97 protein-coding genes and 3 pseudogenes (1 of these 100 cut by a window edge) are annotated in these 115343 nt (G+C 44.6%); 59 read left to right on the top strand and 41 right to left on the bottom strand.

The genetic code is table 11. The features are described from left to right. On the top strand, positions 1-551 hold the 3' portion of the coding sequence (locus R7P64_RS03520; protein ID WP_005375670.1) for a MaoC family dehydratase. Its footprint begins 130 nt before the window's first position; only the last 551 of its 681 coding nucleotides appear in the window; its start codon lies off the left edge, out of view; the stop codon is at positions 549-551. A gap of 63 nt (positions 552-614) precedes the next feature. On the opposite strand, the gene R7P64_RS03525 is transcribed toward R7P64_RS03520, so the two are convergent. After that, a complete protein-coding gene (locus tag R7P64_RS03525; protein ID WP_285386069.1) occupies positions 615-1439 on the bottom strand; it encodes a phosphate ABC transporter substrate-binding protein in 825 nt (274 codons plus the stop codon). A 266-nt stretch (positions 1440-1705) separates the two neighbouring features. On the opposite strand from R7P64_RS03525, the gene R7P64_RS03530 reads away from it, so the two are divergent. Next, positions 1706-2059: a DUF3024 domain-containing protein gene (locus R7P64_RS03530; RefSeq protein ID WP_285386071.1), complete on the top strand. Its 354-nt coding sequence runs from the start codon at positions 1706-1708 to the stop codon at positions 2057-2059. A 33-nt stretch (positions 2060-2092) separates the two neighbouring features. Here the strand turns inward: R7P64_RS03530 and R7P64_RS03535 are convergent, their stop codons facing one another. Continuing rightward, complete coding sequence (locus R7P64_RS03535; RefSeq protein WP_151515454.1) at positions 2093-2902, bottom strand: helix-turn-helix transcriptional regulator; 810 nt, start codon at positions 2900-2902, stop codon at positions 2093-2095. A gap of 71 nt (positions 2903-2973) precedes the next feature. Further along, a complete protein-coding gene (gene rnb, locus R7P64_RS03540) occupies positions 2974-4977 on the bottom strand; it encodes an exoribonuclease II (protein ID WP_318123172.1) in 2004 nt (667 codons plus the stop codon). Positions 4978-5390: 413 nt separating this feature from the next. Here rnb and R7P64_RS03545 point away from each other — a divergent pair, with 413 nt between their 5' ends. Beyond that, positions 5391-7322 (top strand): DEAD/DEAH box helicase, encoded by a 1932-nt coding sequence (locus R7P64_RS03545; protein WP_005375680.1) that lies wholly within the window; start codon positions 5391-5393, stop codon positions 7320-7322. Positions 7323-7394: 72 nt separating this feature from the next. On the opposite strand, the gene R7P64_RS03550 is transcribed toward R7P64_RS03545, so the two are convergent. Beyond that, positions 7395-8933 carry a bifunctional diguanylate cyclase/phosphodiesterase gene (locus R7P64_RS03550; protein ID WP_318118419.1) on the bottom strand — a complete coding sequence of 513 codons (1539 nt, stop codon included), beginning with the start codon at positions 8931-8933 and terminating at the stop codon, positions 7395-7397. Between the two features lie 363 nt (positions 8934-9296). On the opposite strand from R7P64_RS03550, the gene R7P64_RS03555 reads away from it, so the two are divergent. Then, a complete protein-coding gene (locus R7P64_RS03555; protein WP_318123173.1) occupies positions 9297-10490 on the top strand; it encodes an acetate/propionate family kinase in 1194 nt (397 codons plus the stop codon). 68 nt (positions 10491-10558) lie between these two features. On the opposite strand, the gene R7P64_RS03560 is transcribed toward R7P64_RS03555, so the two are convergent. Then, entirely contained in the window at positions 10559-11488 is a 930-nt protein-coding gene (locus R7P64_RS03560; RefSeq protein ID WP_137282529.1) for a LysR family transcriptional regulator, read from the bottom strand. Positions 11489-11616: 128 nt separating this feature from the next. Here R7P64_RS03560 and R7P64_RS03565 point away from each other — a divergent pair, with 128 nt between their 5' ends. The 4 genes and pseudogenes from R7P64_RS03565 to R7P64_RS03580 form a co-directional block, all read left to right on the top strand. After that, a complete protein-coding gene (locus R7P64_RS03565; protein ID WP_318118421.1) occupies positions 11617-12531 on the top strand; it encodes an alpha/beta hydrolase in 915 nt (304 codons plus the stop codon). Between the two features lie 72 nt (positions 12532-12603). After that, complete coding sequence (locus R7P64_RS03570; protein WP_042521901.1) at positions 12604-13542, top strand: alpha/beta hydrolase; 939 nt, start codon at positions 12604-12606, stop codon at positions 13540-13542. A gap of 205 nt (positions 13543-13747) precedes the next feature. Next, positions 13748-14050, top strand: coding sequence for a hypothetical protein (locus R7P64_RS03575; RefSeq protein WP_054574367.1), 303 nt, complete (start codon positions 13748-13750; stop codon positions 14048-14050). A 188-nt stretch (positions 14051-14238) separates the two neighbouring features. Continuing rightward, a pseudogene (locus tag R7P64_RS03580) lies at positions 14239-14461 on the top strand (transposase); the annotation flags it as partial. 122 nt (positions 14462-14583) lie between these two features. On the opposite strand, the gene R7P64_RS03585 reads toward R7P64_RS03580, so the two are convergent. After that, positions 14584-15606, bottom strand: a complete 1023-nt coding sequence (locus R7P64_RS03585; protein ID WP_130545542.1) for a LacI family DNA-binding transcriptional regulator — start codon at positions 15604-15606, stop codon at positions 14584-14586. A 132-nt stretch (positions 15607-15738) separates the two neighbouring features. After that, positions 15739-17031: a histidinol dehydrogenase gene (gene hisD / locus R7P64_RS03590; protein ID WP_256902637.1), complete on the bottom strand. Its 1293-nt coding sequence runs from the start codon at positions 17029-17031 to the stop codon at positions 15739-15741. A 329-nt stretch (positions 17032-17360) separates the two neighbouring features. On the opposite strand from hisD, the gene dctP reads away from it, so the two are divergent. From dctP to R7P64_RS03615, 7 genes and pseudogenes are all read left to right on the top strand, one after another. Continuing rightward, positions 17361-18338, top strand: a complete 978-nt coding sequence (dctP, locus tag R7P64_RS03595) for a TRAP transporter substrate-binding protein DctP (protein WP_318118422.1) — start codon at positions 17361-17363, stop codon at positions 18336-18338. Positions 18339-18424: 86 nt separating this feature from the next. Then, positions 18425-18823, top strand: a complete 399-nt coding sequence (locus R7P64_RS24825; RefSeq protein WP_369426530.1) for a TRAP transporter small permease — start codon at positions 18425-18427, stop codon at positions 18821-18823. After that, positions 18817-20091, top strand: a complete 1275-nt coding sequence (locus R7P64_RS03600) for a TRAP transporter large permease (protein ID WP_130545546.1) — start codon at positions 18817-18819, stop codon at positions 20089-20091. The genes R7P64_RS24825 and R7P64_RS03600 overlap by 7 nt, the downstream gene beginning before the upstream one ends. 221 nt (positions 20092-20312) lie before the next feature. Further along, on the top strand, positions 20313-20630 hold the full coding sequence (locus R7P64_RS03605; RefSeq protein ID WP_256902638.1) for a hypothetical protein: 318 nt from the start codon (positions 20313-20315) through the stop codon (positions 20628-20630). A 257-nt stretch (positions 20631-20887) separates the two neighbouring features. After that, a pseudogene (locus R7P64_RS24830) lies at positions 20888-21574 on the top strand (PAS domain-containing protein); the annotation flags it as partial. A gap of 180 nt (positions 21575-21754) precedes the next feature. Further along, positions 21755-22108 (top strand): annotated as a pseudogene (locus R7P64_RS24835) (methyl-accepting chemotaxis protein); the annotation flags it as partial. Positions 22109-22499: 391 nt separating this feature from the next. Next, a complete protein-coding gene (locus R7P64_RS03615) occupies positions 22500-23378 on the top strand; it encodes a DMT family transporter (RefSeq protein WP_005375761.1) in 879 nt (292 codons plus the stop codon). A gap of 46 nt (positions 23379-23424) precedes the next feature. Here the strand turns inward: R7P64_RS03615 and R7P64_RS03620 are convergent, their stop codons facing one another. From R7P64_RS03620 to R7P64_RS03640, 5 genes are all read right to left on the bottom strand, one after another. After that, positions 23425-24333, bottom strand: a complete 909-nt coding sequence (locus tag R7P64_RS03620; protein WP_318118423.1) for a hydroxymethylglutaryl-CoA lyase — start codon at positions 24331-24333, stop codon at positions 23425-23427. Further along, on the bottom strand, positions 24333-25172 hold the full coding sequence (locus R7P64_RS03625) for an enoyl-CoA hydratase-related protein (protein WP_047100922.1): 840 nt from the start codon (positions 25170-25172) through the stop codon (positions 24333-24335). The genes R7P64_RS03620 and R7P64_RS03625 overlap by 1 nt, the downstream gene beginning before the upstream one ends. Positions 25173-25201: 29 nt before the next feature. Next, on the bottom strand, positions 25202-26806 hold the full coding sequence (locus tag R7P64_RS03630) for a carboxyl transferase domain-containing protein (RefSeq protein ID WP_318118424.1): 1605 nt from the start codon (positions 26804-26806) through the stop codon (positions 25202-25204). A 25-nt stretch (positions 26807-26831) separates the two neighbouring features. Further along, complete coding sequence (locus tag R7P64_RS03635; protein WP_213972809.1) at positions 26832-28001, bottom strand: isovaleryl-CoA dehydrogenase; 1170 nt, start codon at positions 27999-28001, stop codon at positions 26832-26834. Positions 28002-28067: 66 nt separating this feature from the next. Then, positions 28068-28442: a MerR family transcriptional regulator gene (locus R7P64_RS03640; RefSeq protein WP_017821195.1), complete on the bottom strand. Its 375-nt coding sequence runs from the start codon at positions 28440-28442 to the stop codon at positions 28068-28070. 275 nt (positions 28443-28717) lie between these two features. Here R7P64_RS03640 and R7P64_RS03645 point away from each other — a divergent pair, with 275 nt between their 5' ends. The 13 genes from R7P64_RS03645 to R7P64_RS03705 all read left to right on the top strand — a co-directional run bounded on the left by R7P64_RS03645 (position 28718) and on the right by R7P64_RS03705 (position 43655). Then, positions 28718-29929, top strand: a complete 1212-nt coding sequence (locus tag R7P64_RS03645; protein ID WP_318118425.1) for an acetyl-CoA C-acyltransferase — start codon at positions 28718-28720, stop codon at positions 29927-29929. A gap of 23 nt (positions 29930-29952) precedes the next feature. Beyond that, on the top strand, positions 29953-31446 hold the full coding sequence (locus R7P64_RS03650) for a CoA-acylating methylmalonate-semialdehyde dehydrogenase (protein WP_172563963.1): 1494 nt from the start codon (positions 29953-29955) through the stop codon (positions 31444-31446). Positions 31447-31465: 19 nt separating this feature from the next. Continuing rightward, the gene (locus R7P64_RS03655; RefSeq protein WP_318118426.1) at positions 31466-32620 is read left to right on the top strand and encodes an acyl-CoA dehydrogenase family protein; all 1155 of its coding nucleotides are present in this window, start codon (positions 31466-31468) and stop codon (positions 32618-32620) included. A 38-nt stretch (positions 32621-32658) separates the two neighbouring features. After that, positions 32659-33444 carry an enoyl-CoA hydratase gene (locus tag R7P64_RS03660; protein WP_318118427.1) on the top strand — a complete coding sequence of 262 codons (786 nt, stop codon included), beginning with the start codon at positions 32659-32661 and terminating at the stop codon, positions 33442-33444. Between the two features lie 8 nt (positions 33445-33452). Next, entirely contained in the window at positions 33453-34592 is a 1140-nt protein-coding gene (locus tag R7P64_RS03665) for an enoyl-CoA hydratase/isomerase family protein (RefSeq protein ID WP_047100927.1), read from the top strand. Positions 34593-34603: 11 nt separating this feature from the next. Then, entirely contained in the window at positions 34604-35509 is a 906-nt protein-coding gene (gene mmsB, locus R7P64_RS03670) for a 3-hydroxyisobutyrate dehydrogenase (protein WP_318118428.1), read from the top strand. Positions 35510-35619: 110 nt separating this feature from the next. Beyond that, on the top strand, positions 35620-36378 hold the full coding sequence (locus R7P64_RS03675; protein ID WP_005375778.1) for an SDR family oxidoreductase: 759 nt from the start codon (positions 35620-35622) through the stop codon (positions 36376-36378). A gap of 798 nt (positions 36379-37176) precedes the next feature. Next, a complete protein-coding gene (gene cyoA / locus R7P64_RS03680; protein ID WP_005388604.1) occupies positions 37177-38058 on the top strand; it encodes a ubiquinol oxidase subunit II in 882 nt (293 codons plus the stop codon). Between the two features lie 5 nt (positions 38059-38063). After that, positions 38064-40100: a cytochrome o ubiquinol oxidase subunit I gene (gene cyoB / locus R7P64_RS03685; protein ID WP_086047322.1), complete on the top strand. Its 2037-nt coding sequence runs from the start codon at positions 38064-38066 to the stop codon at positions 40098-40100. After that, the gene (gene cyoC / locus R7P64_RS03690) at positions 40090-40692 is read left to right on the top strand and encodes a cytochrome o ubiquinol oxidase subunit III (RefSeq protein ID WP_005375782.1); all 603 of its coding nucleotides are present in this window, start codon (positions 40090-40092) and stop codon (positions 40690-40692) included. Before cyoB ends, cyoC begins: the two co-directional genes overlap by 11 nt. After that, positions 40692-41003, top strand: coding sequence for a cytochrome o ubiquinol oxidase subunit IV (cyoD, locus tag R7P64_RS03695; RefSeq protein ID WP_005375783.1), 312 nt, complete (start codon positions 40692-40694; stop codon positions 41001-41003). Before cyoC ends, cyoD begins: the two co-directional genes overlap by 1 nt. Beyond that, entirely contained in the window at positions 40964-41878 is a 915-nt protein-coding gene (gene cyoE, locus R7P64_RS03700; protein WP_017634257.1) for a heme o synthase, read from the top strand. The genes cyoD and cyoE overlap by 40 nt, the downstream gene beginning before the upstream one ends. A gap of 670 nt (positions 41879-42548) precedes the next feature. Continuing rightward, a complete protein-coding gene (locus R7P64_RS03705; protein WP_318123176.1) occupies positions 42549-43655 on the top strand; it encodes an NADH:flavin oxidoreductase in 1107 nt (368 codons plus the stop codon). A gap of 80 nt (positions 43656-43735) precedes the next feature. Here the strand turns inward: R7P64_RS03705 and R7P64_RS03710 are convergent, their stop codons facing one another. Then, positions 43736-44626, bottom strand: a complete 891-nt coding sequence (locus tag R7P64_RS03710; RefSeq protein WP_213901641.1) for a LysR family transcriptional regulator — start codon at positions 44624-44626, stop codon at positions 43736-43738. Between the two features lie 155 nt (positions 44627-44781). Here R7P64_RS03710 and R7P64_RS03715 point away from each other — a divergent pair, with 155 nt between their 5' ends. The 7 genes from R7P64_RS03715 (at position 44782) to R7P64_RS03745 (ending at position 52570) form a co-directional block, all read left to right on the top strand. Beyond that, entirely contained in the window at positions 44782-45180 is a 399-nt protein-coding gene (locus R7P64_RS03715) for a RidA family protein (protein WP_005375789.1), read from the top strand. A gap of 73 nt (positions 45181-45253) precedes the next feature. Then, positions 45254-46714: an aldehyde dehydrogenase family protein gene (locus R7P64_RS03720; RefSeq protein ID WP_170893291.1), complete on the top strand. Its 1461-nt coding sequence runs from the start codon at positions 45254-45256 to the stop codon at positions 46712-46714. Positions 46715-46783: 69 nt separating this feature from the next. After that, positions 46784-47773: a membrane dipeptidase gene (locus R7P64_RS03725; protein ID WP_006742451.1), complete on the top strand. Its 990-nt coding sequence runs from the start codon at positions 46784-46786 to the stop codon at positions 47771-47773. 109 nt (positions 47774-47882) lie between these two features. Beyond that, positions 47883-49484 carry a BCCT family transporter gene (locus R7P64_RS03730; protein WP_213871169.1) on the top strand — a complete coding sequence of 534 codons (1602 nt, stop codon included), beginning with the start codon at positions 47883-47885 and terminating at the stop codon, positions 49482-49484. Between the two features lie 101 nt (positions 49485-49585). Then, the gene (locus R7P64_RS03735) at positions 49586-51322 is read left to right on the top strand and encodes a hypothetical protein (protein ID WP_318118429.1); all 1737 of its coding nucleotides are present in this window, start codon (positions 49586-49588) and stop codon (positions 51320-51322) included. Further along, the gene (locus R7P64_RS03740) at positions 51319-52050 is read left to right on the top strand and encodes a DUF3726 domain-containing protein (protein ID WP_158173123.1); all 732 of its coding nucleotides are present in this window, start codon (positions 51319-51321) and stop codon (positions 52048-52050) included. The genes R7P64_RS03735 and R7P64_RS03740 overlap by 4 nt, the downstream gene beginning before the upstream one ends. A gap of 142 nt (positions 52051-52192) precedes the next feature. Continuing rightward, a complete protein-coding gene (locus tag R7P64_RS03745) occupies positions 52193-52570 on the top strand; it encodes a nuclear transport factor 2 family protein (RefSeq protein WP_005390944.1) in 378 nt (125 codons plus the stop codon). Positions 52571-52652: 82 nt separating this feature from the next. On the opposite strand, the gene R7P64_RS03750 is transcribed toward R7P64_RS03745, so the two are convergent. Both R7P64_RS03750 and R7P64_RS03755 read right to left on the bottom strand, forming a co-directional pair. Beyond that, positions 52653-53648, bottom strand: coding sequence for an ABC transporter substrate-binding protein (locus R7P64_RS03750; protein WP_005375798.1), 996 nt, complete (start codon positions 53646-53648; stop codon positions 52653-52655). Between the two features lie 141 nt (positions 53649-53789). Beyond that, the gene (locus R7P64_RS03755) at positions 53790-56024 is read right to left on the bottom strand and encodes a hypothetical protein (RefSeq protein WP_213972802.1); all 2235 of its coding nucleotides are present in this window, start codon (positions 56022-56024) and stop codon (positions 53790-53792) included. A 425-nt stretch (positions 56025-56449) separates the two neighbouring features. On the opposite strand from R7P64_RS03755, the gene artP reads away from it, so the two are divergent. The 5 genes from artP (at position 56450) to R7P64_RS03780 (ending at position 60065) form a co-directional block, all read left to right on the top strand. Next, positions 56450-57178 carry an arginine ABC transporter ATP-binding protein ArtP gene (artP, locus tag R7P64_RS03760; RefSeq protein WP_284143208.1) on the top strand — a complete coding sequence of 243 codons (729 nt, stop codon included), beginning with the start codon at positions 56450-56452 and terminating at the stop codon, positions 57176-57178. Positions 57179-57266: 88 nt separating this feature from the next. Further along, positions 57267-57998, top strand: a complete 732-nt coding sequence (locus tag R7P64_RS03765) for an arginine ABC transporter substrate-binding protein (protein ID WP_213972801.1) — start codon at positions 57267-57269, stop codon at positions 57996-57998. A gap of 1 nt (position 57999) precedes the next feature. Next, positions 58000-58689 carry an arginine ABC transporter permease ArtQ gene (artQ, locus tag R7P64_RS03770; protein WP_005388570.1) on the top strand — a complete coding sequence of 230 codons (690 nt, stop codon included), beginning with the start codon at positions 58000-58002 and terminating at the stop codon, positions 58687-58689. Next, complete coding sequence (gene artM / locus R7P64_RS03775) at positions 58686-59354, top strand: arginine ABC transporter permease ArtM (protein WP_213972800.1); 669 nt, start codon at positions 58686-58688, stop codon at positions 59352-59354. The genes artQ and artM overlap by 4 nt, the downstream gene beginning before the upstream one ends. Positions 59355-59492: 138 nt before the next feature. Further along, complete coding sequence (locus R7P64_RS03780; RefSeq protein ID WP_318118431.1) at positions 59493-60065, top strand: protocatechuate 3,4-dioxygenase; 573 nt, start codon at positions 59493-59495, stop codon at positions 60063-60065. A gap of 9 nt (positions 60066-60074) precedes the next feature. Here R7P64_RS03780 and R7P64_RS03785 read toward each other — a convergent pair whose 3' ends face one another. Further along, a complete protein-coding gene (locus R7P64_RS03785) occupies positions 60075-60905 on the bottom strand; it encodes a LysR family transcriptional regulator (RefSeq protein ID WP_318118432.1) in 831 nt (276 codons plus the stop codon). A 118-nt stretch (positions 60906-61023) separates the two neighbouring features. Here R7P64_RS03785 and R7P64_RS03790 point away from each other — a divergent pair, with 118 nt between their 5' ends. Then, positions 61024-61671: a glutathione S-transferase family protein gene (locus R7P64_RS03790; protein WP_318118433.1), complete on the top strand. Its 648-nt coding sequence runs from the start codon at positions 61024-61026 to the stop codon at positions 61669-61671. Between the two features lie 84 nt (positions 61672-61755). On the opposite strand, the gene R7P64_RS03795 is transcribed toward R7P64_RS03790, so the two are convergent. Further along, the gene (locus R7P64_RS03795) at positions 61756-62427 is read right to left on the bottom strand and encodes a type 1 glutamine amidotransferase domain-containing protein (protein WP_172563863.1); all 672 of its coding nucleotides are present in this window, start codon (positions 62425-62427) and stop codon (positions 61756-61758) included. Positions 62428-62544: 117 nt separating this feature from the next. Between R7P64_RS03795 and R7P64_RS03800 the strand changes: the two genes are divergently transcribed. Next, on the top strand, positions 62545-63429 hold the full coding sequence (locus tag R7P64_RS03800; RefSeq protein ID WP_005388553.1) for a LysR family transcriptional regulator: 885 nt from the start codon (positions 62545-62547) through the stop codon (positions 63427-63429). Positions 63430-63488: 59 nt separating this feature from the next. Here the strand turns inward: R7P64_RS03800 and R7P64_RS03805 are convergent, their stop codons facing one another. Then, a complete protein-coding gene (locus R7P64_RS03805; protein ID WP_262657237.1) occupies positions 63489-65150 on the bottom strand; it encodes an electron transfer flavoprotein-ubiquinone oxidoreductase in 1662 nt (553 codons plus the stop codon). A 137-nt stretch (positions 65151-65287) separates the two neighbouring features. Between R7P64_RS03805 and R7P64_RS03810 the strand changes: the two genes are divergently transcribed. After that, positions 65288-66253, top strand: a complete 966-nt coding sequence (locus R7P64_RS03810; RefSeq protein ID WP_318070654.1) for an electron transfer flavoprotein subunit alpha/FixB family protein — start codon at positions 65288-65290, stop codon at positions 66251-66253. 67 nt (positions 66254-66320) lie between these two features. On the opposite strand, the gene R7P64_RS03815 is transcribed toward R7P64_RS03810, so the two are convergent. The 3 genes from R7P64_RS03815 to pdhA are packed head-to-tail and all read right to left on the bottom strand — an operon-like array spanning position 66321 to position 69536. Further along, positions 66321-67469, bottom strand: a complete 1149-nt coding sequence (locus R7P64_RS03815) for a dihydrolipoamide acetyltransferase family protein (protein WP_005375831.1) — start codon at positions 67467-67469, stop codon at positions 66321-66323. After that, positions 67466-68449 carry an alpha-ketoacid dehydrogenase subunit beta gene (locus R7P64_RS03820; protein WP_017634235.1) on the bottom strand — a complete coding sequence of 328 codons (984 nt, stop codon included), beginning with the start codon at positions 68447-68449 and terminating at the stop codon, positions 67466-67468. The genes R7P64_RS03815 and R7P64_RS03820 overlap by 4 nt, the downstream gene beginning before the upstream one ends. Beyond that, a complete protein-coding gene (pdhA, locus tag R7P64_RS03825; RefSeq protein ID WP_025998586.1) occupies positions 68442-69536 on the bottom strand; it encodes a pyruvate dehydrogenase (acetyl-transferring) E1 component subunit alpha in 1095 nt (364 codons plus the stop codon). The genes R7P64_RS03820 and pdhA overlap by 8 nt, the downstream gene beginning before the upstream one ends. 65 nt (positions 69537-69601) lie before the next feature. On the opposite strand from pdhA, the gene R7P64_RS03830 reads away from it, so the two are divergent. The 3 genes from R7P64_RS03830 (at position 69602) to R7P64_RS03840 (ending at position 71466) form a co-directional block, all read left to right on the top strand. After that, complete coding sequence (locus tag R7P64_RS03830; protein ID WP_127891143.1) at positions 69602-69796, top strand: hypothetical protein; 195 nt, start codon at positions 69602-69604, stop codon at positions 69794-69796. Between the two features lie 396 nt (positions 69797-70192). Next, a complete protein-coding gene (locus R7P64_RS03835) occupies positions 70193-70513 on the top strand; it encodes a DOPA 4,5-dioxygenase family protein (RefSeq protein WP_005375836.1) in 321 nt (106 codons plus the stop codon). 326 nt (positions 70514-70839) lie between these two features. Continuing rightward, entirely contained in the window at positions 70840-71466 is a 627-nt protein-coding gene (locus R7P64_RS03840; protein ID WP_154203902.1) for a hypothetical protein, read from the top strand. 350 nt (positions 71467-71816) lie between these two features. Here the strand turns inward: R7P64_RS03840 and R7P64_RS03845 are convergent, their stop codons facing one another. From R7P64_RS03845 to R7P64_RS03860, 4 genes are all read right to left on the bottom strand, one after another. After that, the gene (locus tag R7P64_RS03845) at positions 71817-73598 is read right to left on the bottom strand and encodes a sodium:solute symporter family transporter (RefSeq protein ID WP_031781211.1); all 1782 of its coding nucleotides are present in this window, start codon (positions 73596-73598) and stop codon (positions 71817-71819) included. A 686-nt stretch (positions 73599-74284) separates the two neighbouring features. Continuing rightward, positions 74285-75001 carry a 3'-5' exonuclease gene (locus R7P64_RS03850; protein WP_005388533.1) on the bottom strand — a complete coding sequence of 239 codons (717 nt, stop codon included), beginning with the start codon at positions 74999-75001 and terminating at the stop codon, positions 74285-74287. After that, entirely contained in the window at positions 75001-76863 is a 1863-nt protein-coding gene (locus R7P64_RS03855; protein WP_017634232.1) for a putative nucleotidyltransferase substrate binding domain-containing protein, read from the bottom strand. The genes R7P64_RS03850 and R7P64_RS03855 overlap by 1 nt, the downstream gene beginning before the upstream one ends. Before the next feature lie 142 nt (positions 76864-77005). After that, positions 77006-77725, bottom strand: a complete 720-nt coding sequence (locus R7P64_RS03860) for a FadR/GntR family transcriptional regulator (RefSeq protein ID WP_005388529.1) — start codon at positions 77723-77725, stop codon at positions 77006-77008. A 560-nt stretch (positions 77726-78285) separates the two neighbouring features. Here R7P64_RS03860 and R7P64_RS03865 point away from each other — a divergent pair. The 3 genes from R7P64_RS03865 (at position 78286) to R7P64_RS03875 (ending at position 81722) form a co-directional block, all read left to right on the top strand. Beyond that, a complete protein-coding gene (locus R7P64_RS03865; protein WP_017634231.1) occupies positions 78286-79002 on the top strand; it encodes a FadR/GntR family transcriptional regulator in 717 nt (238 codons plus the stop codon). A gap of 189 nt (positions 79003-79191) precedes the next feature. Then, on the top strand, positions 79192-80481 hold the full coding sequence (locus R7P64_RS03870; protein WP_411912774.1) for an MATE family efflux transporter: 1290 nt from the start codon (positions 79192-79194) through the stop codon (positions 80479-80481). 197 nt (positions 80482-80678) lie between these two features. Beyond that, positions 80679-81722, top strand: a complete 1044-nt coding sequence (locus tag R7P64_RS03875; protein ID WP_054578992.1) for a polysaccharide lyase family 7 protein — start codon at positions 80679-80681, stop codon at positions 81720-81722. Between the two features lie 227 nt (positions 81723-81949). On the opposite strand, the gene R7P64_RS03880 is transcribed toward R7P64_RS03875, so the two are convergent. Continuing rightward, the gene (locus tag R7P64_RS03880; RefSeq protein ID WP_033906977.1) at positions 81950-83695 is read right to left on the bottom strand and encodes a hypothetical protein; all 1746 of its coding nucleotides are present in this window, start codon (positions 83693-83695) and stop codon (positions 81950-81952) included. 571 nt (positions 83696-84266) lie between these two features. Here R7P64_RS03880 and R7P64_RS03885 point away from each other — a divergent pair. Together R7P64_RS03885 and R7P64_RS03890 are read left to right on the top strand one after the other, a co-directional pair. Next, a complete protein-coding gene (locus R7P64_RS03885) occupies positions 84267-85040 on the top strand; it encodes an oligogalacturonate-specific porin KdgM family protein (protein WP_053307760.1) in 774 nt (257 codons plus the stop codon). Positions 85041-85116: 76 nt separating this feature from the next. Then, positions 85117-86682, top strand: coding sequence for a polysaccharide lyase family 7 protein (locus R7P64_RS03890; RefSeq protein WP_017821221.1), 1566 nt, complete (start codon positions 85117-85119; stop codon positions 86680-86682). A gap of 471 nt (positions 86683-87153) precedes the next feature. On the opposite strand, the gene R7P64_RS03895 is transcribed toward R7P64_RS03890, so the two are convergent. From R7P64_RS03895 to R7P64_RS03905, 3 genes are all read right to left on the bottom strand, one after another. Beyond that, a complete protein-coding gene (locus R7P64_RS03895) occupies positions 87154-88905 on the bottom strand; it encodes a polysaccharide lyase family 7 protein (protein WP_258510345.1) in 1752 nt (583 codons plus the stop codon). A 322-nt stretch (positions 88906-89227) separates the two neighbouring features. Beyond that, positions 89228-91408, bottom strand: a complete 2181-nt coding sequence (locus R7P64_RS03900) for a heparinase II/III family protein (RefSeq protein WP_318118436.1) — start codon at positions 91406-91408, stop codon at positions 89228-89230. 2 nt (positions 91409-91410) lie between these two features. Continuing rightward, entirely contained in the window at positions 91411-93576 is a 2166-nt protein-coding gene (locus R7P64_RS03905) for a heparinase II/III family protein (RefSeq protein WP_318118437.1), read from the bottom strand. A gap of 409 nt (positions 93577-93985) precedes the next feature. Between R7P64_RS03905 and R7P64_RS03910 the strand changes: the two genes are divergently transcribed. The 4 genes from R7P64_RS03910 (at position 93986) to R7P64_RS03925 (ending at position 98275) form a co-directional block, all read left to right on the top strand. Beyond that, positions 93986-94321, top strand: a complete 336-nt coding sequence (locus R7P64_RS03910) for a cupin domain-containing protein (protein ID WP_005450851.1) — start codon at positions 93986-93988, stop codon at positions 94319-94321. Positions 94322-94355: 34 nt separating this feature from the next. Further along, complete coding sequence (locus tag R7P64_RS03915) at positions 94356-95288, top strand: sugar kinase (RefSeq protein ID WP_005437155.1); 933 nt, start codon at positions 94356-94358, stop codon at positions 95286-95288. Positions 95289-95366: 78 nt separating this feature from the next. Further along, complete coding sequence (locus tag R7P64_RS03920; RefSeq protein WP_005388506.1) at positions 95367-95990, top strand: bifunctional 4-hydroxy-2-oxoglutarate aldolase/2-dehydro-3-deoxy-phosphogluconate aldolase; 624 nt, start codon at positions 95367-95369, stop codon at positions 95988-95990. A 527-nt stretch (positions 95991-96517) separates the two neighbouring features. Further along, on the top strand, positions 96518-98275 hold the full coding sequence (locus R7P64_RS03925) for a sodium:solute symporter family protein (protein ID WP_005388503.1): 1758 nt from the start codon (positions 96518-96520) through the stop codon (positions 98273-98275). A gap of 491 nt (positions 98276-98766) precedes the next feature. On the opposite strand, the gene R7P64_RS03930 is transcribed toward R7P64_RS03925, so the two are convergent. The 4 genes from R7P64_RS03930 to R7P64_RS03945 form a co-directional block, all read right to left on the bottom strand. After that, on the bottom strand, positions 98767-99663 hold the full coding sequence (locus tag R7P64_RS03930) for an NAD(P)-dependent oxidoreductase (RefSeq protein ID WP_374041267.1): 897 nt from the start codon (positions 99661-99663) through the stop codon (positions 98767-98769). Between the two features lie 416 nt (positions 99664-100079). Next, positions 100080-100835 carry an SDR family NAD(P)-dependent oxidoreductase gene (locus R7P64_RS03935; protein ID WP_054576764.1) on the bottom strand — a complete coding sequence of 252 codons (756 nt, stop codon included), beginning with the start codon at positions 100833-100835 and terminating at the stop codon, positions 100080-100082. Between the two features lie 606 nt (positions 100836-101441). Continuing rightward, positions 101442-101915 carry a copper chaperone PCu(A)C gene (locus R7P64_RS03940; RefSeq protein ID WP_318123178.1) on the bottom strand — a complete coding sequence of 158 codons (474 nt, stop codon included), beginning with the start codon at positions 101913-101915 and terminating at the stop codon, positions 101442-101444. Between the two features lie 93 nt (positions 101916-102008). After that, entirely contained in the window at positions 102009-102470 is a 462-nt protein-coding gene (locus tag R7P64_RS03945; protein ID WP_005388493.1) for a hypothetical protein, read from the bottom strand. 439 nt (positions 102471-102909) lie between these two features. On the opposite strand from R7P64_RS03945, the gene R7P64_RS03950 reads away from it, so the two are divergent. Further along, entirely contained in the window at positions 102910-103959 is a 1050-nt protein-coding gene (locus R7P64_RS03950) for a hypothetical protein (protein ID WP_053349956.1), read from the top strand. 476 nt (positions 103960-104435) lie between these two features. Here the strand turns inward: R7P64_RS03950 and R7P64_RS03955 are convergent, their stop codons facing one another. The 4 genes from R7P64_RS03955 to R7P64_RS03970 form a co-directional block, all read right to left on the bottom strand. Further along, positions 104436-104714: a hypothetical protein gene (locus R7P64_RS03955; protein ID WP_080996836.1), complete on the bottom strand. Its 279-nt coding sequence runs from the start codon at positions 104712-104714 to the stop codon at positions 104436-104438. 3 nt (positions 104715-104717) lie between these two features. Beyond that, positions 104718-105350, bottom strand: coding sequence for a hypothetical protein (locus tag R7P64_RS03960; protein ID WP_225473152.1), 633 nt, complete (start codon positions 105348-105350; stop codon positions 104718-104720). 271 nt (positions 105351-105621) lie between these two features. Beyond that, positions 105622-105918: a hypothetical protein gene (locus R7P64_RS03965; RefSeq protein WP_017634219.1), complete on the bottom strand. Its 297-nt coding sequence runs from the start codon at positions 105916-105918 to the stop codon at positions 105622-105624. A 149-nt stretch (positions 105919-106067) separates the two neighbouring features. Then, positions 106068-107267 (bottom strand): DUF5666 domain-containing protein, encoded by a 1200-nt coding sequence (locus R7P64_RS03970; RefSeq protein WP_053349955.1) that lies wholly within the window; start codon positions 107265-107267, stop codon positions 106068-106070. Positions 107268-107356: 89 nt separating this feature from the next. On the opposite strand from R7P64_RS03970, the gene R7P64_RS03975 reads away from it, so the two are divergent. The 3 genes from R7P64_RS03975 to R7P64_RS03985 all read left to right on the top strand — a co-directional run bounded on the left by R7P64_RS03975 (position 107357) and on the right by R7P64_RS03985 (position 110305). After that, complete coding sequence (locus R7P64_RS03975) at positions 107357-108025, top strand: response regulator transcription factor (protein WP_053303698.1); 669 nt, start codon at positions 107357-107359, stop codon at positions 108023-108025. Beyond that, positions 107997-109238 (top strand): sensor histidine kinase, encoded by a 1242-nt coding sequence (locus R7P64_RS03980; RefSeq protein WP_053349954.1) that lies wholly within the window; start codon positions 107997-107999, stop codon positions 109236-109238. The genes R7P64_RS03975 and R7P64_RS03980 overlap by 29 nt, the downstream gene beginning before the upstream one ends. A gap of 137 nt (positions 109239-109375) precedes the next feature. Further along, positions 109376-110305 carry an SRPBCC family protein gene (locus tag R7P64_RS03985; protein WP_213872416.1) on the top strand — a complete coding sequence of 310 codons (930 nt, stop codon included), beginning with the start codon at positions 109376-109378 and terminating at the stop codon, positions 110303-110305. Positions 110306-110451: 146 nt separating this feature from the next. Here R7P64_RS03985 and R7P64_RS03990 read toward each other — a convergent pair whose 3' ends face one another. The 4 genes from R7P64_RS03990 to R7P64_RS04005 form a co-directional block, all read right to left on the bottom strand. Continuing rightward, a complete protein-coding gene (locus R7P64_RS03990) occupies positions 110452-110907 on the bottom strand; it encodes a hypothetical protein (protein WP_025767689.1) in 456 nt (151 codons plus the stop codon). Between the two features lie 12 nt (positions 110908-110919). After that, positions 110920-112698, bottom strand: a complete 1779-nt coding sequence (locus tag R7P64_RS03995; protein WP_053349952.1) for a S8 family peptidase — start codon at positions 112696-112698, stop codon at positions 110920-110922. A 248-nt stretch (positions 112699-112946) separates the two neighbouring features. Beyond that, positions 112947-113288, bottom strand: coding sequence for a hypothetical protein (locus R7P64_RS04000; protein ID WP_025767691.1), 342 nt, complete (start codon positions 113286-113288; stop codon positions 112947-112949). A 10-nt stretch (positions 113289-113298) separates the two neighbouring features. Further along, a complete protein-coding gene (locus R7P64_RS04005; protein WP_081051357.1) occupies positions 113299-115212 on the bottom strand; it encodes a tetratricopeptide repeat-containing diguanylate cyclase in 1914 nt (637 codons plus the stop codon). Positions 115213-115343 lie beyond the last annotated feature (131 nt).

The raw sequence follows: 115343 nt of genomic DNA on the forward strand, positions 1-115343 counted from the left end.
TTCTTTTCTCAAAAGTTCGTGATCACCAGCAGCCAGCCGTCAACGAAGAAGTTGCACCTCAACCTGCACCGATCGTAATGGCACCTGAGGCTCAAAAGCTTTATGACGAGTTAAGTGAAAAAATTGGCGAAGTTATTCACACTGGTGATTGGGTTCATGTGTCTCAAGAACGTATTAACCAATTTGGTGCGGTAACGGAAGACATGCAATGGATTCATACTGATCCAGAGCGTGCTTCAACTGAATCTCCATTTAAGACAACTATCGCTCATGGCTTTTTAACATTAGCATTGCTGCCTAAACTGACGGATTCAGTCGATCCAGACAAGCCAATGTTCCCAACAGCTAAAATGGTAGTTAACTTGGGTTTAAACCAAGTCCGTTTCCCTTACCCTGTCAAAGCAGGCAATAATGTTCGTGCAGTCAGCACGTTAACAAAAGTAACGCCAATCAAAAAAGGTTTGGAGATTGAGCGCGAAATTAAAGTGGAAATTGAAGGTATTCGTCGACCTGGTGCGGTTGTGGTCTCTGTAATTCAACTGCATTTCTAATTCCGAAACCGGAGAGAACACTACATAGGAAAAGAGAGCATCAAGGTGCTCTCTTTTTTATTTTTACTGATTAAAGTTTTTTACTGGCGTATAACCGTAATCTGCAATCGCTTTTTGTCCCTGCTCTGAACGAAGGAAAGCGATAAAACCTTTACCTGCATCGCTAATCTTATCTACTTTGTATAGCACTAGGAATGGTCGCGCCAACTTGTACTTATGATTGCTAATGTTTGTCGAGGTTGGGTCAATACCATCTAACTGAATCGCCTTGATCGAGCGATCTACTGACCCTACAGAGATAAAACCAATGGCGCGAGTGTTATGGTTAACAATGGTTTTTACCATGCTGTTGCTGTTTACAACCAAGTTGTTTGGGCTGATATCCGAGACAAGGCGATCATTAACGATTTTGGTCAGTCCCAGCAAGCTTTCGAAGCTGTAACGTGAACCTGAAGACGCTTCTCTAGTAACCACCGCGATAGGCTGATCTGCGCCCCCGACCTCTTTCCAATTCTTAATTTTACCTTTGTAAATATCAAATAGTTGTTGCTGAGAAAGGTTTTCTATAGAGTTGGTACGGTTTACAACAACAGCGAGGCCATCATAAGCGATAGGGTATACATTGAGATCTTCACCTTTTTCGCTTTCAGTCAGATAGCGAGAGCTCATGCCTATTTCGGCTACTCCTTTATTGACCATGGTGATACCAGCACTCGAACCAATGCCCTGAACAGCAACGTAATCGTCTGGGTGTGTTTTGTTGTATTCCTCAGCAAGTACATCCATCACACGAGCAACCGACGTTGACCCTGAGATGTTGATTTCTTTTGCAATGGTAGGGAGGGAGACTGCTATGGCCAATAACGTCGCCACAGTAAAACGTAACATATTAAACTCCATATACGGGATAAAGCAGAGTTTATGATATTGCGTTCAGGTTACACTTTTGTGAACTGTTAGCGCTAAACAGGGGAATTGTTTCTAGTCAAGAGGTGATGGAGCTAGCGTTTCCAAGTGGATTGAGATGATAATCTGGGCAAATGATAATATAGCTATCTTATACTTGAGTTAGGTAGATAACTACCATCGGTGATGATGTAAAGGTTATATACTAGGATCGACAGCTCTAACTATCATCCATCGGGAGAACGTTGATGTCAGTGTCCCAAATGGCGACAAGTCGTTTATACAAATCAGTTCAATCGCTCTGCTCTGTGCGTAATGCTAACTTGCCTGTCGAACAGGGCAAGTGCCTCTATGAGCTAGTAGAAAATGGTGTTGAGCTTCATCGGGCGCATTTTCTCCTCGACTCCCAGCATAGCGAGTATACTTCTCCCGTCGCGAAGATCATGTTTGATGAGGACAACCAACTTTGGTATTTCTATGTTCCCACATATCACAACGAGCTGTTAAGGTGGGTGCCTTATAAGCCACTTCCATTTAGCCGAATGCTTGAGGACTTACTCAACGAATTGGAGCGTGATCCTCAAGCGTGTTTTTGGGAATAGGGCGAGCCCAACGGATGCGAATGCCGACATGATTTATACTTTAGGCTTAACGACTTGGTTTCTAAAGTCTTTGGGGGTCATGTTGTAAACGGATTTAAATGCTGTACTGAAATGCGCTGCACTTTTAAAACCAGACTCAAACGCTATTTCTGTTATTGATTTTTCTGACTTGCGCAGTTGGGTTGCTGCGAAGTTTATCCGTTTCACCTTTAATATCTGAGAAAACGAAAGATCATCTGCGGCGAGGCGACGTTTCAAGGTCGCGATGGACATGCTCATATGAGCCGCTAAGCCTTCTAGCGTGATGTCTTTTTCAATATTACCCTCAATGTACTTAATGGCTTTTTGAGAGTCGCTCAGGCTACTTGCATCATCTATGATAGATAGGATGTTTGGCTCTACCTCAACCATCAACGACAGCAATGCCATTGCGATATGGCTTTGTGTGTAGTCTGGAGCGTTGCGACTCGCTAACTTAACCAACATGTCCTTCAATTGTGCTACTTCGCTACCGGATTGCGTCGAAAAAGGATAGAAGCGCCTTTCTTCCGTTTTGGAACGTAGCATCGGGTGCGCTTTCTTAAAGTCACAGAATATGTTTGGGTTGAAGACCAAAGCCAGTGCTTTAAAGCCACCGTCACTAGAGACGGCCTCTGCACTGCTCAGATCTGCGGAGTTATAGAGTGTGAAATCTCCGGCTTTAAGTTCAAATTGCTCACCATTAGGTTGATGAACTAATAGGGCACCTTCTTCAACAATATATAACCCATTATGTGTTGCAGTGTAACGCTCACTTTTGCGCGCAGTGAAGTGATTAAAGCGAATGATCTCAATGTTCGGCATACTCGTTCTTATCGTTTTACATAACAAATAAAAAAGGCGCTCAATAGAGCGCCTTTTAACTTCATTCGGTATTATTCACTTACAGTCTGTTCTGTTTGTGCTGCTGGTTGTTCAGCGAATACCTGGGTTGGCTTTGCAACTAAACTGCGGTTTTCTTGGTTTACGTCCGTAAGGACAATTTCCAATGTATCCCCAAGTTTGTATACGACCTCTTTATCGATAGAGATGGTACCGTTGTCGCCATTGCACTCAATTCTTTCTTTATTATCAAGAATTAGTGCACCAGGAATAAAGGCTGCTGCGCCATTTTCGAGAAGTCGGACACGTGCGCCTGCACGATTAATATCGAAAATCTCACCTGTGAAACAAGTTTTCTTGCTCGGCTCATCAGCAAGCGTGCGTGCATATAGCCAATCTGAGACATTTCGCTCAGCGATTTTATGATGTTTACGATGTAGAGCTAGCTCTTCGCCTACTTGGTCATCTGGTTTTTGTACGGGTTCTTTACCAAGGATGACGGCCTTCAACATACGGTGGTTGATCATATCACCGTATTTACGAATTGGTGATGTCCAAGTTGCATAGATGTCTAAACCCATTGCGTAATGAGGCAGAGGCTGATTACCCACCTCACTGTATGCTTGGAACTTACGAATGCGGTTATCTAGATAAGACGTTTCTTGAGCTGCCAACCAGCGGCGCAACGCAGCAAAGCCTTCTAGCGTAGCAATAGACTCCGCTGTGAACTCCAACTGGCCTTCTGGATTGACAAGTTGAACCACTTCTTCAATCTTCTCGTTCTTGATACCTGCATGCGTATTGAAGACACCTGTTTCAAATTTATCGCGTAATGTACGACCTGCACAGATGTTTGCGGTAATCATGGATTCTTCAACAAGGCGGTTTGCACTGCGGCGCATGTCTGCGTGGATAGCGATTACATCGTTATCTTCACTGAGCTCAAAACGGTAGTCAGGACGATCAGGGAAGACCACTGCGTTTTTCTCACGCCATTCAGCGCGAGCAAGAGAGAACTCATAAAGATCACGAACGATGGTCGCGATCTCTTCAGATGGCGTCCATGCTTCAGAGCTGCCGTTTTCTAACCAATCAGACACGTGATCGTATGCTAGGCGTGCATGTGATTTGATGTTTGCTGCGAAGAATTTAATATCGTCGCCAATCACACCATCTTTACTTACCGTTACGGTACAGCAAATAGCAGGGCGGGTTTCACCTTCAATCAGAGAGCATAGGTTGTCCGCTAAATCACGAGGTAACATCGGGATGTTGCGGCCTGGAAGATAAATAGTATAGCCACGCTCACGTGCTACTTTATCCATTTCATCTTCAGGTGTGATGTAGGCGGTTGGGTCCGCAATAGCGATGGTGAGTTCGAAATCGCCAGATACGGTTTTCTTCGCGTACAGCGCATCGTCCATATCTTTAGTCGATTCACCGTCGATAGTGACGAATGGAACATGAGTCATGTCTACGCGTTCTAGCTCCGCGTCGTCTTTCAGTTCCCAGTTATCGATGCCTGATGGCTCAGAGTTTGGTAGATCGTTTTGAGCAAGCGTTACCCACCAAGGCGCAATTTTATCATTCGCGTCAGTGATTTTTTCAGAAATTTCTACGAAGAAAGAGTTATCGCCTTTTAGAGGGTGGCGAATAAGATGTGCGACAACCCAATCACCTTCGGCGAACTCGTCAGGTTTAAGACCTTTCTTTAGTTTCGCTTTAAGAGATAGCTTTTTAAGCTGTGGGTGATCAGGTGCTACGTTAAGCTTACCTTTAAACAGTTTTACGCGACCAATAAAGCGAGTCACGGCTTGTTCCAGCAGCTCTTGTGGCTCTGCAACTTCGCGTTCATTTTCGGTGCGGATAATGGCGACGACTTTGTCACCGTGCATGCACTTTTTCATGTACGCAGGCGGGATGAAGAAGCTAGTCTTACTGTCCACTTCCAAAAAGCCAAAGCCTTTATCTGTGGCTTTTATTGAGCCTTCTTTTTTAGGCAGGTTTTCTTGGATTTGCTGCTTAAGCTGAGCGAGTAGTGGGTTATCTTGAAACATCTTTTCTTAAATTACCTATGGAGTTGGGCACACTATAATCATTGCGAGCTATTATTACTACCTGTGGAGCGTAATTTCGCCGTGAATTTTGCCAATTTAACCACGAGAAATTGGCTTAAATATTGATGAAATTCTCATCTGTGAGTTACGCGAATCTACGGGGAATGGTAGGGCTGGTGGAAAAATATGCTAAAAATACCATTGTTGAGAATAAATTGTGATGTAATTCAATTTTTTCTGGATTTTTTTATGCTTTTAAGGAATAATCCGCCTCCCTTAGTCGTCCCTAATGGCTTATCGCGGTTGTGTACTGTGCTGTGTTCCCGTCTGAATGGAATCAGTATCTGGATGGATCAGTATCGAATTGGAAGAGCATATGGGACTGTTTTTTTGTTTAATTAAGTAGGATCCCAATGCAAGATTCTGTTATTCAATTCAGTGATTTATCTCTGAATGATTCTATCCTTTCTGCTCTAGACGGAATGGGTTTCGTGTCACCAACTCCAATTCAGGCTGCGGCAATCCCACACCTATTGGAAGGTGCTGACGCGCTGGGTAAAGCTCAAACAGGTACAGGTAAAACAGCAGCGTTCTCTCTGCCTCTTCTCAACAAACTCGATCTAAACCAACGCAAACCGCAAGCGATTGTACTTGCTCCGACTCGTGAGCTGGCAATTCAGGTTGCAGCGGAAATGAAAAACCTTGGTAAAAATATCAAAGGTTTGAAAGTTCTAGAGATTTACGGTGGCGCATCTATTGTCGACCAAATGCGTGCTCTTAAAAGTGGCGCTCATGTAGTTGTCGGTACTCCAGGCCGTGTTCAAGATCTTATCAATCGCGAACGTCTACACCTAGACGAAGTTAGTACTTTCGTTCTTGATGAAGCAGACGAAATGCTAAACATGGGTTTCGTAGATGACGTAACTGCGATCATGGAGCACGCTCCAGAGTCAGCACAACGCGTTCTGTTTTCTGCAACTATGCCTCCAATGCTGAAGAAGATCGTTGAACGCTTCCTTCGTGACCCTGTAACGGTTGACGTTGCTGGTAAAAACCACACTGTAGACAAAGTTCAACAACAGTTCTGGGTAGTGAAAGGTGTAGAGAAAGATGAAGCAATGTCTCGTCTTCTTGAAACTGAAGAAACTGACGCGTCAATCGTATTCGTACGTACTCGTCAAGATACTGAGCGTCTGGCTGACTGGCTATCTGCACGTGGCTTCAAAGCAGCTGCACTGCACGGTGACATTCCTCAGTCTCTACGTGAACGTACTGTTGATCACATCAAACAAGGTGTTATTGACATCCTAGTTGCAACTGATGTTGTAGCTCGTGGTCTTGACGTTCCACGTATTACGCACGTATTCAACTACGACATCCCATTTGATGTTGAGTCATACATCCACCGTATCGGTCGTACTGGCCGTGCTGGACGTAAGGGTAAAGCGATCCTTCTAGTTCGCACTAACCAAATTCGTATGCTTCGCACTATCGAGCGTGTAACTAAGTCATCTATGGAAGAAATCCAACTTCCTCTACGTGACCAAGTTGCTGAAGCTCGTCTAGCTAAGCTAGGCGCTGAGCTTGAAGCAGAGAAAGAGCACAAAGCACTAGACAAATTTGCTGAGTTGGTAGAGAAACTACAAACTTCTCTAGACATCGACCCAGCAACACTTGCTGCTATGCTTCTTAAGCGTCAGCAAGGCAAACGTCCTCTGTTCTACATTGGCGAAGACCCAATGGTTGAAGCAATTGAGCGTGACAAGCAACGTCGTAAAGAGCGTCGTGAAGGTGGTCGCGATGGCGGTCGTAACTTCAACAACCAAGACTGGGATACTTACCAGCTTCAAGTTGGTCGTGAGCAAGGCGTTCAAGTTAAAGACATCGTTGGCGCTCTAGCAAACGAACTAGGTCTAGGTAAAGGTTCTATCGGTGCGATCAAGCTAGCTCAAGGTCACACATTCGTACAGCTACCTAAAGCAATGACTTCAGACGCGGCGAACAAGCTAAGCAAACTACGTATCCGTCAACAAGATGTTGGTGCTGTAGTATGTGACTTCGATGATTTCCGCGAGTCTCGTGGTGGTCGCCGTGACGGTGGTCGTCGCGATGGTGGTCGTCGTGATGGCGGTGGTTACCGTGGCAACCGCGAAGGCGGCAATCGTGGTGGTGATCGTCGTGAAGGCGGTCGTCGCGAAGGTGGCTTCCGCGGTAACCGTGACGGCAACCGCGATGGCAATCGCGAAGGTGGCGAACGTCGTTTCGATCGCAACCGTGGTGGTGATCACCGTGGTGCACATCGTGGTGAACGTGGTCACGGTCGTGGCCGTCGTACAGACGCATAATCACGAGTGATTAAAGCGACGGTTTAAGTTGCTACACAAAGAATTGAAAGCCGAGCAAAGCGCTCGGCTTTTTTATGCGCGTCTAATACGGTTTTGCTTTTTATCGTGTTTGTTTACCCAACTTATTACTTCGTCTAAGGGCAGGGCAGGACAGAACAAGTAACCCTGAATGATGTCACAGCCTCGACTTCTCAAAAAATGCAGTGTGTCCATGTCTTGAACGCCTTCTGCTACGACCGAATACCCTAATCCATGTGCTAGCGCAATCGTGTTCTCAACGATAGAGCGGGAGCCTTCTGTGCGGCTTGCTGTGGAAAGAAATGAGCGGTCGATTTTAATTTGATCAACCGGAAGATCTCTTAACAGTGACAAAGATGAATACCCAGTGCCAAAATCATCCAAGCTGATCTTTATACCTAATCCTTTAATTTGATGAATTAAGGGGTTGAGCTCAACGACCCTATCGATCGCCATCGTTTCAGTGATCTCTAAACTTATTAGGTCAGCGAATTGCGGGTTTACTTTGAGCAAAGTTTCTAAGCGATTAAACAGCAAGTTAGATGAGAGATCTTTCGCTGATAAGTTTACGTGGACAGGAAGCTTAATGCCTTTCTCTATAAATGTTTGCAGATCCCTTTCTACTTGGTTAAGAACCCACATGGTAATGTTGTGTACCTGATTGCTACGCTCTGCGATAGGAATGAAGTCGTTGGGTGAGATCGTTTTACCATTTTCGTCATGCCAACGAATCACTGCTTCAAAACCGACAGCTAAGTTAGTGTGTGCATCAATCAACGGTTGGTAATACAACTGAAACTCTTCTTTTTCAAGCGCACATTGAATACGAGAAGATATCTCAAGTTGGTACTTAGCCCCGACGTTCATATCCTCATTATAAAACGCAAAAAGATTGCCATTACGCTTGGCGTGATACATAGCGATATCTGCGTGCTTGATCAAAAGATCATTGGTTAGGGCGTCATATGGGTAGGTGCTTATACCGAAAACAACGCGGCAGGAAACTTGAAACTCATCTAAATGAAAGCGTTCAGACATTGCAGAATCTAGTTCTTCTATGAGTTTTTTACCCGTTTCCTCGCATGCAGAAGATGTCAGGATGACAAATTCATCACCACCAACGCGGAATATCTGGTCATTGCCTTTCAGTTTCCCCTGAAGGCGTTGACCAATTTGGATAAGTAACTGGTCTCCACAAAAGTGACCCATTGCATCGTTGACTTGTTTAAAATTAACCACGTCAAAAAGGATCACCGAGAATGGGTCTCTAGATTGTATTCTGCCTTCGATAGACTCAAAGCAGTATTTACGATTAGGGAGCCCAGTAAGAGCGTCATGGACGGCATTGCGCTTCTCTCTTTCAGCAACAGTATGAAGCTCTAATATCGAATCGTTGCTCCACTTAATCACCAGCACGACAAAAATACTGCCGCCAAAAAGTATAAGAGAAACCCCCGTTTCTAAGAGAGAAGCAATAGGTTTTTGCATGATGGCGTGCAAAAAAACGGCATAAGCAAAAATGAAACAGCTGATTAACAATAATAGGAAAGTCCACCCGGTTACGTCAGTTTTCGAGCAGATGTTTTTTGTCATCTGCCATCCCCAGCAGAGCAAAATCAAACCTAAGATCACTAATAGAAATGCAATAGTGGGCACATTATTACCCCGATTTATTGATTGGTTTGTTATTTTTGTTCACCCAATAAACAACGTAGCTTATATATCTGACTTTGTACAAATTGACCTATTCATAAATTATGTTTAACAAGTGATATTTTTTAGCCTTCAAATAAAATCAAAACTTGCTACAGATCAACAAAATTTGTTCAATCAAATCGCTTTTACTAAAAGATTGTTGAAAGATTAAAAAATTATTGAATAATAGAGGGGCAAACAAGAAGTACGCAGCGCACAAGCGCTATTACAACCTCTGCTCTACAACAGGATAACTATTTCATGTCTAATTCGTTTGTACTGGTGATCAACTCTGGTAGCTCTTCATTAAAATTTGCTGTTATTGATTCTGAAACCGGTGAAGCTTTGGTATCAGGTATTGGTGAGTGTTTTGGCCTACCTGAAGCTGAAATCAGTTGGAAATATCAGGGAGAAAAAACCGTTGAAGCAATTCCAGCTGGCGGTAACCATCATCAGTACGCTGTTGAGCGAGTGGTAAAACTACTCGAAACTCTAGGTTTGAGCTCAAAATTTGTCGCTGTAGGCCATCGCATTGTCGCAGGCGGTGAAACCTTTAAAGGAACTGTGAAAGTTGATGAAACAGTTATTCAAGAAGTAGAGCGCCTTGCTGAACTTGCACCACTTCATAACAAAGCGAACGCTGAAGGCATGAGAGCGGCAATGGCGGCGTTCCCTTCACTGCCTCAATTTGCTGTATTTGACACTGCTTTCCACCAAACAATGCCAGCCAAAGCCTTTATGTACGCACTTCCTTACGAGCTTTACGAAGAGCATAAAGTGCGTCGTTACGGTGCTCACGGCACAAGCCACTATTACGTAAGCCGTGAAGCAGCGAAAATGCTAGATAAGCCGGTTGAAGAAAGCAGCTTTATCACTGTGCACTTAGGTAACGGTGCATCAGTGAGTGCGGTTAAAAATGGCGAATGTGTTGATACAAGTATGGGTTTGACGCCGTTAGCTGGCCTAATGATGGGCACTCGCTGTGGTGACATAGACCCAAGTGTTATCGAGTTCCTTTTCCGTAAAGGCTGGGAAAAAGACGAAGTGTTCGAGATGATGAACAAGAAGTCAGGTTTCTTAGGTGTATCTGGTGTGACAAGTGATGCTCGTGGTGTACTAGAAGCAATGGAAGCGGGGAATTCACGTGCGAAGTTGGCATTTGAGATCTTCACTTACCGCGTTGCGAAATACATTACTTCCTACCTAGCGGCTCTGGATTCATTAGACGGCATCATCTTCACTGGTGGTATTGGTGAAAACTCACTACCAATTCGTCGTGAAATCTTGAAAAACCTAAAACTGTTAGGTTTTGTTGAAGATGAGAAAGGTAACGAAGATGCAAGATTTGGTAACGCAGGTGTTATTGCAACATCTGAGTTGTTAGGTGCCAAAGCTCTTGTTATTCCTACTAACGAGGAATTTGTGATAGCTAAACAATCGGTTGAGCTATTGTAATATATAACGAAAACAGAAAGTTAAAAGCGAGCCTCGTGCTCGCTTTTTTATTTAAAGCAATTTGGTAATTACTCTTTGAGTTTCAGAGCTTCGCGCTTTTCGATTAAAAAATCCATCAAGACGCGGATTTTTTTCGGCATATGCTCTCGTGAAGGTATATATAAATAAAACCCAGGAAACTCTTTGCACCAAGGTGTCAGAACTCGGGTCAATCTTCCCTCATTTATGTGCTTTTCCACCCATAAATCAATATGCTTCACTAAACCCACACCCTGTATTGCAGCTTGTAACATACTATAGTCATCATTAAAAATAGCATTGCCTTTAGGCTCGAAAACTAGGGTGCGCTTTGCAACATCTGGAGAGGTTAGGGACCAATGATCAATTGTTCCGCTAGAGGTAAAACGATAAGCAAGGCAATTGTGACCTTCTAAATCCTCAGGAGTTTGAGGTAGTCCATTTTGCCTAAAGTATTCAGGAGAGCCCACTATTGCCGTTGTTAACGGCGGAGTAATAGGGACCGCAACCATATGTTCATCTAAGCTTAATCCTAAGCGAATGCCAGCGTCAACGCCTTCTGCGACGATGTTAGAAAAGCCATCATCCATGATTAGCTCTAGGCGTATTTTAGGATAACGAGAGAGGAACTCACCTAGATAGGGCTCAATAAGCAGCCGAGCAGCGGTTCTTGATACACTGATACGGATTAATCCCGAAGGCTCAAGATGAGAGTCGTTCAATTCGTTAACGACCTGCTCAATGTTCACCAATGAAGGTTGCAAAATATCAAGCAGACGTTGGCCTTCTTCCGTCAGCGACATACTTCTGGTGGTTCGATTAATTAACCGAACTTGTAGCTGTTGTTCTAACGCTTTTAGGTGTTGTGATAAGGCAGCACGGGTTACCCCCATTTCTAAGGCTGCTTTGGTGAAACTGCGATGGCGAGCAATATGTGCAAACCACGTCAGTGATGAAATTAAAGAAGGTTCGATTCTCATTTGTTAAGTATAACTAAACAGTCATGTAGATAAAACGATATTTATCCAAAACAGTGTGTTGACTAATATTACATCGAAGCTTAGGTCAGCCTGAGATGAACAGTTAACCTCTAATGGAGAATGTCGCTATGTCTAAAGTCACTTTCAAAAATCTCAATGGTCAAGGTATTGAGATTTCAGCGGTTATCAACTTCCCTACAGATTTTGATGCAAGTAAACAATATGCGGCGGTTGTTGTTTCACACCCAGGTGGTGGCGTAAAAGAGCAAACCGCAGGCCTATATGCGAGTAAACTTGCAAAAAGCGGCATAATTGCCATTGCGTTTGACCGTTCGTATCAAGGTGAAAGTACAGGTGAGCCTCGCCAAATGGAAAACCCTTACACGAGTACTGAAGACGTGAGCGCAGTCGTCGACTATCTGACAACGTTAGAGTACGTCGATAACGATAAAATTGGCGCAATGGGGATTTGTGCTGGTGCGGGCTATAGTGCAAATGCAGCGATCAATGATCGTCGAATCAAAGCACTGGGTATGGTTAGTGCCGTAAACATTGGCCAAATGTTCCGTAATGGTTGGGATAATTCGGTTAACGATGCTGACGTTGTTGGTTACTTAGAATTTGGTTCGAATGCTCGCACAACCGACACGAATGGTACAGAATTCGCGACTATTCCTCTAGCTCCGATGCGTGAAGAAGATGCCTCAAATGCAGAGCTACGCGAAGCTTGGGAGTATTACCACACACCACGTTGTGAACATCCAAATGCGCCGGGTTTTGCTCTAACTCGTAACTTAAACCAGATCATTACTTACGATGCGTACCACAAAGCGGAAGCATTCCTAACTCAGCCAATTCTTGCTGTCGTTGGTAGTGACGCAGGCAGCAAATGGATGAGTTATGACCTGATAGAGCGTGCAGCGAGTTCAGATAAAACCTTGTATGTCATTGATGGTGCAAACCATATGTCGCTTTATGATGTTGCCGAATACGTCGATGACGCAGTATCCCAACTCGCATCTTTCTTCCAACGCACTCTTTAATATTCCCGATGAAAGGCTCAATTGCTTCGAGCCTTTCTGCTCTCAAGGCTTTTTACTCTTAAGGTATTGATTATGAATATGCAAAAAATTACTTTTAGAAATGCTGATATGGTTTGGGATATGTCTGCATTAATTTTATTCCCAAAAGGCTTCAATGAATCGAAACGCTACCCAACAATGATAAGTGTTCATCCTTTTGGTAGTTGTAAAGAACAAACATCCAGCGCTGTCTATGGTAAAGCCCTTGCTGAGTTAGGTTACGTCGTGATCGCATTTGACGCGAGCTTCCAAGGAGAATCGGGGGGATTGCCTCGCTACGTAGAAGACCCAAGTCAACGTGTTGAAGATATCAGTCGCGTTATCGACTATGCAGTAACTTTACCATATGTCGATGAGAATAGAATTGGTGGACTCGGTATCTGCGGCGGTGGTGGTTACATGATCAATTCAGCCCTAACCGAAAAGCGCTTGAAAGCTGTCGTAGGTATTACGCCTGTTAACTTAGGCCGCTTGTTCCGTGAAGGCTTTAGTATGTACGACCCTATCGCCAATCTTGAAGCTATGGCTGCACAGAGAACAGCCGAAGCTCGCGGCTCAGAGCTGAAAATCGATGAACTTCTTCCTCCAAATATTGAATTTGCAAAAGAAAATGGGTTAACAGAACGAGACGTGTTCGAAGCTACTGAATACTACAAAACATCACGTGGACAAACCGAAGGTGGTGCAACTCGTATGCTGTTTTCACATGCACAGAAAACACTGAGCTGGGATGCCTTTGCATTTGCCGAAATGTTATTGACTCAGCCTGTTATGGCCGTGGTAGGGCAAAAAGTCGGGGCGTTTGGTGCTTATCGTGATGGGCAGGAAATTTATGGCCGCTCTGTTCAATCAAAAGACCGACAGCTGGTTAATTTGGAAAACTGGTCTCACTATGAACTGTATGACCATCCAGAAGCAGTCGGCATTGCAATGGACAAGGTTTCTGCATTCCTTGAAACACACTTAAAATAATCTAATAAGTTAGAAGCGTTTTGTAGAGTTGCAAAGCGCTTATTTTTAACAGCGTAAGATGTAGTTCGAAGCGAGTAGGTCGGTAAATCTTCGTGCGAATAACCTCATCTACAGGCTATTGACTAAATACCACTGCCAAATACTGTTTAAGACAATGTACACTGAAACCTAATTAAAGGCGTTAGATAGGAATGAAGTTTAATTTATGCGCAAATCAGATAAGAAGGTCGAGAATCTAATTAGAGAAGTGTTGACCGAAGTTTGTGAAGATACGCTAAAAGGCTACGATGGCTTTCTTTGGGTGACTCATACCGTCAAATTCTCTTCTTTTCCACAAAGTTTAGAAATAGTCTGCGTATTCGAAACGAAGCAAGATCGAGCTAACTTTTTTGAAGGAGAGGGCCGCCAGCATGTTTCCACAACTATTCAAAAGGCATTTAATAAGGCAGGAGTGCAACTAAAGAACGTCAGTAAGCAAATCAGTTACGATACAAAACAAAAGTGTTAGTGCGGGCAGCAATTGAAGTGAGTTAGGGTTGTTTTAGGCATCCAAAGCTTCATTTTATGAGTTTTGATATAAAGCCTGAAGACTAAGCTTGGGCTTTCTCTGCCAAACTTATCTTTGCCCCAATCCTTGTTTAGAGTGCAGTGCGACTCATTTTACTGGATAGCTATTTGACCTACTAAAACTAATCGCTAAAAGGAAAAAGTAGCTTGATGCTTTGTGATCAGTTTGGGGGACTTGAAGTTCAAATATAGAAATCGGTAGTTTTGGTGTCGAGGGTACTATGTTGATGCGGTGGGCAAAAACACCAGCAAGATCCACGGCTACATTATGCACCAACCAGAGCTGGATAAAATGGGAGACCAGTTGTCGAACCCATATCTAGGTGGCCCGCTTAAGGGCCGCAAGCGATAGTCATATACAAATGTCAGATCACTGAGCGCCTGTTAGGGAGCGGCTAGCAAGAAAGCCTTGCAGGCGCATATGAAAAACCACCTGCTATGCCGGTGGTTTTTTTTGAGCGTCGGAAAATCCAATCACGCAGATTTTCTTTTGATAAGCGCCCCTTTTATCGACATATTGATGGGTTGTTTGTCTGGGGAACGAATTCTTTCTAGAAGATCTGACACGGTGACTTCACAAAGCTGATTTATGGGCTGCTCGATGGTAGTGAGACTGTATGGAAACCATTTGGCGGCCTCGATATCATCAAACCCAGTCACTGCAATATCGTCGGGGATGTTGAGTTCAGTGTGCTCCTTGATTGCATTAATTACACCAATCGCCACTTCGTCATTCCCGCACATCACAACGTCTGGTCTTTTGTCGGAATTTTCGAGTAGAGATAACAGGCTGTGGTAACCTGAATCTACAGAAAAGTCATCATACAATACGCCTATGTTCTCAAGCTCTAGTTCTTCGATACGTGAGAGATAACCTTCGACTCGGCTGATCGTTGTTGATGCATTTTTATTACCTGCAATACATGCAAATCGTTTGTGTCCTTTTGAATCTAGGTAAGTGATCAGGTCTTTTGTGGATTGATAATTATCAGTGCAAACAGAGCTGGCATAGACATTAGGTACTGAACGATTAATGAAACTAAACTCGATGCCGCGATTAGCATATTGATTAATGAGTTTTGCATCTACCGTAGCACTGGCCATAATGACACCGTCTACTTGGTATTGATCTATCAGAGGTAGAATGTCGTCAACATTTTTATCGTCTTGGCTAAAAAGAACAACACGTTGGTTTTCTGCTTGCAAGAGTTCAAGCAACTTCTGTAGTACTTTGGCGTAAAAGTAAGGGTTCTTGGATACTGGCTGAACTATAGCAATGCAGTTTGAATGACTTGAAATTAACGCTCTGGCCATCGCATTTGGTACATAGTTAAGTTGTTTGGCAGCCTCGAGTATTTTTTCTTTATTAGCCTTTGATATTTGGCTCCCTGGTGTAAAAGCTCGGGATACCGATGCCTGAGAGACTCCTGCTAGCTTTGCGACATCCTTGGAGTTAGCTTTTCTGTTTCTTTCCATCATCGATTTTCTATTTTTCAATTAGCTCCACGATAGTATAAGCGTTGCGCATAGACGACAACAATGCGCAACGTTCTTATTTGGTAACTCAGTATTGAACTAAGTCTTCACTGTTTATGCATGTCACTTAATGAAGGTGAACCTATGTGGAGCTTACACCTGCTCTTCAGTCGCTTTGTATCGGCGAACTCGAATGTCCGCTTGCTCTTTATGCCCCGCAAAACCTTCTAGAGCACAAAGGCGCGAGCAATACTCGCCAACTTTGAGTGAGGCTGCTTCACTTACACGTTGGTATGTGCACGTTTTGATGAACTTACCGACCCACAACCCGCCTGTATATCGAGCTGCCTTGTTTGTAGGCAGTGTGTGGTTAGTACCAATGACCTTATCACCGTATGACACGTTGGTTTCTTTGCCTAGGAATAGGGCACCAAAGTTCGTCATGTTATCGAGGAAATACTTTGGATCTTTCGTCATTACCTGAACATGCTCGAAAGCCAGTTCATCCGCAACTTGTACCATCTCTTCATATGTATCGCAGACTATAACCTGCCCATAATCAGCCCATGCCTTTGACGCAATTTCAGCTGTAGGAAGGACTTTGAGTTGCCTTTCGATTTCTTGGATGGTTTCTTCTGCAAACTCCTGCGAGTTTGTTAATAAAATTGACGGGGAATTGTAGCCGTGTTCTGCTTGGCCAAGTAAATCTGCGGCAGCGAGTTCAGGATCGCATCCAATCTCATCAGCAATGACTACTGTCTCTGTTGGACCGGCAAACAGATCAATTCCAACACGACCAAAGAGTTGTCTCTTGGCTTCTGCGACAAAAGCGTTGCCCGGACCTACAATAATATCAACTGGAGCAATGGTTTCCGTACCAATGGCCATTGCACCCACAGCTTGTACTCCGCCCATGCAATATATTTCATCTGCTCCCGCCATTGCCATTGCCGCTACGACATACGTGTTCGGCTTCCCGTTAAAAGGAGGAGCACATGCGATTACACGTTGTACGCCAGCTACTTTAGCCGTCAGTACACTCATGTGTGCTGAAGCGACAAGTGGATATTTTCCACCTGGAATATAGCAACCGGCGCTGTTTACAGGAATGTGTTTGTGCCCAAGAAACACGCCAGGCAAGGTTTCTTCTTCTACGTCTTTAAGAGAGTTTCTTTGGATTTCGGCAAAACGACGAACTTGTGCCTGAGCAAACTCGATATCTTCTTTTTCTTGTTCTGTCAGGGCATCGACACACGCTTTGATTTGCTCATCAGTCAATCGAAATTGCTCTGGGCTCCAGTTATCAAACTTCTCTGAGAGCTCTTTTATGACAGTGTCACCCTTACTTTCTATTCGTGAAAGAATATTTTCCACCGTTGTGCGTACACTTTCGTCATTGTTTTTAGCTACTTCAACGTCAATACCGTTCTTTAAGTAATTGATCATACTGTTCTACCTATTCACCTTGTTATGTACCTAACCTGAGCGCAATATTTAAGATTAATGCGCTGTATACGTATTCAATAAATAACCGATTAAGGAGTAGAAAGGATACCGTCCACCCTCAGAAATGTGATCCATTCGTACAAAATTGGTTGCTATAATGTTAATTAATTGTTGTTTGAAGGCGATCACAGTTGTTTTTCTTTTTATTTACTAACTTATCGACTCTTCTGAATAGGTATTCAGTGGAGTGGTCTTTAGTTTCGTTGTCATGAGTGAAAAAGTTGTGATGCGAAGTTGGGGAGTAAAAGAAATATTACAAGGAGAAGGGTATGCGTCATTTCAAACGACTGAAATCAATAGGGTTAACGCTCTTGTTAGCTGTTCCATTCACAAGTACTGCTCAGACAGTTCTTAAGTTAGGTCATATCTATGATTCATCGCATCCATGGCATGACAGCGCGGTAGAGATAGCCGATAGAATTGCCAGTAAAACTGATGACCGTGTGAAAATTGAGATCTTCTCGAATGGTACGTTGGGTTCAGAGCAGGAATTGCTCGAGCAAGTAATTACTGGTGGTGTTGACATCGCTGAAATCAGCTCAGGTCAGTTGGGAAATGTATTTAAGCCCATGGTGATAACTGAAATGCCATATATCTTCAAAGATACCGATCACCTAATGCGCTTCTTCGCAAGTGATATTGCCCAACAGATGTTCGATGACTTTAAGGATCAGTTCAATGTTCACTTGCTAGGTTCGAGTTCATGGGGCGTACGACACGTAATTGGCAGCAAACCAGTGACGTCTCCTGAAGACATGAACTCTTTTAAACTTCGAGTGCCAGAGCAATCTATCACTGTTGCTTATGCGAAAGCGATGGGGAGCAAACCAACACCGGTACCATACACAGAGGCGTATCTTGCTATGCGTCAAAACATGGTCGATGGCCTAGAAAACCCTCTAGGATCAATTCAGACAATGAAGTTCTATGAAGTGGGTAACGAGTTGAGTCTTACTGGACATGTTATTACTGCCGTGCACTTTGCAGTTAACGACGCGTCGCTAGCAGCGTTAAGCGCGGATGACCGTCAAGTTGTACTAGATGAATTCGAGCGCTCAGCACAAGATACAGCAAACAAAGTCGTTAAAGCAGATAACGAGGCTTTAACATTCATGAAGAGTCAGGGTGTCAAAGTTACGCAAACAGACCGTGAAGCGTTTAAGGCAAAGACAAAATCAATGTCTGATGACTACGCAGGATATTGGAAGAAGTACGGTGATTTGTACACGATAATCCAGCAACTTTAATTGGCCTGCGAGGGTAAATGATGCATTTGCTAAATAGATTTGATGAGTACTTTTGTGCGTTCTTGTTCCTGATCTTGTTTTTGGTTATGTCAGTGAATATTGTGGCAAGAGAGGTTTTTCAAGTTTCATTCGAGTGGGCAATTGAACTTTGTCGATACCTCCTTGTTTGGGTGACCTTCATAACAGGAGTATCACTCTTCCTTCGTGGGCAGCACATCGCCATCGATAACGTGTGGAGGAGGGTTCTAAGGGGAGGGAATCGCAGAGTCTATCTAGCGCTAAATGCAATCCGATACCTGTCGACTATCTGTGTCGGAGTCTTTCTCTCCTACTATGGTTATGAATTTGCTTACAAAATGAGATTTTTTTCAAGTCCTTCACTGGAAGTAAGCCAATCATATCTCTATGCCGTAATTCCGATCACCGGTGCGCTCATTGTTGTTACTTCATTGATTAACTTATATAAGGAAAAAGACGCATGTTGATTGGGTTCATTACCTTATTGGTCTTAGTTGTTTTGGGGGTGCCGGTTGCGTTCAGTGTTACTTTCGCAAGTTTGGCCATTGTACTTACTGATCCAATGTTATCGGAAACCACCGCGCTGCAACGCATGGTTTCAGGGGTAAATTCATTTACATTTATCGCCATACCTTTTTTTATCTTAGCTGGAAATCTAATGAATACTGGCGGTATTACCGCACGGATCTTTGAGTTTGCCTCTGTTTGTGTGCGCCATATTAAAGGTGGTCTGGCTCATGTGAATGTATTCTCTAGCGTTATATTCTCTGGTATGTCTGGAGCCGCCGTTGCAGATGCGGGAGGTCTTGGCGCAACTACGATTAAGGCAATGCGGTCAAGCGGCTACGGTGAAAAGGTGAGTATTGGGGTCACTGCTGCTTCATCAATCATTGGTCCTATAATTCCTCCTAGCATGTCCATAATCATCTATGCGATCGTTGCGTCACAATCAATTGAGAAGTTATTTGCCGCAGGTGTTGTGCCTGGGCTTATGATGGCTTTGTCGTTGATGGTTATGATCTATGTATTTTCTGATAGCTTGAAATGTCCGAATGAAAGGAAGGCAAGTAGGAGTGAAATTTGGCAAGCCTTAAGAAGGGCGTTCCCATCATTGATGACACCATTCATTATTCTCGGCGGGATATTTACCGGAGCCTTCAGTCCAACAGAGTCCGCTGCGATCGCTTGTCTGTATGCCTTGTGTTTAACAATTTTCTACGGCGAGTTTTCGTTTAAGTCCTTTGTTGAGTGCATTGTAGTTTCTACGAAAACATCAGGCCAGGTACTAATGATCATTGCGTCAGCTACCCTGTTTGCTTGGATACTGACCACTAAGCAGATACCTCAAACCATGTCAGAATTTGTATTGGGCGGTGTAGATTCTTTTTGGATGGTACTTCTCTTTTTAAACTTATTGTTATTGACGGTTGGCTTGTTCTTGGAAACCGTAGCAGCAATCAACCTGTTAGTACCAATTATCTATCCAATCATGGTGTTAGGCTTTGGTATGGATCCTGTGCAGTTAGGAATTATCATCGTTCTTAACCTGATTATAGGCACACTTACGCCACCATTTGGAACGGTGTTGTACGTACTCAGTGGTGTATCTAACACCAGCGTCACGGATGTGGCCAAGTACACGGCATTCTTCATTCCACCATTGCTGATTGTGTTGGTGCTGGTGAATGTTTTTCCATCTTTGACGTTAGCTCTGCCAAAATACCTATTTGGGTAGTTTGACTGACACCTAGCAACGGGTTGGAGGTTCAGAAGTAAAAGTAAGCAAACAAGGATTAAGCGCTGCGAAGCCAGCGCTTAATCCTATTGTTGAACAAACCCGATGCCTCCATATAAGTAGATTGTGCGATCTTTTCTGGTGATGACCTTACCTCGATGATTCTCCTTGGGTGATTCAAGATACTTTTTCTAATCTGACATAAGCGTTTTAGAGGGACTATGCTAACGCGTTTATGTCCAAAATCTTGTTGGTCGGTATGGAGCTACTGGTTCCTCCGTGCGTTGTTAATAGAAATACAAGCGAATAAGGAGTGGATAATCGCTCAAACGGCGGATGGAACAGCGATAAAACGGCAAAAATTATTGGAACTAAGTCAAAGCCCTTTTTTGATGGAAAGACTTATTGATCTGAACACACCAATTTTCCATATAAGTACATCCACAAATACAAACCTCAAACTGGCGATAAAGAGCTTTAATATTGATAAATATATAAACAGCTTGGGCGCTGAAGAAATTTCAGTATACTGCGCTTAGGTTACACTGTAGAAAAAATCGCCGTATTCCCAGCGGGGTCCTTTGATGAGAAATAGAAATCGCGTTTGAATATGCAACCAAACGATTTTGCCGCTTGCAGGTTATTCGGTATACAAATAATAAACCTTTGACTAGTCCGAAGGTCGGTCGAATGAGAGAAAGTCATGTTTTTTAATAAGTCGCTTCAACAAGAAAATCAACGATTAAAGCAGGAGTTGCAAATCCTGCAGCAAATCCAAACCAGTTTAGATGAAGAGATGATCCGCTTAACATTGGATAGTAAAGGCCTCATTACTTCTGCAAATACCAAACTACAGCAAGAACTTTTCTTACATGATGATGAGATCTTAACGAAATCAATTACTGAATTGGTACCGTCAAATTCGCGCAATACAGACCACTTTCATCGAATGAAGAAAGCCGTCCAAGATAAAGTGTTCTGGAATGGGGCATTGCAAGTACAGAAAGGTAATGGTGAGGAAGCCTGGTTAAGAACGATTATCCAGCCTGTTTTAAATGAGCGCAGAGAAGTAGAAAGCTTTTTTGTTTTTGCTTCTGAACTTACGCGAACGATCAAATCATCCCGTGAGCAAGAGGACATGCTAAATGCATTAAGTCGTTCTATGGCGGTGATTGAGTTCACATTAGATGGCCATGTTTTAAAAGCCAACGATAATTTCCTAAACACAATGGGTTATACGCTTGATCAGATTCTAGGGAAGCATCATCGCATGTTTTGTGATCAGGAAGAGTCGAGCTCTCAAGCTTACCGTGAGTTTTGGCAACGTTTAGCAAAAGGGCAATTTTCATCAGAGCGATTCAAACGAGTTAACCGTTATGGTGAAGAGGTGTGGCTAGAGGCTTCATATAACCCTATCCATAACGACAGAGGAGAGCTCTACAAGGTCGTTAAGTTCGCGACAGATATTACCCAGCAGGTGATGCAGGAACAGAAAATGGCCCAGGCTGCGCAATTGGCGAACGAAATCTCCCAAGAAACTGGAACACAAACCCTGCAAGGGCAAGAGGTTATAGGCTCAACGTTAGAAAAGATGCAGATACTTTCCGAGCAAATGCAGCAAGCGAACACCGCGATTGACGAGCTTAAAGCGCACTCATCGCGTATTAGCGAGTTGGTAAATAGCATCAGTGGTATCGCTGACCAAACTAACTTATTGGCGTTAAATGCGGCGATAGAAGCGGCTCGTGCGGGTGAGCATGGTAGAGGTTTTGCCGTTGTTGCTGATGAAGTCAGACAGCTTGCTACAAGAACCAATGCAACCACCGATGAAATTGTCACAATGGTAAGTGAAAACCTACAGCGAACAGATAACGCAGTTAAGCTGATCGCTAAATGCCAAAAAGAAGCACTAGATACGCTAGAGCTCTCTGAAAAAGCAGGCAATGTGATGAATGAAATACAAGATGGCGCTAGCCGTGTTGTAGAGGCCGTGGAGCAATTTAACCGCTCGTTGTAGTTAATCAATAAGTTTTCATTGTAGGGGCGATGGGTAAAAAGCAATTCGCCTTATTCAACCTGTATTGAGGAGCGCTGAAGTCGCAATACTACTCCTGCCGCAGTCAAGTTAAGCGTTTTGAAGGGGAGGTAGTTCGATACCCGGTACCGGTTTTAGCCAGTTTGCTTGCTGTATAGAATGCTAAAGTAATTTAGTATGCGAAAAGGCTTGCCTTAAGACTTTGCCTGCATTTAATGTATCTAGCAGCAGAACTTCAATCTGCGTGACAACAATACAGGAGAGGATCGGGCTTTCACTTTTTCGCTCGACACAAACCCCTTTCAAATTTACACAATAGCGCAGTAAAACTCTCTTGCTGCGCTATTGTGTGTTCCATATTTTGTGAGTACTTATGTTTAACTCAGAACGCAAAGCGACGGTTATTCTGGTTGCGACGACGATGATCGCGGCACTTGGCTGGATATTCTCTAAGGAAACAATACAGGGTTTACCACCTTTTGGCTTTATTGGGGCGCGATTTACTATCGCTTCGCTCTGCTTACTGCCTCTATGTTACCGACCTTTGCTGAAAGCAAACTTAAAAGATGTGCTTTCTGCTGGTGGTGTCGGGCTCCTGTTAGGCAGTGCCGTTATGACATGGATTTACGCTATTTCTATCAGTGATACTCTTGGGGAAGGCGCATTTATCATGAGCCTTTCCATGCTGTTTGTGCCGATTGTTGCATGGGTTATGTTTCGTCAACGACCACAACGAATTTTCTGGCTTTCTTTGCCTATCGCTGTATTAGGTCTTGCTTGTCTTTCTTTAGTTGGTGGCTGGAAACAATCGGCCAGTCAATTGTGGTTTCTTGGTGCAGCACTGGTTTTGGCGCTTCATTTTAATGTGAACAGCAAATACTCTCAAAAACTACCTGTGCTGCTGCTTACTTGCGTGCAACTTTTTTCAGCAGGTTGCTTAGGTTTGTTGGTTTCATTTTTTATGGAATCTTTCCCGGCTGAGGTGGACTCCTCTATTTGGTGGTGGTTTGCGTTGAGTACCTTATTAGCGACGAGCTTGCGTTACGTAATGCAAACCATGGGGCAAAAATTTGTTCAGGCAGGTAACGCTGCTCTAATTATGATATTAGAACCAGTTTGGACGGTTATTCTGAGCGTGCTGTGGTATGGCGAAGTGCTAACGGCAAATAAACTAGTAGGTTGTGTGCTTATCTTATTTTCTCTAATTATTTATCGTACTGGCGGGCGGTTTCGCTTCCCTACTCGAAAGTAGAGCAAATTAACTTGGGTTGGGAGAATTTGAGGTGCCGGAAGGCCTTCTACGAAAGTGATAATACGCGGTTACGCAATGCTAATGACACTTTTGATGTAGGCTGCCGACCCAGCTCTTCGCTGATCATCCAGCCAGCTTTAGCCAGTAGCTCTAAGTCGATCCCCGTTTCTATTCCTAACCCTTGGCATAAATATAGTACATCCTCCGTTGCGACATTTCCTGATGCGCCATGAGCGTATGGGCATCCACCCAGCCCAGCTACACTACTGTCGATGGTATTGATGCCCATACTCAATGCCTGATAAATGTTGGTGAGAGCTTGTCCCCATGTGTCGTGGAAATGGACAGCAAGCTGGGGAAGAGGTGCAATCAACATGACGGCTTCTAGCATAGCAGCGATACGGTTTGGCGTGCCTGTACCGATTGTGTCGCCTAGAGACACCTCATAACACCCTAAATCGATGAGTGATTTGACCACGCTCGCCACTTGTTTAGGGGCTGTCGGGCCATCGTAAGGGCAGTCGGCAACGCAGGATATATAGCCACGAACAGGGATGCCGTGTTTGGTGGCTAATCGCATTACAGGTTCGAAGCGAGTTAGGCTTTCTGCAATCGAGCAATTGATATTGTGTTGGCAGAATCCTTCTGAGGGTGAAGTGAAAATCGCGACCTGATTGGCGTCAGCCTCCAACGCTTGTTCTAAGCCTTTTAGGTTTGGTGTCAGGGCAGAGTAGGTAACATGATTTCGCCGTGTTATTGCTTTCATGACCTCTATTGAGTCCGCCATTTGTGGCACCCACTTGGGTGAGACAAAAGAGCCCGCCTCAATATGAGTTAGCCCAGTATCAGAGAGTAAGTTGATCAGCCGGATTTTAGTCTGGGTCGCAACAGGAGATTCATTTTGCAACCCATCTCTAGGACCTACTTCGACAATCTTTACTTTGGAAGGTAGCATTACTTGTCCTGTGACTTGGTGACCCAACTTGGGCTACGTTTTTCAAGAAACGCTTGCAGCCCATCTTGACCTTGGGGTGATACTCTAATGTCCGCAATGAGCTTGCTAGTATAGTGAATCAGTTGTTGATCGATGGGGTTTTGATGACATTGATGGCAGAGCGTTTTCGCTTTACGCATCGCATCTGGGCTATTAAGTAGCAACGTCTTGATTACGCTATCGACCGCATTTTCAAGCTGTTTGGCTTCTTTCACTTCGTGCACAATACCAAACCGTTCGGCATCTTCGGCTGAAATGACTTCACCACTTAAGATATAGCGTCTAGCTTGTCTATTCCCCATCGCGCGCATGACGTAAGGCGCAATGGTCGCTGGAACTAAACCAAGCTTAACTTCACTTAAGCAAAAGTTGGCACTTTGGCTTGCGATGGCGATATCACTACAACAAATCAACCCTAAAGCACCACCATAAGCGGAACCTTGAACAACTGCGATGGTGGGTTGAGGGAACGAATCTAGTGTTTCCATGAGTCTTGCCAAGTTTTGGGCATCAACGAAGTTATCTTGCCTCGTGCTGTCGGCCATCGACTGCATCCAATTCAAATCGGCCCCGGATGAAAAATGCTTACCGTTACTTCTTAATACCAAGCACCGCACATCCGTTCGTAAAGCGAGATAATCTAGGCGGTGGATCAGCAAGTCGATCGTACAAGCGTCAAAAGCATTGTGTTTGGCTGCTCTGTTTAGGGTAATGGTCGCTACGCCATTATCATCGACATGCCAAAGAACATCATCTTGCCTTTGGGCGTTGGGAATAATGCTTGGTTGCATTTCCTGCATACTTACTTCCTTAATTCATCTTTGGATGTTTACATTCTGAAGACGCCAAACTCGCTATCAGGAATGGGGGCGTTTAATGCTGCCATTAACGCTTGACTCAACACCTGACGCGTTTTTTTAGGGTCAATAATTCCGTCATCCCATAGCCGAGCACTCGCAAAATAGGGATGTCCTTGTGTTTCATACAAGTCTATGATCGATTCTCTAAAAATGTGCTCTTCTTGCTCTGACCACGCTTCTCCCTGGCGTTCCTTCGCGTCTTTTCGAACTTGTGTTAAAACGCCTGCTGCTTGTTCTCCGCCCATCACAGAAATACGCGCGTTCGGCCACATCCACATCATGGTTGGATCATACGCTCGGCCGCACATGCCGTAATTACCAGCGCCGTACGATCCACCGATGATCACGGTAAACTTCGGCACGTCAGCACAAGCGACGGCCATCACTAGCTTGGCGCCATGTTTTGCGATGCCTTCTTCTTCAACCTTTTTTCCGACCATAAAGCCGGTAATGTTTTGGAGAAAAAGAAGCGGTGTTTTCCGTTTGGCGCACAGCTCAATAAAGTGCGCGCCTTTTTGTGCCGATTCAGAAAACAAGATACCGTTGTTTGCCACAATACCAATCAAGTGTCCTTGAATACGAGCGAAGCCACACACTAGCGTTCTGCCGTACAAGGCTTTGAATTCGTCGAAATCAGAATCATCGACGATGCGGGCAATAATTTCTCGAACGTCGAATGACAGTCGTAAGTTGGCATTCACGATTCCGTAGATTTCTTCTGCGTCGTAGCGGGGAGGAAGCACGGTGTTTTCTGGCTTAACAGGTCTTGTTCTATTGGCATTGGCAATGGCTTCTCTCGCAAGCATTAGGGCATGTTCATCATTTTCAGAGTAATAATCTGCGACACCAGATTTTCGACAATGCACGTCTGCACCGCCGAGCTCTTCACCCGTCACGACTTCGCCAGTGGCCGCTTTCACCAAAGGTGGCCCCGCCAAAAAAATGGTGCCTTGCTCTTTAACCATAATGGACACATCCGCCATGGCAGGAACGTACGCGCCCCCAGCAGTGCAAAGCCCCATCACAACAGCAACTTGGGGGATGCCTTTCGCTGACATTCTCGCTTGGTTAAAGAAAATGCGACCAAAGTGTTCTTTGTCGGGGAAGACGTCGGACTGATGAGGGAGATTTGCGCCACCGGAGTCCACCAAATACACGCAGGGGAGTTGGCAACGTTGGGCAATCTCTTGTGCTCTAAGGTGTTTTTTTACCGTGAGTGGGTAGTAGGTTCCGCCTTTTACCGAAGCATCGTTGGCGATGACCATGCATTGAATCCCCTCTATGATACCAATGCCGGCGATAACACCAGCGCAGGGGATCGCTTCGTCATACACTTGCCAGGCGGCAAACTGGCTGATTTCAAGAAAGTCAGTGTTGTCATCAAGCAAGCGCGCGATGCGTTCTCGTGCGGGGAGTTTTCCTTTTTGCCTCTGGTGCTCAATGGCTTTTTCACCGCCGCCCTGTTTGATGGTCTCGATGTGTTGATTAAGTTGAGTGACCAACGTTTCCATCGCAGCTTTATTGGAAAGAAATAACTCGTCAGTTGGCTTAGTTTTACTTTTGATAATGGCCATAATGACTTCCTTGTCGTATGTTCCGTTAGCGAGATTCTTCGAACAGCTCTCGGCCTATTAACATGCGGCGAATCTCAGAGGTACCCGCGCCGATTTCATAAAGCTTTGCATCACGTAGCAAACGACCAGCAGAGTATTCATTGATGTAGCCATTCCCACCGAGCAACTGGATTGCATCGAGTGCCATTTGTGTGGCGAGCTCTGCACTGTACAAAATCGCGCCAGCGGCATCTTTGCGTGTTGCGTTACCTCGATCACAAGCCGCTGCGACGGTATATACATACGCTTTTGCTGCACTCATTCGAGAGTACATATCGGCGATCTTGCCCTGAACTAACTGAAACTCGCCAATGGGTTTTCCAAACTGCTCTCGTTCATGTACGTACGGGACCACAATGTCCATGCAAGCTTGCATTATCCCGAGTGGTCCGGCAGCGAGGACGACGCGCTCGTAATCCAGCCCACTCATTAACACCTCGACGCCTTGATTCAACTCGCCAAGAATATTCTCTTTTGGCACTACGCAATGGTTAAATACAAGTTCGCAAGTATTCGAGCCTCTCATGCCTAGCTTGTCCAGCTTTTGAGCATGAGTGAAACCTGCGAAGTTACGTTCAATAATGAATGCGGTAATGCCACGTGAACCTGCGCTGACATCTGTTTTAGCGTAAAGCACCACTACGTCAGCATCGGGCCCGTTTGTTATCCACATTTTGTTGCCATTCAGTACAAAATGGTCGCCCTTGTTCTCCGCTTTCAGTTGCATGCTTATCACGTCTGAACCGGCATTGGGCTCACTCATCGCTAGGGCGCCAACGTGCGTACCATCAATGAGTTTTGGAAGGTATTTTTCGCGTTGAGAAGGCGTGCCGTTACGAAAGATTTGGTTGACGCACAGGTTAGAATGAGCTCCGTAGCTTAAAGCGACAGACGCAGAGGCACGGCTGATTTCTTCCATGGCAACAACATGAGCGAGGTATCCCATGCCTGCACCACCAAGCTCTTCATCGACGGTCACACCAAGCAACCCCATTTCTCCCAACAAAGGCCATAAATGATTCGGGAACTGGTTATCGCGGTCTATCTCAGCGGCGATGGGCGCAATATGTTCCGTAGCAAAGGCATTAACGTGTTCTCGGAGCATATCGATGGTATCACCAAGTCCGAAATTGAGTGGGGTATAAGTGCTTTTCATAACGTCTCCCGGTATCAGAGGTAAGGTGGAAAAGCCTGTAGCGGTGTTGCTAATTGAGTATAGCGTTTATGTCTGCTTGCTTTTGAGTGTTTGAATACAACGCTCCTTAGCGGCATTCAACTCTGCCATAACGACGCTGATGTCGTTGAGTTGTTGCTGTAGGACGGCTTGTTTCTCTTCAATGATATTGAGCATTTTCAATAACTGTCCTTCGGTTTGTTGCATGTCGTAGAGCTCGAAAAGTTCACGAATTTCTGCCAACGAAAAACCGAGTCGTTTCCCTCTTAAAATCAATTTGAGGCGAATTCTATCCCTGCGTTGATAAACGCGCATATTGCCTTTTCGCTCTGGTTCAATCAGACCCACGTCTTCATAAAACCGGATACTGCGAGTAGTAATATCAAACTCCTTGGCGAGGTCACTGATCTTGTATTTTTCCATAACATACTTACCTCGAATAAAAATCCAGTTTCTGGAAATCGAACCTTTAATGGGAAGGTCGAACATCAACTTTGAAATATAAACGCCTGCTTGGTGTGTTTTTTCATCTCATTGTAAAGGCTAGTGCTATGCTTACGTAAACGTCAAGAAATCGCGGAATGAAAGTTTGTTAGTGAAAAAGGCGACAAAGGCTGGTGTGGCGCTTGGTGAGTAATTCTATGTAGGGTGTCATCAGTCTGCCAAGTGTTCACATATACCTTAAGGGAATGCGAATCATGGGAAAAGACATCTGGATTGTCAGCGCGAAAAGAACGCCAATTGGGCGCTTTCAAGGCAAGTTGCAAACTTACTCTGCTCCTCAATTAGGCGCACTGGCGATCAAGGCGGCAATGCACGAAGTGAATGTGACTTCGGTGGATGAAGTGTTCATGGGATGTGTGCTTCCAGCAGGGTGTGGACAAGCTCCTGCGAGGCAAGCATCTATGGGGGCAGATCTTCCTTTGGGTGTAGGGTGCACCACCATTAACAAAGTGTGTGGCTCTGGCATGAAGAGCGTCATGTTAGCGCACGATCTCATTAAAGCTGGAACGATTCGCTCAGCCATTGCTGGTGGTATGGAAAGTATGACCAATGCGCCGTATTTGCTGAGGGAGGCGAGAAAGGGAATGCGCATGGGGCACCAGTCTACGTATGACCACATGTTTCTCGATGGGCTACAAGATGCTTACGAAGGGCACTTAATGGGTGTTTATGCTCAGCAAGTCGCTGACAGGCTTAAGTTCACCAGAGAGCAAATGGATGAATGGGCCGTGATGTCGGCAAAACGTGCGTTGGAAGCTCAAGAGCGAGGCTTGTTTGCCGATGAACTTTCGCCGGTTTCACTCAATACCAAGTCAGAACAAGCGGTGCTGGACTACGATGAGCACCCTCGCTCGATTGACCTTGGTAAAATTCCTCAACTCAAACCTGCATTCGATGAAAAAGGTACGGTGACCGCTGCTAATTCGAGTGCCATTTCAGATGGCGCAGCGGCTCTTGTGCTTATGGATGAAGACACTGCGTGTCATCAGGGGCTTAAACCACTTGCGATCATCAAGGCGCACTCTACACATGCCAGAAAACCTGCAGAATTTACTTTGGCACCCGTCTACGCAATTGAGCAACTGCTGTTCCAGCTAGATTGGTCAATTTATGAAGTGGACCTGTGGGAAATCAATGAAGCCTTTGCCGTCGTGACACAACTAGCGGTGGCGGAACTTGGACTAGATACGAGCAAAGTAAATATTAAAGGTGGAGCCTGTGCGCTTGGGCATCCGATAGGGGCTAGTGGCGCACGAATTCTGGTGACATTGATTCACAGTTTGCGTCAGCTACAAGCGCTAGGCACCAATGGTGATCTCGAAGCCAAAAAAGTGATGCGGGGTGTTGCGTCACTTTGTATCGGTGGTGGAGAAGCCACGGCGATAGGCATTGAAATACCGCTTTAATTGAAATTAGAAAGGAGTAAATGATGACTCGTTTGGTTCCCTTGTTTATTGGTGGCGAGTTTCGTGAATCTCAAACATCGGATTGGGTTGAGGTAACCAATCCCGCCACTAATGATGTCATTGCGTACGTTCCATGTTCCACAGAGCACGAGATGGAAGCCGCCATTGATAATGCGAAAGAGACATTCCAATCTTGGAAGGAAGTGGCAATATCCGAGCGTGCCCGAGTTATGCTGCGTTATCAGCACTTGCTCAAAGAGCATCATGATGAGCTTGCCACACTGCTTTCTCATGAAACGGGTAAGATTTTAGCGGATGCCAAAGGCGACGTGTGGCGTGGTATCGAGGTGGTTGAGCAGGCTGCAAACATTGCCAGCAATATGATGGGAGAAACCGTCGAAAACGTTGCCACGGATATTGATAGTTACTCAATGATTCAGCCCCTAGGTGTGTGTTGCGGCATTACGCCGTTTAACTTTCCAGCCATGATTCCGTTGTGGATGTTCCCAATCGCTATCGCTGCGGGCAATACGTTTGTGCTCAAACCCTCCGAACAAGTGCCATTGACCTCTATTCGTTTAGCTGAACTATTTGAGCAAGCTGGTGCGCCGAAAGGAGTGTTGCAGATCGTTCATGGCCGCAAAGAGCAAGTCGACTTTCTTCTGGCTCATCCTGATATTCGAGCGGTGTCATTTGTTGGCTCGGTTCCCGTTGCCCGTTATATCTACACCACAGGGACTAAACATTTTAAACGTGTTCAAGCTTTTGCAGGTGCAAAAAATCACATGGTGATCATGCCTGATGCGAACAAGGAACAAGTGGTGAATAACCTAATCGGAGCCTCCGTTGGGGCGGCGGGGCAGCGTTGTATGGCAATTTCTGTTGCGGTATTTGTCGGCGATTCAAAACAATGGATTACAGACCTCAAACAGGCAATGGCGAAAGTACACCCAGGGCCTTGGGATGATGAACAGGCTGCTTATGGCCCACTGATCAGTGAGCAAGCCAAGCAACGCGTATTGGACCTAATCGAAGATGGAAAACAACAAGGCGCAGTGTGTGAACTCGATGGCAGTCAGTGTGAAGTGGACGGCTTTCCCGATGGAAACTGGATTGGCCCAACCTTGTTTAGCGGTGTAACAGCGAACATGTCGATTTACACGCAAGAGATATTTGGCCCTGTCTTAGTTTGTATGGAAGTCGAAACGTTGCAAGAAGCTATTGAGTTAGTGAATCGCAACCCTTACGGCAACGGAACTTCTATATTTACCGCTAATGGCGCTGCTGCGAGAAAATATCAACATGACATTCAAGTCGGTCAGGTTGGGATCAATGTGCCTATTCCAGTCCCTTTACCATTTTTCTCCTTTACTGGTTGGAGAGGCAGTTTCTATGGTGATTTACATGCGTATGGTAAACAAGCGGTACGTTTTTATACCGAGACCAAAACGGTGACGGCACGTTGGTTTGATGACGATATTCCAACGGGGCCTAATTTGACCATCCAACTGCGCTGAGTGAATAGAAGGAGCTTTTATGGACTTTGAACTTAATGAAGATCAACGTGCATTTGCCGATACCGCTCAGCAATTTGCCGATGAGTGTTTAGCACCGATGGCGTCGGAGTGGGATGAAAAGCAGATCTTCCCCAAAGACGTATTGAGAGAGGCGGGGGAACTGGGGTTTCTCAGTCTCTACACTCCAGAAGCGCAAGGTGGCCTAGGGCTGAGTCGCTTGGATGCTTCAATTATCTTTGAACAACTCTCAATGGGCTGTACGTCGACGACCGCTTTCATGACTATCCACAATATGGTGAGTTGGATGATAGCCAGTTTTGCTACCGATGAAGCCAAAACGCAGTTCTGTCCGAAATTAGTTACGGGGGAGTGGTTAGGCTCCTATTGCTTAACCGAACCCAACGCAGGATCAGACGCCGCTGCACTGACCACTTCCGCTACAAAAAAGGGAGATAAGTATGTCATCAACGGCGGCAAAACCTTTATCTCTGGCGCGGGAGAGACAGATGTTTTGGTCGTGATGGCGAGAACCGGAGAAGCGGGTGCCAAAGGCGTGTCTGCATTTGTTGTTCCTGCTCACGCAGATGGTATCAGCTATGGGCGCAAAGAACCCAAAATGGGCTGGAACAGCCAACCAACACGAGCGGTTACTTTTGAAAATGTCGTTATTCCAGCTAGCCATTTACTGGGCGAAGAAGGGCAAGGTTTTGTCTTTGCGATGAAAGGGCTTGATGGAGGGCGTATAAATATTGCGACCTGTTCCGTCGGTACGGCTCAACAGGCCCTTGAACAGGCGACACAGTATATTCAGGAGCGTAAGCAGTTCGGCAAACCGCTTGCGCAGTTTCAAGCCTTACAATTCAAATTAGCAGACATGGCGACAGAGCTCGTGGCTGCACGGCAGTTAGTGCGCTATGCCGCCAGCAAGCTCGACCGAAATGACCCCGATGCCACGGCTTATTGCGCGATGGCAAAACGGTTCGCAACCGATGTGGGCTTTCAGGTTTGCGACCAAGCGCTGCAGCTTTATGGCGGCTATGGTTACATCAAAGAGTATCCAATGGAGCGTCATTTCAGAGATGTGCGTGTGCATCAAATTCTGGAGGGAACGAACGAAATCATGCGCTTGATCATCGCGCGCCGTTTGCTCTCTGAGGAGTCGGCCTTGCTGTAGCGAAGTATTGGATTTGCTCATTGAGAAAGGATTCAGATATGCCATTAACCCAAGAAGCCATTCAACATACGATCACTAATCACGTTGCGCTGGTGACAATGAACAACCCGCCAGCCAATACGTGGACAGCAGAGAGCCTCAAGGTACTGAAGTCGCTGATACTCAAACTTAACGATGATAAGCAGGTCTATTCATTGGTTTTAACCGGCAGTGGAGAAAAGTTTTTCTCTGCTGGTGCAGATCTCAAGTTGTTTTCTGATGGTGACAAAGTGGTTGCGTTAGACATGGCGCGATGCTTTGGTGAAGCTTTTGAGACGCTCTCGGAATTCCGTGGTGTTTCCATTGCCGCTATTAATGGTTACGCCATGGGTGGAGGTTTAGAAGTGGCATTAGCTTGTGATATTCGAGTAGTTGAAGAGCAAGCGGTACTTGCTTTACCTGAAGCCAAAGTCGGACTTTTGCCCTGCGCTGGCGGTACCCAAAACCTCACAGCGTTAGTAGGGGAAGGCTGGGCAAAGCGTATCATTTTATGTGGAGAGCAAGTCAGCGCTGACAAAGCAAAAGAACTAGGCCTAGTTGAGGAGCTGGTTCCCAAAGGTGAAGCTTTAAGTAAAGCGCTGGAACTTGCTGAATCTGTTGCGAACCAGTCACCATCTTCTGTCGCCGCATGTAAGGCGCTCATTCAAAATATGCGCTCTGCGCCACTTAAGCACGGCTTCATGAAAGAGCGAGAGTTGTTTTTGAATCTCTTTGATACGGAAGATCAAGTTGAGGGTGTTCGCGCCTTTTTAGAAAAACGCCCACCGCAATGGAAAAACCGATAGGAGGCCACATGGCAGGGATGGTAACCATCAGTGAAATAGAGTGCTTAGATGGCGTGCACCGCATTGGTATCGCAACGTTAGACAACACCGCTTCATTGAATGCATTGACGTATGACATGTTAGTCCAACTTAACGATCAGCTTATCAAGTGGCAAGACGATCCGCATGTGACTTGTGTGGTACTCACTGGCGCTGGAGAAAAAGCATTCTGTGCTGGTGGTGATGTTCGAGCTATGTATCACGTCATGCATAACGAGAGTAAAGAAAAAATCGTAGAGTTCTGTACGAACTATTTCTCGTTGGAGTATGAGTGTGACTATCTCATCCACACTTACAACAAACCCATTATCGGTTGGGGAGAAGGTATTGTCATGGGCGGTGGGATGGGGCTTTTTATGGGAACCAGCCATAAAGTTGTGACAACAACATCACGCCTTGCTATGCCAGAAATCAATATTGGACTGTATCCTGATGTGGGAGGTACGTGGTTTTTAAGCCAGATAGATCCGCAAGTGGGTTTATTCCTCGGGTTGACAGGTTCAATGGTAAATTCAAGTGACGCTGTCACTATTGGTTTGGCCGATTGGTCACTGTTGGAAGAGCAGTATCCCACCTTACTGGATGAGCTAAAGCGGCTCCAGTGGGGCAAAGAAGATGCGAAAGAGTTGGTAACTGCACTACTACAGTTAATGGAAGAACAAGTTATTGATAGCAAACCAACCACGCAAATTTGTCCATACTTAGATCAGATAGAGGAAGCGTGCAAAGGCTTTGATCTTAATGCGATAGCACAGCGAATCATGGCTATCGAAGGGAATAGCCAGTGGATAGAAAACGCGAAACAAACGTTCGCATCGGGCAGTGCGATCACCGCGCATATTTGCTTTAGACAAGTGAAAGAGTACCACAGCTTACCGCTTGCAGATTGTTTCCGTTTAGAGTTGAGTTTGTCGGTTCGCAGTGCCTTATTAGGTGAGTTTAAAGAGGGCGTCCGTTCTCGGCTTATTGACCGGGATGGCGAACCTAACTGGATGTTTAACAGTGTCAGTGAAGTCGATGAAGATGTCATCGATACCTTGTTTACCTCACTTTGGCCGGATGACGAACATCCGCTTGCTGATTTGGGTGAACAAACACTAGGTCAATAAGGAGAATGATCATGAGTACCATCGCATTTATCGGTTTAGGAAGAATGGGGCATCCGATGGCGCAAAACTTACTCGCGTCTGGATTTAACGTGCAAGTATTCGATGTCGATAGCGAAGCCGCAAAGCAACTAGTACCTTTTGGTGCGGTGGTGGCGAGCTCTATTGAGGAAGTCGTGGATGGTGCAAGCACAGTCATCACGATGCTACCAGCAGGATCTCACGTTCGTTCCGTGTATCTTGGCGACTTACACGGTGGCGTAGGTGTCCTCAATCTTGTCTCGCCAAGTACCTTGATGATTGATTGTTCAACCATTGATCCAGACTCTGCGCGATTAGTCGCCAATGAAGCGGCAAATAAACGTGTGTTGTTTGTCGACGCGCCCGTTTCGGGAGGCGTTGCTGGCGCGAAAGCGGCGACATTAACCTTTATTGTTGGTGGTTCGGATCAAGCGTTTTCTAAAGCCAATGCGATTTTGCAGTATATGGGAAAAAATGTTTTCCATGCTGGCAAAGCAGGCGATGGTCAAATGGCGAAAATCTGTAACAACCTTATGCTCGGCATTTTAATGTCTGGTACGTGCGAGGCATTAAACCTAGGTATCGATCATGGACTCGATCCAAAAGTGCTATCAAACATCATGCTGCAAAGCTCTGGCCGAAATTGGGCATTGGAGCTTTACAATCCTTGCCCAGGCGTGATGGACAGTGCGCCAGCTAGTCACGATTACCAACCGGGCTTTATGAGCAAACTTATGTTGAAAGATCTCGGTTTGGGGTTAGATGCGGCGTTACAAACACATTCTTCGGTTCCGATGGGGTCGTTAGCGCGCAACTTATATTCTTTCCACAACGCGAGCGGCCAAGGCGAGCTCGATTTCTCAAGCTTATTTGAGTTATACAAGAGTAAGAAAGGCTAGACTGAGTTTTGTGACAAACCAGCCCGAGATGGTGACCTAAAACGCGCATCATTTCGGCCAACTTAGACTGGTTGAGATAGAGAACATTACGAGCTATGGAGTGCACCAATATGGACATAAAAAGTAGTGTTATTGCCATTACAGGAGCAGGGCAGGGGCTTGGGCAAATGATGGCCATTACCCTTGCTCAAGCTGGCGCTGATTTAGCGTTGTTGGATGTAAACGCCAGTGGCTTAATGGAAACACAAGAGCAGTGTCGAATGCTGAGTGCGAAAGCGTTGACATATCAAGTGGATGTCACCAACGAAATCGACGTTGAAACCACGTTTGAAGCGATTATCCAAGATTTTGGTCAACTCAATGGGTTAGTCAATAACGCTGGCGTGTTAAGAGATGGGTTACTTGTAAAAGCAAAAGATGGCGTGATCAGTAAGATGTCTTTGGATCAATTCAACTTGGTCATGAACGTTAACGTGACAGGAACGTTTTTGTGTGGGCGTGAAGCTGCCGTCAAGATGATTGAGAGTGGCTCCCAAGGCGTTATCATCAATATTTCTAGTGTTGCGAGAGCTGGGAATATCGGACAAACCAATTATTCTGCGTCAAAAGCGGCGGTCGCGACCATGGCGACAACATGGGCTCGTGAGCTCGCAAGATACGGTATTCGCGCGGCGGCGGTTGCACCAGGTGTAGTTCATACCGCGATGGCAGAGCAAATGAAACCCGAAGCCATAGAGCGATTAGAAAAGATGATCCCAGTTGGCAGGATGGGCGAAACAAGCGAAATCGCGCATGCAGTAAAATACATTATTGAGAGTGATTACTTTACTGGCAGGGTTTTAGAAGTGGATGGCGGCATTCGTATGTAAGTGATCACTGAAATAAGGCTCTGATAGACCTGAATAATAAGTCTCTTTCCATTTCAACATTTTCTATGTTGTGGAGTGCTAATTCTGCGCAACCCAAATGTATTTACAACTTATGTTTGGATTTACCTTGAGAATGATTTCTCACAATCCAATAAAGAGATGTAAATACCACTCAAATATTAAGTGAAATCATTAATTTGATGCTGATCACACTTTTGGTTTTTTAGTTTCCGCTTCTCATTAAGGCTATCTGCGTAAATGAAGTTGATAGTCAGTCTCATCAATTTTAAGTTTCAACTATTTGTTTTTAAATAATTAATTGTTGAAGCACGAGAAATTCGTGTTGAGGTTAATATTCGATTTAAAGTGTGTAACTTCCATTAATGGAAGGTTAGTTTCCAGTTGTGGCTAATGAGCTTTAACTTTTTACTCCTCATAATGCGCCAAATGTAACATAGTGTTTCAAAGTGTAACAATAAACTCACACTAAGAGTGTGGTTTTGATCTCCACTCAATTCCGTTTTGTTTCGCTCTGAGCCCGACGTTACTCATGCTCAACACATAAACATTCTAATGACTATAACAACTGGTTCTTGGCTTGATACCAATCGTATCGTAGCAAATAACGGTTCATTCTAGCTAGTTAAATGCTTGATGACGAAGTTGAAAAATTGTAAGTAGAATAACTACTTATCGAAGTTTTTTCTTGTTCTCATACATTACCTCTGCGCTATTTGTGAGCTCTTATTTACTTTGATTGGCATCTGCTTTGAAACCAGACAACCATCGAGAAAGTTAATGGAAGCCTCAAGATATAAACGCATCTTGTCGAGGGGAAGTTTGGCGTCCGTCATACTTATGCTCTCAGGATGTAATTCAGCTTTACTTGACCCCAAAGGTGCCATTGGTGTGCAAGAAAAAGAGTTAATTATTACTGCTCTTTTGCTGATGTTGATCGTTGTAATCCCTGTGATTTTAATGACGATTTACTTCGCTTACCGATACCGCGCCTCTAACACTGAAGAAGAGTACGCACCCGAGTGGTCACACTCGACCAAAATCGAAGTGGTGGTATGGACAATTCCAATCATCATCATTGCGATTCTTGCGACGATCACATGGCGTTCGACTCATGAACTAGAGCCATCCAAACCTTTGGAAAGTGATGTTAAACCAATGACCATCGAAGTGGTGTCACTCGATTGGAAATGGTTGTTCATCTATCCAGAAGAAAACATTGCGACGGTGAACTATGTGGCGTTCCCGAAAGACGTGCCAGTGCAGTTCAAACTGACTTCGGACAACATCATGAACGCGTTTTTCATCCCTCGCTTAGGTACACAGATCTACGCGATGCCAGGAATGGTAACCAAGCTCAACCTGATAGCGAACCACGAAGGTGACTACAAGGGTTTTGCATCGAACTACAGCGGCGAAGGCTTTTCGCAAATGAAGTTCACAGCTTCAGCAATGTCTGATCGTGCTGCGTTCCTAAATTGGGTGCAGAAAGTGAAGGCGAGCCCTGATCGTATTGAAGATTGGGAGCAATACAGCTCACTGGCAGCGCCAAGTATCGCAGAGCCAGTCACTTTGTTCTCTAGCGTTCCTCCGTTCTTGTTCACCGACGTTGTGACTCAGCATCCTGGTTCAATGAACTGTTTGCCTGAAAACCAAGGATAATCGTAATGTTTGGAAGATTAACTCTTGATTCAGTTCCATTCCACGAACCTATTATCGTCATCACCCTAGCGGTTGTGGCGCTGGTTGGTTTAGCCGTAGTTTACGCGGTGACCAAAGCTGGAAAGTGGCAATATTTGTGGAATGAATGGTTTACTTCAGTAGACCATAAAAAACTTGGCTTCATGTACATCGCAGTAGCGATGGTGATGCTTGTTCGTGGTTTTGCTGACGCAGTCATGATGCGTAGTCAGCAACTCCTTTCTTCTGCGGGTGAAGCAGGTTACTTGCCACCGCATCACTACGATCAAATTTTTACTGCCCACGGCGTGATCATGATCTTCTTTGTAGCGATGCCATTGGTGATTGGTCTGATGAACATCATCGTGCCATTGCAGATTGGTGCGCGTGACGTAGCTTTCCCGTATCTGAATAACTTGAGCTTCTGGCTGTTTGTTGTTGGTGTCATCCTAACAAACATGTCTCTCGGCTTAGGTGAATTTGGTCGTACAGGTTGGCTAGCGTATCCGCCGCTTTCAGGTATTGAGGCTAGCCCAGGAGTCGGGGTCGACTATTGGATTTGGGCGCTGCAGATATCAGGTGTTGGTACGACGTTAACAGGCGTGAACTTCTTCGCGACCATTTTGCGTATGCGTACACCGTCTATGCCAATGATGAAGATGCCAGTTTTCACTTGGGCGTCTCTGTGTGCAAACATTTTGATCATCATTTCATTCCCAATCCTAACGGTGACTATCGCTCTGCTTACGCTGGATAGATACCTAGGCATGCACTTCTTTACCAATGATCTTGGCGGCAACGTAATGATGTACGTCAACCTGATTTGGGCTTGGGGCCACCCAGAAGTGTACATTTTGATCTTGCCAATTTTTGGTGTGTTCTCAGAAGTCACCGCAACCTTCTCACGTAAAAAGTTGTTCGGTTACACATCGCTAGTTTGGGCTACCGTAGTTATCACGATTCTTGCCTTTGTCGTTTGGCTACACCACTTCTTTACGATGGGGTCTGGCGCGAACGTAAATGCCTTCTTCGGTATTGCCACGATGATCATTTCTATCCCAACAGGGGTGAAGATCTTCAACTGGCTATTCACGATGTACAAAGGCCGCATCCGCTTTACGACGCCAATGATGTGGACGGTGGGCTTCCTTATCACCTTTACTGTTGGTGGTATGACAGGCGTACTAATGGCTGTTCCGGGCGCAGATTTCGTTCTGCATAACTCAGTATTCCTGATTGCTCACTTCCACAACGTTATCATCGGTGGTGTGGTATTTGGATGTTTCGCTGCGATCACTTACTGGTTCCCGAAAGCGACAGGTTTCACCATGAATGAAACTTGGGGCAAACGTGCGTTCTATCTTTGGATTATTGGTTTCTTAATGGCGTTCCTACCGCTTTACGCGCTGGGCTTTATGGGTATGACTCGTCGTTTAAGCCAAGACATCAACCCTGAATACTTCCCACTGTTGTCGATTGCCGCAGCAGGTACGGCTGTGATTGCGCTGGGCGTATTGTCTCAGTTCATCCAAATTTACGTGAGTATCCGTGACCGCGAGCAAAACCGTGATTTAACTGGTGACCCGTGGGGTGGTCGTACTCTTGAGTGGGCAACATCGTCTCCACCGCCGTTCTACAACTTTGCGCACCTACCAAAAGGTGATGTGCTGGATGCCTTCTGGTACCAGAAACAAAGTGGCGAGTTCGATCCAACTAAAGAAGTGGAATACGAACGTATTCATATGCCAAAAAACACGGCAACAGGCATCTATGTGTCGGCTTGGTCGCTCCTATTTGGCTTCGGCATGATTTGGTACATCTGGTGGCTAGCGGCGGCAAGCTTGGTCGGTATTATCGTGACGTGTATTCAGCATAGCTATAACGATGATGTGGATTACTACGTGGAAGTTGAAGAGATCAAAGCAATTGAGGCCGAACGTCGAGCTCAGCTTGAAGAAGCGAAGAAAAACTCAGTGAAAGACAGCGAAAGTAAAGATGATCTGGAGGTGACGTATGCAAACTAATATCGCAGCACATCACGACCATGATCACCACCATGACACGAATGGCAACAAGCTATTTGGCTTCTGGGTTTACCTGATGAGTGACTGTGTACTGTTTGCGACCTTGTTCGCGACTTACGCTGTGCTGTCGAGCAATTCAATTGCGGGCCCAACAGGTAAAGACATTTTCGAACTCCCATTCGTGTTTGTCGAAACCATGCTGCTGCTGTTTAGCAGTATCACATTTGGTTTTGGCATTATCGCGATGAAGCGCAACAACGTTGCTGGTCTCAAACGCTGGATGTTAGTCACGTTCGCGCTTGGTCTTGGCTTTATCTGTATGGAGGTCTATGAGTTCCATCACCTGATTGAAGAAGGCTATGGGCCACAAACAAGTGCATTCCTATCGGCATTCTTTACGTTGGTTGGTACGCACGGCCTGCACGTAACCTTTGGTCTTATTTGGTTAGCGGTAGCGTATCATCAACTGTCGACGAAAGGTCTGAACGACAATATGGCAATGCGCTTTAACTGCTTAAGCCTATTCTGGCACTTTCTAGATATCGTTTGGATTTGTGTCTTTACCATCGTTTACTTACTGGGGGTAATGTAATGGATCAACATGTAGAAACCAGTTCGTCAGATTACGTGAAAGGCTTTATTGCCTCACTGATTCTGACGGTAATTCCGTTCTACTTTGTTTGGACGAAATCATTACCAGATACAACGACCTATGCGATTCTATTTGGATGTGCATTAGTGCAGATATTTGTTCACTTTAAATACTTCTTGCACATGGAAACAAAAACATCCGACGGACGTTGGAATCTTGTATCACTGATGTTTACCGCCATTGTTGTACTTATCCTTATCGCTGGCTCGGTATGGATCATCTACAACATGAACGTCAACATGAAGTTGTAGGTCAAGGTATGCTGAAAAGTTATTTGTCTATCACTAAACCGGGCATTATTTTCGGCAACCTGATTTCTGTTGCGGCGGGGTTCTTCCTCGCCGCAAAAACAGAACCAGCCAGTCTAATGTTGTTCGTTACGACGTTAGTTGGTGTTGGGTTAGTCATCGCTTCAGGTTGTGTGGTGAATAATATTTTCGATCGTGATATCGACCAAAAGATGGCACGTACACGAAATCGTGAAACAGTGAAAGGCAACATCAATATCGATATTGCGTTTGTTTATGCACTTGCTTTATTGCTGGTAGGAACCGCACTGTTATTTATCCGAGTGAACCCACTATCCGCTGTCGTCGTGTTGCTTGGCTACGTGTATTACGTGTTCTTTTACACGATGTGGTACAAACGTAACTCGGTGTATGGAACCTTAGTGGGAAGTATCTCAGGCGCAGTTCCGCCATTGGTGGGTTACTTAGCGGTAACAAACTTCATTAGCTTGGAAGCGATTTTACTCTTTACCATGTTCTGTCTCTGGCAAATGCCGCACTCGTATGCCATTGCCATGTTCCGCATGCAAGACTACCGAGAAGCCGGGATTCCCGTATTGCCAGTTAAAGAAGGCATTCATAAAGCGCATCGACACATGAAAGCGTATGTCGTAGCGTTTGGAGCAGTATCGTTGGGGTTATTTTTACTAGGTGAAGCAGGGTATGAATACTTAGCAGTTGCAGCGGTTGTTTGCTTTATGTGGACGAAAGTGACCTTTCGCAGCATTGATGACAACAACTACATCGCTTGGTCAAAGTCGGTGTTTAAAGTCTCACTGCTAGTGGTGATGGGGATCAGTGGTGTGCTTGGTGTCGAGTTGATTCCTCTAGCTCTGTAACAACCAAACCTAAGCGTTTGCTAAGCGCCAATATCTTTTGCTGCTGAATGCATGAATGGCCTTACCTAGAAGTAAGGTCATTTAACTTTCTATTGTTCTTTATTTTCCCTGTTTTTCCTGCTCCTCCTCTAGCTTCACTATCACGTATTCATATCTAAAAGCAAAAACAACCAGTGTGTAAAACATAGTGAAGCACGTTTTCGCTGACGCGTAATAATGCCAAGAGATAGTGACTATTAAGCTAAAAAGTATAAACAGCGCAATAACTCTATTTGCCATATGAAAATTCAATATCGATAGTTTGTAATGTAAACATTTGGGGAGAGTGCTAGTTCCCATAGCAGCATACAAACTAACAATGTGAATGTTTGAGTTGAATCACCAGCTAGCGAAATACAAAAGTTTTACGACTGAAAGTGGGTGACGAAGCATCTTAACTCCAGTGAAATGAACACGATTAAGAATCATCCTTTTACATAATCTAAAAACTCACCAAACCTTAACCCAGATTAAAGTTTTGTCGTCTCCGAGGCATTAAGGTGCGCCTGTAGTTTGCAGGTCTCAAGGATTCAGAGAAGGAACAGCCATACATCGTGTATCGCTGTTCCTTTTTCGTTCTTGTTTACTTGCGAAAAGATAAAACATAAAGACAACTTTAAGAGGACTGGTTTTGAGCATTTTGTTTTCCGAAGCCCGCATTGGCAACATGACCCTAAAGAACCGTTTTGTGAGAAGCGCAACGTGGGAGAACATGGCGACCGAAGATGGTCACATGACGGCAAAGCTTTACGATATTTACGAAACGCTTGCGAAAGGGGAAGTTGGGCTTATTGTCACGGGTTATGCCAATATCGTTGAAGAAGAGAAACCCAACGCAGGTATGATGGGGATCTACAACGACTCTTTTATTGAAGAATACAAAAAGCTAACAGAGCTAGTACATCAACAAGATTCTAAAATCGTGATGCAAATTGCTTACGGTGGCACCAAAACCATCCATAACGTCGGTGAGCGTGTCATCTTCGCTCCGAGTGACGTGCCTGAGCGTGGTACAAATACGCAAGGCAAAGCGATGACAAAGGACGAAATCGACTACATCGTAAAGGCATTCGCATTGGCGAGTAAACGTGCTCAAGACGCTGGTTTTGACGGCGTAGAGATTCATGCGGCGCACACTTATTTAATTAACCAGTTTTTAAGCCCGTACTATAATCGTCGCGAAGACGAATATGGTGGTGGCTTAGAAAATCGCATGCGCTTTCTTTTAGAAATTTATTCTGAAACCAGAAAGCTGGTTGGAAGCGAATTTCCCATCCTCGTTAAACTGACGGCAACAGAGTTCTTTGACGGCGGTTTAACGTTCGATGAAACTCGCGTCGTCTGTAAGACACTTGAAGAAGTAGGCGTTGATGCGATCGTCGTGTCTGGCAATATTCACGGCAAAGCAAACGAACTGGTTGGTCAAACGTTCGATGGTTACACACTACAAGAAGAAGGTTACTTTCACGAATATGGTCACGTGATCAGTCAGGACGTTAGCATACCGGTGATTACTGTCGGCGGGCTGAGCGACATTGATGCGATTGAGAAAATTGCAGAAAACACAGATATCCAATTTTTTGCTGTGTCACGCCCTTTATTGGCTGAGCCGCAGTTGATCACACGTTGGAAAGAAGGCAATCGCGCACCAGTAGATTGCGAACGTTGCTCAAAGTGTCGTACCAAGCGTGGTAACTTTTGCGTGGTGTATAAGAACCGAAATCGTCGCAAAAAATAAAACGAAGCGACTACACAAATACAAATTAGCCTCCACTCTGAATATGGAGGCTTTTAACTATCCGCATGTTAATCGAACCATTATTTATCTTCTTTTTGATAGTTTAAATAATGCACACAAAGATCGTGAAATGCTTTAGCTTGAGGCGAGATCGTGCGATCGGTTAACGTAAATATACCAATTTGCCTTTCAAGCGGTGGTTCGATAAGCGGGATCCAAACCAAGCGTGTTTCATTGGTTGGGAAAGCAAGCTTCGGTAGGGTCGTGACACCAATCCCAAGTTCTAAGACAGAAAACAGTGAAGTAATATTTTCGACCGAATAGAGCGCTTGCTGACTCAGAGCTCTTGCTGGGGTTGGATCGAGAAGTGTACAAGTGCCGTTACGGATAAAGGGTTGTTCCAACAAAGTTTGCCACTCGATTCCTTCTGGATGACTTGCAATAGGGTTGTCCTTTAAACACACCACGCCTATTGGATCGGCTAACAGCGGCGTAAAGTCAATGCCGCCCTCATCGAGGTGAGAGGGGTTACCGAGCGCTAAGTCGACCTCACCGGAGAGTAGGCGAGCCTCGACGCCAGCGGCATTATCGTCTATCAAGCTTACTTCTACATTTGGATACTGTTCGCAAAAGGCGCCCAACACGCTAGGAATGAGCTTCGCTGCAACAGAAGGAACGCTCGCAATTCGCACTCTCCCTTGCTGTCCGGCAGCGGCTGCTTTGAGATCGTTGTCTAGTGCACTGTAGATATTGAGAAACTGAACCACTTTGGGAAGACAAATTTCACCAAACGGGGTCAATTTGGTTTTGTTTCCGGGTTCAAACAGCGTTTGCCCTAGAATTCTTTCAAGCTCTTTTATCGATGTTGACAGTGCCGCCTGAGAACGATTTGCACGATGTGAAGCGGCTCGAAAGCCTCCTTCCTCGACTACCATCACAAAATGCATTAATTGTTGAAGCTTAATACTCATCCCTAATGTCTCTTAATCCCTTTATTTACGTTATTTTAAATAGAGCGATAAGTTTAACTTATCAAATGTCAAAAATTTACCGTTAGATTTATCGCCTGTCAATGTGCATCATTTAACCATATTGAAACAAAGTTGTTACAAAGGTTGAAAGGCACGTGAATACTCCTACTAAAAAACACCCAGTTAAAACCAGTCTATTTGCTTCTAAAGCGCCGCTTGAATGGGCGATAGTCAACAACGGAACCCTGTATACGGCTCAAATTCCTATTGATGACACAGGCGCGGTTGTGGAAGGCGGTATCGAAGCACAAACACGTCAAACCTTTAACAATCTCATTCACACCCTGGAGTGTGCAGGGGAGTCTTTGGACTCGGTGTTGCAGGTCCTGATTTATGTGACCGACAGAGAATACTTAAAGACCGTTAACCAAGTGTACGCGGAATATTTTGAAGCGCCGTACCCAAATCGCGCCGCCATGGTGGTTGCAGGGTTAGCGCGAGAAGAGATGTTGGTGGAGTTTGTTGTCTACGCGTCGGCAAGCCAACCAGAATAAATCCAATAAGAACAATTAGAGATCAGTGAGTGGGTGGCTTGCCATCACAAATCGGAAGAACAAGGAAAGAACCATGACTTTTATTAACAATGTTCAAGCAGAAAAATCCCTCTATATAGCAGGTGAATGGCAATCGGGCATGGACACCATCGCCAATATTAACCCTTCTGATATCAGCGAAAACATTGGCGATTTCGCACAAGCGAGTGTGTCGCAAGTAGAGCAAGCGATTCAAGCGGCTAAATCAGCGCAGCCAGAGTGGGAAAAAACACCAATCGAGCGCAAACAAGTAGTGCTGCAAGCGATTGGTGATGAGCTCATTGCACGATGTGACGAATTGGGTACCTTGCTTTCGCGTGAAGAAGGTAAGCCATTTGCTGAAGGTCGAGGTGAGATTTACCGTGCTGGCCAATTCTTCCAATACTTTGCTGCTGAGGTACTGCGTCAAATTGGCGATAACGCTGCTTCCGTCCGTCCAGGTGTCTCCGTTGAAGTTACTCGCGAAGCCGTCGGCGTTATCGCCATTATCTCTCCTTGGAACTTCCCAACAGCTACAGCGGCTTGGAAAATCGCGCCAGCACTTGCGTTTGGCAACAGTGTCGTCTGGAAGCCTGCCAACCTAACTCCAGCAAGTGCCGTTGCACTGACAGAGATTATCCATCGCCAAGGTTTACCTGCTGGCACGTTTAACCTCGTTTTGGGTAGCGGTTCGCAAGTCGGTAATACCCTTATCAATTCGAAAGATGTGAACGGCGTGAGCTTCACTGGGTCTGTGGACACTGGCCGTAAAGTTGCAGCGGCTACGGCACCAAACTTTGTGCGTTGTCAGCTAGAGATGGGCAGCAAAAACGCGCTCGTAGTGGCAGATGATGCAGACATTCAAATTGCCGTTGAAGCCACAATCGCAGGCTCATTCTCGGGTGCAGGTCAAAAATGTACCGCGTCTTCTCGTCTTGTGGTTATGGACGGAATTCACGACGCGTATGTTGAAGCGCTAATCAAACGCATGAGCGAACTTAAAGTGGGTCACGCACTAGAAGAGGGCGTATTCATGGGTCCTGTTGTTGATGGTAACCAGCTGAATGCGAACTTTGAGTGGATCGAAAACGCACGCCAAGCAGGCGCGGAGCTGGCTTTCGGTGGTGAGCGTCTGAGCCTAGAGCATGACGGTTACTACATGTCACCAACTCTGTTTTTAAATACACAGAATGGCTGGGAAGTGAACCAAGAAGAAGTCTTTGCGCCAATGGCGAGCGTGATTCGCGTTTCTGATCTGGATGAGGCAATTGCAGTCGCGAACGATACGCGCTTTGGCCTGACAGGCGGCATTATCACGCAAAGCTTGCGCAATAGCGCGATCTTCAAACAGCAAGTCCAAACGGGCTGCGTCATGGTTAACTTGCCAACTGCGGGTACAGATTATCACGTTCCATTTGGTGGTCGTAAAGAATCTAGCTTTGGTCCTCGTGAGCAAGGTCAGTACGCCAAAGAGTTCTACACCGTAGTGAAAACCGCTTATCAGCGTCCTTACTAAGATCGGCAGGGTAACTGATGGTGTCAGTTGCCCGCACGAAAAGGCTAAGAAATTGTTTAAGGAGTGGTTATGTACCAACAACGGATTGTGATTGACGGATTGCAGTACTGCAATTGGGATCGAGAGTATTTCCAAACGCTTAAGGCGAGTGGCATTACCGCCGTTCATGCCACCATCGTCTACCACGAAACTGCGCGCGAAACCTTAACGCGTTTTGCTGAATGGAACTTGCGCTTCGAGCAAAATGCGGACCTCATCATGCCTATTTATTCAATGGCAGATGTAGAAAAAGCCAAAGCAGAAGGCAAAGTCGGCATCTTCTTCGGCGCGCAAAATTGCTCACCTATCGATGATGAAATTGGCCTGATTGAAGTGATGCGCCGTCAAGGTCTGCTGATCATGCAACTGACCTACAACAACCAAAGCTTACTGGCGACAGGTTGTTACGAACAAAACGATTCCGGCGTAACTCGCTTTGGTAAACAAGCGATTGAAGAGATGAACCGAGTCGGGATGATCATTGATATGTCCCACAGCGCGGAGCGTTCGACGTTGGAAGCTATCGAGCTCTCTTCGCGTCCAATTTGTATCAGCCATGCTAACCCGACATTTGCGCATGACGCACTGCGCAACAAGTCCAACACCGTGATCAAAGCACTGACGGAGCGCGGTGGTTTGATTGGATTCAGTTTATATCCATTCCATTTGCCAAATGGCAGCCAGTGCACTCTGGATGATTTCTGCCAGATGGTAGCGAAAACCGCAGACATGTTTGGCGTCGACCATTTAGGCATCGGTAGTGATCTGTGCTTAAACCAGCCGCAACAAGTGTTGGAGTGGATGCGCAACGGTCGTTGGTCAAAAGCGATGGATTACGGCGAAGGTTCGGCAAGTAACTCGGGATGGCCAGATGCGCTGCCATGGTTCTGCGGCAGTGCAGGGATGGAGAACATCTACAACGGATTAATGCGTCACGGATTCAGTGAATCTGAGGCAGGAAAAATATTGGGTGAAAACTGGTTTAACTTCCTCAAAGAAGGATTAGAGCCTATTTCATAGTACACCCAAAATTAGGAACCGCCTGCCTACATAACAACAATACGGCAGGCGTAAAACTCACATTTGTAGCCAGTCTTTGGCAGCTGCAAAGAACCTCTGGAGCCAGAGTATGTCTGATTTAACCAATAGCATGAAAGCTTCCACGATGAGCGTGTCATCGGGCAAGTCAAAAGCAACACACAACACATCAACAACAGAAAACACGACGGACAAATTAGGACTGAATAACCCGGCCTTTTGGTATAGCGGTGGTTTTATCGCGTTGTTCGTTGCTATTGCACTTTATGACGGCGAGTTGTTATCTACGATCGTTAACGCCGGTTTTAGCTGGGCAGTTCAGGTGTTTGGTCCATACTGGCAGTTACTGCTGCTTCTCACTTTTCTTATTGGTCTTGGCTTGGCTGCAGGGCGAACAGGCAAGGTGATGTTGGGCGGGATTGCAAAACCAGAAATGGATTCTTTCCGCTGGATGGCGATTATTTTCTGTACCTTATTGGCTGGTGGTGGTGTTTTCTGGGCCGCGGCTGAGCCTATCGCGCATTACGTTAGCCCACCCCCTTTGTACGGCGCGCAAGATAACCCGCAGCAAGGTGCGGTGAATGCGTTGTCGCAATCCTTTATGCACTGGGGCTTTCTAGCTTGGGCGATTGTAGGTAGCTTAACTTCCATCGTGGTGATGCACCTACATTACGACAAAGGTTTACCACTAAAACCCCGTATTTTGCTTTACCCAGTCTTGGGCGAACGAGCACTTAAAGGCCAACTCGGTGCATTGATTGACGCGTGCTGCATTATCGCGGTAGCCGCGGGCACCATCGGGCCCATTGGGTTTCTAGGCTTGCAGGTTAGCTACGCGTTAAATGCGTTGTTTGATATCCCTGATGGCTTTACCACTCAGCTTATCATCATCTTGTTTGCGATTGCGCTTTACACCTTGTCAGCACTCAGTGGATTAAGCAGAGGCATGCAACTGCTTAGTCGTTACAACGTGATTCTGGCAATGGCATTGATGGTTTACATCCTGTTTTTTGGCCCTACGAATTTTATCTTTAACGGATATATTCAAGGTGTAGGGAGCATGCTGGATAACTTTATCCCAATGGCGACCTATCGCGGTGACGAAGGTTGGCTAAGTTGGTGGACAGTATTTTTCTGGGGCTGGTTCCTGGGTTATGGTCCGATGATGGCAATCTTTATTGCGCGTATTTCCCGTGGTCGCACTATTCGCCAAGTTATTTCCACCATCAGTATTGTGGCTCCGTTAACCACCTGTTTTTGGTTCACGATTGTGGGCGGCTCAGGCCTTGCGTTTGAAATTGCTGAACCGGGTAGCGTGAGTGCGGCGTTTGAGGGCTTTAACTTGCCAGGTGCTTTGCTTGCAGTGACTCAGCAACTACCAATGCCAATGCTGACTTCAATTCTATTTCTGATTTTAACCACGATCTTCATCGTCACGACGGGCGACTCAATGACCTACACAATCAGTGTCGTGATCAGTGGTGAAACGGAGCCGAATGCGATCATCCGTACCTTCTGGGGAGTAATGATGGGTGTGACGGCACTAATCCTGATTTCTCTTGGCTCTGGTGGCATCTCTGCACTGCAATCTTTCATTGTGATTACCGCGGTTCCGGTTTCGTTGATTCTGTTGCCGTCACTTTGGAATGCGCCACAAATTGCAATCAAAATGGCGAAAGAGCAAGGGCTATAACAATTATCCAATTCAAACAACGTGGAGCTTGTGCGGGTGTTTTCCTCCTGCATCCGCACAAACCCTAGTATTCTTACAATAACAAATAGGTGGTGAGCAAAATGGATGCACATCGTTCTACTTATACGGAAGCAACTATGCGCGATGCAGCGATTGTCATGGCAGCCGAAAGGCTTGGCGCAATGCACCAAAACCGAATCAGCTTTGTTCGCAGTCTGATTCGTAATATGGCACGCCAAAACTGGCAAGTAACCAAGCATGAGTGGCAGCTTTGTCCTCGTGGTTATGGTCATGTGATTTACAAATTGACCACGCCAGAGTACGTTTATCATTTGGTGGTATTCTGTGATGAAATTGCCGACGACGAGCGTAATGATCGCGTAATTGCTGAAAAGTGGGACGTCACATTTGCACTGGTTCAAGGCGATGTTGATGTTACTTTGTTGGAAAGATTGCGAGAAAATGTACCGCTGCAAGAAGCGGGACGTAATCCAAACAACGTACTTGTTCTTGCTCGCGCAAACAAAAGTGTGCGCGTGTTTGAGCACATTGTTAGCGCGCTTTCTCAAGGCGAGCAGCCTGAGCCGAAAGAGTTAGCGGAAGTGGGTTATATCCTGCGTACCACAGCAGTTTATGGTAACGGAAAGTTTGGTATCGCCGATTTCAAACTGTTAGAGAACAACTCAGATTTCAGCCAGTCTTTTAGTGCGCAAATGTGTGCCGTATATATGTTGCGTGAATTCAGCCTAGATTGGGTGCACTATCTGGCACTTCAACAAGGTGGCGACAACGCGGTGGCTTTGCATCGTGGCTTGCAGCGCTACCTTGGTGTCGGCAATGCGACTGGCTTAGGCATGGCTCCATACTTGATTAATCACCCGTGCATCGTTGACCAATGGATGACCTCTCGCGAACGTGCGGTAGCGCGAGTCTTTGCGATGCCATGTGAAGCGTCGTTCCATGCTCCTTTGCAAGGATTGCTGCAAAAAGCACAGCGTCATTTAGAGCAAGTCATCACCATCAATGAACATCAAGACAGGCTCAATCATCAAGCGATAGCAGACATCAAACAACTGCTATCGGAGCTAACAACGTTAATGGCATTACATCCGAACTGGGCGAGTTTGGTCGAGCATAAGAAAACAATGAGTGTGGAAGCCCAAGAAATCCTCACCTCTTGCTTGATCGAACTCTACCCATCTTTAGTGGATGAATTTGCTAGCCAAATGAATACGGATGAAATGTTATCTATTCCGGGCGGGAAAAAGATCCAAGATTTACTGGAAGTGTTGCAAAGCAAGTACCGCTGGGCGATTGATGCGGATTACTCACTAGCCGAGAACAACTACTGGTTCTGGTATCGCTCACAAGATAAAGAAGAGCCAAGGCTTGGTGTTCGCGGGGAAGAGGCTGGAGAAGAAAAAGAACTGCCGCTTGATATCGGCAGACAAGTGAATCGCTTGTACCAGGCCTTGCTTGACTGTGATGTAGAAATGTCCGTAGCAGAGTTTCTATTGCAAAAACCGGCTTATCGTTCGATCACACGTCGCGTATGGACGCTAGGCAACCGTGCGATGGGGGATATTCAAATGAATGTGCTGCGTAAAGATGTGTTACCAATGCACTTACTGCGCTGTAAATTGGCGATCTTTGGCGCGACTAAGTTTGATCCGCGCTCGGATCGTTGGGTTAGAGTAACTTTTTTCCAAGGCGCGCCGTTGTTAGATGAAATTCACGACCCTAAATTGGCAGACACATGGATTTTCCCTAGCATGCCGCCACGTGACGAAATTGCGCAAAGTGATAATCAAAAAATCAATGGAGGATTTGAATTATGATCGTCTCTCACAACGAATTGGTGGCCGCCGTTAATAAGGCATTTCTTGGCATGCGCCGTCACTGTGGTGAGGCGGATGTCATTGCGAATATGGTGGCGGACTTGCAAATGGTTGGCTTACATGGAGTTCGTCATTTTAATAACGCCAGTCTGTTTCTTGGGTTAGATTCGGACTGCGCCGTATCGGTGACCAACAGTACGCCGTCAAGCATAGAGGTAGAACTGCACAACGGGAGTGTAGCGTGTCATTTACCCGCTGTGTTGGATTTCGCACTTGAGAAAATGATTAACCGTAAGTCGATTACTATCACGTTGACGCAGTGCCATAACCGTTGGCTAGGTTTTAGTGAGTTGTTGAAGCTCTCTGCGAAAGGCATCGCGTGTCGCGCACAATGGGTCAATGGCTCTAGTCCCAAGCGAACGCTTTATGTGTTAAACCGTGGACGAATCGCGCCAGAAGTCTTTTTCTCGGATCAGTTTGATGGGCATGATACGGATTTGCATAGTATGGTTATCGAGCTCTCCGTGAACGATTTCGATATCGAGAAAAGTGCACAAGGGTATACCACCCACATTGAAGGTGATGAGTTAAGCCGCACGCAACAAGCTTCTTGGCAAAATGGTATCTTTGTCGAAGACCAAGAATGGGAAACACTGAAACAAACCGCAACCGCGTTGCTGGTGGAGAACAGTGAGCGTTCTATGCTCGGTGCTGGTGGTGTGGTTTAAGCGATGAAAGGCGATGATTCCAAGTAGAAGTGATGAAGGCTGCTGTTTAGCGGCCTTTTTTGTGCGCGATGTTTGGTCACTTCTGAAGTTCAAAGACTATGATTACCGTTATCCGCAAGATGGAGCAACACAGGTAAGAAAAATGGATCTGCAAGAGAATAAAAGAAATGCCATTGCGTTTTACGAAACCGCCTATCGAGGTAATCCAAGAAAAGCGGTTGAAGACTATGTTGGCGATGAGTACATCCAGCATAATCCATTAGTTGGAAATGGCCCCGAGGCTTTTATCGAGTATTTTGAGCGGATGCAAAATGAGTATCCCAATAAAGACATTACGTTTGTGCGAGCCATTGCTGAAGGGAACTTGGTGGCACTACACACTCACCAAACATGGCCTAATGATATTGAATACGTGACGATGGATTTCTTTCGTTTTGATCATAATGGGAAGATTGTTGAACATTGGGACGCTCTGCAAGAGATTCCTAAAGAAACATTGAATGGTCACACCATGTATTAACGAGTCGTTGACGAGTCTCCCATGCCGTTTATTCAAACGGTATGGGAGGTTAAATGATTTGTGGCACTTTAAGTATTAATCATCAAAGCGCTTTTTCGATTCTCACCGCGACGTCTTCAGATACCCAGCCTTTCCACAAGTCAGGGTAGGTATTAAAGAAGTAAAACATCGCTTCTTCACCGTCCGCGTAGTTATCTTCCATCCAGGCCAGCATTTCACTCATTTGCTCGTTGGTAAATCCGCGTTTCTGCAAGTACGCGAATGCTTGGGGTTCTTTGCTCGCAAACGCCTCAGTTGTTACTGTGCGAACTGGAGAAGGTGGGTACATTGTTACTTTTGGTGAAGCGCAATCAGGCTGAGTGGTACAGTTGCGATACTCTTCTAAATCTGTTCCGCTACCAAAATCCACTTTGACCATATCATACTTGCCCAATACGGGGGTCGGTGACCAGTAGTAACCAAACCAAGGCATTTTGCGATCATAGGCTTTGGCGATGGTGCCAGCTAATGCTGCGCCAGATCCTGGGTCAACCATCTCAAAGCCGTGCTCACTTAACCCTAATGCATTAAACAAGTGACCGGAGGTGATTTGGCATGTCCAACCAGCAGGGCAGCTATAAAACGCGAACTTGTCATCATCCTCTGGGTGTTCAAATAGTTTGGCGTGCTTGATGACGCCTTCTATCGTCGCGAGTTCTGGATACTGTTTTACCAGATAGGCGGGAACCCAAAACCCTTCTTCACCACCATTGACAAGCGATTCACTAGCGATGCGCAAGCGTTTATCCGCAATCCCTTTATCAAGTGCTTCTTTAATACCGTTTGTCCATAACTCTGGCGCAACGTCAGGCTGTCCCTTTTCAATCATAGAGGTGCCTGTAGGAACGCTATCACCAGGGATCAATTCCGCATCGCACTGGTAGCCTTCATTTAAGACAAATTGGTCGATGTGCGCCATTAAGCTGGCCGAATTCCAATTCATGTCTGCGATGGTTATTTTTCCGCATTCGTCCGCATTTGCATGAGTAGATAATGCTGATAGCAGCAGAACAGAGAGCATTGAAGGTGTCGTCTTCATGTGACTGAATTTCCTTGTCGTTGTCATTTACTTCAGTATATACATCGGTTTATAAAGATTCAGTGAACAAGTTTTTTTCAGTGACGTTAAGCATAAAAACGGTGATTTATGAAGCGTTTGGTGAGGCGTGTTGAAAGGGAGTTAATACAGCAAGAACACTCCTTCGTAGCCGCCAATCTCAATATGAGAAACATAGTCGCCGATGTTACCGTCTTGATCTACAGGTCGCATAGGCTCTGGAAGTGCGATAGTTATCTTCGGTGAGGAGAAGTAATCGATATTTTTGCCAAAGAAATCAGTCCGATACAGCACTCGGCCTTTGGTGAATTCGCGGGCTAACACCATCTCTGTAGGGCCATGCATCACTACCGTATCGTCTGAGTGATACGCAAAGTACGTATGGGTTGGTAACAAATCGATAGCGCCATTAGGCAAGTCAGGGTGAGCCACTTTGCTCATAGAAGCATCTCCAATCACCGTGTAATCGGCGGAATAGGGCGTGCTGGTGGACATCATTAGCGGAGTCGCCTGATATCCCTCTGGTATTTGATTGGCAGGCTCTCCCAAATCAACGGCAAGCAACGAGCTAGGTTGATAAGCAATATTCTTTGGTACGCCTGCCTTCCAGAAGTTGTCACTTGTTGTGTTATTACTTCCATATAAGTAGCCATTGTTCCACTGATTAAAGTAAATGCGCTCAGGGTGATAGTTTAAGTAGAACACCGCTAGTGCAGAGTATTGGTCCTGTTTCCAGTTATCCTCAGTGTTGCCAAAGTATTGAACTCGACCATAACGCGTGGTCGCTTGATAAATCACTTTCTGACCCGCTTTGGCGAGTGCAGAGTTATCCCAAAATTTAGCCAAGCCAGCATAGCCACTAAAGCCGGTAGCAGGGAAAAGGTAGTGCTCGCGCAAGTACAAGGAGCCAGCGTTAACCAAGTGGTTTTGCCCATTACGACCGAATAAGTTTGCCGTACCTATGTTGAGGCCAATTAACGCATCTTCATCCAGCGTTGCCAGTTTATTCAAGAACGCCGAGAATTGCGCTTTGTAAGCATCGTCAGCAGCTTGGCTACCCGCCACCAAACCAAGTTCATCCACTGTGCCTCCGGAATATATGTAGAACTGATTTGCACCGAGTAACTTATTCGTATCGTCGTTGTACGCACCATTTAAACCTTGTTTCGCCCATTCAGCTTGGTAATAGTGGCGCATTGTATTGGTAAAAACGGGATTACCGAGATTGGTCAATGCCCAAGAAGAGGTTTGATTCCACATACGACCAAATGGAATAACCCGTGACTCCCAACGAAATCGGGCCGTTGCATTCTTATTCGAACGGTTTTTGTATTCATTCCAAGAAAGATAATTGTCTTGGTTTCGATCTGCAGATTTGTCGAAGCCACGAATTTTACGCCAGCGTTGAATGGTTTGACCTTCCGGTGTCTCCGTTGGTGCTCCTGAGATATTGACGGCAGGGAAGCTATTTTTGAGTTGAATGTTTTCGAGACGTGGGCGGTTTTCTATGTTGCCGTCATGCCAAGTAATTTTCGCAAAGTAAAGGCGGCCGCCGTCGCGTAAAAAGGTGGAGCCAAAGTACTGACCGCCACCATAAGTTTTTCCGCTACCATCATGCGTTGTAGCGCGAACCCAATCCGAAGGAACAGACCAGTTTACTGTTTGGTTTTTAGTCATGTTCTCAGTTTTGTCTTTTTTAATCGCGAAGCGTTTCCATTCTGTTACCCGACCAAACGAGTCGATAGCAGAAGGGTATTCAATCGTGAAGCTGCCGCCTTGAGCAAACTGAGAGAACGTAAAGGCTAAGCGGTCGAACTTCTCTGAGTGATAGACATAGAGGGCTCCACCATTATTCGCCTGGCCAAATACATCAGCATCCCATGGCGGTGGTTGATATAGCCAAAAGCCGGCGTGGTCAGCGCTGGCGGTATAGCCAACGATCATCGGTTTTCGATTGAGTAAGGTATTTTCACCATGGCTTGAGTCGACTTCAGCTAGGATAGTGTCTTCAGAAAAGTGGAGAAAGAAATCTTCGTAGTCAATTCCATTCAGTTCTGCTTGGTTACGTATATCGTTTTCCAGCCAACCTGAGTTAAGTTCCAGCTTTTGGTTGTACATGTAACCAAGCGCTTTTACACGCTCGTTATCACTCTTATCTTTGTAAGCTCCAAACACGATATCGGCATTATCCAACTCCCATTCAAGTGCAGCGGCAGCAGATATAGGCTTATCTTGAAGATCAATACCCTGTTCATGCAATCCAGGTAACACGATTGATGTTCTACTCCAAACGCTGGGTATAGAAAGTAAGCTCAGAGAAGCAAGTGCAATGAGAGAAAAACAATGCGACTTCAACATGGGGTTATCTCACTCATACTTAGATGACTCGAATTAAGGGCCAGAATACAAAGAGAAATTATAGTCCATTCACAAAGTCCTAATCAGGAACCCGCCGATAGAAGGCTTTACCGGAAATCGAGGGGGGAAGCCCGGCAAAAATGAGAAGGTCTGCGTCGGGTGTAGTACGTTCAAAGACTCAAAATTCCATCTACACAAGCACAAAAGTAACCAGAATTTTAACCTTGTTTCGATTGCCATCATATTGTTGGATTTTCATCAACAATTTCAGTTAAAACCAACTGATTAAACCAGTCATATTCTCTGTTGTATTGATTGCTTATCATACAAAAATTTAACGAAATTAATTTTTATACATTTTTATTGCATAAAAAATCCTTTTGAGTAATATAAATGCCAAGTGACAATTAATGCGGTATGTCAGCATGACTATTCAGGTAAGCGGAATCAATAAATCCTACGGTGAGACACAAGTGCTTCACGATGTCAGCTTTAAGTGTGAAAGCGGCGAAACACTGGTGTTACTCGGTCCGAGTGGTGCAGGGAAGAGCTCTCTACTACGTGTTCTTAACCTTCTTGAAGGAGCGGATAACGGCCAGTTAAACATCGCTAATGACGCATTCGACTTTTCAACTGAAATCAAAGAGAAGCAAGGTTTAGCGCTTCGTCGTAAAGTGGGCATGGTGTTCCAACAGTACAACCTATGGCCGCATATGACAGTGATGGAGAACCTGATTGAGGCTCCGGTAAAAGTCGCTGGCATGGATAAAGACGAAGCGAAGAAGCAGGCAATGCAAATTCTTGCGACGCTGCATTTGGCAGACAAAGCGGATGCATGGCCGATGCAACTTTCTGGTGGTCAGCAACAACGTGTGGCGATTGCTCGTGCATTGATGATGAAACCGGAAGTCTTGCTTTTTGATGAACCGACCGCTGCGCTTGATCCGGAAATTACTAACCAAGTCGTTAAGATTATTAAAGATTTAAGCGAAACCGGAATTACACAAGTAGTTGTGACGCACGAAGTGGATTTCGCCAAGAAAATCGCTAGCCACGTACTGTATTTAGAAAAAGGACACATCGTTGAGCACGGCACAAATGATTCGTTTTCTAACCCGCAAACCGCCCAGTTTGCTGACTACTTAAATCACTAAATCACGTTTTTAAAGTTCAGTCTATTTAACAGATAAGCTCGGCTGTCATTGCGAGTGTCAGCCCACTAAGTACACACGGAGTATTGCAATGAAAAAGATTCTACTAGCTTCACTAATCGGACTTGTCTCAGCGAATGCAGCAGCACAAGAAGAGATCAAATTTGCGATGGAAGCGACGTACGCCCCATTCGAATACATGGATGAAAACAACCAAATCCAAGGTTTTGATGTGGATCTGGCGAATGCACTATGTAAAGAAATCGAAGCAAAATGCACCTTCCACAACCAATCTTTTGACAGCCTGATCCCAGCATTAAAATTCAAGCGCTACGATGCGGCAATCTCTGCAATGGACATTACTGAGGCGCGTTTGGAGCAAGTGAATTTCACGAATGCATACTATGACAACTCAGCAGCGTTTGTTTCTATCAAAGAAAAAGTGGCTGATCAAAAAGCACTAGAAGGTAAGCGTGTTGGTGTTCAAAACGGTTCAACACACCAAAGCTACCTGATTGAGCAAATGCCGGGCGTAACCGCGGTTCCTTACTCAAGCTACCAAGACGCGTTCATCGATATGAAAAATGGCCGTATTGATTCTGTATTCGGTGACACAGCAGTCGTAGCAGAATGGTTCAAGAAAGAAGACAACCTAGCTTACGTGGGTGAGCACGTCAATAACCCTAAATACTTCGGTAACGGTTTCGGTATCGCAGTAAATAAAGGTAACGACGAGCTAGTGAACAAGCTGAACACGGCACTGAAAACAGTGAAAGCGAACGGCGAATACGACGTAATCTACAACAAGTACTTCGGTAAGTAATATGGCACTAACGGGTTACTCTTTATCGCTTGTTCAAGCTAGTTGGATGACTGTCCAGCTAGCCTTCACAAGCCTTTTAGTCGGTTTGATTCTGGCAGTGGTATTCGCCAGTGGTGAAATGTCTCGCCGCGTTTTCGTTAAATGGCCAATGACGGCGTTTGTGACGATTGTACGTGGCTTGCCAGAAATCCTTGTCGTGTTGTTCATCTATTTTGGTTCGACGCAGGTTCTGTTTTTAATCACCGGCGACTTTATTGAAGTTAGCCCGTTCTTGTCTGGCGTGGTGGCGTTGTCATTGATCTTCGCTTCCTACGCTTCTCAAACTCTACGTGGCGCATTAAAAGCCGTTGGAAGAGGGCAGAGAGAAGCAGCAAGTGCACTCGGCATCAGTCAAGCACACGCTTTCGTTCGCATTGTTTTACCACAAGCAGTAAGACACGCACTACCAGGTTTAACGAACCAATGGTTGGTTCTGCTGAAAGACACCGCGCTTGTATCACTGATTGGCGTAACGGATTTGTTGAAACAAGCGCAGCTAACATCTGCAGCGACGCATGAAGCGTTTACATGGTACGCAACTGCTGCGGCGATTTACTTAGGCATTACTTTGATTACGCAACGTGCCGTAAAACTGATTGATAAGAAGTTCTCAATTCAAGGCATGAGTATGGGACAGGAGGCTACCGCATGAACGAACAACACGTTTGGCAAATGCTGGATGGCTTAGGCACTAGCCTTCAATTGACCGCCGCTTCCTTGGTTGTGGGCTGTCTTTTAGCTTTGATGATGACGCTGACTCTGATCCTGCGTACTCCGGGTTTGCATTGGGTAAGTCGTGGCATCATCACCTTGTTCACTGGTACGCCTTTGTTGGTACAGATCTTTTTGGTGTACTACGGTCCTGGTCAGTTTGACGCAGTAAGAGAAAGTGTATTCTGGACATGGTTAAGCCAACCTTGGTTCTGTGCGATGTTGGCGTTAGCGTTGAATACCGCTGCATACAGCACTCAGTTGTTCAAAGGAGCGTTTAACGCGATTCCTTTCGGTCAATGGCAAGCGGCTCGTGCTCTGGGTATGAACAAAACCGCAACGCTAAAAGTGCTGCTACCATACGCTATTCGTCGTGCTGTTCCTGCTTACTCGAACGAAGTGATTTTGGTCTTCAAAGGCACGTCACTAGCAAGCACGATTACGATCATGGATCTGATGGGTTACGCGCAGCGCATTAACGCACAAACTTACGATACGTTGACGGTATTTGGTATTGCGGGCGCATTTTATTTAACGGTAAATGGTGTGCTAACTCTTATTTTCCGTCAGGTAGAGAAGAAAGCATTGGCGTTCGAAGCCGCATAAACCTTCAATCAACACTCATCATTTAGTTCCACAGTGCCTCTGCAAATGACTCTCTTGCAGGGGCATTTTTTATATTCGTCATGGCAAATCCCTCAAGTTCCACCAAACTTAATTCAACGTAATTGCATTGGTGGCATCATGGAAAGAAGACACTTTTTAGCACTGTGGACATTGTTGTTCGCCCCCTCTCTAAAAGCTAAAACACCAATGCGGCCGACGCCAGCACAAACAGAAGGGCCATTTTATCCAGTGGTGGATATTCCTCTTCGTCAAAACTTGATTCTGCAATCAGAAGGCTTGGTCGGTGAACCTATCGTGTTGCAAGGCAAAGTCGTAGATACATCTGGAAACCCAGTTTCAGGCATCAAAGTAGAAATCTGGCAATGCGATGGGCAGGGGATTTACGATCATCCTAAGCAGCCAAATAATGATAAGCTTGATGCCCACTTTGCAGGCTTTGGCGCGTCAGAAACCCAATCGGATGGTCGTTACTTGTTTCAGACTTTGTACCCCGTGCCTTATGCCTCTCGTCCGCCGCACATTCATGTTAAGTTGTGGCGGGATAACCAAGAGCTTCTGACCACTCAGTTGTACTTAAAAGGCAATACTGGTGATGAGTGGTGGGGTGGCAAAGCCCGTGATTATCTGCAGTTTGAAACCATGCGAATCGACGGGCGGTTAATGGGCGAATTTAACTTTGTGATTGGCTAGCGAATCCGGTTAAGCCATCAACTCAACCAATTGCGCCAAGCATTCTTTGTCCAGTATTGGATGAGGCTCGATACCTGTGACCAAAACGATATCCACGGAAGGTAGCGATGGCATATCGTCCAAGATCTTAAGATCCTCGCTAACGCTAATACTGCCCATGGCACCGATAGCCATGCCTGAACGTACAATCGCTCGTTGTGCAGAGGCCGTATTGCAACATGCCAGTAGTTGATAAGGAGTACCACGTTTGGTTAATCCGTCTACTGCTGCCGCATGGTATTTGCAGTCGGTTTGGAATAGGGCGAGAGGGAGAGGTTGGGCTTGCTCGATGTCAAAATCAGGATGAGCAATCCACACGCCTTTGTCGCTTGCTAGCCAGTAACCTTCCTCACTGTCCGGTGCTCTTGTCACAATAGCGGCGTCTAGCTTTCCTTCATCAAGTTTTTCTCTCAAGGTGATGCTCGGTTCACTAAAGACTTGAATCGAACATGTGGGCTCAGATTGCTGCAATACGCGGATGACTTTAGGCAGGATATTGTCGTTATAATCTTCTGGGCAACCTAAGCGAAGAGGGCGCTTGTTTTCATAACGTTTCACTTGTTTCAGCGCTTGATTGTGCAAGCTGACCAATTGTTCTGCGTGAGAGCGCAGTGCCAGTCCCGCTTCACTCAATACGAGGTTACGGCCTTCTTTTTCAAACAAACTGACGCTGAGTTCGTCTTCTAGCTTACGCATTTGCGCACTGAATGCGGATTGGGTGCGATTGATCTGCTTGGCTGCACGAGTGAAACTTCCCGTTTCGACAAAAGCCAGAAAGCTGCGTAACGCATCGATATCCATATCTAAAACTCATCCATCGTTTTTGTTGAAGTGTTCCATCAAAACTATCCGTTAGTCCCCTTAAATACAATCAGATATTGTGAATGGGTACTCAAAACACAAACCGCATGGAGGCGTCATGAAACTGTTTATTGCTAACCAAAACTACTCAAGCTGGTCACTGCGCGCATGGCTGATCTTTTCTCAATTCAAACTAGATGTCGAAGTCACCAAGCTCAAATTATTCACGGAAGATTTTTATAAGACCTTGGAAGGTATTACACCAACCGCGAAAGTCCCTACCTTAGTGGATGATGACGCAACCGTGTGGGATTCATTAGCGATTTTGGAATACGTTAACGAGCAATACTTACAAGGCAAAGCATGGCCAAGTAAGTCTGCAGAACGGGCTAAAGCACGCGCCATCGCATCAGAAATGCATTCGGGTTTCTTTAACTTAAGAAGCGAACTCCCAATGAACATCCGCGCACGCAGAAAAGTCGATTTAACGGAAGGTGCGCGTAAGGATATTGCGCGTATTGATGCCATTTGGGCTGAGCAAGCCAAACTGTATCCCAACGGTTGGCTATTTGGAGAATGGTCGATAGCTGATGCTATGTATGCACCTGTGGCATTGCGTTTCCAAACTTACGGTATCGAGTTATCGGAAGGTGCCAAAGCTTACCAACAAAAGGTGCTAGCAAGTGAATCTTTACAGCAATGGTTGGAAGAGGCGAGCCAAGAAACGGATATCGTAGAAGAAGATGAAGCAGGGGTAGAAGTATAAGCGCATCTTGCGATCGCCTGTAGCAAGGGAAAGCATGACAAAGCACGCTTTCCTCTTCTAGGATGGTTGTCGTTTCCGGCGCGTTTAAGCTAGGTGTTCAACAATCGCTCTGCCTACGCCGTGTGCGCTCGTTGGGTTTTGACCTGTGATGACACGATCATCCACAATTACAAACTCTTGCCATGGTTGCACTTTAGAGTAGCGCGCTGCGTTGCGTGCAAGAGATTCTTCCAATAGGAATGGGATATCGTTGATGGTGCCGAAGTCGATCTCTTCTTCACGAGTGAAGCCTGTTACTGATTTAGACGAAAGTAGCTTTTCGCCATTGCTAAGCGTGATAGGTAGAAGAGCGCCCGGACCATGACAAACTGCAGCCACAATACCGCCATCTTCATAGTGTTTTGCAGAAATCTTGGCAAAATCTTCGTTGCTCGCTAGGTCTGAAAGAAGACCAAAACCACCCGGATAGAAGATCGCATCGTAGTTGTCACCGTTGATTTGTGACACTGGAATCGTGTTGTTGATGCGGTTCTGGAAATCATCATCCGCCAAAATTTTCTCGTTCACTGCGTCGCCTTCGATGTCGGTTCCGTACAGTGGTGCTTGTCCACCTTTGATAGAGGCAATGTCGTAATCGAAGCCTGCACCTAGTAGCTCGCTAAGGGCATGAGTGAGCTCTGGCGCGTAAGTTCCGTTTGCTTGGTCAGTTTCACCAAGAGTCGCATGGTTCGTCACAATGATGAGTACTTTCTTCATGATGGTTTCCTTTTTGGCTTACGTGTATTTGTTGAACACCTTCATACTAATTGCTAAACAAATAAGTGATAATACGATTAATTGGCAAAACATTATTGCTATATAGCAAAGGTAAGTATGGACAGTTTTGAAGGCATCAATGAGTTTGTTACGGTTGCTGAGAGCTTAGGGTTTTCTGCAGCGGCAAAACAGTTAGGTTGCAGTACCAGTCATGTCAGTCGCCAAGTCACAAGATTAGAAGAGCGATTAGGTGTCGCCTTGTTAGCACGTTCGACAAGAATGGTGAGTCTAACGGAAGCAGGGCAAGCGTATTATCAGCAGTGTAAAGAGTTGGTGATTGGGCTTCAGCAAGCGAATGAACAGCTCACCACGCAGCAAACTCAACTGAGTGGTACGTTACGCGTGAGCGCCGCTGGTGCGTTTTCTGAGAACCATGTAGCGCCTGCCTTGATGGCGTTTGCCAAGCAACATCCTAATCTCACGGTAGAAATCAACTTCAACACCAGCATGGTCAACTTTATTGAAGATGGCTTCGATTTCGCTATTCGTTACGGAAGGTTGAGTGATTCAGGCTTGGTTGCGAGAAAGCTGGTGGATCGTCCCATGGCAGCGGCAGCCAGTCAGCGTTATCTCGATGAACATGGTTTGCCAACGCACCCCGAGCAACTCAAGCGTCATAGCTGCATTATTGCCAACAAAGACGTTTGGTTGTTTGAAAAAGACGGCAAGCCTTTAGATGGCGTAAAAGTGCAGGGCAGATGGAAGAGCAATAACGCACACACGGTCTTGCAAGCCTGTGCAGAAGGATTAGGTGTGGCGTACTTACCGAAGAGCAGTTTCAACGATGCTATTTCGTCTGGTCGTTTGGTGCCAATCCTAGAGCCCTATTGGGGAAGTGGCAACAGCAGCTGGATTGTTTATCAGAATCGTCACTTTCTACCACTACGAGCGCGATTGGCTATCGACTTCTTGCTTGATCATTTTGCCGATTGGCAGGAGTAATGAGGCTCTGCCAATCGGTTTGTTTATCCATTTGTTAGATCGTCAACATACTAACGTATCTACATGTTTTGATAGCTCGGTCCACCGCCACCTTCTGGTGCTTTCCATGTGATGTTTTGAGAAGGATCTTTGATGTCACAGGTTTTGCAATGCACGCAGTTGGCGGCATTTATCTGAAACTTCAACTTATTGTCCACTTCCACCACTTCGTAAACCCCAGCGGGGCAATAGCGCTGACTCGGTTCGTCATACATACCTAAATTCACATCAATTGGAATGTGAGGGTAAGTCAGAACAAGGTGACAAGGTTGATTCTCTTCGTGCTGTGTTCCCGACAAAAATACCGACGAAGGCTTATCAAAACTGATTTCACCATCTGGTTTTGGGTATGCAATTGGGTGGCACTCTTGTTTAGGTTTTAACTGCTCATGATCGTGCGAATAGTCCTTGATAGACCAAGGTAACGGTTTCTTAACCAGTGGTTGCCACAGGTTGTGTTCAAAAGTCGAAAGAGCACCGCCAAGTATGCTGCCAAACTTATGAATGTTCGCGCCAAAGTTACGCGTTTCGGCGAGTTCGTCATACAACCATGATGATTCAAACAACGACTGGTAGTCTGGCTCAGAAGCTCCAGTTTGTCGGGCCGTATGTACCGCTTCTGCTGCAATGATTCCGGACTTCATTGCTGTGTGGCTGCCTTTAATTTTTGCGACGTTCAAAGTCCCCGCATCACAACCAATCAATAAACCGCCAGGGAATTGCTGTCTCGGCAGAGAGGAAAGCCCACCTTTCGCAATGGCTCTTGCGCCATAAGCGATTCGTTGGGCGCCTTTCAAATGTTGTACGATCGCAGGGTGGTGCTTAAAGCGTTGAAATTCGTCAAACGGACTTAAGTAAGGATTGCTGTAATTCAAGTCGACAATAAGCCCGACGGCGATTTGGTTGTTCTCCATGTGATAGAGAAAACCGCCGCCTGTGGTATTTGTTTCACTCAAGGGCCAGCCAGCGGAGTGGATAACACTGCCAGATACATCCTTACTGTCAGTGGGTAACTCCCATATCTCTTTTAGGCCAAGCGCGTAGTGCTGTGGTTGCTTTCCTGCGTCTAGGTCGAACCTTTGAATAAGTTCTTTACCCAGATGTCCGCGACAACCTTCAGCAAAAAGGGTGTATTTTGCCCTTAGCTCGATACCTGGTTCAAAGTTAGGTTTGGCCTGGCCGTTCTTATCTAGTCCCATATCGCTCGTGTTAATGCCTGTCACGGCGCCAGTCTGATCATAATTGATGCTTGCAGCGGCAAAGCCCGGAAAAACTTCCACCCCAAGATTTTCTGCTTGGTTAGCGAGCCAACGGCAAAGGTTGGCAAGGCTAATTACGTAATTATTCTCGCCATTTATCATTGGACGCGGTGTAAGGAAGTGGGGAGCGCGAATATGGTTTTGTTCAGTAGTAAGATAAAGGAAATCATCTCGTTGAACTGAGGCTGCTAGCGGGGCGTCCATTTCTTTCCAATTGGGGAAAAGCTCATCTAAGGCACTAGTTTCAAAAACAGCGCCAGATAAAATATGTGCGCCCACTTCTGAGCCTTTTTCTACAACGCAAATTGAAAGTGCGTCACCTTCACTGTCTTGGTTGAGTTGAGCTAGCCGACAAGCGGCGCTTAAGCCTGCAGGTCCGGCCCCCACGATCACGACATCAAACTCCATGCATTCTCGTTCCATCTTTATGCTTCCTTTCTATTATCGTCATCTGCGTGACAGGTTTTGGTTTCTATACAGAAAACTATAGCTCAGTTGACGTTAACGTGAAGTGGACTAAGCTCAAGTAATGGATCTGACGTGTTATATGAGGCATGACCATGGAAGACCGACCATTAGCAACACTTGTGCTCGCAGAGCATGACAACCAATCGTTGGCTGTAGGGACGCTGTGTGCAATTAAAGCGGCATTTGAGATTAAGGATGATGATAAATCGCTTCCTGTTTCTGTGTTGCTTATTGGATATCAGTGCCAATCAGTTTTGGATGAGTTGAATTGCGTTCAGGGTGTTGCAGAAATTATCTGGGTTGATGCGAAGGGATATAAACATGGATTAGCGGAAAATATCGCACCTTTGATCTCACAAGTAGCCAAAAACTACTCACACATTCTTTCTCCTGCCAGTACATTTGGTAAGAATGTGATGCCTCGTGTGGCGGCGTTGCTTAATGTTGGTCAACTTTCTGACGTGATGACAATCGAGTCTATCGATACGGTGATTCGTCCAATTTATGCTGGAAATGCATTGGCGAGAGTCACGTCGAATGACCCCTATAAAGTGATGACCATAAGAAGTACGGCTTTTGATGTCGCAGAGCTATCTGACACGCCAGTTGTCCCTAAGCTTACTCAAGTCGACACGGTGATTATCAATAAACTTAGTGAGTTTGTTTCGCAACAAACGCCAGAAAGTGAGCGACCAGAATTGCCAGCGGCTAGAGTAGTGGTGTCGGGGGGGCGTGCATTCGGGAGTAAAGAGAAGTTTGTTTTAGTAGAACAATTGGCTGACAAGCTAGGTGGAGCGGTAGGGGCGTCACGAGCGGCGGTCGATGCGGGCTATGTGTCTAATGACCATCAAGTCGGGCAAACCGGCAAAATTGTTGCACCGGAGTTATACATTGCCGTCGGAATTTCTGGAGCGATCCAGCATTTGGCGGGAATGAAAGATTCCAAGGTGATTGTTGCAATTAATAGCGATCCTGATGCGCCTATTTTTGACATTGCAGATTATGGATTGGTCGGCGATTTGTTTGTGGTAATGCCTGAGCTGTTAGAGAAGCTGTAGATATAGTCTTGTTCCCTAAAACAAAAGGCTTCCAAATTGGAAGCCTTTATCATTTGATTTTAATAAGTTACTTTTCGCTCGGACGTTGCAGGTGCTCTGCAAGTACTTTCGTAAACCTTGCAGCTTCACCACCAGTACAAGCGCGATGATCAAACGTTACGGATAGCGGCATTGCTTTCACCGAAATTGCTTGACCATTTCTTATCACAACTCGGTCGAGTATTCGGCCCGCGCCGACAATAGCGACTTGTGGCGGTGTGACGACAGGTGTTGCGTAAATACCGGCAATCGCGCCGAAGTTGGAAAGCGTAATCGTCGCGTGCTGCAATTGCTCACGACCGATTTTTCTCTCTCTGATCCCTTCAACGGTTTGATCGAGCCAACGACGAACATCTTGTGGCTCGTATTCATCTGCGTGGCGCAAGACTGGTACGTACAATCCATGACGGCTATCTACTGCAATTCCTACATTGACCGTTGTGTGTACACAGCGTGTCATGGTTTCGGCATCAAACCAAGCGTTTAAAGCAGGCTCTTCTTGACACGCATGAACAATCGCTTGAACAAGGCGGATACTGATATCTTCGTTTGGCAGCCAATCTTCCAACAACGCTTCTTCCGTAATAGTTACGGCAGCAACATGTTCGTGCGATTCGGTCATAGACGATACCATGGTACGTCGAGCACCTTTCAAAACTTCGGTGCCTGGACGCTGTTTTCCGGCTTCGTCGTAAATATCGGCATCAACGATAAGTCCGTTCGGGCCACTACCTGACACGAGGTTAAGATCTACCCCAAGTTTTTGTGCCAACAAGCGAGCCGAAGGCAGGGCGGTAACGAGGTTACTTTCTGTCGTGTTGTGGTTGCCACCAATCCAGAAATCATCAACGTTAACATGATGCGCTTGGTGAGAAACGCTACCGACGACGGTTGCGGCGTCAGCAGTGGCTTTTTTCTCTGCCGTTACTTCTCTCCCGGCACCTGTTTCATCAATCTCTAGCAGTAATGCACCAATATTGACGATTTCACCTTCCTCACCATGACGGCTGACCACACGGCCCGAATAAGGGGCAGGGACGTCTACCGTCGCTTTTGCTGTCTCTACGGTTAAGATCACTTGATCTAATTTAACCATGTCTCCGACATTAACGTGCCATTTCACAATTTCTGACTCAGCGAGACCTTCACCGAGATCGGGTAAATTAAACGTCTTCATTTCCAATCCTCCACGAGTTCGCGCGCCGCGGTCACAATGTCTTCTTCCTGAACCATGAAATAATCTTCGTTACGGTAATAAGGCATAATGGTGTCCATTCCAGTTACTCGTTTAGGTGGGGCTTTAAGTAAGCACATGGCGTGTTCAGCGGTTCGAGCTAATAGCTCAGAGCCCACACCACAAGTTTTACTCGCTTCATGAACAACGAGTAAACGTCCAGTTTTTTCTAGTGAGCTGAAAATCGTCGCGGTATCAATTGGCTTAATACTCGCCAAATCAATCACCTCGACTTCAATTCCCTGACTAGACAAGGTTTGCGCGGCCTGAAGTGACTCTACGACGCATGCGCCCCAAGTAACGAGCGTGATATCTCGCCCCTTACGTAAGGTGAAGCAGGTGTCGAGTGGGAGTGCTTCGCCGTTATCAACGACTTCAGATTTAACGGTGCGATATATGCGCTTCGGTTCGAAGAACATGACGGGATCATTGCTTCTAATTGCGGCGAGAAGTAAGCCGTATGCGCGTTGTGGTGAAGAAGGAATCACCACTTTAAATCCAGCAGTGTGAGCAAATAGCGCTTCCACGCTTTCTGAGTGGTGTTCCGGAGCGTGGATACCGCCGCCAAATGGCGCACGAAAAACCGCGGGACAAGTGAGCCGACCGCGAGTTCTGTTACGCATTCGAGCCGCGTGGCACATTAAGTGCTCCATCGCAGGAAAAACGAAACCTTGAAACTGAAATTCGGCGACAGGTCGTAATCCTTGCGTTGCCATACCGACCGCAACCCCGCCGATTAAGGCTTCAGCGAGGGGCGTATCGATTACTCGTTTAAGACCAAACTCTTGCTTGAGTCCAACAGTGGCACGAAATACACCACCATTATCGCCCACGTCTTCACCTAATACGACAACATTGGGGTCTTGTTGCATTTCGTGGTGCAGGGCAAGGTTTACTGCTTCAACCAACGTTAGCTCAGCCATGTCTGCCTCCCTGCATTCTCATTGCCTTGTTGATGAGTTCATCTCTTTGTGCATGAAGCTCTTGAGGTAGCGATTCATACAAATAATCGAAACCGGTTTCTGGTGCTTGTGGCGGTAAGCTCAGATAGCGTTCAACAGCTAACTCTACTTGCTCTTTACAGTAATCTAGCCATTGCTGTTCTTGTTCGTCGCTCCAAGCGCCTTGATTAAGGAGGTACGTTTTAAGACGTGCGATAGGTTCGTATTGCCATGCAGTTTGAACATCATCTTCTTTACGATAACGAGTCGCATCATCGGCCGTAGTGTGGTCACTCAGTCGGTAACTCACCGCTTCGATGAGTGTTGCACCTTTCCCTTTTCTTGCTCTCTCAAGGGCGGTTTTAGTTGCATCATAAACGGCGACGACATCGTTACCATCGACAGTAATACCCGGTATACCTGCACCTTGCGCTTTTTCTGATAAGAAATCGGCGGCACATTGGAGACTACGCGGCACTGAAATTGCCCACTGGTTATTGTTTACGACGAAAACAAGTGGAATATTCCAAGTACCTGCGCAGTTTATTGACTCAAGAAAGTCCCCTTTGGATGTACCACCATCGCCGCACATGACTAGCGCAGCTTCATGGTTACCTTGAATTTTTAGTGCGGAAGCCACCCCGACAGCATGCGTACATTGCGTCGCTATGGGTACACAGTAGGGAAGGTCTCGGCTAGGAACCGGACTGCCTTCAGGAGCAAAATCACTCCCGCGCTCATCGCCACCCCAGTATTGAAGGTTCTTTTCCATGCCAATGCCACGACACCACATCGCAGGCATATCGCGGTAGTAAGGAACAAACACATCATCGGCTTTAAGTGCTCTGCCGACCGCAATGCCTATGGCTTCCGCGCCTAAGTGTGAGGGATAGGTCCCTAGCTTACCGGTGCGTTGCAAGGCAACTGCTTTGTTGTCGTAAGTGCGAGTTAATACCATATCTCGGTAAAACCCGACCAATGTTTCAGTGTCAGCCCAGTTGGGTAGTTGGCCGACTAGGTCCCCACGATGGTCGATAAACCGATGCATGGGTAATGCCTGAACGTTCATCTCAAGCTCCTTTTGACGCTGCGGGTCTTTTGGACTGCAGCTGTTCATACAAAACCAGAGTTTGTATGGGTACTCAAACTCTGATATCAGCGCAAAGGCCATACCTAAGGTTGCGTGTGCTTTCGATAGCGGTAGGCATCTGTTCGTCCCTTAAACTATTTGTCGATAACATCGCTGCGACTATTTCACCGCAAGATACAGAGAAAGGCTTTTCTGTATCTAACCCTCTAACTAAATCGTGGTATAGCCAGATACAATAAGTGTAAACAAATTGTTAAATTATGCTTCATTTTGACTTTCGCTCAGTAGTAAAGTTTTGCTTACACCCTGATTTTGCAGAGTAATATGCTGCTATTTTGTTGGTGGTATTTTTAAACTCGAATTTAATTACTGGCTAATGAAACATATTTGCAACAAAATTTGGCTGTAAAATTTGACAAAGTGAGTCATTATTAATGAATCAACTCAAACAGTTGCTATATGATGAATTGCAAATTTTTGTTGTGCTCGAAGCCTCGACCTTATGAGAATGCATAACTTCTTCCCAACTGAGTGGAATCAAGGTAGGGTGACGGCATTACAAATGTATACCCTCGGCAGTCCTTGAGCTTATCCAAAGTAGGTGGTGCTCAAGCGGAAGTGATTATGGAGAAGTTATGTACCACGCTCATGTTTATTTTCCCCTAAGAGAACAAGATAAAGCGCAAGCCTTGAACGAGATCATCCGTCAAGAGCGTCAAGATGTGCTGCGTGTGTTTCCATTAGTTGGAAGGTTAGTTGGCCCACACAAGATGCCGATGTTTGAAATTCACCTAGAATCATTGAGTGAAGAGTTCTTGGCGTGGCTTGATACGATTCGAGGCGATTTTTCTGTGCTTATTCACCCAGTAAGCGAAGAAGAGTTGCTCGATCACACAGAACGCGCGATTTGGTTGGGCAGAGAGATTGGTGTATTTGAAGAAAAGTTAGAGAAATAGTTGCTCTTCTCGCCCATGCATGACCGCTTTGAATCCTTCTCTTCTCATTGCGGTCGCAGCTTCTGCTTAACGCCTCATCTTCATTGATGGGTGCGGAATCCCTCTCTTACGCTTTGCTGTAGTTATTTTTGTGCTAAACCTAAAAGTAGGCTTTCGAACTTCACGCACAAAGCGTGAAAATGTTGCTGTTTAGCATGCCATTAAATGAATTTTGGTGGTAATAAAATAATAAGTCTTTGATAAATCAAATAGGTATAGCAGGGAAGTGCAGTTTACGACCCCAACGCCATTGGCAGTGGCGCCGATAATTTATGAGGGGGAAGGGTATGTTTTCAATACTCTTGGTTATACTTGCACTCTATATATTTTGGCTGTTGTTTCGCAACGGGCCTGCGTTTGCCGGGCGTACCGCTCAAAAAAAACGTGACTGGGTTGGGCCTACCGCCAACAAAGAAGAGTGGCGAGGATTTTGTACGGATGTATTTCAGCCGTTCAGTTCTCAAACGACTTTCTACGCCATTGCTTATTTTGCCAATTACGTAGCAGCAGCGAACGCAATATCTTGGTCAACGATATACGAAGGCGATTATCCGGTCATCATAAGCCGATTTGGTAGCTACTTCATTTTAAGCACGCATGATGCACTGGTCGTAGCTGGGTTTATTGCGCTTGCTTTCTTTATCATTAATTGGCAACTTGCCATGCGCTGCTCTGGTATTCTTAGCCAGTATCTAGTGCGGATTCTTATTATTAATCAAAAGCGCTTTGTCGCGATTAGCTTGGTGTTTTGCAGCTACTTTTCGTACCTACTGACGCTTGGTATATTCTGGCTGTTCCATGATGGGTATTCAATCTGGCATGGATTAATGCTTAGCCCCGTGTTCCTGTTGTTAGCTTTATTGGTAGCGGTTGTTGTGCCATCTGCAAAAAGAGAAAATAGTGTACCTAAGTAATCCCGAGATGGTTTGTTCAGCGGGAATAGTTTGGCTTGTAGACTAGGTGGTGATGTAAAGGACTAGCGAGTCTAAATCACGAAGCGGTAACAAAGTATACGAGCCGAGATCTTTACTTCATCAGATATTTGGATGGCTTTGGGGCGTTTACTTAAGCAAGGTAGGCTGCACTTTTAACTCGATCAGATTATCACGTTCTGGTTTAGCCTTATCGAATGACAAAATAAAGCTGCAATTCGATAACCCTAGACAAGATGATATGTCTTCGTAAAAGGGTGAAGTGTTCGTACTGGGAACTTAGAATTAAAAAACGCGGCCAAAGAATAGCCGCGTTTATTAGAATAAGAGATTTAACTTTCTGTCACAGGTTCAGAGGCTTGTTCAGCGCTTGAATCCACAGCTTTTACAAGTAGTAGACCAACACCTCCGACGATGGCACCACATAGAATAAACACTAAGCGCCCCCATACTGGGTTAGGTAGCAGAGCCATAAACATGACACCTATACCTGCGACCGCGATAAGTTTACCCAGCATTTGACGTTGCTTGTTATCGAGTTTTCTCTGTGCCACTGATTCCGCTACAAGAGGCGTTGATAGGTTTTCAAAGAACTTATCGACATCTGCTTGGCGTTTGTCAGTTAGAGGCTTGTAGAATAGAGTCGACAACATGAAGAAGCCACCAGTTAGCGTCATGTGTCCGATTAGACCTATTGCTACTTTCACATCAGACCATTCTCGGCTAGTCAACTCCTCAAGGCCAAACGCCGATGACACCATATCAGCTGTGATAACAAACCCAACAAGGTAGGAAACGATGCCACCCACGACTAGAGTTCCCCAACCGGCCCAGTCTGGAGTTTTCTTGATAAAGAAGCCTAAAAACGCTGGAATTGTCATTGGGAACCCGATGAGCGCACCAACGTACATCATAGTGTCGAATAGACTCAGACCTTTTAGAGAGTTTATAAACTGCGCGATTAGAATAATTGCAACGCCAAATACCGCCGATGTTGCTTTAGAAACTGCGACTAGCTCTTTCTCTGATGCTTGGCCTTTACGAACGATTGGTTCATAAAAGTTCTTTACGAAAATACCTGAATTGCGGTTAAGACCAGAGTCCATAGAGGACATCGTAGCAGCAAACATTGCAGCGACCAGAAGTCCAACCATACCTGCTGGCATGTATTCTTGAACGAAGTATAGGTACGCGAAGTCGCCTGCTTTGTTACCAGCATCTGGATAAGCTGCCGCTAAATCAACACCTTGGCCTGCAATATACCAAGAAGGCATGAACCAAATGAAAACTCCACCCAACATCAATACACATGCTAGCAAAGCTGCTTTTTTTGCATTTTTAGAGTCTTTTGCAGCTAGGTAACGGTAAGAGTTCAACATATTGTTTGTAATAGAGAACTGCTTAACGAAGATAAAGAACGCCCAAATACTAAAGATGCTTAAGTAGTTCAGGTTGTTACCTGCAACAAAGCTGCCACTTTCTGCGACTGGGAAGTTAGAGATAATTTCAGTAACTCCACCACCTTGAACAATAGCAACGGCTGCACATGTGATCGTTACCGCCATGATGATGACCATTTGCATGAAATCGGAGGCGATAACCGCCCAAGAGCCGCCAGTTACCGACATCGCAAGTACAACTAAACCGGTAATCCAGATGGTTGCTGTCATATCAAAACCAAAAATACCTGAAGCTATAATAGCGAGGGCGTTAAGCCATACACCTGCAGAGACAACACTGTTTGGCATCGAAGACCAAGTAAATACTTGTTCGTTTGTTGTACCAAAACGCATACGAATGGCTTCTATGACAGTTACGACGCGTAACTGACGAAATTTCGGTGCAAAGTAAGCGAAGTTCATGAAGTAACCAAACGCGTTTGCAAGGAAAATAATAGCGACAGCAAAACCGTCATTGTAGGCTTTACCAGCGGCGCCAGTAAATGTCCAAGCAGAGAATTGAGTCATAAACGCCGTTGCTCCAACCATCCACCAAAGCATGTTGCCGCCACCTCGGAAGTAGTCGCTTGTAGTACTAGTAAAAGTTCTGAACATCCAACCTATTGCGATTAAGAATAGAAAATAGATGCCCACAATGAGAGTATTGAGTTCCATCTTTAGACCTTTGAAGTAGTTTATTGTCCTAAGTAATAGTAACGTTCGCTCCTCTTATTTGTAGTACAATAACTCAAAACCGTGACCAGTAAGGCGTAATAAACCCTTTAATTAATCATACAAGTGATCGGTGTCAGATATTGCTTTTCTCTGAAGCTGCTAAAAGTGTCGAGTTTAGGTATGGGTTCTATGAATATACTTATAAAGAATCTTAAGTCCTCTAATAAGAATGGACGCGGATTTATGCATATCTGGCAGAGGGATATAACATCGATTGATGTAGGATTGTTAAAAAAAAGCCCATGCAAGCCTGTACTGCATGGGCCAAACGGTACTAGTACCGCGAGCTGTCGGCTGAAGTTCGCAACAGCGGCTTTACATGATTACTAACCACTGCAGATGACGTTCGAGGGGACATCACCTGAATTCGGTTGTTTATGTAACGCTGCTAGATCTTCGACAATCATTGCGCACATGCAATGCTAAGCTCTCTAAAATGTAGTTATGATATGGAGCAACTAATCAGTTTACACTCGCTCTGATGTTGGCAAGTGACAATGGCTATTCGCTGCATTTTGCTAACGTCGCCTCCATTAATGATATTGTATTATTAATTAAGGTAAATGCTGATGATACCAAATTGTGACAGAGAACATGTTTAGCAAATAGGCCTGTGATCTGGATGATTACAGGCTAAGCCGATAAAGGGGCCCGACTGTCGCTTTTGTCTGAGGTGCGATACGGGTTTGTTGAACTAATAGTAACTCTGCAGTTGCAATTGCATCTGCAAGTGCATTATGGCCGTTGTAAGCGGGTAACCCGTAACGTTCCCTTGTCGCTGCTAGAGTCACATCTGATTCATCGGAAGCATTGATAGCTCTTTGTAACCTTTTTTCTATTCGCAAGGTGTCTATCCAAATGAGCGGCAACTCTTTTATGTTGAAAACTCGCTGTAAATATTGATTAATAAAGCTAGTTTCGACTATACATCCGTGCGCAACAATAACTTTGTTTTCTGCTGCTTTAAAGAATGTCCGCATTGCTTCATGAATAGAGATTCCATCAGTCAGCATTTGTTGGGTAATATGGTTAACAACTATGGTTTCGGGCTTAATTTTTGAGTCGCTATGTACATAAAGGTGTTGGCTTGTTGCTAAGTCAATATGGCCTTGTCGAATCTCTACCCAGCCCATGGAAAGAATGACTTCTTCCTCACTGTCTAAGCCAGTTGTTTCAAGATCTAGAACGATGAACTCAGTGTCAAAAGCTCGTTGATTTACGTCCAGATTTGGCGAGCGAAGCAGCTTTTTAAGATAAAGAGGGATGTGCTTCTTTTTACAGTGCTTTTGTCTCTGACGATTTTTTCGTGTCAATGGATGAAAGTACTCAAGTAAGCGCTTCATTATCGGCTTCCAAAACGGAGTTTGGCGACTTCTTGTAGATCTGCAATGATGCGGAACGCGTCTTTTAAATGTTGACGTTCAAAACTACCGAACGTATTGGGGTCAATGTGGTTATTTGGCTCATCTCCACTTTTTAATGCTTCTAATTGATGGGCAAATCGAAACGACAAGATGAATTGATATGCGTTGATTATATTTTTGTACGCGTCATGGCTGAGCAGTCCTTTTTCGTTAGCTGCTTTAAAACGCTCATCAGTTGCAGTGAGGTCACATTCAACTGCCAGACCATAAATCCTTGCAAGATCAATGATTAGATTAATCGCGTATTTTTTTACGTCGAGCGTTTTCTTGTTCTCTCCCGATTTTTGTAATACTAGGCTATTGAATATTCCTAGCGGTGGGTTTGTTTTCACCGCATCGTTAACTAACATCGTAAGGAATTCTCTATTAGCGTTGATGTTAGAGTGAAGCTCATCGCGAAGTATCTGTTCAAAGTCTTTGTTTCCATAAACGGTTCGGATTTCTAAAAAGACACTGATATTGAGGAGGCGCTCGTATTCAGGATTTGCCACCCATTTCTTATAGTACTTTTTCCAAACAGAGAGAGGCTGGCACCATTTAGGGGTCGCTGCCATAAACTTCCCTGGACACAATGGATAGTTACATTTATTCAGGCCATTACTTACTATCATTGCTAAATGTTTGAAGTAGATACGGTCGTTATCTGTTGCCGAATCATCTAATACGATGGCGCTATCTTGATCTGACAGCATATGTACTTCTTGGCGAGCATGAGAGCCTGCCACAATCCAAGAGAAGTCACAGGGAGGTGTTCCCAACTTATCAATGGCTATTTGTATTAACCTACGAGTGTACGCATCCATAATCATGGTCATCACTTTACCAATGATTTCTGGTGAAACCCGTCCTTCGACTAATGCTTCAAAAATAGCTTGGCGCTCGGACGTAAAACTAGACAACGCTTTGACACTGCCAGCATATTTGATCTTTTCAATTAAAAATATAGCTTGGACTCGATGGTTTTGAACCAAGTGCGTTGTGGTCAAAACGCCAACGACGTTATTGTCTCTGACTAAGGGTAAGTTTCTTATGTTGTGCTGCATCATAATGGAGGCTGCGTGCAGAACTAAATCGTCAGGATGAATTGTTTTAGGATCAGGCGACATGACTTCGACGACTGGTGTTGAGATGCTTAATCCTTTGGCGATGACTCGCTTTGTCATATCTCGGTCGGTAATCAGTCCAACTATTTTATTATCACGATAAACGACAGCGCAGGGAGAGCACTTATCGATCATCTCGTTGGCGACTGACTGAATGGATTGCTCAGCGGTTACAATTGCAACTCGACCACTAGCAACTTCCTCTACACGCCGAATAAACAACCCTTTTTCTTTGTTAGACCACACGACATCTAATGCTGACTTTAGCCGTACCTGAGCTTGTGATGCAAAATGTTCAGCACATTCAGGATGAGAAGTGCACAACTTTTTCAGCGCAGCATTTGGAATTACATAAACTAATGAATTTTCGATTGCAATTGCTTTGTATTCTTTTCCGCTTTCGACTTCGTTACCAAGAAAAGTGAAGCCAAACAAATCTTCCGGACCAAGTTTAGCTCTCAATATGCCATCAGATTTACGCTGTTCGATAGAGCCAGTTCTAATAATATAAAGTGACTTTTCGTTCTTAGAAGAATACTGATCAACAACATCCCCCTTGCTTAAATAAGTGATCTTAACAGATGAAGCAAGCTCGCGAAGTGCACCTTTAGGTACCTTGTCAAACGGATCAATCTGGCTGATAAACTGTATGATATTTGGCAGTAGCGAGTCGGTCATAACACAACATTCTCAAAATACATTTGTATTACTATATATCAAAATATTGATGGTGTGCCATAAAGAATTGGAGGAAACGAAATTAAAAAAGCACGCGAGATGCGTGCTTTTGCCTAGTTATTAGATCGCCCAAGCCCTAAGCTTAACTGGCTTCGGGTAAGCGATGTTTTGACTCCAACAAGTGGTTAGCCGAAGCTTGACGTGCTTTTTCAGCATTGCCTGCCATTATTGCTTCATAAATCTCACGATGTTCTTCGATGCACGTATTGCCTTCCTCAGATGAGTGAGCAATAAAGTTAATGAACATTGTAGTCAGAACATGCCCAAACGGTAAGAAAAAGTCGTTTCCGGTTGAGTTAAAAATAATGCTATGGAAACGAATATCTACATCCATCCAGCGCGCTTTGTCCAGTTCGTCTGCTTTAGCGACTTCCAACATATCTTGGAATGCTTCTGATAGCTGAATTCGCTGTTCCGCAGTGGCATTTTTCGCTGCGAGTGCACAAGCTTCAGGCTCTATCGCGCGTCGTAACCCCAAAAATTGATGACAGAACTGATCTATCTCTGTTAGACCGTCCATCCATTCAATTAATTGTGGGTCTAAAAAGTTCCAGTACGCTCGGTTGATGACTCGAGTACCAACTTTTGGACGTGACTCGAGTAAACCTTTTGATGTTAAAAGTTTTACGGCTTCACGCAAAGCTGTGCGACTGATACCAAACTGTTCACACAGGGACATTTCTCCTGGAAGAATGGACCCTTGAGGGATCTTGCCTGACAAAATGCTACGAGCAATTTCGCGAGCTACTTGTACATGTAAGCTGCGCTTGGAACCGGAGATAGAATGAAATTCACCAGACATAAAATCACTTATCGTTAAAATTGTATTATTTAAGCTTGGACTATATCATCCAAAGTGTAGCTCACCAAGAAGATGTTTACGTAATAACAGCTGTCTTCACAAATCCATTTTGAATCTCCGACTGCTTTATGAAGCCTTCATGATTATGATACTTAGCGTATAACAGATGAGGCCACCGATTCTTACATAATTCCTTATTTATTTGTTAGCTCAATATGTTAGTTAACTCTAGTCGTGCCTACTTATTGTACTCACTGATTTTCAATACACAGCACACAATTTGAGTAGAAGATCAGGTTTCTTGTTAAACAAAGTGATATTGTATTATTATATACTAAAGATCGGTGTGCATGATGTTACTACTCGACCATTCAATATTGAGTTTGGCCAATATACCTCGCGAGTAAAAATCATATTCATAAGATCGTTAGACTTTAGACGCTAAATAACAGTGCTTTACATTTACACAGAAAGTCTCCGCCTTCAAAGCGTGTTTCATTTGGCCTTTTCTAATTATTAGCTAAACAAGTCGTTTAGGCTGCTGGCAATGAGGAATATAGATGGCAGAGTTTTCACTTCTCGGGAATTCAAATCACAAGATACATGTACAAGTAGCAAGACAGATTTCTCGCAAAATATTGTCAGGAGAATTAAGTCAAAATGAGAAGCTCCCGAGTGAAATAGAACTGTGTAAGTTGTTTGGTGTTAGTCGGACAGCACTACGAGAGTCGACGAAGTTGCTGTCTGCTAAAGGCTTAATTATCTCTAAACCAAAAGTTGGAACTACGGTACTACCAAGAAACTATTGGCATTTTCTTGATCCTCAACTCTTAGAGTGGATCCAAGATTTAGAAGATACTAAGCCGTTTCTATCTCAGTTTTTAGGATTGCGTAAAGCCATAGAACCAGAGGCGTGTGCGCTGGCAGCCCAAAATGCCAATGCTGAGCAAAGAAAGCTGTTGTCAATTGTATTTCAAAGAATGACGATGGCAGCACGATGTCACGATTATGATGAGTGGATTGCTAACGATCATTTGTTTCATCAAACGATATTCCTTTGTACCGATAATCAATTCTACGTTCCCTTCAGCAATATACTTTCGACCATATTTAAGGTGTTTATTGACAAGTCAGTTGAAGGAGGGAGGTTCTGCCTTAATGAGCACCGTGCAATTTATGATGCAATTATGGTCGGAAACTCATTTCAAGCTCGTTTAGCCTCTCAAACGCTGTTAAATGATGAGAATCAGAGGCTTTCCGACGCCGTGAATAGTTAAGAGCTTGCGTACATTTTTATTGACTAAAAAGAGTTTTCTGTCGTTTCTTTTTGTCATGAACTTTGCCTAATGACAGAGCTCTTTAGTTTAAACGTTTAACCTCATTACAAAGGTTTACTAATGTTTTCCCAACCATACATAAAGAAAAACTTATCTCTTGCTTGGCCGCTTGCTCTTAATGCTTTGTTGATGCAATCAATGCTTATGATTGATACGCTGCTTGTTACGCCATTAGGTGAAGTTTCACTTGCTGCTATGGGGATTGCTACAACAATAGTTTCTTTTGTTTTAGGTATCCAAATGGCTCTAGCAAATGGGTCTCAATTGGTGCTTAGCCGTGCCGTAGGCTCTGGTCATTATCTATCGTTAAATAAAGGTTTCTGGGCAGCTTTAGTTATCAACGTTCTAGTCGCATCCTTATTCTGGCTGTTGATTACTGTCTTTGATGAAGCGTTAATCAGTAAGTTGACGGATAACGTTGATCTCTATGCGGAGACAAAATGCTACCTTGCAATTGCTAAGTTCATCGTCATATTCAATGCCATTACTCAGGTTATGATTGCGGTGTTCAATGCGCTTGGACGGACCAAAGTTCCATTTAAAGGCTATTTGATTGAATTGCCAGTCAACGTGGCGATGTCTTATGTTCTGATTCACGGCCTGACTAATTTTGAAGGTATTGGCGTTCAAGGCGCCGCGGCGGGTAGTTTGGTTGCTATTAGTATTCGGCTGTTATATTTAACCATGTGCATTAAGCTTGATGATTCTATCATCTTGTCTATTAAGAAGCTTGATGCGTCATTGAAAAGCAATATACATAAGCATTTTAAAGAGATTTTCCCCGTCGCGGCGAACGTCACAATGTTACAAACTGGCGCAACGATATACATGTTGCTGTACTCGCAACTGACCTTAAATGCTTATGTCGCTATGACTATCGTGATGCCTTGGATCAAAGCGGGTACTCAGTTCATTACTGCTTGGGCGCATTCATCGGCAATCACGATTAGCCAAGCAATTGGATCAAGAAAAATGGATGAGCTGCGTAACAATGTCGATATTAGTATTGATATGGCCGTGATGATCTCGTTCGTTTCAGCATTTTTCTTTTTTGCACTTAGTTTCGTTCTTCCTGATTTGTATCCCGACTTAGACCCGAGTACTTACAAAGCGTTATCCGCGATTGCTCCACTTTACATACTGCTACCGATAGTACGTGGCCATAACACCGTTCATGGTCATATTTTGAGAGCGTTAGGTAAAACAACGGAGGTGTTTAAGATTAACTTTACCGGTCAGTGGGTAATCTCAATACCGTTATGTGCTTTGATGATTTTATACTTGGACCTTTCAGTGTTTTGGGTGTTTGCAATCATGCCGTTTGAAGAAATTGTTAAGGCATGGCCATTTAGGCATTTAGCACGTAAGTCTCTGAAAGATTTCGATATTAATAAGGCAGACAAGCTAATGTACGATTGATTCTATGACTATTGGATTAGGTCGAAAATATTCGTAGATGCTATGGACTAAAGAGGAGTATGTCTAGCTTATCATTTTGGGGTTTATCGAGTTTATAAATTGTGATCAATAGAGCACATCATAACTTCTTTCCTCGAATCATTCCGTTGCAAACCTTATTATATGTATGACAATATTACATTTAATAAGGTTTGAACATGAAACTCAATCTACTCGTAGCCGCAATGGCTGTTACCTTACCAACTCTTGCTATCGCTTCTGATTTAAATAATGGCGTTGATTATCCAGTCCCTGCCGATAAATTTGATATGCGAAACTGGAAGATCACTATTCCTTCCGATATCAATGAAGACGGAAAAGTGGACGAAATCGAGGGTGTGGCGATGCTGAGTTATTCACACAAAGACTTCTTCTTCTTGAACGAAGAAGGCAACTTGGTGTTTGAAGTGCAGAATAAAGCGGTAACGACAAAAAACTCGAAGAATGCTCGCTCTGAACTACGTGAAATGCCTCGTGGCGCTGACTTTTCTATTCAAACCGATGATTTAGCAAACCATTGGGCTTTATCGAGCCACCCTCAGGCTGCTAAACACAGTCGCGTAGGTGGAACGTTGGAAGCGACCTTGAAAGTGAACCATGTTTCTGAACACGCCAAATTTCCAGAAAAAGGGCCTGCTCATTCTGTTGTTGTCGGTCAAATCCACGCGAAAAAAATTGATGCAAGAATAAAAGAGGGTAAAGGTTATGGACATGGAAATGAACCTATTAAAATCTTCTATAAAAAATTCCCAGAACACAAAATGGGCTCTGTATTTTGGAACTACGAGCGTAACCTAGCGAAGGAAGATCCAAATCGTATTGATATTGCATATCCAGTATGGGGAAATACTTGGGATAACCTTGAAGAACCAGGCCAAGCAGGTATCGCTCTTGGTGAAGAGTTCAGCTACAAGATAGAAGTTCAAGGAACTATGATGAACTTGACGTTTGAAACAGAACGCCACGAGACAGTGACTTATTCCATAGATCTCAGTAAGGGGATTGATAGTAAGGACTTTGAGCATGGCTACGCAGAAGACATGTTCTATTTTAAAGCAGGAGCTTATGGTCAATGTAGCGTCAGTGAGTCTCACCCTGTGTGGGGTACAGGATGTGCGGGCACCGGTGATTTTTCAGTCGACAAGAAAAACGGTGACTATAACAGCGTGACATTTTCTAAGCTCAAGCTAAATCAAAATTGAAACTAATAGAAAACTAAGAGCTACTCGATTTCTACTTAAGCCTCATCGATTTGATGAGGCTTTTGTTTTCAGTGGAATTCTTTAAAAGGTAAGAAACAAGATAGAGCAAGCAATCACTGGGACTGGCTTGAATTTAGAGTATTGTGTTGAATTTTGTTCTTCTTAAGAGGTAAAAAATAAAGCCAGGCTCGAAAGCCTGGCCTAGTATCAAGTGCTACAAAATAACACTAGAGTTGCTTTGAATCGATGTTATCGAAATATGCTTTTGTTGAAGCACCACTTGTGTCCCCTACGTAAATAGTTAGCTGTGATGGTGTATTCGTTGCGTCTAAGCCTGTTTCGGACTGGCTTGGCGCATCAACCGTTTTTCCATTAATAGAAACGTTAATCTCATCACCATCCCAAGCTAGGGACATTGAGTTCCAAGCGTCAGTCGTAATAGTGCCTATTTCTACGTCATCTGATCCTGCTTCGGCTTCAACTTTACCACTGCCCGAAATTCTCAATTCGTAGTAACGATCTGAGTTGTTTTTACCTGAGCCAACATTAATGTATGTAGTTTTTTCGTTGTCTGACGGAATGTAAACATCGAATGACACGCTACCGTTTGATGTTGCTCCGTTTGAAAACTCGCGCGTAACGTATGGTTTGTTGGTCGTATCTGTGTCGGATATTAGCAGAGAGTTAGCGCCGCTCTTTGATACGTCATCACTTACTACAGCCACGGACGTCAAGGTGGAGGAGTCATCAGCAACCGTATTGTATTCTTTCCAACTAGAGTTTGCTGAACTGATATTTGTTCCTACTGGGTATGAGTCAAAGTTTTCACTCACGTCTTCTGACGGTTTATCAGGATTAGAACTTCCGTCTGAAATGACAACCGCTTCGCTTGATGCACTGTTGTAAATTGTCGCGAGGTCTAAGCCTGGAATGTAGTTGTCAAAATCCTCTTCTAGAACCAACACTTCAGAGCCCGAATCACTAGAGTAAATCTTCAAGTTGTCTGCATTTAATTCAAAGTTTGTAGTGTTGCCATTATCACCTAGTCTCAGTGATACATAGGTTACAGCGGTGCCATCAGCGACAGGTAACATTTCACCTATTTGTTTACCGTTAACCGAAAAAGAGAAGAAGTTTTCTATCCAACTGACTTCTATCGCGAGGTTTTCACCTAACTCAAACGTGTCGCCTGTTTCCGTCAAGTTTCCACTTGCATCGCGGTATTTGATTTTGCCGTTTTCAAATGCCACTTCGCCATGCAAGTTGGAATTCGAGGTTTTTGCTGCATAAAATGAGATGTAAGCATTGTCACCAGAACCGTCGGCTTCCTGTTCTGTTTCTTCATGATGCTGGTAAGTTAGATCTACAGTTAGTCGGCCTGTTGAAATTTCTGAAACACTCGTTGAATCAGACAGCTTGATTCGTAACTCACCGGTGTCTTCTTCTGTTCCACCTTTATTGGTATCCAAAATTTGTACGACGTTGTTATCGCCAGCGTCATTATTTGCCGCTGCAACTGCATCTTTCACCGCATCGTTTTCTGATTCATCGTTACCGGTGAAGTTTCCGTCATTTGTTCCTGAGATGGTTAACATGCCGTTTGAAACTTCATAAGTCCCTGTTAACTCGGTAGGGTTACCTAGATCGCTCTCGTCATAAAGGTTGAATGTAAGCGTCTCTGTATCTTTATCTTCGGTATAAGTTGAAGTGTAGATTGTGTAAGTACCGAAGTTATCATCATCGTTATAATACTTTTGCGTACCGTCTTCAAAGACATAGACGTTTGGCAGGTCGTGCTCATCATCGGATTTCGCCACAGTGGCTGGTGTTGAAATATCCCACATACCTTGGCTCAACTCAGACTCAGTTTCTGTTGGTGGGGGAGCCGATGGTGCATCCCTTAAATCAGTGTTACATCCGGTTAACAAACCTGTGGAAATAGCAATTGCTGCTGCAATTTTTGTTACTTGCATGGTAGGTACTCACTTCTATGTGTTTTTATTTATGTAATATTGTTAGACAAATAATTTCTGTCATCTAGATGGTTTTATCAATAGAATGATCCGACTCACACTAGATACAATGATTGCTCACTGAAGTGATGAATAAGTCACACAAAATAGTTGAATATCAACATCAATAAGAGCTGAACCTTTATGAGGTTGACAGCTTTCTTTATAGAGGAACAGCAAAAACTAAAGGTGATTTAGCAAGGGAATTTTGATTTCATGTCAAGATTTTTGACTTTAAGCTATTGAATTTATTGTTTTTTATGTTTTTTTAATCTTCTTCTTTATCATATGAAACGAGTTAAAACATTTCTCTGTAAGTGATGTCTACAAAGGTCGTTTTAGAATCAGACATAGCTAACACTTTTGAATATATAATAATACAAATTGTCAGTTGAGGGGCACTTACATGATTAATATCACAGAACTCTCATGATGAATTAACTAGTATTTGTCATACATTAATTCAATAGTGTTGAATCAAATCCAGGGATTTAAGTGGTATCCCAAAAAATATATACAGAGAGATATAATCATGAAAGCAGTTACAACAATGTCCCTATTCGTTGCTTCCACATTAATGACGGGAGCGGTTTCCGCAGCAACTTTAGACTATCGCGCAGAATATAAGCATGAGAGTGAAACTTATGCCCAACGTATCAAAATTAGTGGTAGTTCTAAAATTAACGATCAGACCAAACTGAACTTTGGTGTTGAACAAAAATTCCATAGTTACGACAACTCGCATTTTTGGGATCAACTCGTTGCTGGTGATTCTGAGTTTGATTGGGGAGTTCGCTACCAAATAAATAAACAATGGTTTATCCAACCAGGGATGCCTATTACTTTTGGCGATGATGACGAAAAAACCACTTATAAACCACAAGTTCGTGTTGGTTACAAATCCTCTTTTGGCTTAAGTACCGCTTTACGTTACCGACACGAATTTCAAGTTTATTCAGATGGTGCAGGTAACAAAACACTAACGGATGGTACTTCGGTAAGCGTTGCTGGGAAAACAGTTGAACAAGGTAAGTGGACACTGACAGGCTCTTACGATATGCGTCAGTTTGATAACGAGTACCTTGATAACGTCAAGCTGAGCTATGAGATCAACTACAACAAAAACTATGACGAAGTGCGTTTATCTGATTGGAAAGATTCTGAGTGGGATGCTGGCTTAATTGTTGGTTACCAAATGGGAGATTTCCGTCCTTACTTTGAATTGTGGAATGTCAAAGGTAAGGATGGTTCAACCACGGATGACCGCCAATTGAGAACACGCCTTGGCCTTAAATACAGCTTTTAACCCGAGTGTTATTGCCTAATTGTTGTTACAGCAAAAGAGCTGTTAATTCATTTTTATATTGTAGGTGTTAGATTACATGAAGCATATTTTCTTCAAAAGCTTGTTAGCTTCTTCTATTTTACTTGCTGTGGGCTGTAATAGTACGGCGACCATGGTAGATCCATTTCCAAACAACCAAGAAACTGGTGCTGATATTCTGACTCCCGTTACGATAACGGCGAGTAGTCATGATGGTAATGTTCCAGAGCAGTTGTTTGACCAAGATATTATGACACGTTGGTCAGCAAATGGTGATGGTGAGTGGGCGATGTTGGATTACGGCTCGGTTTATGAGTTCGACGCAATTCAAGCCTCGTTCAGCAAAGGTAACGAACGCGTCAGCAAATTTGATGTTCAGTTTAGTACTGATGGTGAAAACTGGGTGACGGTTATTGAGGGTGCGCAAAGCTCTGGTCGCGCACTTGGCTTAGAGCGCTTCCAGTTTGAGCCTGCAGTAAAAGCACGCTATGTTCGTTACGTTGGCCACGGTAATAGCAAAAACCAATGGAACTCAGTTACTGAGTTAGCTGCAGTTAATTGCGGAATTAATGCCTGTCCGGCAAGTCACATCATTACTGATGACGTTGTTAACGCTGAAGCGGCTATGATTGCGCAAATGAAAGCGGAGCAAAAGGCACAAAAGGATTTACTCAAAAAGAATCGTAAAGGCGACTTTGGAGCACCAATCGTCCGTCCTTGTGAAACGACTGTGACGTGTGATCTTTCTAAAGCGATGCCTTACCCTACGTTACCGAAAGAGCCACTCGCTACAAATGCACCGGGTGAAAACTTTGACTTAACACGTTGGAAACTGACGACACCTTTCGACCATGACAAAGATGGTCGTGCTGATGATATTGATGAGTGGGACTTGGCTAACGGCTTCCAACACTCTGATATATTCTACACAGCAGATGATGGCGGAATGGTATTCAAGAGCTATGTGAAAGGCGCTCGAACTTCTGAAAACACTAAATACGCGCGAACTGAGTTACGTACCATGCTTCGTGCTGGTGATAAGTCTTACAGCACAAAGGGTGTAAATCCTAATAACTGGGTATTCAGTTCTGCACCAGTTGAAGATCAAAAAGAAGCGGGTGGTGTAGACGGTACGCTTGAAGCTACTCTGAAGATTGACCACGCAACCACAACGGGTCAGTCGCATGAAGTTGGCCGCTTTATTATCGGCCAGATTCATGACAAAGATGATGAGCCAATTCGTCTTTATTATCGTAAGCTACCAGACCAACCAACAGGTACAGTTTACTTTGCTCACGAAAAAACCAAAACTGGAACAGAGGATTACTACAGCTTAGTGGGTGATATGACTGGTGAAATCGGTGACGATGGCATCGCGCTAGGTGAAAAATTCAGCTACATCATTGATGTGAAAGGCAACACAATGACAGTTACGGTAAAACGTGATGGTAAAGATGATGTTGTTCAAGTCGTAGATATGAGTGACAGTGGCTATGACGAAGGTGGCAGATATATGTACTTTAAAGCCGGTGTCTATAACCAGAATATGTACGGTAATCCAGATGATTACGCACAAGCTACTTTCTATAAATTAAAACAATCTTTTGGTAAGTACCAAGGCTAGTTCTATCACTTTTAGTTGATTGAAGTCCTTTGCCCTCAGCTTTGTAGCTGAGGGCTTTTTTTTCTATAGAAGAATAAAACAGCTCAAATATTATTTTAATTGACATAGATAAATTAATTTAAAAATTTATCACCATAGATAGGTAATAATTATTGATTGCTTTTATCTTCTGACAATGTTTATTTTTAAGTGCCAATGTATATTAGAGTAGTTTAATTGGTTAAATTTAAAATAACTCAGCGTTAGGGTAGATAAATATCTCATGAAACTATAGAAGCTGTTTTTAAGCTGCCTAAGTGGAGGTTGATTTATATATTTATCGTAGAAGGAAACACTATGCGTGAAGCGATTTGAATTGTGGTGTTCTAAAAGAAGAGGCCACGAGAAAATAAATTTCCCGTGGCGGCAGTATGAGCTTTGTTCGTTGCTTTAGAGCAAAGTAGCAAGCCTATTGCTAAGAGATTGAAATGACTATTGATGAAGAGTGCTCAAAGCACTAAAGCTCACATCAAAGATTTCTCCTCGATATGCATTATCAGGTTTAAACTGAGGGTAAATTCCGGCTTTGAAGTAAAACGCAATATCAGGCGACGCCCATCTTTCAGTCAGAGTATAGGACTTGTTGTTAGCGGTGTCTGAGTATGCTTCTCCCCACTTCAGTGTGTGCGAGACCATATTACTGCCATCTGCATCGTAGGTGGCTAAAAACAGTCCTTCCTTATCGGCACGGATCGTATATTGCCAGTCTTCGTTTACCGCGTAGGTACCAAGCTTAACGCTGAATGCGTTGCAATCAGTACAGTCTTTGTTGTTATCAAGTTTGTAGTTATCGTTCAGAATAACTCTGACTGGCTTATTGTCACCTTCCCAAAGTAGCTTCACGAGTGCTTGGCTGATTTTCCAACCATGTATCTGGCCTACCACGACTTTTGGTAATTGACCGTCGATTTTAGGGTATTCGTTAATTCTTAGTGTTGCGTTTAGCGTATGCGAAGTTGCACCGGTACGACTATCTTCAATATACCAACTTGTCTCTTCATCGCTGGTGCTGCAATCCGGGGAGTTAGTACTGATGTAGAGCTCTCGCAATTCTGAACGGATGTAACTGGAGTTGGCCGTTGACGTGCCGTAACCCATATCGGCGCGGAAATGCATGCTACCGTCAATAACATTGAAGTATGATAAATCAATCTCGCGTTGGTAAACGCTCTCTTCGTTAGACAGAAGATCTTTACTTGAATTACAACGCTCAGGCTCTAATTCAGCCGCGCTGTCACCGCCAAAACCATACCAATCATTTTTGCTTGCAGGAATGGTTAATTTCCAATCGTCAATATTCCAAGCTATTGAATCAGTATGGTCAGTTTTGGTTAGTCCTAACTGCTTAAATTGTACCTTTGCTTCACCGTTTTCAAACTGGTTATAAACTCCGGCTTTAAAGTAGCTCAGGAGGTGCTGCCAGTAGGATACATCTACATTTACCTTTTGCTCATCGTTCACTTTAATGGTTAATGTGTTTTCTCCGATTTTTACTTCGAATCGCGTGAATGCGTTGAGATCGGCTTTTCCTAAATCATAACGATTGTATGATGTTGCATAACAATCTGATGCGCTAGAAGGTAGACTGCAATCTATGGCATTGTTCTTTACTACCGCCCAGTAATGACCAGTGATACTGTTTCGTTCTTGTTCCCAAACGATTCGTAACAAAGGGTGTGGGATAGCACCTATACCAGAAGTATCTGTGCCTTTGTTATGAATTTGCAGGAAAGTGACTTCATCGTGGTTTGCAGGGGAGCTAGCCATTGCAAGGTTAATCTCTGGTAATCGAACATCTGCATACAAAGTTCTAAAGACGCCTTGTTCTGAAATGTTAAAGTTTTCTCGCTCACGAACTTCTGAGCGCATTTTGTAGTTCGACATTTTAAAGACAAGGTAATTGGAATCATTTTCTGCGTAAAAGTGGTCACTCTTATAATCCGAGAATGCTCCATTTTTGACGTCACTGTTTTTGTTTCCCTCCTCCCCATTGGGATCTGATACTTGTAAATCTGAATTACTCAATATGTTTTGAAATTTTGCTATTGAGTATGGTGCTACATGCTCTTGGTGTGGAATATTTGGTTTATCATCTTGGCTTGTAGGGGAGGTATTTCCTCCACACCCTATTAATCCAAGCCCAGAGAAGCTTATTAGAAGCAATTTAGTTGATTTTATAAACACAGTAGTACGTCTCTTACACCATCTAATATTTGTAATACAATATCATTTTAGTGTTGTTGGGGAGTAGTTTAGTCATAAGTTAAATAGTAAAAGTGTTAATTAAATCTCAGAAGAGTTCTATATCTATAAGTGGTGTCTTTGATAAGGCGTAAGGTTAAGTTATGTCTGTTTTTCCTAAGAGTTATTAACGGTTTTACTATGATTAAACGCTAATTGATAAGCTCATGTAGAGTCATGTAAACAATCAAAAAAAGCCGAACATGACGTCCGGCTTTGAATTAGTTCCCGATTTTTACATTAATTTTTAGTGACTATCTAAAGATTAAATTTGTGCGAATGCGCCTTCCCAAGTGTAAGTCACACCGTCGAACTCAACGCGATGTGCCGCGTTTTGCTTGTCTTCGTCTAGGTTGCAGATAGCGAAGTGGTAAGCGTTGCCTGTGGTGGTTTGCAGACGAATCACGGTACCCACTTCGTTGTTGCCAACGACGGTTACTGACTCTACTAGACCACGAGCGCCAACCGATGCTTCGATAGACTCGTTGAAGTAACCGTGTGTCTCTAACACAGAAGCAAACACGTGGTTTTGACCAGATTGACGTAGGATCAGTGCTGGTTCGCTCTTCAAGTTGAAGTCTGGATCATTTGCGCCAGTGCGAGTGAAGAACACTTTGCCGCCGTTTGTTGCGCTTGTGATTAGCGAGTAGTAGCTGTTGTCGTGCAACCAGCTTACCAGTGAGCTGCCTTGAACTTGGCCTGAACCCACATTCCATAGATGCTCGTAACCGTTGTCTTCGCCCATTGGACGCAGTGTGCTTTCTACATCGTATTCAAAATCCGTACGGATGATTTGACCAGAGTAGTGCACCGGCAGGTCGTATTGGTGCTCTTGATCTGCTTCGATGTGGTAAACATCAATCACAAGTGGTTTTTCGAATTCTGGCAATTCAGCAAGAATGATGCTGCGCTGCATGTCTACGCCGTTGTAGTAACCAGAAATACGACCGCTCATGCCTTGCAGCTTTTCATCATCAGCTTTGAAGAAGTGCTTAGAACCGAACTTGGTTTCTGCTAGCGCTGTGTCGAAGTTGTTTTGCGTTTTTTGGTCAACCGTAACTGTGTTGTGCGCGATTGTCTGCTTACAGTAAGACTTGTTCTCTGGGATGTAACGACCGCCAAATTTAGGCTCAACGTTTACCCAGCGACCAAAGCCGTAATCGTGCAGCACTTCATGACCGCGGTTAAACACACTCAGGTGCAGACCATCGTAGTGACCGTGGTCTAGCGCTGAGTGGTACTGGTGGTCGCTGCCGTGTTGACCAAACCAGATAAGCGCCATTGTATCTGCGGTATTGGGGTCGTCATCTTGTTCGTCACGGTGACGAAGAATGCTTACGCCGCCTTTTTCGCCTTCTGGGCCGTCAGTCACGAATAGGCTACCCCAGTTGAATGGCTTGATGTTGTCTGTTGCTGCAACTGCGTCAGACAATGTTTTACCTGAGATATGAACCCAAACGTCTTGCTGGTGGTCAGCCATGCCAAGTAGCGTTTCAGACTGCTCGTAACGGTGGAAACATACTGACGTAGCCATGATTACGCCTTCATCGTTGATCGAAATCGTCTTCGATGAATCGTTCAATGCTGGCAAAGTACCATCTGGGAATGCCGTCTTAAATACTGCGTAAGACGTGGTCTTGATGACCGAGTCGTTGAACTTGTAAATACCAAGCTCAGGCTGACGACGTTCAATCGCTTCTGCAAATAGGTAGATTGGACGCAGCGAGAAACGGTGGTAGTAAGGACCTTCCATGTAGTAGCCATCTGGCGAGAACAGTTGGTCTAGCTGAGCTAGGAAGCCGCCGCTCACTTTGTCCAGTTTCAAGCCGTAAAGCGCTTTGTCTACCGCATCTTGATCGTTAATTGCGTAACCACAGATACCCACTGCTGCTACTGCCCACAGACCGTGGTTGTGTACGATGTCGAAGTCGTGACCGTAAGTGACTACGAATAGCTCAATCATTTGTTTGAACAGGTCGTTTTCAATCAGTGTTTTTTGCTCTTCTTCCAATGTGTGGTAAATGCAGCTGTACGCACAAGACGCGTATAGCATCCACATGTTCTCATTCAGAGTTTGGTGGAAGATCTTACCCGGAGGGTTAGAGTCACGGCTGGTGTTGCTCTCTAGCGTCGGGTATACCTTCGCGTAAGCCGTTAGCATGTCCACGATGTAATCGCGGTACTTCTGTTCGCCAGTGATAAGGAATAGGCGACCCGCTAGATCAATGTGGATGTAGTTTTGCTTGTGACGGTTGTGCTCGTAACCGCCGCCTTCGCCGTGACCTGGAACTTCAATACCGACCTCAGCCATGTAAGCGTCAGTTTGTTTGATGTCACGTGCTAGTGCATTTCCTAATAGGCTATCCGTGCCAAGTGCTTTGCTTAGTTCTGCCGCTTCTTCAAAGTTCATTAATAGCGGTTGGTAAGACTGGGTTTGGTAGCTCATTATTATTTCTCCTGCCCGAATGCGTTTACTTCTAGAGAGTAGAAGCCATTCCAGCTGTAGGTTTTACCGTTCAATTCTACTTGGTGTGGGGTTTGGTCGTCAGCGCCTAGCACATTGCTGATCATCACAGTAACCAGTGATTTTTCAGTCGTGATTTCTACGATGCTGCCAACGGCGTTGTAACCCACGACGCGGATATCTTTCACCTGACCACGTGCATTCACAGACTGCTCAAACTCTTCGTTGAAGTAGCCGTGTGTTTCTAGCACAGAAGCAAATAGTGTCGATTCGCCCTTGCTGCGTAGAATGAATGCCGGTTCGCTACGTAGGTTAAAGCTTGGGTCATTGGCGCCAGTGCGAGTGAAGATTACTTCATTATCACCGTTTTGTTTCGCGCTGCTGCTTGTGCCTAACCAAGTGTAGTAGGTGTTGTTTTGTAGCCAGCTAACCAGCGCCGTATCTTGCACTTTGCCGCTTGCTACTTTCCAAAGGTGTTGGTAACCGAAGTCATCGCCAAGCGTGCTCAGTTCACCAAAGGTTTGGTAATCGAAGTTAGTACGTACGATTTGACCATCGTATTGATGAGAGTAGTCGTACTGATGCCCGCCTTCACCTTCGATGCGGTAAAGGTCTAGCAATAGCGGTGCTTCAAGCTCATCTAGGTTAAGCATGAACACACTGCGCTGCATGTCTGTGTTCGGGTAATGGTCGTTCGCAAACGCGCTCATACCGTTGATTTCAGTGCCTTCTACTTTAAAGAAGTGAGGCAAACCGTGCACTGAATCAGCGCGGTCTACATCGAAACCATTCTGACATTGCTCATCAATCGTTACCGCGTTGTGCGCGATAGTTTGACGTGCGTACGATTTGTTTTCGTCTAGGTAACGACCGCCGAATTTAGGCTCTACATTTACCCAGCGACAGAAGCCGTATTCACGCAGCACTTCTTGACCACGGTTGAAGAAAGTAATGCCAAGCGTATCGAAGTTACCATGTCCCATACCGTGTTGACCGTAGTTCATCACAAGCTGTGACACATCACCGGTTTTATCCTGCATACGGATAAAGCCTTGTGCACCGTTGTTACCGGTTGGACCTTCGTTTAGTTCCACACTTGGCCAGAAAGGCATGCCGATTTCACGGTCTGCGATGGCTTTATCGTAGGCTTGAGAAAGCTCAAGACCACATGGGTGCATCCAAACGGCATTTTGAATCTTCGCCATGCCTAGGATGTTATCGTCTAGACCGTAGTGCTTGCTGTAAACGCTCACTGCAACTTGAACACCCATGTCGGTAATGCTCATGGTACGAGATGCATCGTTTAGGGCAGGGAACTCACCATTCGGGTAAGCCGTTGCCAGCATCGCTTGTACTGTGTTGCCAATCACTTTGTCTTTGTAGTTGTAGATGTCTACTTCAGGCATGTGACGGTGTACTACTTCTGCAAATACACAAGTTGGACGAATCGCATAACGATGGTAGTAAGGGCCTTCCATGTAGTAACCAGAAGGGGCGAACAGCTGTGAGATTTGCGCTAGGAAGCCGCCAGTATCATCACGGTCTTGACCGTATACCGACATCTCTAAATATTCAGGTTTGCCAATGGCTAGGCCACAAATACCAACAGCCGCAACTGCCCAGATACCGTGGTTGTGAATACGGTCGAAATCGTGCGCGTATTTTACTGTGAACATGTCTAGCATTGGTTCGAAAATGCGCTCAACAACGGCTGTGCGCTCTTCCTCTGTCATGACTGATGCCACGCAAGAGTAAGCAAGGCTAGTAAACATTAACCAACAGTGTTCATTAAGGATCTGGTGGAAAAGACGACCTGTTGGATTAGTGTTTTTCTGTACGTGGAAATCAAAGGTGAGGTACTTCTCTGCGTAAATAGCGAGAAGATCTTTAACGAACTGCGCGTACTTTTCTTCTTGAGTGATCAAGAACAAACGACCCGCTAAGTTCATGTAGGTATAGTTTTGTTTGTGGCGGTTGTGCTCGTAGCCGCCCGCTTCGCCGTGACCTGGTACGTCTAGAGGCAGACGCATGAAGGCTTCAAGTTCCTTGCGATTCGCTTCAATGGATTTGCCCATTAAGCTCGGCTTTCCGACTTCCTTTCTTAGTAGTTCGACTTCTGCTTCAGTCAACAAAATCGGTTGTGTAGTCATTTCTTTACCACCCTCAGATGAAGTGTGTTGTTTTCTTAAACTTTCTATAAAGTAATACAATATTAAGTTTGGGTGTAGTTTTTGTGGCAAAAAGGGAGAGTGAAATCACGCGAATTAAGCTAACCCATTGATTTTTATTGTTGTGATAATCCTTGCTGTGACTGATGTTTCGGCGTTATCAATCGTTAAGTGGAATGCTTTAACGAGCGCTATTTGATGAATATCACATATTTTTAGATATATTGTATGACAATTAAAATAGATCGGATATGCTCGTTACCAATTCGACAGCAGACCCTTTCGCTTTTATCAATACGACGCTTTTTTAAGAGAACCTTTTAATAAAAGCATGCTTAAGAATGAAGTGCCGTAGGGTTCGCTTTAATAGAGACTTTTTAGGAGTATGACGATGAATTCTTTCTTTGTATTAGATGAGAACCCGTGGGAAGAGCTAGGCGGCGGTATCAAACGTAAAATTGTTGCTTACACAGATGACCTAATGGCGGTTCACCTATGTTTTGATAAAGGCGCGATTGGCGCTCCGCATACTCACGAAATCCACGATCAAATCGGTTACGTAGTACGTGGCAGCTTTGAAGCGGAAATCGAGGGCGAGAAGAAAGTACTAAAAGAAGGCGACGCATACTTTGCTCGTAAGCACATGATGCACGGTGCGGTTGCACTAGAGCAAGACAGCATTCTTCTAGACATCTTCAACCCAGCACGTGAAGATTTCTTAAAATAATCTATAGCGCAACCTCAGTTGCTAAGGTGACAACATGAAATCATTAAACATCGCGGTCATTGGCGAATGTATGGTTGAGCTACAGAAAAAGGAAGGTCAGCTAAAGCAGTCATTCGGTGGTGATACGTTGAATACCGCACTGTATTTATCTCGTTTGACCAAAGCTCACGATATTAAAACCAGCTATGTAACGGCTCTGGGTAACGATCCTTTTAGCCAAGAAATGCTATCAGCATGGCAAGAAGAGGGCATCGATACTAGTCTGGTTCTTTCCGTTAAAGAAAAGCAACCAGGTATCTACTACATCGAAACCGATGAAACTGGCGAACGTTACTTCCACTACTGGCGTAACGAAGCGGCCGCTAAGTTCCTATTCGAGCAAAACGAGTCTCCGCTATTAGTCGACAAACTTTACTCGTACGATGCGGTTTACTTGAGCGGTATTACATTAGCGATCCTTACTGAAGAAGGTAAGACGCAACTGTTTGGCTTCCTTGAGCGCTTCAAGGCACAAGGTGGTAAGGTTATTTTCGATAACAACTACCGTCCTAAATTGTGGGAAAGCCGCGAGAATGCCATGTCTTGGTACCTTAAGATCCTTAAGCACACAGATATCGCACTGCTCACATTTGAAGATGAGCAAATGCTTTACGGTGACGAGCATCTAGAACAGTGCATCGAGAGAACCTCTGCACTAGGCGTGGATGAAATCATCATCAAACGTGGTAGCAAAGATTGCTTGGTTGTGGCGAATGGCGAAGCGCAATACGTGGCGCCGAACAAAGTCGACAACGTGATTGATACAACAGCGGCTGGCGATTCTTTCAGTGCAGGCTTCTTGGCGAAGCGTTTGACTGGCGGCAATGCAGCTGAATCGGCTTACTCTGGTCACTGTATGGCTGGCGCGGTAATTCAACATAAAGGTGCCATCATTCCACGTGAAGTGATGCCAGATCTTCCTTTGTAATTCTTTTGCGGAGCGTTGAGTAATCGGCGCTCCGCAGTGATTTATTGAACTCAAGTTAACGACGACGAGTACACTCTTATGACGACATTAAACGAACAACTAGCAAATCTAAAAGTAATTCCTGTTATTGCCATCAACAAAGCAGAGGATGCGATTCCTCTAGGCCGCACTTTGGTTGAAAACGGTATGCCTTGCGCTGAAATCACGTTCCGCACAGAGTGTGCTGCAGAAGCGATTCGTGCTATGCGCGCTGAGTTCCCAGAAATGCTGATCGGAGCAGGTACGATCCTAACTAACGAGCAAGTTGACCAAGCGATCGAAGCTGGTGTGGACTTTATCGTAAGCCCTGGCTTTAACCCTCGCACGGTTCAATACTGCCTAGACAAAGGCGTGGCTATCGTACCTGGCGTAAACAACCCAAGCCTAGTTGAGCAAGCGATGGAAATGGGTCTGCGTACACTTAAGTTCTTCCCTGCTGAGCCATCTGGCGGCGTTGGTATGCTTAAAGCACTAACGGCGGTTTACCCAGTGAAATTCATGCCAACAGGTGGTGTGAGCCTAGGTAACGTAGATGAGTACTTGTCTATCCCTTCAGTACTGGCATGTGGCGGTACTTGGATGGTGCCAACAAAGCTTATCGATGAAGGTAAGTGGGATGAACTAGGGACACTGGTTCGCGACGCAGTAGCTCATGTAGCATAAGTGTCGTAACACCCCGATACAACTAGCGAATAGAATGAAAAGCGAGCCTCAGGGTTCGCTTTTTTTTGTTTGAAAGTTTGAAAGAAGCGAGATTGGAGAGGAGAGAGTTTACAGCGCTGAACTTTCCCTGCGTCATTCTCGAGAGCGACGAAGGCGCGAGTCGGGGATCTTGCTTGTTACATTCATCTAAATCCCACTTTCTATCCAATTCCTTCGAAACATCTCATTACGTTTCCTTCAAAGAAATGCCGCGCATTTTTGATCTTCAGACAAAGCGCGAAGAAGAAAAATATTCCATACTCAAATAAATTTCAATTAGACAATTTGTATTACAATATATTAAGGTGTTCTGAGTGGCAATTATCTCCTAGAAAGCCATTGGTCTAAGAAAGTAAGGGGTTTGACGTGTTTTTTTCGTTGAATAACTTATGCTTTAGATCACAATTAAAGCTTATTGTAGTACAAATAGGGTTGTGAGGAGAGTAGTCTAGACGTTAGAAAATGATCAAACTTGAAAGGCTGAAAAAATGACTATTGATACTCTTGTTGTTCTTGCCTACTTCTTCTTCTTAGTTGCAATTGGTTGGATGTTCCGTAAGTTCACTACCTCGACCAGTGACTACTTCCGAGGGGGCGGTAAGATGTTATGGTGGATGGTAGGTGCTACCGCCTTCATGACGCAATTTTCAGCATGGACGTTTACAGGTGCCGCAGGACGCGCGTTCAACGACGGTTTCGTTGTTGTAATCCTATTCTTAGCCAACGCATTTGGCTACTTCATGAACTACCTCTACTTTGCTCCAAAATTCCGCCAATTACGTGTAGTGACGGCGATTGAAGCGATTCGTCAACGTTTTGGTAAGACTTCAGAGCAGTTCTTCACTTGGGCTGGTATGCCAGACAGCTTGATCTCAGCCGGTATTTGGTTGAATGGTCTTGCGATTTTCGTGGCAGCGGTCTTCAACATTCCTATGGAAGCGACCATCATCGTTACGGGCTTAGTGCTAATGCTAATGGCGGTAACGGGTGGCTCTTGGGCAGTTGTTGCATCTGACTTTATGCAGATGCTGGTTATCATGGCAGTGACGATCACTTGTGCGGTGGCGGCATACTTCCATGGTGGCGGTATTGGCAACATCGTGTCGAACTTCCACGGCGACTTCATGCTGGGTAACAACCTGAACTACTTCAGTATCTTTATCCTTTGGGTTGTGTTCATCTTTGTTAAACAGTTCGGTGTAATGAACAACAGCATCAACGCTTACCGCTACTTATGTGCAAAAGACAGTGAAAACGCACGTAAAGCTGCAGGTCTTGCATGTGTGCTGATGATTGTTGGTCCTATCATCTGGTTCCTACCACCTTGGTACGTTGCGGCATTTATGCCTGATTTCGCAGAGCAATACGGCTCAGTAGGTGGTGATGCAGCATACCTAGCATTCGTACAAAACGTAATGCCAGCAGGTATGGTGGGTCTTCTGATGTCAGCAATGTTTGCGGCGACCATGTCTTCAATGGACTCTGGTCTTAACCGTAACGCGGGCATCTTTGTGATGAACTTCTACAGCCCGATTGTGCGTCCACAAGCGTCGCAAAAAGAACTGGTTATCGTGAGTAAAGCAACGACTATCGTGATGGGCTTCATCATCATTGGTATCGGTCTATTCATTAACTCACTACGTCACTTGAGCCTGTTCGATATCGTACTGAACGTCGGTGCATTAATTGGCTTCCCAATGCTGATTCCTGTACTACTTGGTATGTGGATTCGTAAGACGCCGGATTGGGCTGGTTGGGCAACACTGGTTGTTGGTGGCTTTGTTTCTTACATCTTCGGTATCTCACTACAAGCAGAAGATGTAGAGCGCCTATTCGGTCTAGAGCAAGCGTTTACAGGACGTGAGTGGGCAGACCTAAAAGTTGGCTTGAGCTTAGCGGCACACGTTATCTTCACCGGTGGTTTCTTCTTGCTGACAACGCGCTTCTACAAAGGTCTATCACCTGAACGTGAGAAAGAAGTGGACCAATTGTTCGAGAACTGGAATACGCCACTTGTGGCTGACAGCGAAGAGCAGCAGAACCTAGATACAAAACAGCGCGGCATGCTTGGTAAGCTTATCAGCGTAGCGGGCTTCGGTATCCTAGCTATGGCTCTAATTCCAAATGAACCATCTGGTCGACTACTGTTTATCTTGTGTGGTGCGATTGTTCTCTCGGTGGGTGTTCTATTGGTGAACGCAGCCCGAGGGCCTAAAAGCCCAAAGTTAGCTAACGCGAAAAGCTAACCAAAGTTAAAGACTCTCAATGAAAAATCCCGCGGTGTTAAAGCCGTGGGATTTTTTGATCAAGCTGACTGAGAAAGCGTGGCGCATCGTTTGTTGTTATTCGTTGTATTGGGGAACTCCCAATAAGGTGCGACTATATTCACATTAGAGTCGTCAGCCTAAAGCGAAAAAGCAATCTAACTTTCTTTGCACGCCGTGTTTACACTTTACACCCCAAACCTGATGCTTTGTCTATTTAAATAAATATGTGTGCCTTCTTAGCAAAGAAAAAGCATTAAATCAGACGTAGCTTTAATGAGGCGTACGCCAGAAATAGGAGAGAGGTTTTGAAGTGTTAGTGGAAAATATATAAGAGAATTGGAAGAGGCAGCCCTGCAAAACCTTAATGGAGTGGCTAGGGTATCAAGGAGTGATGAGCGTCAGGGGAAGAGGAAAAACAAAAAAAGCCCAGCTACATTGGTAGCTGGGCTTTTAGTTACAACTGAGTGTGACTAAGCTTCTAGGTCTGCAAAGTAGTCGAAGATGACTGGAACGTCATTTTGACCAAGGCCTTTATCAACTGCTGCTTGTAGACTCTTAGAAGTGCCCTCTGCAATCAGGGAAGTTGTACCAAGCTCTTCGCATAGAGCAAGGAAGTAACCGAGGTCTTTGTTTGCGTTTGCGACAGAGAAGCCTAGTTTTTCTTCGCCATCTACGGCGTAAAACTTACAGAATTGCATAAATGGTGAGTTTGATGGTCCTGCAGACATGATGTCGAATAATTGTTGGCCATCAACACCAGCACGTTTAGCAACAGCAAATGCCTGAGACATGGTTGCTACGGTTGTCATACCCATAAAGTTATTCACAAGCTTAGTTACGTGACCAGAGCCTAGTGTGCCAAGGTGGAATACGTTTTCACCTTGATCGTCCAGCACTGGCTTAACCTTATTGAATGTTTCGACGTCGCCTGCGGCCATGATGTTCAGTAAACCATCTTTTGCGTGGGCAGGTGTACGACCTAGAGGCGCATCAATCATACCAGCCCCTTTCTTAGCAAGGTCAGCGCCAATCTTCTTCGTTGAAGCTGGAATAGATGTACCGAAGTCGATGAGTGTTTTACCTTCTGACATGCCAGCTAGAACACCAGTGTCTCCGTAAACAACTTTTTCGACAACTTCAGATGTTGTTAGGCACAGCATCACGATATCACTTTTCTCTGCTAGCTCTTTACCTGAAGAAGCTTCAGAAGCGTTTCCACGAGCTAGTACTGCGTCAACAGCATCTTTATTGAGGTCCATTACAGCAACTTCGTAACCACGTTTCTGTAGGTTTTCAACCATGTTTCCGCCCATCAAGCCTAGGCCGATGAAACCAATGATAGGTTTAGTCATTTTAACTCCAAAAATACTATTGTATGATTATATTGCTTGTTGATAATCATAATGACTATTGTGGCTTTTGCAATTGAAAATTGTGAGCATAGCGGGCTTGGGATGGATTTTTTCTAAAAGTGAGATGTAAGTAAGGTTTGTGAGGGTTTTATTCATCAGAGTATATAAGAAAAGCGGATTCCTCACGCTTCCATTTTTATCGTGAACAAAGCCTTTAGGAGGCTTAAATAACGTAAAAATAAAATTTATTGTAATACAAGTGATTTTGTTTCAGCTAGAGGAATACTGTCCATACCAAAAAATGGGTGAAACGTTACAGATGGGGTGAAAGGCGAGGTGGTATAAGGATAAGCCGCAGTACAAACATACTGCGGCCGTTATCAAATCAGTACTAAAGCGCACTTACTGATAGGTAAAAAGACTTATTGGTACTAAATGCCTAAAGCTTGACCACCACCAATTTGCAGTGTTTCTGCGGTAATGAATGATGCATCTTTACTTACCAGAAAAGAGATAGCAGAGGCGACTTCCTCTGGCTTGCCTAGGCGTCCAAGCATAATACTGTCTGCCCAAGAAGCAAATACTTCAGGCTTGGTTGCTTTGATTTGAGCATGGAATGGTGTATCGATAGTGCCAGGAGATACTGCATTGACTCGAATTCCAGCCGGAGCTAACTCTTTAGCTAAAGCTCGAGTTAATGTATGAACGGCGGCTTTTGATGTACCGTAAATACCTGCACCTGGACCACCTGCATTCCAAGCAGCGTTTGAAGTGAAGTTGATAATTGATGCATTATCAGACTTTCTTAGAAATGGAATCGCTGCGCGTGATACGAAGAATGCACTATCGAGGTTTAAAGCCATGACTTTACGGAAAAAATCAGTTTCCATACCTTCAATAGGACTACGACCACCAAGACCACCTGCGTTATTAACGACAACATCGATTTTGCCGTATTTTTCACCAATAGCATTGATGTTTTCATCGACGGCATGTTCATCTGTAACGTCAAAACCGTAGTATTCAGCCTCAATTCCTGCGTTATGTAGTTTGGAGACACACTCCGAACCTTTTTCATCTTCAATGCCGTTTAGAATGACCGTGTATCCATCCTGACCAAGACGCTTTGCTACTTGGAAGCCGATACCGCCAGTAGCACCAGAAATAAATGCAATTTTAGTAGACATAATGGTGTTCTCTCATGTTTGTAGAGTTGGAAAGGATTTTTATTTAACATAGAGTATTATTGTAATACAAATGGTTTTAATAAACAGAGAAACACCAACAATGAGAAGTCGATCACGTACTTTCTTTAGATGCTGACTCATCCAGTGGCATATATCGACTTTTACGGTCGTGCATGATTTGTATCTAGTCAGGATAATCGGGATATATAAACAATTGAGCTTATAGCTGCGGGCTTAGCTCGTTGGGCCGAGGTTTGTTGCAAGTAGAAAGAAAGCCGATTAACCGTGGGTCTTTGTTGCCAAACTTATGATTTCATTTAGGCTTGCCAAGTGATGGTTGGATAACTTTGTCGAGAGGTTGAGTTTTAAGCGGTTAGGGAACCTTTTTAGGATCTTAAGTCTTTCAAGGTCATTCTGAATAGCGAGGAACGAGCGTGATTTAGAATCTCTTGCCCGAGCACGCTGTTATGATATATGACCCCGTTTCGCCAAGCGTTATTTATCACCATTGTTCTGAAGAGTCGAGTTAGGACCTATTGGATAATGATTTTGACTAAGCTGAGATAAAAATGCCCGCTAAATCAGCGGGCATTTTTGTTTGCGTCATTAATGATGCATGTGTTTTTCCATGTGGCCTTGTTTCTCAACCGCCATTTCTACTTCCACTTTACCCGCGTTTTTGAATGTTAACGTCATAGGGAAGCGGTCGCCTTCTTTGAGCGCTTGTATTGGATTGAAAATCATTAAATGGAAGCTGCCTGGTTTAAACAACACAGACTCATTGGCTGGAACGCGCACTTTGTCAATCTTAATCATTTTCATCACACCATCTTCTTTCTTATGCGTGTGAATTTCGACATGCCCTGCAATAGGGCTTTCTGCTGCGATCAATGTATCTTCACTGTCACCGTGGTTGGTTAGTTGAAAAAAACCACCGATAACAGGTGCGTTTGGTGGCGCTTCTCGGCTCCATGGATGGTCAATATGAATTTTTCCTGCTTCATAATCGTGCGCTAAACTCAGTGGGCTAGCGATGACAGCAATAAGCGCGATAGCGGCGGTTTTTAATGATTTAAGCATGTGTTTTTCCTTTTGAATTAATAGCTTCTCTGAATGGACAACAAACAGAGTCATCGTTATTTTTGAATAAAGTTGTCAATGATTAGATGCCTGTTAGGCAGGAAAAACACTCGGCGGAGAGTGCTTAGGCGCGATGTGTTTGTAAACGAGCTTATCGCATTTTGAAAAGTGATAAGTCGTCAGTGCATACTTTACTCGGCGCAGCCAATGGATGGTTGTCAGGTAAAGCCCAATCGCAACCAAAAGAAAGAATTGAACAGCTTGAAGAAGCGGGCATTCAAACTGAAAGCCGTCGTGTAAGTTAAGATCTTGGATGAGCTTAGAAGAAGATTGAGCGTTAGCCTCAATCAACGTATTGATATCCACCCATTTGAAACCATCTGCGGTACACAGTAAAACCTTTTCACTTTGGACTTTGTTGAGCCAAGTTGTGCTGTGAACTTGTGTAGGGTTAAGAGCGGCTGTGGACGCTAAATACAACTGAAACAACACCGCGATAATAACCGCAATAGCGTGCAAGCGATGGTGTTTGTGCTGTATTAGAGTGTTTTCCATACAATTGAGTGCTTATCTTCTTCGGCGCGGGATACTAACAAATTAACCAAACAATGTAATTATCAGTTTACTAAAAGGTGATGCAAGTGTGCATTATTTGTTTTATTGCCTATTTTTAACGCTTTAATGTCTTGATTCGGCTGATATTCACAACCTCCAATTCAACTTGTCAGTCTTGCCTAGTCTCTTTTGAAAATACCGAATTAATCTCTCTTATATGCCACTGAAGCTTCGGTTAGTGGGTGTCGTGGTGGTGTTTTTACGTGCTAGATTTGGCTGATATCGATTCAAAATGCACACCGAATCTTCACTTGTTTTCCATTAACGGAATTATGACAGTAATTTAATAAAGGATACGGTATTCTGCGCTCCTTTGTACATGCCAGAAACGTCCGTCCTACTTAGTCGGAGGGGCGATTAATCTTAAGAAATTTCTCAAATGAAATACGAACAACAGATTGGATATCGATACCCTAAAGGTCGATTTGCCATGGTGAGTGTATATGCATTCACCGGTGCTGCGATTTTAGCATCGACTATTTTTTCTCTATTGCTGTTTTTGTCGATCGACGAAAACCCGATGATGCAAACCTTATTTGGTGGTTTAGCGATCATTTTTGAAGCGGGTAAATTTTACGCTTGGTATGAATACGGTGAGCGCCGAGCCCATCGCAACTACACAGGAGCAGCAACCGCTCTCGTGTTTTATTTAGTCTTAGCTGCGATTTCCATTGGCGGTAGTATTGGTGGGATTAATAGTGCAACCAATAGTGCACAAAGTCATATTTCGGTAGAGCAGGCGAAAGTGGAAGCGTTTAATCGTCAGATTGCGGCAATCGATAAGCAGATTGAGCTCAACAATATGGCAGCGCAGAAATACATCGAGATGGAGCGTATCGCGACTGGTGTAACTCGCGTTCAGGATCAAAACAAAGCCTTACGTGAAGAGCAGCAACGCTTGGCTATGGAGCGTGATAGTTTACCGCCGGTCACGCAAGGCTCAGTGATTGGTTTGATTGATAGCCTAGCCAACGCATTTGGTACCACCTCTCAACAAGCTCAGCTTGGCTTGGTTGTATTTCTTTCGATTCTTTTGGACTTCTTTGCTGCATTTTTTGTTGGCTTGATTGGTGAAGAGCAACGGTTCCGATATTTCTATCGCAGAAATGAGGGCATGATATTGAAAACAGTCCGCGATATAGACCCAGCGCCTGCGGGTTATCTTCCTCATATAAAAGAGGAAGAAGAGCAAGAAATACCAGTAGCGCCGGAGCCAGAAGAACCAAAGGAACCGAAAACCTTGTTAGAGCAAGTTAGCGATGCACTTAAAACGCATCAAATTACGTGCACCAAAAAAGCCGTTGCTAAACAGTTTAGGCTGTCTGCGGAAGAGGTAGACAAGGTATTTGAAGAATTGGCAGAGCTCGGTTTAGTGGGGAAAAAAGCCAACCACCATTATCATTGGATAGGTGAAGCAGAGACCGCATAATTGGTTATCTATTAAAGTTCGGAAAGAGCGTCAATCGGCGCTCTTTTTTGTATTAGCTCCCCATGAACTCGTTGTTAATTGTTAAATAAACTATGAGCAGTTGGTGATACAAACTACAAATTCATTTGGATATAAGTTGAGGTTAGATTTGAGATGTCCGAGACGGCTAGATATTCACGAGCAAGGTATATGTGTTTCAATACATAAATAATTTTCTATCACGGTACAGCGAATAATTCCGACGTCTCAATAGAGGGTATGAACTATGCGCATTCAGACGTCCAAGAGCTCTAAATCCCCGAGTCAAAAGGCTCTCTTTTTTTCATTAAAGAAGTCATGATAGCGGTCTCGTGCTCGAGGGTGAACGTTAGAAGATATTCGAACCGGCCTTACTCGCCAGATCAGTTATTAATAAACCAATAATAAAATAGGCACCAATTTGATGCCTTTGGTGATAGCTGGACAACCCGATACCACTAATCTCTTTCTGACTTAAAACGATACTGTTCCGACAAGCAGACCAGAAGGCCAACTAAAGCTGAGACTAAAACTACACACACTTGGTAGCTGGTTTTCTCTACATTAAGATCGTTCAAAATCTCGGTAGTCGCAATCATAGGAAGCGTTACCGTGATCAACAAGCTAAATAAGCGAGAAACCCTAGATTTCTTTCCATGTCGCTTGGTATAGAAGTAATGCGCGTAATCCGAGTACATGATAAACAAGGAAACTAAAAGACCCAGTATCCAAAACATAGCTTACAAATCCTCTATTCCAAGCATGTTACGTCGTAACAACTCTTTCTTTGCAGCTAGCGCATCTGCCTCGTTAAAGCCTTTGAGTACACTAGCGAGAATAACAGCTACAAAAAATGCTCTCGCGCCAGCTTGTTGTGCAGTTGATGAGAGGCTGAGTTTTTTGAAAGTCTCTTCAGCGATGTGCACTGAAGCCATTTCTTTAATCAATGCAGCCCCTTGACCTTTTGATAGTGCGTATATAACAGCTGCCATAAAGCCGACCTCAAGTTTAATATCGATGGTGATAAACCATGTAGAAAGGAAATTTGCAACTGCTTTATGAGTATTAAAATACTGGCGCAGCTCACCATCTGATAGGCTCCAAGGGTTCCACATTGGCTTGGCAATACTTTGCGCTACCAGCATTTGAATCTTACCGAAAAATTTCGAATTCCCTAAAGCCTGTGCCTGCTCAAGGACTTTTCTTTGGTCGCGTCTATTGAGCTGTCGATACAAAATGACACCTGTGATTATAGGCAAAACCTTTTCTCTGTTGTTTCTGATGAAGTTCAAATCGGCATCTAAGCCTGTCAGTACCGCCAATTGAACTACAGGTTCGGCTTTTAGAGTCTGTTCACTATAACCTCTAACCATCGTTAAACCTCCTTTCTTCGATATATAGTATGTGTACAATATAGCCAAGTGACTTGTATGCAAGTTGTTACATTTCTCGTTAGGCTCAAAGTCTCAAAGTTAGGAGGAATTATTACTAATTTTTGAACTTGTGTAGTAAAAATAGTGTGTGGTCAAATGCAGGTTTTTGAATATGAAAAACCAAGATTAGACGTGTGCTTCAAACAACTGGTAAATCGCCACTTTATTCTAGGAAAATGTTTTCTACGCTCAAACATCTATGATGTAGGTATCAATCTTTATTGAGCTTTTTGGTTACGTCTTTCACCGTTTTCTTCTCTTTTTCCGGTGTCATTGCATCAACAGCTTTACCCGCCATCCCTTCATCTGGCAATTTGTCTTTTCCTGCATCAACTGCGGTATCTTTCAGTGCCTCTTTAGGCGTACAGCGACCACCAACACCAACCACGGCTTTTGTCGCAGCGGCTTTAGCTGCCTTTTCTGCATCGCAGTCAGGATCCATAACGCTAGCTAAGCTCGTGGCTGAACCAAAAAACAAGATTAACAAAATGAGGTTGCGTTTTTTCATATTCGTCACCAATGTTGTGAAACATAGGTAAAGTGTAACGGAGAGAAAAGGCTTTGGCTGAGAATTTGTTGGTTTGAGCTTGGGAAGCAAAGTAAGGTGAAAAGAAAAAGTGCCATCGAAGTGACACTTTTTCTTAAGCGTAGAAGGGATTAGTTGTCGTAAACGTCTAACTCCACTTCACGGGCAATATTTTGGTCGTTAATGATCACACCTTCGACTTCGACACGAGCACCATTTAGGTTAAGTTCTTCGATGCCTTGGAAGCGTGTTTGTGCATCAATCACAACGGTCGTGTTGTTTAGCAATTGATCTGCGTCGTTTTCGCAACGCTCGATTTCAAATGTTCTTGCTTCAGCATCATAGTTTGATACGTATCCTTCACATTCAAATTCTTTACCTTGCCATTGGTTGTTATCGTCAAAGTCTGGTTGCTCAAACTCAATAACGGTAGCGATGCGTTTGCCATTTTTCATGACAGACGTTACTTCCACTTCTTGGCCTTGTTTTAGGTTCGCTTTGCTGCCGTCTTCAAATCGTGTTGCGTTATCAATGAAGAAGGCTACTCGGTAGTTTAGAGAGAACTCACTATAATCCTTGGCAACCCAAGTCACGATACCTTCCACATCGCTGTCATTTTTTAGATCGTCGTAGTCTTCAACTTCTACCTCATGTGCCATGAAGATACCGTTTTGCATTTCACCTTCTACTTCCACCCATTGGCCGATGCTAAGTTGGCTAATGTTGTCGTAAGATACGGTTATATTTGTACCAAGCTCAAACGTGCCAGCATTTTCATCGGTACTAGTAATGCGACCTTCCAGTTCGTAGTAGCTTCCAAGGGCTGGGTAATCGTTATCTACGTCGATTTCGACCACAGACAACACTCGATAACCCGCATCGGCAGTTGGCAATGATGACACCATCACCCAGTCGTTGACCTCTATATCATCACTTAAATCGTCAAACTGCAGCTCTATGCCGTTTACCGTGAATTTTTTCTTCACATGATCAATCGCTGTCACACGTCCAGTAATGGTTGGTTCAAGTGTGACTCGGACGCCATTGTCCGAAGCTTGCCGAATATCTGAACCCACGCGAACCACCATTTTGGGTTTTACATCGGCCAATTGCACTTGTGTGTCGTCATAAACCACCTCAGACACACGATACGTATGTCCATTGACGGTTAACGTGCTTTCTTCAGCGTTGACCGCTTCAACAGAGCCAATCGCTACACTTGGTTTCACTACTGGTTGAGTTGGCGTGCTATCGCTATTGCTGCCACCACCTGAACCACCACAACCAGACAATGCCAAACCTACTACAGAAATAAGAGCGAGTTTTTTCATTGTATTAACCTCAATTTACGAGCGAGTTTAGGAAATTGCCTGTATCTTATTGGGCATATCGTGAAGAGATCGTGAAGAAATGTGATTTTATGAAAATTTTAATTGTAGATGACAACCATAACGTCTCGGAGACGATTGCAGACTATCTTGAGCTCGAAGGCATGATTATCGATTGTGCGTTTCATGGAGAGGCTGCGATTAAGTTAATCGAGGAAAATCATTACGATGTAATCATCATGGATATCATGATGCCGAAGCTCGATGGCATCAGTACGGTACAGAAGCTTCGACAAGATAAGTTATGTGGAACGCCAATTCTCTTCCTAACGGCAAAAGATACGCTAGATGACAAAATCGCGGCTTTTAAAGCGGGGGGAGATGACTATTTAATGAAGCCATTTGCGATGGAAGAGCTCAGTTTGCGTGTTCATGCTTTGGCTAATCGTGGTCCAAGACAAGATATCGGAGCGCTCAAATTTGCAGATATTTGTTTAGATGCGCGTACAGGAAAAGTAACGAGAAAAGACAAAGAAATTAAGCTGAGTCGAATTCAAACTAAAATTTTAAAATTGCTTCTCCAACGTGCTCCAGCAGCGGTCTCGCGCACAGAAGTGATCGATAGTGTGTGGGGAGACGAACCACCCGGAAGTGATGCACTTCGTAGCCATATTTATGGTTTAAGAACCGCACTAGACAAAGGTTTTGAAGAATCACGATTAGAGACTATTCATGGACAAGGTTACCGACTTAAAGCATAACGAATATCCAAGCATTTATCGCAAGATCCGTTGGGGTTTTGGGGTCATGACGTTTGTGATGTTTACTCTTTTTTGGTCGCTGATTTATGTGGCAGAAAACAAACTGGAAGTGCTGAGTTTACATCACTGGCTCGATACTGAAGCGGCGCTTTATAGTGAGAATTTCGAGAAACAGGGTTGGGATGCGCCATTGCCAAACGTATTGGAATTCAACTCATATTGGAGTGAAGCACCGACACCCGATTGGTTGCTCTCTTTTACTTCACCTGGTTTTTACGAATACCTGCTTGGTGAAGAAGATAAACACTTTGTTGTATTGAAACACCCCTCAGGGAAGGGGCTTATGTACATTGTGTTTCAAGATGACTCAGATGATTACTTGGACGAATACGAAAGCTCGCTGCATCAGTTTACGCTGCTGCTCGGTGGTTTGTTTTCATTTGTCATGGTTGGGTATGGCATTTACATGGTTCGAATATTGTCTCGGCCATTAGCGCAAATTGAAGACAAAATTAGCCAAATGTCACCGGATCAACCCGCTTTCCAAGTTGAAACTAAGTTCAGCGAAACACGCCAGATAGAGCAGACTTTGCTGGATAATAAGAACGATATCGCGGGCTACTTCAAACGAGAACAAGAATTTAGCCGTTTTGCATCGCATGAGTTGAGAACGCCAATCATGGTGATTAAAGGCTCAACAGACATTCTGACGCGTCTTCCTGATCAACCTCGAGTTGCGCAAAAAGCCATCACGAGGATGCAGTCAGCTTGTGACGAGATGCGTGTACTGACAGAAGCGTTTCTCTTACTTGGTAAAGAGAAAATAGAGCCTCAGCATTACGGAGAGCATCAGCTTCTTACTTGTTTACAAAAACAACTGGAAGAGCTGGCTCCTTTATTTGCCAAGCAAGATTCGAACTACGCTTTGCACGAACAACATAGTGGTGTAGTGAAGGCACCGGAGAGTTTTGTGACCATTGTAATCAACAATCTGATTAAAAACGCCTTTAGCTATAGTGTGGGAGATATTGAAATTGAGTTGAAAGGTCATGCGCTTAAGATCCTAAACCGTCACGATGGCAACGAGACGTACAACGCTGGTTATGGTTGTGGGCTTGTTATCGTACAACGAATATGTGAACGGATGGGGTGGGCGTTAGTACTGGACGATGATGGTGTTCGATTTAGTGCAAAAGTGGAGTTCTGCTCTTAGCTTTGTGCGTATTGATTCAAGTGAGACTTAACGCTCTGGCTTTTTCTTGTCGTACGCATCTAACCCGCAGTCAAACAAGAAAAAACTGGAATTTGAATTAGACTGAAGTTAGTGAAGCGGAAACTCGAGGAACCGTTATGCTCTCTTATCAGGTCAGCCGAAGTATTGAAATTAATAAGAATCAAAGTGAAATTATTGGCTATCTCAAGAACTTCAAACACTGGCCCAGCTGGTCACCATGGATCATTCTTGAACCAAGCTGCGAGCTGACATTCAGTGATAATCAGGGCCACGTTGGAGCTGGTTATCAATGGAATGGTCAGCGTATTGGGACTGGCGCGATTGTACTGGAAAGTACTCAAGAGCATCGATTAGATATGGAGCTGCATTTCTTTCGTCCAATCAAGAGCCATGGAAAGGTGACTCTAATCGTGACGCCGTCACAAAATGGCTGTTTAGTCGAATGGCAAATGCAATCTCGCGTCCCTTGGTATCTGTTCTTTCTGAAAAGTATGTTTAAGTCGATGATAGAGATGGATTATCAACGTGGGTTACGCATGCTTAAAAGTAAGCTTGAAACCGGACGAGTGCATTCAGACTTAGCCGAAATTGGTAACCGAACGTTGCCTCAAATTCATTACATTGGGATCAAGGGTGTGGCTAGCTTGCAGGAATTAGGTTCGGTAATTGAGAAGCATGTTCAGCAACTAGAACAGTTAATTAGTGACGAAACCCTATCCGTGAATGGTGAATTGTTTTGTTATTACCAGTCGATGGATATGCAGAAAGGTACATTCGAGTTTATCACTTGCTTTCCTCTTCATAACTCAGTACCAGCGCCTCAAGGGGCGGTTACTGGTACCATTCCTGAGAGTGAAACATTTGTCGTTGAACACCGAGGTGAATATCAGTTTTTGGGAAATGCATGGGCTTTAGCGATGAACTTGGTTCGTCAGAGTGGTATGAAAGTCAAAACCAGTCCTTTAGGAATCGAACGCTATCTGAATAGCCCGAAGGAAACCACGGAAGAAGAGCTAAGAACGGAAATTATTTTGTTTAAGAAATGACAGGCGCAGGCGAGTAGGGTGTTTAGGTATCATACTGGTTATGCGAAATGTTATTAAAGAATAATAGCCTATATGTTACTACCCATAAAAATGCCTCAGCAATCGCTGAGGCATGGTTTTACAGGCCAACTTCTCTTGTTAGAGAATTATTGTGCACGGTATTTACCGCTGTTTAGTTCAATTTTAGACGCTTTTACCCGGCTGTCTGCGTTTAGGTAGTCGCTAATACTTAGCAGATCTTGATCTTGAGATGCTTTTAACACCGCTGATTCCCCCTCTGCGAAGATAACTTCTAATTTTAACTCTTTGGCGACTGCTTTCGCTTCGTTAGGATTGTTTACGGTGATGTAAACCAGTCCAGTGGCTTTGGATACGTTACTAAACGCATTCTTAAACACCTCATCACCCGCTTGAAGTTTTACGTCTTCAGATAGGGTTCTAACAGTGCCAGTTTGCACTTTTCGATAGTCTTGGCCATTAATCTCAACCGCTTCTGATGGCACAAACAGTTCTGGTGCAGGTTGTTGAGAGAGCTGTTGCTCTGCGTATACACTCGACGTCATGATAACGAGAGCCAGCATAGAAAATGATTTGTATTTCATGTTATTGACTCCTTAGTGTCCAAATATGCGCATCGACCAGTTCTTAATAACACCGGGTTGAGCGTTGTTTGCCATCGGAACGTCATAGATGGTGGAAGAGTTGAAATATGCAATGTAAGAATAGGCTTCATCGCAGTTCGTATCTATTGCTCGCAACGTCCATTCGCCTTTTGCATCTTCGCCATAAAATTGGTTAGACAACATTAATTGATCTTTGTAGCCTGTAATCGTTGGATCAAGAGATTGACCAACAAGACCATTGCGCGGTGTTTGCAAAACGGAACGAGTCCCTGATGGCGAAATGAGCTCGATAGCTAAGTCGGGCAGACGAGCGTGGTCCAATGTCAATGTCACCTGAACGGATTCTACTGTCAGCTCATCGGCAATGGCGATACTTGAAGAACCACCAACTAGACTTGCATCGGGTACACTTACTTCTGTAGCGTTATGAACCCATGGCGTAATGCTTTGAGCTGGTAAAACACGATTCGTCATGCGAGCACGTTGCATCGCTTCATCTAAATCTACAGCGCCGAAGCCATAAAAAGTATGGAAATCTACGCCTGCTGCGTTTTTTTGCCAAGGGGCAATGGCCTCGTAGCTAACCTGTTCACCTTTATGGTTAGTAAATTCAAGCTGTACGCCTGGATGCGCTTTATCCGTTACTTTTGCTGTCTCCGCTAGTAAAGCACGTACATCACGAGCAGAAAGTGCGTGGTTGGTTGACATGATTGCCGCGATGGCACCCGATGTGTTTGGCGCAGCCGATGAGGTTCCGTTCATCGTACTGGTATAGTTACAGTTCGGATCGAGCTCCGTTCCGCCGTGTAACCCATTAATGCCAAGGCCTTCACTGGTATTTTGCCCTTCTTCACAACCCATTAAATCAGTGGTGACCATAGCAGGGAAATCTTGCCCATATTCACCTGCTGGTGCTGCAACCCACACGTTCGAACCCACCGATGAGTAACTCGCTCGCGTACCATCCGCTCGTAGTGCACTAGTGACTAAATTGAAGTAATTGGCGTTATCATAAGACTGAGCAGAGTTGTGCATCGGTAAGCCTTGATTGTCTCCACCAGCAAAGAAGTTACTTGGCAATACGAAGAATCGCCCTGCATTGAAATAGCGGTAACCATTACCTGCTGACTTTACAAATACAGCACCTCGACCCCAGGCGTTACTGTTGCTGACGTTTTTCATCACGTCCATTTCAAGTTTTAGCTGAGGGTCGCTTTCATCAAAAGTAATCGGGTTTATAGGGCTGAAACCGTAACTTTGGTTAAATACGCGAACATCGCGTGTTGCTGGGTCCATGCCATGGGAGATTAACCAGCCTTCTAATGTCTGGTTGGCTAACCAGTTAAAACCGATGAGGGAAGAGTGAGAAGCGACACCGCGTCCGCCTTCACCGTTGTTGCCGACGGCGCTAATCAAACCGGCTACAGCAGTGCCATGACCATTAGTATCAACCGGATAACTTGGTGGGAATGAAGAGTCTTCGACGAAGTTTCTGCTACCTGTAACTATATTACCTGCAAGGTCGGGGTGATCGATCTGCACTCCAGAATCAATAACGGCAACTTTCACACCAACACCTGCAATCCCCATTGCCTGAGTGAGCTTAGTGTTTAAGTCGTTCCCAGCAACAGCAGGATTAGCCGCAAACGCAGTTTGCCCCGTGTTGTCTAAGTGCCATTGTTCAGAATAGAGTGGATCAAACGCCGAGACGGCAGGTGCAATGCCTACTGCCAACATAGCAGCAAATAGGCGATTAATGCGTATTTCCATTTTTGACCTCATGTCTTTGTTTGGAATTTTTTAGTTCCTGTTTCATATTCCGCTAACAGGAACAAACAAAGCTAACGACAAAGAATAAGGACGAAAACCATTTACAACTTGTTTACATTAAAAGTTCGATGGACAACATAAGTCTTTGTTAATTTACTGAAACCATGAGGTTTTTATACGTCGCATCGAGCATGCATGAAAAGTGAAAAGCAGAAAATACGAGTGTACCGTCTGCTTCAAGAGGGGAGTTATTTAGTTGAAGCGGGTTGAATAGTTGCTATTGGTTTCTTAGGTTCGGCTTTTTCTTTAGGCAGCACGTTATCAATCCACTTTTTAATGTACAACTTATCGAATTCTTTATCACACCACTTTTTGTTTAATCCACGTCGATTGAACTCAGCACCAATCGCCACTTTGGTTTGGTTGGTTGCACGGTTGTAGTAGAGAGTTTCACATAGTTGAGTGTTACTCATTTGCTGGGCATATACATTGACACTGCTGCTGCGCATTCCCAGTTGAGATGCTTGCTGATTACTGCACGCCATAAGAAATAGAGGCGCAAAAGTAATAATGATTAGATTTTTTTTCATGTGTGCTTTTTTATGATGTAGGGTGAATGATGAACTGGTTTCTGCCAGCTTGCTTCGCATCATACAAAGCTTGGTCTGCCAAGAAAAACCACTGATCCCATTCTTGTTTAATTATTTGTGCCGACAGTTTGTCCACTGCTCCAAGGGAAATTGTCGCGCTTAATGGTTTAGAGTCAACCACCAATGGCGTGTTTTCAACAGTATATCTCAATCGCTCCAAAAACTTAGCGCAATCTTCAACTCGCTGTACTTCGAATAATAGGACAAACTCTTCTCCACCCCAACGAATGAGTAGGTCACCAGAGCGAGTGGATTCATTAAATAGCGTGGCAATATGAGTCAGCATTTTATCGCCAATATCGTGTCCATATTGATCATTAAAGGTTTTAAAATGATCAACATCTAAAACTGCTAAGGCAAATGTTCTATCTGGGCTTCTACGAGCCATTTTGTCCAACCAAATGTGAAGATAGCGACGGTTATGCAGTTGAGTTAATGGATCGGTAGTATTTTCTTGAGTGAGTGCTTTATTAATACGTCTAACGCGCAGTACGTAACGAAAACCAACGACTCCAATTGCCGCAATAGCGATAAAGTAGAACATTTCTCGATAGCGCTGTGAACGCAGTTCAGAGGCTTGTAGCGCATTTTTTGTTTCTAGCAATTTGAGTTCTTTCTGGGCTAACTTAGCTTCGAGGTCAAACTTAATGTTAATCATCTCTTCACCATGAATATGATGAGAAAACTCAGCCTCTAGCTCTCTTAATTGGGTTAAATAATGAAAAGCCGCTTCATAGTCATTAAGAATTTGATGAGCGTTTACCAGTACCGAAAGCATATCAATACGCTGACGCAGCTCTAATTCACTGGTTGATTTGGTTTGTTCTAGAACGTTAAGTGCTGTTGTAATAGCTTTATCGTATTGTTTGTTTGCGAGGTAAGCCTCTGCAAATGCCTCGTAACAAGACGTTTTTAGCATTTCTAGATTTTTTGGAATGGGCAGGTCTACGCAACGCTGTGCGACCATTAATGCATCATCAATTTTTCCTACCGAGCTCAACATTTGTGAAAAGCTGGATAAAGAGTGGTGCTTGACTGTGTCCGACCCTGTTTGCATTGAAAGTCGAATGGCTTCATTGAAATAATATTCCGCTTCTTTGTTATCTCCGAGGCTCGAGTGAACGATGCTAAGGTTTGCGTAGATAACCCCCATAAAAAAGCTATTATCGTATTGATATTCGCTCTCTAGGTAAGTGTCGAGAGCTTGCGTTAGGTAACTGTTGGCCCGAGCCCAATCTGATGCGTCGATGTAGACCGTCCCAATGTTGTTCAGTGTCATCGCGACTTGTATTTCAAATACTGTTTTTTCTAATAACTCATAGGCATTGCGATAATATTTTAGGCCACTGCGTAGTTGATTTCGAGATACTTCTAGATTGCCTAACCAGCGGTAAGCACGGCCTTCTAATGCTAGATAACCAAGATCACGGGCTGTAGAAACAACGTCATGGAGTAACAATTCTGCGTTCCAGTTATCGTCTTGCTCAATCATTGTTACAGCCTTATTGAGCTGTGCTTCAGCGACGACCCATTCCAAATGGTGCTTTTTACCGAATTCGATTAAATCGGGCATATCTTTCGGTAATGGAACGCCTTCGTAACGCTTAAGGTACTTTCGTGCAAAGTAATACAGAGCAAGAGACTCCGCTGATGCATTCTGTGGCGCATTTAACTCATCTTTTTGAATTGATCGCGGCTTACCCATCGAGCGAAAGTAGAGTTTTAACATGGGCTTGCTTTCTGCTGAAATGTGTTCTTCCAGATAAGCTTGCTTTTCGGTACTCGCCAGTACGTTGGTGGGATGCAAGAAAAGTCCAAGTGCAGTACAAAGTGCGCAAGCCAGTTTTTTAATTGAGAAGTGCATGAGCGTATTAATAAAATGTGATCTCTTAACCGAATACCAGTTAAGTCTACCATTTCTTGTTGGTTAAGTGCGGATGGATTCCCAGTGGCAAAGTGTTTTGGGAGTGAGATACGAGAAGGAGCTCTATAATA

The organism is Vibrio sp. 2304 (genome assembly GCF_033339475.1).
Lineage (GTDB): Bacteria > Pseudomonadota > Gammaproteobacteria > Enterobacterales > Vibrionaceae > Vibrio > Vibrio alginolyticus.

Bases quoted from the DNA above. Each gene is read 5' to 3' on its own strand.
- R7P64_RS03835 (WP_005375836.1), top strand. From the start codon at position 70,193: ATGTACCACGCTCATGTTTATTTTCCCCTAAGAGAACAAGATAAAGCG.
- R7P64_RS04000 (WP_025767691.1), bottom strand. From the start codon at position 113,288: ATGAAAAAAAATCTAATCATTATTACTTTTGCGCCTCTATTTCTTATG.
- R7P64_RS03950 (WP_053349956.1), top strand. From the start codon at position 102,910: ATGAAATACGAACAACAGATTGGATATCGATACCCTAAAGGTCGATTT.
- R7P64_RS03830 (WP_127891143.1), top strand. From the start codon at position 69,602: ATGGGTACTCAAACTCTGATATCAGCGCAAAGGCCATACCTAAGGTTG.
- R7P64_RS03745 (WP_005390944.1), top strand. From the start codon at position 52,193: ATGGATCTGCAAGAGAATAAAAGAAATGCCATTGCGTTTTACGAAACC.
- R7P64_RS03750 (WP_005375798.1), bottom strand. From the start codon at position 53,648: ATGAAGACGACACCTTCAATGCTCTCTGTTCTGCTGCTATCAGCATTA.
- R7P64_RS03920 (WP_005388506.1), top strand. From the start codon at position 95,367: ATGACGACATTAAACGAACAACTAGCAAATCTAAAAGTAATTCCTGTT.
- R7P64_RS03970 (WP_053349955.1), bottom strand. From the start codon at position 107,267: ATGAAAAAACTCGCTCTTATTTCTGTAGTAGGTTTGGCATTGTCTGGT.
- R7P64_RS03660 (WP_318118427.1), top strand. From the start codon at position 32,659: ATGCCATTAACCCAAGAAGCCATTCAACATACGATCACTAATCACGTT.
- R7P64_RS03855 (WP_017634232.1), bottom strand. From the start codon at position 76,863: ATGACCGACTCGCTACTGCCAAATATCATACAGTTTATCAGCCAGATT.
- R7P64_RS03570 (WP_042521901.1), top strand. From the start codon at position 12,604: ATGAATATGCAAAAAATTACTTTTAGAAATGCTGATATGGTTTGGGAT.
- R7P64_RS03545 (WP_005375680.1), top strand. From the start codon at position 5,391: ATGCAAGATTCTGTTATTCAATTCAGTGATTTATCTCTGAATGATTCT.
- R7P64_RS03765 (WP_213972801.1), top strand. From the start codon at position 57,267: ATGAAAAAGATTCTACTAGCTTCACTAATCGGACTTGTCTCAGCGAAT.
- R7P64_RS03805 (WP_262657237.1), bottom strand. From the start codon at position 65,150: ATGGAACGAGAATGCATGGAGTTTGATGTCGTGATCGTGGGGGCCGGA.
- artP (WP_284143208.1), top strand. From the start codon at position 56,450: ATGACTATTCAGGTAAGCGGAATCAATAAATCCTACGGTGAGACACAA.
- R7P64_RS03935 (WP_054576764.1), bottom strand. From the start codon at position 100,835: ATGTCTACTAAAATTGCATTTATTTCTGGTGCTACTGGCGGTATCGGC.
- R7P64_RS03820 (WP_017634235.1), bottom strand. From the start codon at position 68,449: ATGGCTGAGCTAACGTTGGTTGAAGCAGTAAACCTTGCCCTGCACCAC.
- R7P64_RS03880 (WP_033906977.1), bottom strand. From the start codon at position 83,695: ATGCAAGTAACAAAAATTGCAGCAGCAATTGCTATTTCCACAGGTTTG.
- cyoA (WP_005388604.1), top strand. From the start codon at position 37,177: ATGGAAGCCTCAAGATATAAACGCATCTTGTCGAGGGGAAGTTTGGCG.
- R7P64_RS03635 (WP_213972809.1), bottom strand. From the start codon at position 28,001: ATGAAAAGCACTTATACCCCACTCAATTTCGGACTTGGTGATACCATC.
- pdhA (WP_025998586.1), bottom strand. From the start codon at position 69,536: ATGAACGTTCAGGCATTACCCATGCATCGGTTTATCGACCATCGTGGG.
- R7P64_RS03990 (WP_025767689.1), bottom strand. From the start codon at position 110,907: ATGAAATACAAATCATTTTCTATGCTGGCTCTCGTTATCATGACGTCG.
- mmsB (WP_318118428.1), top strand. From the start codon at position 34,604: ATGAGTACCATCGCATTTATCGGTTTAGGAAGAATGGGGCATCCGATG.
- R7P64_RS03780 (WP_318118431.1), top strand. From the start codon at position 59,493: ATGGAAAGAAGACACTTTTTAGCACTGTGGACATTGTTGTTCGCCCCC.
- R7P64_RS03665 (WP_047100927.1), top strand. From the start codon at position 33,453: ATGGCAGGGATGGTAACCATCAGTGAAATAGAGTGCTTAGATGGCGTG.
- R7P64_RS03915 (WP_005437155.1), top strand. From the start codon at position 94,356: ATGAAATCATTAAACATCGCGGTCATTGGCGAATGTATGGTTGAGCTA.
- hisD (WP_256902637.1), bottom strand. From the start codon at position 17,031: ATGATCAATTACTTAAAGAACGGTATTGACGTTGAAGTAGCTAAAAAC.
- artM (WP_213972800.1), top strand. From the start codon at position 58,686: ATGAACGAACAACACGTTTGGCAAATGCTGGATGGCTTAGGCACTAGC.
- R7P64_RS03965 (WP_017634219.1), bottom strand. From the start codon at position 105,918: ATGAAAAAACGCAACCTCATTTTGTTAATCTTGTTTTTTGGTTCAGCC.
- R7P64_RS03875 (WP_054578992.1), top strand. From the start codon at position 80,679: ATGAAACTCAATCTACTCGTAGCCGCAATGGCTGTTACCTTACCAACT.
- R7P64_RS03860 (WP_005388529.1), bottom strand. From the start codon at position 77,725: ATGTCTGGTGAATTTCATTCTATCTCCGGTTCCAAGCGCAGCTTACAT.
- R7P64_RS03555 (WP_318123173.1), top strand. From the start codon at position 9,297: ATGTCTAATTCGTTTGTACTGGTGATCAACTCTGGTAGCTCTTCATTA.
- R7P64_RS03525 (WP_285386069.1), bottom strand. From the start codon at position 1,439: ATGTTACGTTTTACTGTGGCGACGTTATTGGCCATAGCAGTCTCCCTC.
- R7P64_RS03865 (WP_017634231.1), top strand. From the start codon at position 78,286: ATGGCAGAGTTTTCACTTCTCGGGAATTCAAATCACAAGATACATGTA.
- R7P64_RS03925 (WP_005388503.1), top strand. From the start codon at position 96,518: ATGACTATTGATACTCTTGTTGTTCTTGCCTACTTCTTCTTCTTAGTT.
- R7P64_RS03815 (WP_005375831.1), bottom strand. From the start codon at position 67,469: ATGAAGACGTTTAATTTACCCGATCTCGGTGAAGGTCTCGCTGAGTCA.
- R7P64_RS03645 (WP_318118425.1), top strand. From the start codon at position 28,718: ATGGGAAAAGACATCTGGATTGTCAGCGCGAAAAGAACGCCAATTGGG.
- R7P64_RS03885 (WP_053307760.1), top strand. From the start codon at position 84,267: ATGAAAGCAGTTACAACAATGTCCCTATTCGTTGCTTCCACATTAATG.
- R7P64_RS04005 (WP_081051357.1), bottom strand. From the start codon at position 115,212: ATGCACTTCTCAATTAAAAAACTGGCTTGCGCACTTTGTACTGCACTT.
- R7P64_RS03790 (WP_318118433.1), top strand. From the start codon at position 61,024: ATGAAACTGTTTATTGCTAACCAAAACTACTCAAGCTGGTCACTGCGC.
- R7P64_RS03615 (WP_005375761.1), top strand. From the start codon at position 22,500: ATGTTTAACTCAGAACGCAAAGCGACGGTTATTCTGGTTGCGACGACG.
- R7P64_RS03795 (WP_172563863.1), bottom strand. From the start codon at position 62,427: ATGAAGAAAGTACTCATCATTGTGACGAACCATGCGACTCTTGGTGAA.
- R7P64_RS03800 (WP_005388553.1), top strand. From the start codon at position 62,545: ATGGACAGTTTTGAAGGCATCAATGAGTTTGTTACGGTTGCTGAGAGC.
- R7P64_RS03840 (WP_154203902.1), top strand. From the start codon at position 70,840: ATGTTTTCAATACTCTTGGTTATACTTGCACTCTATATATTTTGGCTG.
- R7P64_RS03710 (WP_213901641.1), bottom strand. From the start codon at position 44,626: ATGAGTATTAAGCTTCAACAATTAATGCATTTTGTGATGGTAGTCGAG.
- R7P64_RS03975 (WP_053303698.1), top strand. From the start codon at position 107,357: ATGAAAATTTTAATTGTAGATGACAACCATAACGTCTCGGAGACGATT.
- R7P64_RS03720 (WP_170893291.1), top strand. From the start codon at position 45,254: ATGACTTTTATTAACAATGTTCAAGCAGAAAAATCCCTCTATATAGCA.
- R7P64_RS03910 (WP_005450851.1), top strand. From the start codon at position 93,986: ATGAATTCTTTCTTTGTATTAGATGAGAACCCGTGGGAAGAGCTAGGC.
- R7P64_RS03620 (WP_318118423.1), bottom strand. From the start codon at position 24,333: ATGCTACCTTCCAAAGTAAAGATTGTCGAAGTAGGTCCTAGAGATGGG.
- R7P64_RS03980 (WP_053349954.1), top strand. From the start codon at position 107,997: ATGGACAAGGTTACCGACTTAAAGCATAACGAATATCCAAGCATTTAT.
- R7P64_RS03605 (WP_256902638.1), top strand. From the start codon at position 20,313: ATGCTAACGCGTTTATGTCCAAAATCTTGTTGGTCGGTATGGAGCTAC.
- R7P64_RS03945 (WP_005388493.1), bottom strand. From the start codon at position 102,470: ATGGAAAACACTCTAATACAGCACAAACACCATCGCTTGCACGCTATT.
- R7P64_RS03845 (WP_031781211.1), bottom strand. From the start codon at position 73,598: ATGGAACTCAATACTCTCATTGTGGGCATCTATTTTCTATTCTTAATC.
- R7P64_RS03900 (WP_318118436.1), bottom strand. From the start codon at position 91,408: ATGAGCTACCAAACCCAGTCTTACCAACCGCTATTAATGAACTTTGAA.
- cyoC (WP_005375782.1), top strand. From the start codon at position 40,090: ATGCAAACTAATATCGCAGCACATCACGACCATGATCACCACCATGAC.
- R7P64_RS03890 (WP_017821221.1), top strand. From the start codon at position 85,117: ATGAAGCATATTTTCTTCAAAAGCTTGTTAGCTTCTTCTATTTTACTT.
- R7P64_RS03985 (WP_213872416.1), top strand. From the start codon at position 109,376: ATGCTCTCTTATCAGGTCAGCCGAAGTATTGAAATTAATAAGAATCAA.
- R7P64_RS03550 (WP_318118419.1), bottom strand. From the start codon at position 8,933: ATGACAAAAAACATCTGCTCGAAAACTGACGTAACCGGGTGGACTTTC.
- R7P64_RS03960 (WP_225473152.1), bottom strand. From the start codon at position 105,350: ATGGTTAGAGGTTATAGTGAACAGACTCTAAAAGCCGAACCTGTAGTT.
- R7P64_RS03810 (WP_318070654.1), top strand. From the start codon at position 65,288: ATGGAAGACCGACCATTAGCAACACTTGTGCTCGCAGAGCATGACAAC.
- R7P64_RS03560 (WP_137282529.1), bottom strand. From the start codon at position 11,488: ATGAGAATCGAACCTTCTTTAATTTCATCACTGACGTGGTTTGCACAT.
- R7P64_RS03755 (WP_213972802.1), bottom strand. From the start codon at position 56,024: ATGTTGAAGTCGCATTGTTTTTCTCTCATTGCACTTGCTTCTCTGAGC.
- R7P64_RS03530 (WP_285386071.1), top strand. From the start codon at position 1,706: ATGTCAGTGTCCCAAATGGCGACAAGTCGTTTATACAAATCAGTTCAA.
- R7P64_RS03870 (WP_411912774.1), top strand. From the start codon at position 79,192: ATGCAATCAATGCTTATGATTGATACGCTGCTTGTTACGCCATTAGGT.
- R7P64_RS03740 (WP_158173123.1), top strand. From the start codon at position 51,319: ATGATCGTCTCTCACAACGAATTGGTGGCCGCCGTTAATAAGGCATTT.
- cyoE (WP_017634257.1), top strand. From the start codon at position 40,964: ATGGATCATCTACAACATGAACGTCAACATGAAGTTGTAGGTCAAGGT.
- R7P64_RS03725 (WP_006742451.1), top strand. From the start codon at position 46,784: ATGTACCAACAACGGATTGTGATTGACGGATTGCAGTACTGCAATTGG.
- R7P64_RS03955 (WP_080996836.1), bottom strand. From the start codon at position 104,714: ATGTTTTGGATACTGGGTCTTTTAGTTTCCTTGTTTATCATGTACTCG.
- dctP (WP_318118422.1), top strand. From the start codon at position 17,361: ATGCGTCATTTCAAACGACTGAAATCAATAGGGTTAACGCTCTTGTTA.
- rnb (WP_318123172.1), bottom strand. From the start codon at position 4,977: ATGTTTCAAGATAACCCACTACTCGCTCAGCTTAAGCAGCAAATCCAA.
- R7P64_RS03650 (WP_172563963.1), top strand. From the start codon at position 29,953: ATGACTCGTTTGGTTCCCTTGTTTATTGGTGGCGAGTTTCGTGAATCT.
- R7P64_RS03940 (WP_318123178.1), bottom strand. From the start codon at position 101,915: ATGCTTAAATCATTAAAAACCGCCGCTATCGCGCTTATTGCTGTCATC.
- R7P64_RS03600 (WP_130545546.1), top strand. From the start codon at position 18,817: ATGTTGATTGGGTTCATTACCTTATTGGTCTTAGTTGTTTTGGGGGTG.
- R7P64_RS03640 (WP_017821195.1), bottom strand. From the start codon at position 28,442: ATGGAAAAATACAAGATCAGTGACCTCGCCAAGGAGTTTGATATTACT.
- R7P64_RS24825 (WP_369426530.1), top strand. From the start codon at position 18,425: ATGTCAGTGAATATTGTGGCAAGAGAGGTTTTTCAAGTTTCATTCGAG.
- R7P64_RS03905 (WP_318118437.1), bottom strand. From the start codon at position 93,576: ATGACTACACAACCGATTTTGTTGACTGAAGCAGAAGTCGAACTACTA.
- R7P64_RS03630 (WP_318118424.1), bottom strand. From the start codon at position 26,806: ATGGCCATTATCAAAAGTAAAACTAAGCCAACTGACGAGTTATTTCTT.
- cyoD (WP_005375783.1), top strand. From the start codon at position 40,692: ATGGATCAACATGTAGAAACCAGTTCGTCAGATTACGTGAAAGGCTTT.
- R7P64_RS03735 (WP_318118429.1), top strand. From the start codon at position 49,586: ATGGATGCACATCGTTCTACTTATACGGAAGCAACTATGCGCGATGCA.
- artQ (WP_005388570.1), top strand. From the start codon at position 58,000: ATGGCACTAACGGGTTACTCTTTATCGCTTGTTCAAGCTAGTTGGATG.
- R7P64_RS03565 (WP_318118421.1), top strand. From the start codon at position 11,617: ATGTCTAAAGTCACTTTCAAAAATCTCAATGGTCAAGGTATTGAGATT.
- R7P64_RS03850 (WP_005388533.1), bottom strand. From the start codon at position 75,001: ATGAAGCGCTTACTTGAGTACTTTCATCCATTGACACGAAAAAATCGT.
- R7P64_RS03655 (WP_318118426.1), top strand. From the start codon at position 31,466: ATGGACTTTGAACTTAATGAAGATCAACGTGCATTTGCCGATACCGCT.
- R7P64_RS03785 (WP_318118432.1), bottom strand. From the start codon at position 60,905: ATGGATATCGATGCGTTACGCAGCTTTCTGGCTTTTGTCGAAACGGGA.
- R7P64_RS03995 (WP_053349952.1), bottom strand. From the start codon at position 112,698: ATGGAAATACGCATTAATCGCCTATTTGCTGCTATGTTGGCAGTAGGC.
- R7P64_RS03625 (WP_047100922.1), bottom strand. From the start codon at position 25,172: ATGCAGGAAATGCAACCAAGCATTATTCCCAACGCCCAAAGGCAAGAT.
- cyoB (WP_086047322.1), top strand. From the start codon at position 38,064: ATGTTTGGAAGATTAACTCTTGATTCAGTTCCATTCCACGAACCTATT.
- R7P64_RS03675 (WP_005375778.1), top strand. From the start codon at position 35,620: ATGGACATAAAAAGTAGTGTTATTGCCATTACAGGAGCAGGGCAGGGG.
- R7P64_RS03575 (WP_054574367.1), top strand. From the start codon at position 13,748: ATGCGCAAATCAGATAAGAAGGTCGAGAATCTAATTAGAGAAGTGTTG.
- R7P64_RS03535 (WP_151515454.1), bottom strand. From the start codon at position 2,902: ATGCCGAACATTGAGATCATTCGCTTTAATCACTTCACTGCGCGCAAA.
- R7P64_RS03730 (WP_213871169.1), top strand. From the start codon at position 47,883: ATGTCTGATTTAACCAATAGCATGAAAGCTTCCACGATGAGCGTGTCA.